This is a genomic window from Mesorhizobium shangrilense (assembly GCF_040537815.1).
GTDB lineage: Bacteria > Pseudomonadota > Alphaproteobacteria > Rhizobiales > Rhizobiaceae > Mesorhizobium > Mesorhizobium shangrilense.
The window spans coordinates 1-111,768 of sequence record NZ_JBEWSZ010000005.1 but is presented as its reverse complement, the minus strand read 5'-3'; the positions used below and the strand labels follow the sequence as shown (position 1 = coordinate 111,768).

The following is a 111,768-nucleotide window of genomic DNA, read 5'->3' as shown; positions in this document are numbered from 1 at the left end:
TGTGGCCGATATAGAGGATATTGCCGTCGACCCAGACCTGGCCGCCGCCCGGGCAATCCACATGGCCGATCTGCTTGGTGTTGAACGCGGAGACCAAATGCTTACGCCCTTGCTGCTGAAACGTCATTTCCGATGTCCACGCCGCCAATGGCGGCGGGACGCTACGTGCTGAAAAACCAACTAGAGGAGGCGGAGCAGATCGCCGGCCTGGTTGCGGCCCCAGCGCTTGTAGAGAAGCAGCGCCTTCTGCGTCGGCGCATCGGTCGCGCCGAAGAAGATCACCGGTTCGGTCGACGAGCCGTTGACATGCTCGACCCATGATCCGCCGGGGATGGCGATGGTGTCGAACTGGTTCCAATCATAGCGCTTGCCATCGATGATCGAATGGCCGTTGCCGCGGAACGGCGCCAGAAGCAGGCTGGCGGTTTCGCGCTGCGGCAGCGTCTTCTCGCCGGGGCGCAGCATCTGCACGTAGAAATTGATGGTGTGGAAGACAGGACCGCCGGTGGTCGGATCGACATAGTCGATGACAATGCCCTCATGGGGATCGCCGTCCCAATCCTTGTGGGCGTCGAGGATCGCTTCCATCTTCTCCCAGCGATAGACATACATGGGCGACGACAGGCCGCCGCCGCGCTTGTGGTCGACGAAACGCGGCATCAGGCCGCCCTCGCCATAGATGCGCTGCGAGTAGTCGCTCGGATAGCGCGCGGTCTGCACCTTCTTCTCGACTTCCTTGCCGTCGACCATCTCGGTGTATTTGTGGTCGAAGTGCACGGCATGCAGTGTCTCGACCAGTGGCAGGTCGAGCACCGACAGGTTGACCGCCTGCTCGCCGCCGACCGTACCGTGATTGTGCCAGGCATCGTTCGGCGTCAGCACCATGTCGCCCGGGCCGAAGACCACGTCCTCGCCCTCGACGCCGGTGAAGTTGCCCTTGCCGGTCAGGCCGAAGCGGATGGCGCTCGGCGAATGCTTGTGTGGCGGCATGATCTCGTCCGGATCGTTCAGACGATAGGCGGTGTACATCGTGCTGACCGAGGCGCGCTTGGGCGCAAGGCCGGGATTGACCAGGATCAGCGACCGGCGCTCGCTGTCGTCCATGGTCACCAGTTCGGCGGCGCGCTGCAGCAGCGGCTCGATATCCGAATAGGACCAGACGAAGGGAACTGCCTTCGATGTCGCCATCAACTGCTTGATCTCATCATGGTCGACGCCTTCCGACGTCGCCCAGAACGGAAACATGTTCTTTGCGTAGAGGGCATCGTAGAGGCCCTTGAGCGCTGCTTTCTTGTTGGTGAGCGTATCGTTAGCTGGTTGCGCCATGGACATATCGGACACCTCTCGTCACGAAGAAAATGCTTCTAACCAACTCAACCGTATTCGCATTGGTTTTACTCGACAATCCCCAAATTGCAGAATTTGAAAGTTTTTGGTTGAGGTGCATTTTTGGGAGGCAAATGCCCAAAAATAAGCAGAAAAGGCCGTAAATGGCTCAAATCTGGGCTAATGCTGCGGAGTTAGCCAAGAACATCACGGCCGCGAGAGATGACGCGGCAGTTCAACCAATCTAGATTTTATACTCAACCAAATGATTTTGGTTGCAGACAGGCCATCATCCGTCAGGCCGCCATGCTTTGTTCTGCGCGGCTGCGGATCATATCCGAGGCCTTTTCAGCGATCATGATGACCGCCGCATTGATGTTGCCGCAGACGAGATCCGGCATCACGGAAGCGTCCACCACACGAAGCCCCCCGACGCCGCGCACCCGCAATTGCGGATCGACCACCGAGTCCGCGTCGACCCCCATGCGGCAGGTGCCGGCCGGGTGGTGCACGGTGATCGATGTCTTGCGGATATGCTCGTCGATCTCGTCATCGCTTTCGCATTTCGGACCGGGGAAGAACTCCGCGCCGACGAACGGCGCCATGGACGCTTGCGCGGCGAGGTTGCGCGCGACGCGGAAGCCGGCGCGAAGCGACTGCCAGTCGCGCGGCGAGGACAGGAAGTTCTGATGGATCAGCGGCGCGGCCAAGGGATCGCTCGACGCCAGGTTGACGCTGCCGCGGCTCTCCGGCTGCACGGCGACGATGCGCGTCGCAAAGCCGTCGGCGAACGGCGCCTTGAACGGCGCCATGTATGGCCACGCTCCAAGCGGCGCGGCGGTGAAAAGCAGCTGGACGTCCGGCAGCGGCCGGCTCGCATCGCTCTTCAGGAACGCCACGACCCCGCCAGGCACATCCCCAGAGAAACCCTTGCCGGTGAGGTAGGTCTTGACGAAATCGAGGCCGATGCGATCCGCCCGCATCATCTTGAGGAATGGTCCCGGCTGCTTGCGCCGGTACATCAGGATGACCGAGACATGGTCCTGCAAATTCTTGCCGACCTGCGGGCGATCGACCTTCATCTCGATGCCATGCGCCGCAAGCTCGGCGGCGTCGCCGATTCCCGACACCATCATCAGCTGCGGCGTGTTGATGACGCCACCGGCAAGCAGGACCTCGCGCCGCGCGAACACCTCATGCCCCGCTCCGCCCTTGGTGTAGGCAATGCCCGTCGCGCGGCCATCCTTCAGCAGGATCTTCGTCGCCATCGCACCGGTCAGCACCCTCACATTGCGGCGCCGCATGGCGGGCCGCAGATAGGCGGAGGCCGTGGAACAGCGGCGGCCGTTCGCGATCGTCATCTGCAGGCGGCCGAAACCCTCCTGTATGGCGCCGTTATAGTCGTCGGTCTGCGGATAACCGGCATCCCGGCTGGCGGTGGCGAAGGCATCGATGAGTTCGTCCTTATAGCGGCAGAACTGGGTGTTGAGCGGCCCGCTGCCGCCGCGATACTGGCTTTCGCCCTTCTCCCAGCGCTCCTGCTTCTTGAAGTAGGGCAGCACTTTGTCGAAACCCCAGTCGGTCAGGCCGCTTGCCGCCCAGCGATCGTAGTCGCCGCGATTGCCCCGCACATAGGCCATGGCATTGGTGGAGGAGGAGCCGCCGATGACCTTGCCGCGCGCGCATTCGACCTTGCGACCGCCGACATTGGCCTCCGGTTCGCAGAAATACATCCAGTCGTGACGGCGCTCGGTCAGGATCTTGCCCCAGCCGAGCGGGATATGGATCATCGGATCGCGGTCCCAATCCCCGGCCTCCAGCAGAAGCACCGACACCGAGGGGTCTTCGCTCAACCGGTTTGCGAGCACGCAGCCTGCCGATCCCGCACCGACAATGACGTAGTCAAAGGTTTCGCCAGCCGACATGCGTGATCCTCGGGAAAAGGACGGCCAGCCGCGATGGCAACCGTCGACAAGGGCAGTCAACCATCGTGCAACTGGTGTTGTCAACCACCGCGTACAGATGTAGATTGGTTGAATTGGTTGAGTGCCGGTTCCATCAGGTTTCGTGTCACGCTAAGATATCAGGACATTAGTCGGCGTCTGCCGAACGGACAGGAGATTTGGTTTTGAGCGCATTCGAGCCGCAGGCCGGACCATCGGATCTCGACGACATCATCGCCGCAATTCGCCAGGTGCAGCAGGGTGGCGGCAAGCTGCCGTCCGAGCGCGACCTAGCCGAGCATCTGAACGTCAAGCGCCATCAGCTCCGCAAGGCGCTGGAAGCGCTGCGCCACGCGGGCGACCTGAAGCCGGCCCGGGTCAGGCGCGCGCCGACGGCCCTGCCCCGGTATGGCGAGGAACTGGTCAGGGTCACCAACCCCATCGAGGTCCTGGAATTGCGCCTGATCATGGAACCGGGCCTGGCCAGGCTGGCATCGCTGCGCGCCTCCTCGTTCGAGACGGCACGGATCATGGATGCGGCAACCACGCCGGAGAACGCCCCGTCGGGCGAGGTCGACTTCGCCTTCCACCTCGCCATCGTCGCCGCCGCCCGCAACCACCTCGCCGCCGAATTTTACAAGATGCTGCGCCAGGTCGGCGTCGATGCGCGGGTGAAGGTTGCGCGCACCACCGCCCCCACCTGCCCCAAGCGGATCGCCCAGCGCGACGGCGAGCATCGCCTGATTGCCGAAGCGATCTCGCAGCGCGATCCAGAAGCGGCGGAGGCCGCCATGCGCGCGCATCTTCTGTCCGTGCAGAGACAGATCATGGAACGGTCGAATGCCGGCGCCTTCGCGGCGTGACCACGTCGCCTCCTGACGAAAAGCCTGCACGGGGAATTCCAAAGTGATGAGTCATTTCGACGTGCTGATCATCGGCGCGGGATCCGCCGGCTCGGTTATCGCCAGCCGGCTGAGCGAAGACCGGTCGTGCCAGGTCGGCCTGATCGAGGCCGGGGTGATGCCTGATGACCCCGACATCGCCGATCCATTGAAATGGACGATGATCCAGGGCCGCGCCTATGACTGGGCCTACCGGACCGCGCCGCAGCCCTTCACCGCCAACCGCATCCATGAATGGCCGCGTGGAAAAGTCGTCGGCGGGTCGAGCTGCCTGCATGCCATGGCCTATGTGCGTGGCCATCCCGACGATTTCGAGCCCTGGGCGCAAGCCGGCGGCGAGCGCTGGTCCTATCAGGGGTTGTTGCCGGGTTTCATCCGCAGCGAAGCCTTCACGGCCTTCGACGCACCAACGCGCGGCAGGAACGGTCCGCTGGACGTTTATCTGCCCGATGCCGAGGTCAGTCCGGTCGTGCGTGCCTATATCGCCGCCGGACGCGCCATGGGCGTTGCCACCCTCACCGACCACAACAGTGGCGAACTGGTCGGCACCAGCCCCAATTCGCTGAACATCCGCGACGGCAAGCGCGCCTGAGCCTAGCCGATGCCTATCTGCCGCCACAGGTCATGGCACGGCCAAACCTGACCCTGCTCACCGGCCACGAGGTCGAGCATCTCGTGCTCGACGGCCACAAGGTCACCGGCGTGACCGTGGTGTGCGATGGCGAGACCAGGACACTCTCCGCCGACCGGATTGTGCTCTGCGCCGGCGCGGTGTCCACGCCGCTCATCCTGATGCGCTCGGGCATTGGCCACCCGGATACGCTGAAGCGAGCCGGAATACGCTGCCTTGCCGATCGCACCGAGGTTGGCCGCAATCTGCAGGATCATCTGCTGGCGCTTGGCAATGTCTACGCCGCGAAAAAGCCGGTGCCACCATCGCGCCTGCAGCACTCTGAATCGCTGATGTACCTGCACAGCGACGACCCGACCCGCTCGACGGGAAGCCCGGATATGGCGCTCGCCTGCGTCGTCGCGCCGTCAGCAGCTGAAGGCCTGAAAGCCCCGCCATATGGCTCCGCCTTTACCATCCTCTGCGGCGTCACCCATCCGACGAGCCGCGGAAGCATCGTGCCGTCCGGACCGGCCCGCAACGATGCGCCGATCATCGATCCACGCTACCTTGAAACCGAGCATGATCGCGCGGTTTTCCGGAAGGCGATGAGAATGGCACGCACCGTCGGCCATCATGCGGCGCTGGAGGAATGGCGCGACGCGGAAGTTCTGCCCGGTGCATCCGTCCAGTCCGACGGCGAACTCGACGCCTTCATCGCCAAGGCCGCCTCGACCCACCATCATCCGGCCGGCACATGCCGGATGGGTAGTGACGCCGATGCCGTGGTCGATCCGGATCTGCGGCTGAACGGTTTCGACAATGTGTTCGTCGTCGATGCCTCGGTGATTCCGACGATCCCCAGCGGACCGATCAATGCCGCCGTCGTCGCCATCGCGGAAACCTGGGCGGCGTTGCCGACAGTCAGATAGTTGCTGCTTTCGCGGGCGTGATTGCCGGCACAAAAAGAGCCCGCCAGGGCAAGCCATGGCGGGCTCTTTCAAAAAATGCCGGGGCTTGTTCAGTCGACCTTGACGACGAAGTGCTTCGTCACCGGCTCGATGATCTTCCACGTGCCCTTGAAATCGGCTTCCACCACGAAGGCATCGCCGGGGCCGACTTCGACAGGCTGGCCGCCATCGGGCGTGATGATGATGCGGCCGGCGATCATGTGCACGAATTCATAATCGCTGTAGGTCGCGTGATAGGTGCCAGGCGTGGCCTGCCAGGTGCCCGACATGACCTTGCCGTCGGCAGTCGTGTGCTGCACGGCGGTTTTCATGGTCGGCTTGCCCTCGACCACGACCCATCCCGCCAGATCGCCGGCATCCGCGTTTTCCACCGCCCCGAATTTGAGGATCGTCTTGCGTGTCATTTGAGGGCTCCGTTTGAAGGGTTGTCGGCATGAGCAGCCTGGGTGCCCAGATATCCGATGCACAAGAAACGAGCAACGCCGGAGTCGAAGGCCGTGCCTGCCAAACGGGCCATTGTATCCGGCGCTTTTGCATGACAGCGTCACCCCGGCAAACTTCTACGCAACCCAGTTCCGTCATCGAAAGTTCTCATGGCCCGGAAGCCGATCAGGATCCTTGTCGATCTGCTCAACCAGAACTGGCCTGTCAGAAAGGCCAAGGCGTTCCGCAACGCCGCGGTCGAATGCAGTTTTCGTGCGCGCGGAGTAGCGGAAGGGCTTGGGTTCGCGGAAGAGCTGCGGCGGACCGGCTCGCAACGGTTCTGCTTCTCCATCGCCTTCAATACACCCTGGGTGATCGATGCACTCACCCGGGCATGGCCGCTCCATTGTCCCGGAATGACATTGGTCATCATCGACAACTCCTCAAGAAAATCGGCAAGGCCGATCATCGAGGGCATCTGCCGGGCACGCGGCATCGCCTATTTCGCATTGCCGGGAAACTGGGAAATGAACCCCAACCGGTCGCATGGAATCGCCATGAACTGGGTTGCCCACAACATCGTCAGCCATTTGCGCCCGGAGATCTTCGGATTCCTGGACCACGACTGCTTTCCCACCAGCGTCGTCGATATTGCGAAGCTGATGGAAGGAAAGGCCGTCTACGGCGCCAGACGCATTGCAAAACGGGGCCTCGAAGGGTGGTTCCTGTGGGCCGGCTTCTGTTTCTTCCGATTTTCCGCGATGGATGGTGTCGACATGGATTTCACTCCGCGCTTTGAAAGCGGGATGGACACCGGCGGCGGCAATTGGGCCGTGCTTTATCGCGGCCTTGACCCGGAAAATGTCGTCTATGCGGAAACGATGGCGATCACCGTGGCGCTGGGCGGAACCGAAGCAATCCACGGCATGCCGGGCGGTGTCTTCTTCCACGTCGGCGGCGCGTCCTACCGACGTTTGATCAGCACGGCGCACTATCGCCGGCTGATGTCGGACTACGTCTGGGAGACCTGGCTCGGCGGCCCAGAGGGCCGCCTCGTCAATGACCTTTGATCGGCTCAGCCTGCGGATTTGCGAAGCCCCGAGGAATATTTGTCGCCAACTCCGGTCAGGCGGCTGCAATCGGAAAATCGTGGAAATGGACGACGACGCCGTCCGCATCGATGAAGATGACCGCATAGGCGGGCGGTTCGAGGCCAAGCTTCCAGTTTTCCGAAAAGTCGAGCGCGGTCTGATGATTGGTCCCGCGCAGCGTGCTGACGGGTATGCCGCGCCAGCTGCCCGCGATGAGGCGATGGACATGCCCGGCGAAGATGTGACGGACATTGCCATGGCGCGCCAGCACCTCGTGAAACGCATCGGCGTCGGCAAGCCGGACAGAGTCGAGCTCCGGCATGTGAATGTTGAACGGCGGATGGTGCATGAAGATGAAGGCTGGCTGGCCGGCTGCCTCCCGCAGCCTTTCATCAAGCCAGCGCAGGCGCGCTTCGCATAGCCTGCCTTCGACAAGCCCGCTCTCCAGCGTGTCCAGCAGGATGAGGCGGCCTTCCTTCGTGTCGACGACGCTCTGGACGAACCCGCACTCGGGCCTTACCTGCGGGAACATCTCGAGGAAGAGTGCGCGGTCGTCATGGTTGCCGAGCATCAGCCGGCAGGGCGGCACGCAATTTGCCACCTGATCTCTGAGCGCCGCATAGGCGGCGCGCTCGCCATCATTGGCAAGGTCACCGGAAATGATGACCAGTTCGGCGTCGGCATGATTGCTGTTGATGTCGGCCAGGCAGGCTTCCAGCCGAAACAGCGGATCGGTGCCAAACAACAGGCCGCCAGGCGGAACCAGGTGAGAATCGGAGATCTGGATGATTTTCATGAGTGTCGAGCCTGCGGTTGCGAATTTCAGGACGGGTTGATCGTGATGTTGGTCATGCGGAAGGAACGAAGCTGGCGCGCACGATAAGCGGCACGCCGATGCGCTCGCGAATGGGAGGCAGGTCCGGTTCCCGCTGGCGCAGATCGAGCAGGGCGACCGCCCGCGCGGCCATCGCCTCGGGGTCCTGGCGGAAGGTGGTCAGCTGATAGGCGAGCCAACCGGCCTCCGGAACATCGTCAAAGCCGATCACCGCGAGATCGCTGGGTATGGCCAGCCCCAGTTGTCGGGCATGGTCCATGACACCAAAAGCGATGAGGTCGTTGACGCAGAAGATCGCCTGCGGCCTTTCCCGGCGGGCAAGCAGATCCCGCCCCGCCTGCAGCCCACCCGCATAGTCCGTATCGTTGCCCCGCGTCACCGCGACATCGGCGCCAAGTCGTCCAGCCTCGGCGCAAAAGGCATCCTCGCGCTCGGTGATGTTGGGTGTGCCCGACAGCGACCCGGCCAGTCCGAGCCTTGTCATGCCGCGCGCGACGAAAAGCGCTGCCGCCAGTCTTGCCGCCTCGCCGCCATCGGTCTGGATATGGTCGGCTTCGGGTTCCGAGCGGCCTATGACGACAAGCGGCTGGCCGTTGCGGCGCGCCAACTCGAAGAACGAGGAAGGCGGCGAACCGGACAGGATGATGGTCGCCTCGGCGCGATGGCCAAGCAGCGTCTTCTGGGCGGCGATCAGCTCCTGTTCGGTCTGCCCGGTGTTGATGATAACAGGCACATTGCCGCGATGGATCAGCGCCTTGGTCAGTGCAGCAGTGAGATGCGCGCGAAAACCGACCTCCGGCTTCGTCACCACCAGCCCCACCAGCCGGCTCTGGTTGGCAAGCAGGCCGCGCGCCAGATCGTTGACCTGGTAGCCGAGAGCCTCGGCGGCGCGCATGATCTTCTCGCGGGTTTCCGTGGCGACGCTGGCGCCGGGCGTGAAGGCGCGCGAAACCGCCGAGCGCGAGACGCCGGCCTGGCGGGCGACATGCTGCGCGCTGACGGAACGAAGCTTGTCGGCGCTCTTGCCCTTATCGTCTGTCATACCTGCCTGCTCCTCAATGACCGACCTTGGACAGCACATCGGCTTTCAGGAACCGCTCGACGATCAGCATGAAGCCGATGGACGGGATGAGCAGCAGCAGCGCCGTGATCGAGGCGATCTGGTAGTTGCCGCCGGCGCCCGCCGAATAGAGCAGCAGCGGCAGCATGTTCACGTCGGGCGCGCCGACGAAATAGCTGCCGGTGAATTCGTCGAGCGACTCCAGGAAGACGAAGATGGCGCTGGCCATCAGGCCGGGCATGGCCAGAGGCAAGGTCACGTCGCGAAAGGCACGCAATGGTCCCGCGCCGATCGAACGTGCCGCCTGCTCCAGTTCGACATCGACGGCGGAGAAGGCGGCGGTTGCGATCCACACCGCATAGGCCAGGCCATGCACCGCATGCACCAGCACCACGCCGGTGATCGTGCCGTTGAGGCCGATCTGGTAGAAAAGCCGCGCGACGTTGACATAAACGGGCAGGTTCGGAAACGCCTGCGGAATGAGGAAGGTCAGCAGGATCAGGCTGCGCAGCGGCAGTTTCAGCCGCGCCAGCGCATAACCGGCAGGTATGGCAAGGGCGAGCGAAACGATGACCGTCAGCACCGCCACCAGAATACTGTTCTTCAGCGAATCCATCGCGTTGCCGCGCGGCGAAAACACCCTTGACCAGACGCTGAAGCCGTAGTCGAGCGGCAGCACATGCGGGAAATACCAGCGCTCGGCCACCGTCCACAGCAGGAGGTTCAGCAGCGGGCCGAAGATGATGAAGGCGAGCAGGCCGAGGATGAGGGCCCTGGGCAGCCACCACAGGTCGATCGCCAGCTTCCGCGGGATGGAAAGTGTGGCGAGGCTCATGCGCGCTCCTTCATCGTATGCCGCAGATAGATCCATGCGACGCCCGAGGTGATGACCAGCGAGATCAGGCCGAGCGCGTTGGCGACACCGTAGTCGCCATAGGCGTTGATGCGGAAGGCGATGTCGGCGGTCAGCATGGTCGGCGACTGCGCATTGACCATCAGCGGCACCGACAGCACCGACATCATCGTCACGAAGGACAGGATGAGGCCGACCAGCAGCGTCGTGGCGATCTGCGGCACGACGATCTCGATGAGGATGCGCAGCCGAGAGGCTCCGAGATTGCGGGCGGCTTCGATGGTGCCACGATCGATCGACGCCATGGCCCCTGCGACCAGCAGGGCGACGAAGGGAACCTGCTTCCAGACGAAGGCAATGACGATGCCGCGCCAGTCGAGGAAGGCGGTCGCCTGCAGCGGGGTGATGACGCCGGCGTTGATGAGAAGGTTGTTCATCAAGCCATTCTTGGCAAGGAAGGTGCGCAGGATCTGGCCGACGACGATGAACGGAATGAACATCGGCCATCGGTAGAGCCAGCGCAGGATCGCCACCGCGCGCGGATTTTCCCCAAGCGTCAGGTAGCCGCCGATAGCGATGGAAAACAGGCCGATCAGCACCGTCGACAGGCTGACGATGAGAACGGTGAAGATCGTGTCGTTGCGGTAGAGTTCGAAGGCCTTGACGAAGTTCCCCAGGCCATAGGCTCCCGTCACCTCGAACGCGCCGATGACCGACGCGGCAAGTGGCACGATGAACAGGAGCACGATCACCGCCAGCGCGGGCAGGACAAGCAGCAGGCCGAAAAGTCGTTTCGACATCGATGGACTCCCGCGGGAATTTCAACAGGTGCGGACCGCCCGGCGATGCCGGGCGGTCCTGGTTCAGAACTCAGTCAGCACGTTCAATTCGCGGTCTGGCGCTCATAGGCTTCGAGAATCGCCTTGTTATAGGGAGCGATCGGGAACGGTTTGCCGTATTTCGCCAGGTCTTCCGGCGAGATGTCGACAAACAGCTTGTTCCAGGTCGCCTCGTCGAGCTTCGGCTTGACGAACTCGGCGTCGATGCCCGGATACCAGTTGAACTTCTTGACGATGCCGTCGGCCTGCACCTCCGGGCTGGTGGCCAGCGCCACGAACTTCTCGGCCAGCGCCTCGTTCGCGCTCTTGGCCGGGATCACGTAGTGCATCGGCTGTCCCGGCATGCCGGGCGCTGGCAGCACCAGCTTGAGCTCGGGCGGAAGCCGGCCATCGGCCTGCCAGGAATAGAACATGTCGACCCAGACCGGTCCCATGGCAATCTCGCCGCGCGACAGCATGTCGAGCGTACCGGCATTGCCGGGCGTCAGCGTGGCGTTGGTGGTGAACTCCTTCAGGCTGGCGAAGGCCTTGTCCCACTTCTTGGTCTCGGCCTCGTCGAACGGGCCGTTCATCAGCTTCTTGGCGTCGCCTTCGCCGTAAGCGTAGATCCAGCCCATGACGAAGCTGACGCCGGAAGCGCCGCCCTTGATGCCGTTATAGCCGAACTGCTTGGGGTGTTCCTTGGCCCAGGCGACCAGCTCGTCGTAGCTCTTCGGCGGATTGGGCACCATGGCCGGATTGTAGGCGATCGCCGTCTGGCTGTTGAACATCGGCATGACATAGCCCGAGACATTGCTGCCCAGCGCCATGTCGGCATTGGCGCGCGTCACCATCTTGCCGGTGTCGATCTTCGGACGATAGGCTTCGAGATAGCCCGCGGTCACCATCGGGCCGGCGAACTTCTCGTGCACGACCGCGACGTCCGTATCCCACTTTTCCGAACCGGCGTCGGCCTGCGCCTTGAAGCGTTCGGTGATCTTCTGCGATCCGGCATCGCCCGGGCCGGTACCGACAACGCGCACGGTGTTGCCTGGATTTTCCTTCTCGAACAGCGGTCCGAGATAGTCGTTGATATAGTCGACCATGTTCTGGTCGCCGGCGGTGAGCACAGTCAGTTCGGCGGCCTTGGCAGGCGACGCCACAAGGCCAAGCGCCAGCGTGGCTTGCAGGATTGTCTTCATGGATAGGTCTCCAGTTGGGTCAAGAAGTTGGTGTTAGGACCTAGGCTTCGGATGTTTCCAGGGAGCGGCTTTTGGCGCCGCCCGGCCAGGAACGGGTTGACGCCAGCGGCTGAGCCTCTGGCGTGCTGAACAGGAAAAGCACATCGGACGGGATGCGGATCTTGACCGCCTCGCCCTGCCCGAAGGCCTTGTGCGCATCGACCAGGATCATGTCGTCGCCAACCCTGACCGCGTGGCGCCAAAGGCCGCCGGGATAGCTGACGCTCTCGACATGGCCGGACAGTTCGAGGGATCCGGCGGCCACGCTGTCGGCTGCGTTGGCGGGAACGAGTTGCGCTGCTTCGGCACGAAAGCGCGCCTCGACGAAGCCACGCGACAGGGCACGCCCGTCCAGCGGCACGGCACAGGCCGCGTTCGCCGGCCCGGCCTCGATCTCGAAGCGGCCTGGTGACGGCTGCCCCCAGAGCTCGACGCGGTTCTCCGCCCCCATGAAGGCAGCGACGAAGGCGGAAGCCGGACGATTGTAGACCGCCTCGGGCGTGCCCTGCTGGGCGATCCGTCCGCTGTCGAGGATGACGATCCGGTCGGCCATCACCATGGCCTCCTCGCGATCATGGGTGACATGCACGGCGGTGATGCCGAGCCGCTTCTGCAGCACGCGGATCTCGTGGCGCACGGTCAGCCTTATGCGCACGTCGAGGTTGGACAGGGGCTCGTCTAGCAACAGGATTTCCGGGTCGATGGCGAGCGCCCGGCCGAGCGCGACGCGCTGGCGCTGGCCGCCCGAGAGCTGCACCGGCTTGCGATCTCCCAGGCCCGAAAGCCCAAGCAGCTTTTCCATCTCGCCAACGCGGCGCGTGATTTCCGCGCGTGGGTGCCGCTGCAGCTTCAGGCCATAGCCGATATTCTGCGCCACCGTCATGTGCGGCCACAGCGCATAGGACTGGAAGACCAACGCCATGCCGCGCTTGTCCGGCGGCAGGCCTGTCACGTCCCTGTCCGCCACCTTGATCGATCCGGCGCTCGGCGCGACGAAGCCGGCGATCGCCCGCAGCAACGTGGTCTTGCCGCAGCCGGAAGAGCCGAGCAGCGCAACGAATTCGCCCTTGGCAATCGTGAGATCTATCCCGTCCAGAACGCGCGACGCACCATATCCGGCACTGACACCGCTCAGCTGGAGGAAGTTTTCCTTCGTCATTCTTCACCTGTTGCACAGCTGTGCATCGCGAGATGGCAGCCGCCTGCTCTTGAGTTCCGAATAGGGGGGATTCATAACGTCTTGATGACGGCCTGCCCGGAAAGCTCCTCCTCTTTCCCAGGCGTTGACCGGATCGCCGCACGCGGCATAGGGCCACCGGAAACCTCCCATTTTCCCGGTGCCGCCCTGTCACAATACAGTTATCCTGCAACGATAGGGAGGGCTTTCTCGCATACGGTCCTCTTCCAGGCCGATGCTCTTTTCGCGATTATTACGAGGTGGGATTTTTCATGCGCAAGATAGTTTTCGCCGCCATGTTCCTGGCATCCACTGCCGGAGGCGCTTCAGCCGCCGACGGCAAGCTCGTGCTCTACACCAGCCAGCCCAACACAGACGCCCAGCAGACCGTCGATGCCTTCATGGCCAAGAACCCAGGCATAAAGGTCGAGTGGGTGCGTGATGGAACGCCGAAGATCCTGGCCAAGCTGCGCGCCGAGATCGAAGCCGGCCAGCCACAGGCTGACGTGCTTCTGATCGCCGATGTCGTCACCATGGAAGGGCTGAAGAAGGAAGGAAGGCTGCTCGCCTACCCGCAGGCCGATGTCTCCGGCATCGACGCCACCCTCTACGACAAGGACAAGACCTATTTCTCGACCAAGCTGATCACCACCGGCATCGTCTACAACACCAAGGCGCCCTTCGTGCCGTCGAGCTGGGAAGACCTGACCAGGCCGGAGGCGAAGGGCCTGGTCGCGATGCCGAGCCCGCTGACTTCGGGCGCGGCGATGATCCATACCGTCACCTTGACCGGCAATCTGCCGGAGGGTTGGGACTATTACGGCGCGCTGGCCAAGAACGGCGCCCAGGCAAGCGGCGGCAATGGCGACGTGCTGAAGGCCGTCAGCGGTGGCGACAAGCTGTTCGGCATGATCGTCGATTACATGCCCATTCGCGAGAAGGCCAAGGGCGCCCCCATCGAGTTCGTGTTCCCGAAGGAAGGTGTTTCGGCGGTCACCGAGCCGGTTGCCATCCTGTCCACCGCCAAGGACACCGAAGCCGCGAAAGCCTTCGTCGATTTCCTTCTGTCGAAGGACGGGCAGCAAGTCGCCGCCAAGATGGGCTACATTCCGGCGCGCGCCGACATCGCCCTGCCGGCCGGCTACCCCGACCGCTCGTCGATCAAGGTGCTCGGCTATGACGCAGCCGCGGCCCTCGCCAACGACGCCACGAACAAGGAAAAGTTCAGCGCCGTGATGGCCCAGTAATCAGCGGTGTCCGCGCAGGATAGCCTCCCAGGGCAGCGTATGTCCGTGCCTGCATGGCACGGGCATACGACGGGGATGCAGGCCACGTTCGGATTGCGTGCGTCGGCCCTCGCTGTCTTGCTGGTCATCGCGCTGCTCAGCCTGCTGCCAATGGTCCGGCTTGTCATCGCGGCCATCGCGCCCGGCAGCGAACTCGACCTCGGCGCATTCACTGAGCGCCTCGCCAAGCCTGCCGCCTTGCGAGCCATGGGGCACACGCTGGACACCGCCTTCTTCGGCGCCGTGCTGGCGGTCTGTCTCGGCGGTCCCTTTGCCATAGCCGTGACCATGACCGATCTGCCGGGGCGAAAAACCCTCGGCTTCCTGCTGTTGCTGCCGCTGATGATCGCGCCGCAAGTCACCGCTTTGTCGTGGCTGCATCTGTTCGGGCCATCGTCAACGCTTCTCGGCATGATCGGCATGGCGCCGCCGCCGGGAACGCCCAATCCGATGCTGGGCCGCAACGGCATCATCCTGCTCTACGCGGTCCAGCACGCGCCGATCGTGTTCATCACGCTGCGAGCCGGGCTTGCCCGGGTGCCGCGTGATCTCGTCGAGGCAGCCAGAGCCTCCGGCGCAAGGCCGCTTGCGGTATTGCGGACCATCATGCTGCCGGTCATCCGTCCCTACATCGTGGCCGCCGCCGCTCTCGCTTTCGTTTCCGGTGTCGGCAATTTCGGCATACCCGCTCTGCTCGGAATGCCCGTCAATTACCTGACGCTCCCGACCCTGATCTATCAGGACCTGTCGAGCTTCGGCCCGGGCGTGCTGCCGCAGATCGCGGCACTGTCCGTGCTGGTCGGCGTGCTCGCGCTCACCGGCGTTGCCTGCCAATCGCTGGCCCTGCGAGGTGCCGCCCATCGTTTCACCGTCGGTACGCCGGCGCGATTTGAGCTCGGCCGCTACCGCCTGCCGCTCGCGCTTCTCGGCTGGCTGGTGATCGGGCTCATCCTCGTGCTTCCGGCTTGCGCACTGCTGGCGACCTCGCTGGTGCCGTCCTTCGGCGTGCCGCTTGGCTGGACGACGGTGACCGCGTCCAACTATGCCGAGGTCCTGGTCCGGCAGGCATCGACCGTGCGCGCCTTCCGCAACTCCATCCTGTTTGCCGGCGGCACAGCACTGATCCTTGCCATAGGCGTCATCCCGGTGACCGTGGTGCTCGAACGGTTCGGCCGGCGTTGGAGCAATGTCATCAGCGGTATTGTCGACCTGCCCTATGCGGTTCCCGGCGTCGTCCTGGCCATCGCCTGCATTCTCCTGTTCCTGCGCCCCCTGCCGCTGATCGGCAGCCTCTATGCGACGGCATCGATCATCCTGGTCGCCTATGCGATGCGATTTTTCACCCTTGCCCTGAAACCGGTGACGACGGCGGTCGGGCAGATTTCGCGCGACCTCGACGAGGCAGCGGCAGTGTCGGGTGCCCGCCCGCTTCGCCGGCTTGCCACGATCACCGCGCCGCTGGCCGCGCCGGCAGCGGTGGCCGGCGGTCTGCTGGTCTTCATGAGCGCCTTCAACGAACTGACGGTCTCGGCCCTGCTCTGGTCGAGCGGCAACGAGACGCTGGGCGTGGTCCTGTTCAGCCTTGAGGAGGCCGGTCTGGGTACGCAGGCGGCGGCAATCGCCGTTTCGACAATTGTGGTCGTCGTCGTCCTGCTGATTGTGCTCGACCGCGTCGGGCGGCGGCTGCCCGCGGGCGTGCTGCCCTGGCGGTAAGAATGCTTAGCCGCCGGGAATGATCCAGCCATCCGACACCGCCACCCGCACCTTCTGCCCCACCGCCAACGCCTCGGCGCTGTCGATCAGCAATTCCTGTCCGGGCTCCGGCAAGGCCAGCCGCGCCTCATAGACCGGGCCGCGATAGATGCTGTCCAGCACAGTTGCCGGCATGCCCTCCGACGAAAGCCGAAGTGCCTCGGGCCGCAGCAGGACCTTGACCGGCCCCGCCTGCCCGCACGCACTTCGGGCCGTGATACGATGCCCGGCGATCTCGACCGTCGTGGTCCCATTGGCATGGCCGGTCGCCACCGCCGAAACGATGGACCCTCTGCCGATGAAGCCCGCGACAGTCGCATCGGCGGGCGCGCGATAGACCTCTTGCGGCGACGCCGCCTGCAGCAACCGGCCGTGGCTCATGATGGCGACGCGGTCGGCCAGCGCCAATGCCTCGGCCTGGTCATGGGTGACATAGACGATGGTGGCGCCGGTGCGGCGATGGATGTCGCGGAATGCATCGACCATCGACGACCGCAAATGCATGTCGAGATTGGCAAGCGGTTCATCGAACAGGATGATGCTCGCGTCGGCGACGAGACAGCGCGCCAGCGCCACGCGCTGGCGCTGGCCGCCCGACAGTTCCTCGATGCGACGCTTTTCAAAACCATTGAGGCCGACAATCTCGAGGACAGCGCCGACACGGGCAGCGATCTCGCCTTGCTTCACGTGCCGGGCCTTGAGCGGATAGGCGACGTTCTCAGCCACATCCATATGCGGCCAGAGCGCGTAGGACTGGAAGACGACGCCAACGCCGCGCGCTTCAGGCGGCACCTGCCGCTGGGGATCGGCCATCAGCTTCTCTCCGAACAGCACGCGGCCCTCGCTGGGCGCCTCGAAGCCGGCGATCAGCCGCAGCATCGTGGTCTTGCCGCAACCGGAGGGCCCGAGCAGCGCGGTAAAGGACCCCGTGGGGAAATCGAGCGAAACCGCGTTGAGCGCCGCCGTCTCATTGAACCGCTTGGTAAGGCGTTCCACCCTGATGTCGCTCATGCCTCACTCATCCGCACAATTCTGCCTGTCTGTAGTGGTTGCATGCACAGCCGATGGATACGGCCGGCAATACGTTGGAAATCCGGTCATGACAACGACGAGCGCAGCCGGTGGCGGCGAGGCCGCCGGCTGGAACGGAACGACAGGGTCCGGAGAATGAAATCCGTGGCGTTTACTGCGCCGTCCAGCCGCCATCCATCGGCAAGGTCGTGCCGGTTATCTGCTTGGCCGCATCCGAGCACAGGAACAGCGCCAGCGCGGCAAGCTCGTCGACGGTGACGAACTCCTTGGTCGGCTGCGCCGCCAAAAGCACGTCGTGCTTGACCTGTTCCTCGGTCATGCCGCGCGCCTTCATCGTGTCGGGAATCTGCTTTTCGACCAGTGGCGTCCATACATAGCCGGGCGCGATCGCATTGACGGTGATGCCGTCAAGTGCTGCCTCCAGCGCCACGGTCTTGGTCAGGCCGGAAATGCCGTGCTTGGCCGACACGTAAGCCGACTTGAACGGCGAAGCGACCAGCGCATGCGCCGAGGCCGTGTTGATGATGCGGCCCCATTTGCGCGCCTTCATGCCGGGCAGCGCCGCCTTGATTGCATAGAAGGCGGCCAGCAGGTTGATGCGGATGATCGCTTCCCATTTGTCGTCAGGAAAATCTTCGATCGGCGCGACATGCTGGATGCCGGCATTGTTGACGAGGATGTCAAGGCTGCCGAACGCCGCCTCGGCTTCCTCAACCATGGCTGTTACCGCCGCGCCGTCCATCATGTTGGCGTCGGAATAGCGGCACTTGACGCCAAAGTCCTTCTCGATGCCGGCGCGTTCCTGCTCGATGGCAGCCGCGTCGCCCAGGCCGTTGATGGTGACATTGGCCCCTTCGGCTGCAAAGGCACGGGCGATAGCCAGGCCGATGCCGCTGGTCGAACCGGTGACGAGGGCACTCTTCGAAGAAAGGGAAGCCATGATGATCTCGCAAGAGGTGGGAGGAAATTTGGGGGACAGCGCACCCTTTGTGCGCCGCAGCATGACAATGCCACAGCCATATGTCGGCTCGATTACAGGAGAGCGACGGTGATCCGGTGACCGCCCGGGGCTGACACGGCACTGTCACGGTGCCGTGCAACATAATCCGGTGCGCATTCGCGCAGTTGTTCCTGAACCGATGGGGCCAGCCTTGAAGATCGCCGATGTCGTGAAGCGCGCCTATGCGATGCCGCTGACCAACCCTTCCTTTCCCCCCGGGCCGTATCGTTTCTTCAACCGAGAATACGTCATCATCACCTACCGCACGACGCGCGAAGCCCTTGAGGCCGTTGTGCCGGAGCCGCTGGAAATCGACGAGCCGCTGGTCAAGTACGAATTCATCCGCATGCCGGACTCGACCGGTTTCGGTGACTACACGGAGACCGGCCAGGTGATCCCCGTGCGCTACAAGGGACAGCACGGCGGCTACGTCCATTCGATGTATCTCGATGACGACGCGCCGATTGCCGGCGGACGCGAGCTCTGGGGTTTTCCAAAGAAGCTGGCCAACCCCAAGATCGTGCATGAAGGCGAGGTGATCGTCGGCACGCTGCACTATGGCAGCGTCCTGTGCGCCACCGGCACGATGGGCTACAAACACCGCGAAGCCGACCACGATTCCGTGCTTGCCTCGCTGGCATCTCCCAATTTCCTGATCAAGATCATCCCGCATGTCGACGGAAGCCCGCGCATTTGCGAGCTGGTGCGCTATTACCTGACCGATGTGACGCTGAAGGAAGCCTGGACGGCGCCAGCCGCGCTCGATCTGCGGCCCCATGTCATGGCCGACGTGGCGCGGCTGCCGGTGCTCGACATCGTCTCCGCCGTCCACTTCACCGCCGATCTTACGCTTGGGTTGGGCGAGGTGATGCACGACTATCTTGCCGATCACAGCCGGCCCACGACCAGCGCACCCCAGTTGGAGAAAGCCCGTGCTTGAACGCAACCGAACCAAGCAGGCTGCCGCCACCATCGAGGAAATCTCGGCGCAGTATGACCGTGTCGCGCTGGTGTTCCAGGGCGGCGGCGCGCTCGGCGCCTATCAGGCCGGCGTCTATCAGGCGCTTGCCGACGCCGGCTGCGAACCGACCTGGCTGTCCGGCGTGTCGATCGGCGCCATCAACGCCTCGATCATCGCCGGCAACGAGCCCAGCCGCCGCCTGCAGCGGCTCGAGCAATTCTGGCAGACGATTTCGGGGCGCAAGATCTGGGCCTACACGCCCGAAGGCGACATCTACCGCGACATCCGCAACCGTACCAGTTCGTGGATGACGATGACCATGGGCCAGCCCGGCTTCTTCAAGCCGCGCAATCCCATCCCCTGGTTCGAGCCGCAGGGCGCCGAGGGCGCCACAAGTTTCTACGACACCGCCGAGTTGAAGGACACGCTGGAAAGCCTGATCGACTTCGACATCCTCAACGACGGCAAGAAGCGGCTCAGCGTCGGCGCGGTCAATGTCAGGACCGGCAATTTCGTCTATTTCGACACCGACAAGGTTCGCATCGGGCCGGAGCACATCATGGCCAGCGGCGCGTTGCCGCCTGCTTTCCCGTCGATCCGCATCGAAGGCGAATATTACTGGGACGGCGGCATCGTCTCCAACACGCCGCTGCAATATCTCTTGGACCAGGATGAGGACCGCTCGTCGCTGGTGTTCCAGGTCGACCTGTTCAGCGCGCGGGGCGTCCTGCCGCGCAGCATGCCGGACGTGCTGTCGCGCCACAAGGACATCATGTATTCCAGCCGCACGCGGCAGAACACCGACAATTTCCAGCGCATTCATGGGCTGAAGATGAAGCTTCTCGATGCCCTGAAGCGCGTCCCCGCCGAATTGCTGGCGGAAGGCGAGAAGGAGCTGATCGAGGATTACTCGAATGCCGGCTTCGTCAACATCGTGCACCTGATCTACCAGCACAAGGGTTACGAGGGGCACGCCAAGGACTACGAATTCTCGGGCACGTCGATGCGAGAGCATTGGGATACCGGGCTGGAAGACACGCAGCGCACTTTGCGGCACCGCCAGTGGCTGACACTGCCGACCAATGTCGACGGCGTCGCCATCCACGACCTGCATCGCGAAGATCCGACGTAGAGGAATCCGTCCTGGCGACTGGCGGTTGGGTCCCGTACCGAGCCCCGTCGAGTTCCTTCACACCCCCTCTGTCCTGCCGGACATCTCCCCCGCAAGGGGGGAGATCGGCCGTCATCTGCGCTTCGCCAATCTTCGATGTTTGAAGGCGCGATCCTGCGGCGAAGCTGCCAATCTCGCCCCTTGCGGGGGTGCCGCCCCGACAGCGCTTCGGCATAGTCCATAAAGAAAAAGGCAGCGCCGGCGACCGGCGCTGCCTTTTGTTTGAGCGCTCTTGCGCTTCGCTCAGAACACCTGGCGGAAGACGATGAACAGCACGAAAGCGAGCGCGATCGAGCAGGGCAGCGTCAGCACCCAGGCAAGCGCCAGGTTGCGCACCGTTGCCCATTGCAGCCCCGAGCCGTTCGCCGCCATCGTCCCGGCGACGCCCGACGACAGCACGTGGGTTGTCGACACCGGCAGGCCCATCCGATCGGCCATGCCGATGGTCACCATCGCGACCAGCTCGGCGGCGGCACCCTGGCCGTAGGTCAGATGGCTCTTGCCGATCTTCTCGCCGACCGTGACGACGATGCGCTTCCAGCCAACCATGGTGCCAAGCCCAAGTGCCAGCGCCACAGCGACCTTCACCCAGATCGGGATGAACTTCGTCGCATTGTCGACGGCCTTATGATAGTCGGTCACCGCTTTCAGATCGGCCGGCTGCATTGGCAGCAACTGCTTCTTGTCGATCAGCTTGAGCGCTTCACCGATCAGATAGATGTCGTTTCGGGCGTTGCTAACCAGATCGGTCGGCACCTTTTCGACCGAGGCGTAGGGCTGCAGTGAAGCTGTCGTGTTGTGGATGTACGTCTGCAGCGCGGCCGTCGTCTGGTCGTTCCAGGTCCGGGTGCGCACTGCGTCCTGGACGGCCGCCTTTGCGTCCGTGACGGTGGCGCCCGGCTTGACATATTTGCCCAACGCCTGCTCGACATTGACGGAAGCCGACTTGTAGGCCTCGAGATAGTTGATATCCGGCGTGCGGTTGAGCGCAAAGGCTGTCGGCACGACGCCGATCAGGATCAGCATGATCAGGCCCATGCCTTTTTGTCCGTCGTTCGAGCCATGCGCGAAGCTGACACCGGTGCAGGTGAAGATCAGCAGCCCGCGGATCCACAATGGCGGCGGCGCATTGCCCTTTGGAGACTCGTAGAGCGCCGGATTGCGGACAAGAAACTTCATCGCATAGAGCAGGGCGGCAGCGGCGAAGAAGCCCACGATCGGCGAGACCAGCAAGGTCACCCCGACATTGGTCGCCTGTGACCAGTCGACACCGCTGGTCGCGCTGCCGGCGGGCGCCGTGAACTGGTTGGCGAGACCGACGCCGATGATCGAGCCGACCATCGTGTGCGAGCTCGACGCCGGCAGGCCCAGGAACCATGTGCCGAGATTCCACAGGATGGCGGCGATCAGCAGCGCGAACACCATGGCGAAGCCGGAGGACGAGCCAACCTGCAGGATCAGTTCCACCGGCAACAGCGACAGGATGCCGAACGCGACAGCGCCGCTCGAGGTGAGAACCCCGAGGAAATTGAAGGCGCCCGACCACATGACAGCGAATTCCGCCGGCAGGGAGCGCGTGTAGATGACCGTCGCCACCGCATTGGCGGTGTCGTGGAAGCCGTTGACGAACTCGAAGCCCAAGGCAATGAGCAAGGCGATGCCGAGCAGGATCCACGGTACCGTCTTGGCCTCGGCCAGATCCTGCTTGAGCGCGTAGCCGACATAGACGACGCCGACCAGCACGAGTACGCCAAAGGCAGGCAGGAACCATTTTGCGCTGCCCGACCGCTCAAGCGGATGCTCCGGTCTCGGAATACCCGCCTCACTAGAAACTATATCCACCATGTCCCATTCCTTTTGCATTGCAGCAAAGAGCAATGGTTAACGCTATGTCCGCACAATGAACCTTGTGTGACGCTGCGGAACTCCGCGGCGGGGGAAATGCCGGGTGAGACCGGCTCGGGCGACAGACAAGCCCTAGAAGCCTGTGGAGCGCGTCTTCAGGATCGCCGAGAACAGCGGGTCGAAGGCACGGCTGATCGGCGCCGCCGCTGCGCCGATCGCGATCGACCAGGGATCCGTGGTGCCAAGCTGCAGCCGCGGCAGGTTTCGCCCGGGCCGATCGGCGATCGACGTCAGCAGCGGATGCATCCCCTCGACAAGGCGGCGAGCGAGCGCTTCCGGCGCACCGCTGGTCAGGATGACGGTCTGCGGATCGAAAATCGTCTCGATGAGATGCACGCTCCAGCGCAAATCATGCGCGGCGCCGTCGATCCAGGCCATGATCGTGGGATCCTCGGCCGCCGCCATCGCGCCTATACGTTCGTAGAGACGTTCATCGGCTGGATCGAGGCTGAGATGCTGATAGAGCGAGGCGAGCGAGGCGCGATGCTCGAGCGGCGTCGAGCCGGGGCCGGCCGGCGAAAGCAGCGCCATGCCGATCTCGCCGGCATTGCCATTGCCGCCGCTGTAGAGTTCGCCGTTCAGGATCAGCCCGGCGCCGATGCCGTAGCCAACATAAAGGCAAACCGCATGATCGACGCCGTGCGCCGCGCCGACCATGCGTTCCGCCGTCGCGCAGGCAGCGGCGTCATTCTGCAAGCCGACATTCAACCCCGTGCCGGCGGCAAGCGTCTCCAGCAGTGGAAACTTCTGCCAGGCAGGCATCATCCACTTGTCGTCCGAATTCTTCAGCCCGAAGGGACCGGGCATTGCGACGCCAAGACCAACGAGATGCCCCTCCGACTGGGCGGAAATACCAGCCAGTTCACGCCTGACGCCATCGACCAGGCCGAGGATGACTTCGACACCTTTCGATGGCTCGTCGAACGGCAGGTTTGCTTCTGCCCGCGCCAACACGCTGCCGACCAGGTCGACGGCAACGGCCCGCGTCAGATGGCGGTCGATCTGCAGCCCGATCGCGAACGCCCCCTCGGGAACCAGCCTGTAGGGGGTCGAGGGCTGGCCCCTGCCCTTTCGAACCGTATCAAGCCCGACGACCAGGCCGTCGCGCTCGAGATCCTCGATGATGTTGGAAACCGCCTGCTTGGTCAGCTGCGTCGCCCGCGCCAGATCGGCACGCGAAAGCGCGCCGTTGAGGCGCAGCGCCTCGATCATGACACGGCGGTTGTGCGCGCTCGTGCCTTCCTGGTTGGTGCCGCTTTTGGCGCGGATCGGACGAATATCGTTCACCGGCGTTTCCCCTCTTGACTCCATTAGGATATTGATCGACTAATTAAGTCAAGCGGGTTGACTTAATAGCGAAACCAACCGCAGAAACAAGACGGCCAGGGCTTATGCCCGTCACCGCCAACCGGTTGGGAAGACGTAGGTCACGCGACATCAATCCGGGAAGGCAACATGGACAGCCGACCCGTCAACATCGGAAATGGGAGAAGAAGATGCTGAAATCGATCGGTAAGACCCTGTTGGGCGCAGTCTTTGTCGGGGGGCTGTTGGTTCCCCACGCTTTCGCAGAAACGTCGCTCAACGCGCTTTTCATGGCTCAGGCCGCCTATAGCGAGGCCGACGTGCGCGCCATGACGGATGCCTTCACCAAGGCCAATCCGGACATCAAGGTCAATCTCGAATTCGTCCCCTATGAAGGCCTGCACGACAAGACCGTGCTGGCACAGGGCTCGGGCGGCGGCTATGACGTTGTGCTGTTCGACGTCATCTGGCCGGCCGAATACGCGACCAACAAGGTGCTGGTCGACGTCTCCCCGCGCATCACCGACGACATGAAGAAGGGCGTGCTGCCCGGCGCCTGGACGACCGTCCAGTATGACGGAAAATCCTATGGCATGCCCTGGATCCTCGACACCAAGTACCTGTTCTACAACAAGGAAATGTTGGAAAAAGCCGGCATCAAGACGCCGCCGAAGACCTGGGAAGAGCTGAGCGAACAGGCCAAGATCATCAAGGACAAGGGCATCGTCGCCACGCCCATCGCCTGGAGCTGGTCGCAGGCCGAAGCCGCTGTCTGTGATTACACCACGCTGGTCAGCGCCTATGGCGGCGACTTCCTCAAGGGCGGCAAGCCCGATTTCCAGAACGGCGGCGGTCTCGACGCCCTGAAATACATGGTGGCCAGCTACAAGTCGGGCCTTACCAACCCGAATTCCAAGGAATTCCTGGAAGAGGACGTGCGCAAGGTGTTCGAAAATGGCGACGCCGCCTTCGCGCTGAACTGGACCTACATGTACAACATGGCCAACGACCCGAAGGACAGCAAGGTCGCTGGCAAGGTCGGTGTCGTGCCGGCGCCCGGTGTTGCCGGCAAGAGCGAGGTTTCGGCGGTCAACGGCTCGATGGGCCTTGGCGTCACCGCGGTCAGCAAGCACCCGGACGAAGCCTGGAAGTACATCGCCTTCATGACCTCGCAGGCGACGCAGAACCAGTACGCCAAGCTCTCACTGCCGATCTGGGCCTCGTCTTATGACGATCCGGCGGTCACCAAGGGCCAGGAAGAACTGATCGCCGCCGCCAAGCTCGGACTGGCCGCGATGTATCCGCGCCCGACCACGCCGAAGTATCAGGAGCTTTCGACCGCCCTGCAGCAGGCGATCCAGGAATCGCTTCTCGGCCAGTCTTCGCCGGAGGACGCCTTGAACACCGCTGCCAAGAACAGCGGCCTCTGAGCATTGTTCTCCAATCACGGGCGGCACTACAGCGCCGCCCGTCCATTTGGACGGGCAAAGGACACTGTAGCGCTCTCTAAGTTTTGCGCATGATCCTTTCCGGAAATCGGAACCGATATCCCGGGTCATGCGCGAGTGCCGCCCGTGTTATGTCTGAAAACAAGTTGAGTTAGGGAGAGGCTGCTCTGATGTCGGGCACCTGGATGACAACCCGTGCGTGGCTGCTCATGCTGCCGCTTCTCGTGGTCATGGTCGCCGTCATCGGCTGGCCGCTCGTCGATACGGTCGGCCTTTCCTTCACGGACGCCAAGCTCATCGGCACGGGCGGCAATTTCGTCGGCTTGGACAACTATACCAACATGCTGTCGAGCACGAACTTCTCGCGCACGCTGGTCACCACGACCCTCTTCGCCGTCATTTCGGTGGCGGCGGAAATGGTGATCGGTGTGCTCGCGGCGCTGCTGCTCAATCAACAATTTCACGGCCGCGCCGTATTGCGGGCGCTGATGATCCTGCCCTGGGCACTGCCGACGGTGGTCAACGCCACGCTGTGGCGGCTCATCTACAATCCCGAATATGGCGCGCTGAACGCAGCACTCACGCAACTCCATCTCATCGATGCCTACCGCTCATGGCTGGGCGAGCCGGGAACCGCGCTGGCGGCGCTGATCGTCGCAGATTGCTGGAAGAATTTCCCGCTGGTGGCACTGATTGCGCTGGCAGCTCTGCAGGCGGTTCCCCGTGACATCACGGCCGCTTCACTCGTCGATGGCGCGGGACCTTTCAACCGCTTCCGCTTCGTCATCCTGCCCTATCTCGCGGGGCCGCTGATGGTCGCGCTGGTGCTGCGCACCATCGAGGCCTTCAAGGTCTTCGACATCATCTGGGTGATGACCCGCGGCGGCCCGGCCAACAGCACGCGTACCCTGTCGATCCTCGTCTATCAGGAAGCCTTTTCCTTCCAGCGCGCCGGCTCCGGCGCATCGCTGGCGCTGATCGTCACCTTGCTCGTCACCGTGCTGGCGGTCGCCTACGCCGCGTTGGTCCGCAAGAGCGCCGGGAGTGCAACCTGATGGAACGCAAAAGCCCCGCCTTCAGCATCTTCATCCATGCCTGCGCGCTGCTGCTCGCCGTCATCATCCTGGCGCCCATCGCCTGGCTGTTCATCATGAGCATATCGCCGGCCGCCGACCTCGCCGCCAAGCCGCTGCGCTGGTGGCCGCAAAGCGTCGACTTCTCCCGTTACCAGCAGCTGCTGTCGACGGCGGAAAACAGCGCCGGCGCCGCCTTCACCTCATCGCTTCGCAACAGCCTCGAGATCGCCGGCATGGCAACGCTCGCCGGCCTGCTCCTGGCCATTCCCGCCGGTTGGGCGGTGTCGCGCACGCCGTCGATCGGCTGGTCGCTGTCGATGGTCATCGCCACCTATATGCTGCCACCGGTGGCGCTGGCCGTGCCGCTCTATATGGGCCTGTCGCATCTCGGCCTGTTGAACAACGTCTTCGGCCTGGCGCTGGTCTATCTGACGATCCTGGCGCCCTTCACTACCTGGCTGATGAAATCGGGCTTCGATTCGATCCCGCGCGAAATCGAGGCCGCCGCGATGATCGACGGCGCCGGCCTGTTCCAGACGCTGCGCATCATCACCCTGCCGCTGGCCGCACCGGTGATGGCGACGTCGGCGCTGTTCGCCTTGCTGCTTGCCTGGGACGAATTCTTCTACGCGCTGCTCTTCACCTCGGACCAGCGCGCCAAGACCCTGACGGTCGCCATCGCCGATTTGGCCGGCGGCCGTGTCTCCGACTACGGATTGATTGCGACAGCCGGCGTGCTGGCCGCTTTGCCACCAGTGCTGATCGGCCTCGTCATGCAACGGGCGCTGATTTCCGGCCTGACCAGTGGTGGTGTGAAAGGATAATGATGCCTGCAGGGAAAAACCGTCCGGCCGGGCTCGCCGCGATCGATCGCGAAATGGCGCGCCAGCATGCGGACGCGACAGCCTCGTTCCGGCAGAACGTCGACATGGCGGCAAGGGTCGCCACCTCGATCAGGCAGACCGGGCGCCTGCTTCTGCTTGGCATGGGCGGCTCGCATGCCGTGGCGCGCGCCGTCGAGCCGCTCTATCGCGCAGCCGGCATCGACGCCATCGCCCTGCCGCTTTCCGAGCAGCTTGGCCAGCCCCTGCCCTTGGCGGGCCGAACAGTGCTGGTGACATCGCAGTCCGGCGAAAGCGCCGAGGTTGTCAGATGGTTTTCCGAAACCGGCATCGCTTCCGACACATTCGGCCTGACACTTGAGGGCGCCTCGTTCCTGGCCCGCACGGTTCCTTGCCTTGTCGGAGCCGGCGGCACCGAACTGGCCTTCGCCGCCACCCGCAGCCTGACCGTCACTTTCGCCTTGCATCTCGCAATCCTGTCGGCGCTCGGCCAGGATCCGGCGGCCGCACTCGCTGTCCTTGAAGGCCCTGAGGCCGGCGACATCGAGGGGGCGCTTTCCGCACTTCGCAATGTAACCAGCATCGTCACCTCGGGCCGCCAGTTGCAGGGTCTCGCCGAAGCCATCGCGCTCGGCCTTACCGAGCTGTCGCGGCTGCCGTGCTTTTCGCTCGAAGGCGGGCAGCTTCGCCATGGACCGATGGAAATGCTTGGCCCCAAGCTCGGCGTCATCCTGTTTCGCGGCAACAACCCGACATCGGACCTTGTCGCAGGCATGGCCGCGTCCGTGGTGGAGGCCGGCTCACCGGTCATCATTTTCGATTCATCCGGGCAAGCGCCGGTCGAGGGGGCTACAACGCTCTCGTTCAAGCCTCAATCCGGCATGGCCGCGATCCTGGCCATGCTGCCGGTAGCGCAACGCCTGATGGTCGCCATTGCCGATGCTCGCGTTGACAATGCCGGCACGCCGGTTCGTTCCAGCAAGATCACCAGGAGCGAATGATGCGACCGCTCGCAGTGATCGGCAACGTCAATGTCGACCTGATCGTCGGCCCGGTCGCACCGTGGCCGAAGGCCGGAACGGAGATCATTGTCGACCACGATGAATTGCGCGTCGGCGGCCAGGCGGGAAACAGCGCGCTCGCCTGGGAGGCGCTGGGCGTAGACTTCGAGATCGCCGCCAATGTCGGTGACGACCAGTTCGGCCGCTGGCTTCGCGAAGCCTTTGGCCGCCGTGCCGACAAATGGCCGGTCCGCCCCGAAGGCACGACGCTGTCCGTCGGCATGACCCATCCGGACGGCGAGCGGACCTTCTTCACCACGCGCGGACACCTGCCGCGCTTCAGCCTGGCCGACGTGTTTTCTGTCCTCGACGGCAAGCGCCTGTCCGGCGGCTACGCGCTGTTGTGTGGCTCCTTCCTGACCGACGATCTCACGGCCGACTACGGTGCGTTCTTCGACTGGGCCGACAGTCACGGCATCGCCGTCGCGCTCGACACCGGTTGGCCGATCGACGGCTGGACGCAGGGCAATTGCGACGCAGCACGCGCCTGGCTGTCGCGTTGCGAACTGGCGCTTTTCAACGAGGTCGAGACTGTCACCCTGGCGGGGCTGGAAAGCCCGCTGGAGGCCGCGCATGCGATCAGGTCCGGCATGAAGAAGGGCGCCACCGTCGTCGTCAAGCGCGGGCCGGAAGGCGCGATCGCCATCGGCCCGGACGGGATTCCTGTCGAAGCCATGGCGCCCGTCGTGAAGGTCGTCGACACGATCGGCGCCGGCGATGTCTTCAACGCGGCATTCCTCGCAGCCGTTGCCCAGGACCAGCCGCTGAACGCTTGCCTGTCCGCCGCCACCCGCGTGGCATCCCGTGCGATCTCCACCCTGCCCCGCAACTATGGCGGGCCGATGCATTTCGAGGAAGCCATGCATGAGCGCGCTTGAAATCCGCAACATCCGCAAGAGCTACGGCAGCGTCGAGACGCTGAAAGGCATCGACATTGCGCTGGAAAGCGGCGAGTTCCTGGTGCTGCTCGGTTCGTCGGGTTGCGGGAAGTCGACGCTCCTCAACATCATCGCCGGCCTTGCCGAGGCGACGAGCGGCGACGTGCTGATCGGCGGCCGATCGATCCTTGGCGTTCATCCCAAGAACCGCGACATCGCCATGGTCTTCCAGTCCTATGCGCTCTATCCGAACCTGACCGTTCATCGCAACATCGGCTTCGGGCTCGAGATGCGCGGCGTTTCAGCAGACGAGCGCGACAGGGCAGTGCGTGAAGCGGCAAAACTGCTGCAGATCGAGAACCTGCTCGACCGCAAGCCAAGCCAGCTTTCCGGCGGCCAGCGCCAGCGCGTCGCCATCGGCAGGGCGCTGGTGCGCAAGCCGCAAGTGTTCCTGTTCGACGAGCCGTTGTCCAACCTCGACGCAAAACTGCGCCTCGAAATGCGCACCGAGCTCAAGCGCCTGCACCAGTTGCTGCAGACCACTGTCGTCTACGTCACCCACGACCAGATCGAGGCGATGACGCTGGCGACGCGGATCGCCGTGATGCGCGACGGCAGGATCGAGCAACTCGGCACGCCCGAGGAAATCTACAACTATCCGGCGACGCTTTACGTAGCCGGTTTTGTTGGCGCGCCGTCAATGAACATGCTGCAGGCCGTTGTCGAAGGCGGAAAACTGGCCATTGCCGATTCCAATGTGAAACTGCCCCTGCCCGCGCGCTATCGGAACGCGGCCAGCGACGGCTCACCGGTCGTCGTCGGCATCAGGCCCGAGGCACTTCGCGTGGCGACCGGAGCCGCGACGGACTTCTCCTTGCCGGTGGAAATCGAGGTCGTCGAACTGACCGGCCCCGAACTGGTCACCACGGCCCGGATTGGCGCGCAACGGCTGACGGCGTGCCTGCCGCCGCGCGCCGGCATCGCCAAGGGCCAGGCATGCGCATTCACCTTCGACGAGGATGCGCTGCGCCTCTTCGACCCGTCGACAGGCAAGGCCTTCCCGGTAGCCGCGTTCGAACAGACGGCGTCGCGCTGAGATCCTCAGCATAGGCACGCCATTCGGCTACCACCCGATAGGCACGCCGTCGAAAGTCTGGAAGGAGCCGCTATCCCCAGGCGTCGCGCAGTCGATGACCCTGCGCAGGCCCCGCGCACTGTCCTCGACCGCCAGGTCCGCCTGATCGCCGCCCATATCCGTCTTCACCCAGCCCGGATGCAGCGACAGCACCGTGATCCCGTCGACGCGCAAATCCTGCGCCAGTTGGGCGCTGATCATGTTGAGTGCAGCCTTCGAGCAGCGGTAGGCATAGTCGTCATCGTAGTCATCGAGCAGTCCCTCCGCCATTGAGCCGGCGCGGCTGCCGATATTGGCGATGACCCGCATGCGCCCCGCGACAAGGTTGGGGCGCATTGCCCTCGCCAGCAGCAGCGGGCCGAGTGTGTTTGTGCGTATGACCGTCAGGAATTCAGCCGGCGCGAAATCGTGCAGGCCGCCGATATCGCTGCGGATGGCGGCGTTGTTGACAAGCACATCCAGTGGCCTGCCGGCGAGACGCGCGGCAAGGTCGGAGATGGAATCCGGATCGGCGACATCGAGCGGCTGGAACTCTACTCCATCTTCGAAACCCTGGGTGGGGCGCGTGCGCCCGCACGCAATCACGCGCCAGTCGTCTTGGGCGTATTGCCGCGCCAGATCGCGGCCGAGCCCGCGGCCGGCTCCCGTTATGAGCACCGTGCGGTTGCCTTTCCCTTGTCCGGCCAAGTCAGGCGCTCTTCGCGACCGGCGCGGTCTCCTGCCGGGCGATCATGGCGTAGACCTCGCCGGAATATTTGATGTGACGCTGCTGCGTCGCGAAATCGACATGGGTGATGCCGAAGGGCGTGGTGTAGCCATAGGCCCATTCGAAATTGTCGGTCAGCGTCCAGGCGAAATAGCCGCGCACCGGCACACCCTCGGCTGCCGCCTTGGCCACCTGCTCAAGATGGTCGACATAATAGGCAGCACGCAAATCATCCCAGACATGCCCGTCTTCGCCGACCTTTTCCGGCGTCGTGGCGACACCGTTCTCAGAGATGTAGATTGCCGGCGGCGCGTAGCGGTCGTTCACATAGCGCAGGATGTCGTACATGCTGCGCGGCCAGATTTCATAGTCGACAGCGGAATAGATACCTTCCGGCTGCACCCGCCGGTAGCTCAGCGGCGCGAGTTCGTCACCCGCCGCGATCACGGAGCGGCGGTAGATGTTGATGCCCAGGTAGTCCACCGGCGCGGCGATGATCTCGTTGTCCCGAGCATGGATCGGCGGCAGCAGATCGCCGTAGAGCGCCAGCATGTCCTGCGGATATGCACCCTTGAAAACGGCATCGAGGAACCAGCGGTTCTGGGCGCCGTCGAAGCGCAGTGCCGCCGTGGCGTCACTCGGGTCACTGGTAGCGGCCTCCGCCACGTTGAGATCAAAGACGATGCCGACCGAGGCGTCCGCCACCTCGGCCCGGATGACGGGGACAGCCAAGCCATGCCCCAGCAAGGCATGATGGCTGGCGCTAACACCGCCTTTCACGCCATCCCGCAATCCCGGCGCATCCTCACCGGTCGCGTGTCCCGACCAGCAGAACGTCCAGGGCTCGTTGAGCGTCGTCCATTTCTTGACGCGATCGCCGAAGCTGCGGGCGGCAAGCCCGGCATAGTCGGCGAAAGCGGCGGCAGTTTCGCGGCTGTACCAGCCGCCTCGCTCCTGCAGCGCCTGCGGAAGATCCCAGTGGTAGAGCGTTGCATAGGGCTCGATGCCGGCTTCCAGCAGATCGTCGATCAGCCGGTCGTAAAAGGCGATACCCATGGCATTGGCGTCGCCACGACCGTCGGGAAGAAGCCGTGTCCATGCGAAGGAAAAGCGGTAGGCACCAAGGCCGAGCGCCTTGAGCACGGCGATATCTTCCTTCCAGCGGTGATAGTGGTCGCAGGCGACATCGCCGCTCGAGCCGTCCACGATCACGCCGGGAACGTGGCAGAACCGGTCCCAAATACTTTCGCCCTTACCATCCGCGTCATGCGCGCCCTCGATCTGATAGGCCGCGGTCGCGGCGCCGAACACGAAGCCTTGCGGAAAGACCAGTCCGGAGGCGCGGGCTTCGAGGGTTCGGCGCGCGTTATCGATGCTTGATGTCATATTTTCTCTCGATGGTGCTGACGAGACTTGCCGCGGCCAGTGTCAGGAAAATGTAGAAGATGGCGGCTGAGTTGTAGGGCGCGAACGGCAGGAAACTTGCCGACTGGAATTCCCGCATGCGCTGCGTGATGTCGCGGATCGACAGGATCGACAACAGCGACGTGTCCTTGAGGATGGCGATCAGTTCGTTGCCGAGCGGCGGGATGATGATTCGGAAGGCCTGCGGCAGCACGACCAGCCGGGCGGTACGCCAGCCGTTGAGGCCGAGGCTATGCGCCGCCTCGATCTGGCCAGCGGGAATTGCATTGATGCCGGAACGGAATATCTCGGCGAGATAGGCCGAATAGGCCAGCGCCATGGCGGCAATACCGCGCACCAGGTTCGGCGGATCGACCACCCCCTGGGTCGCGTCCTTGAGCGCTCCGGCAAGCGGCAGGCCGACATAGAGCACGATAACCAGCATCGGGATGCCACGGATCGTGTCGACAATGAATTCCGACCCGATCGAGAGCGGATGCCGGCGGTGGATATGGCCGCCGAAGGTCAGCAGGCCAAGCACGATCGCCAATACCGCGAGCGTGATGCCGAACGCCTTGTCGCGATCGTTCAACGCCTCCGTTTGCCACAGCACCGGTAGCTTGTCGGACGCTGCCGCGGCAGGAACCAGCGCGGCGCTGACATCGGGGATCTTGCCGATCGCATCAATCGCTTCGGGCGCGCCACGAAAGGTGCGTAACGGCACATCGCTGTCGGGGCCGCCGGGAAATTGCCCGTAGCGGACAGCACCAAGTATGCCGGACGGCGTGCCGGTCGTGACCGCGACCTTGCCGGCGAGAGAACCGACGAGCACGTAGCTGTCGCGCGGCTGGAGCAGGAACCACGTAGCGGCGCAGATCATGAGGATGGTAGCCGCGATGCAGGTCAGGTCCGCCCGCCAGCTGTATTTGAGCTTGAGGAGCCCGACCCAGAGCAATCCCATCATTGCCGCCAGAATGTAGGCTGCAACCGCCGCGCGGATCGTCGTGGCGACACCCGCCGCGAATGCGATATGCGCGAAAAGCAGGATGAAGACCAAGCCGGCGCCGTTCACCGCCGCAAGTGCAAGGCGGGCGAAACGATGCGTCGCGTTGCCGGTCCTGTTGCGGGCGGTGATGAAGAACGCACCGAGGATCACGATCGTCAGGCCGAGATAGGCGCGCAGCAGGGTAGCTGCCTGACCGCGCACCATGAGGTCGGCGGCATCCGTCAATCGCCGCGGCGTGACACCCTGAACCACCCAATCGGAGGTGAACGGATCGACTGCGTTCGCCACGACCGACGCCACGAAGGGATAGACCAGGCCGGTTGTCGCAAGCAGCACGGCAGCAACAAGATTGATCCCGGCGGCAACAGTCGCCAGACGGGGCGACCTGGACGAAGCGCGTGAGAATACGACCACGGCAACGCCGGCGAAAAAGGCGACAACCAGCGTCAGGAAGCCAGGCACGAAGGCCGATGAGCCGTTCTCCACGCCGAGGATGGCGCGAAGCGAGCGCTGGTAGTTTACCGACGAAGCAAAGAGATAGGCGATGAACGGCAATGCCGCGACGATGATCAGATTGCTCGGCCGCAGGCGCATCAGAAACTTCATCCGGTCCCGTCCCCCTCGCGGCTCCGGCGACAGGCGCCGGAGCCGAAGCCTTTCAAGCGGCTATTTGGCGCCCCAGTATTTGGCGATCAGTGCGTCGAGACTGCCGTCGGCCTTGATCGCCTTCAGCCCCTCATTGAAGGCGGCGACATTCTCGTCGCCCTTGCGGAAGACCAACCCCAGCGGATCGGACTGGAGATCCCTGATCGGCACGACCAGCTCGCCCGCGAATTCCTTTTCATACGCGGCGGCATTGGCGCCGTTGATCACAACGCCGTCCACATCCTTGTTCTTCAGCGCAATGATGGAGGCCGCGAAACTGTCGTAGGCGACCACATTGTCCTTGCCGACAATGCCTTCGGCGACCTGCGAGTCGGTGGTATTGGCCTGCGCCGAGAGCTTCTTGCCCTTCGCCTTGAAGTCATTGAGCGAGAGCCCCTCGTCTTCCACGCGCATCAGCACAGCCTGACTGTTGATAATGTAGGGGTTCGAGAAATCCATCGCCTTCTTGCGTTCCTCGGTGATGGAGACGCCGGAAGCGACCAGGTCGAAACTGCCCTGGTCGAGGGCGGCGAAGATGCCGTCCCAGCCGGTGGTGACGAATTCAGCCTTGCAGTTGATCTTGCCGCAGACCGCCTTGATCACATCGACGTCGAAGCCGACGATCTGGCCCGTCGCAGTGTCGACGCTTTCCATCGGCGGCGATGTGGTGTCGGAACCCACCTTCAGCACCTTGCCGCCAAGGTCGGCGGCGCTGGCAGCGCCGGCCGTCAACAGCGCAAGCGCAAGTCCGATCAAGATCTTCTTCATGCTCTTCCTCCCATTTTAATGATTAGCGGCGATTTCCGCCGAGATTGTCCGGCTGCCGGCCGATGAGCTCAGGCCTCGAGACCATGGTGAGCTGTGCCGGGTCCTCGCCCGCCATGCGCCGCAGCAGAAACTCGCCGAGCTTGCGGCCGAGAAGTTCGATCGGCTGGTAGAATGTCGTGATCGGCGGGGTGAAGTAGGCACTGACGTTGATATCGTCATAGGCGATGACGTCGACATCCACCCCGACGCGCCGGTCAAGGCTACCCACCGCCGAGAGGACGCCGAGCGTAGTGGATTCGTTGATGCAAACCAGGGCCGTGGGCGGATTGGGCAAGCCAAGAAGCCTGAGCGCGCTGTCACGGCCGAAGCGGGTGGACAGATCGCCGTCGGCCACAAGGTCCGTCGATGCGGCAAGCCCCGCCTCGTCAAAGGCCCGTGAAAATCCGTCAATCCTGTCCAGGGCGTAGGAAAGGCGACGATCCGCGTTGATCAGGGCGATACGTCTATGTCCGCCCGCGATCAGTCGCGCAGTGGCGGTGAACGCCGCCCATTCATTGTCGACATCGACATGGGCGTAGATGAGGGGCTTGCGGCAACGGCCGAGTGACACGAAGGGAAAGCCGCTTTCCACCAGCATGTCGATGCGAGGGTCGTCGGCCAGCACGCCGGAAAAGATCAGGCCGTCGGCCGAACTCTGGTCGACGATGCGGCGGGCAATGTCGAAGGCATCGCCAAAATTCCGGAAGCCGTGCACGGACAGCTGATAGTCGCTGCCTTCCAGTGCCTGGCTTATGCCGCTGAGAATCTGCGTATATTCGACACCGTCCCATTCATAGCCGACGGCAGTCGTTATCGGCATCAGCACCGCCGCCCGATAGGTCTTGCCTGTCCGCAGCGCCATGCCTCGAGCATTCGCCTGGTAGCCCAGTTCCTGCGCCGCGGCGACGATGGCGTCCCTTGTCGGTTGCGCGACGACGGGCGAACCCCGCAGGGCCTTGGAGATGGTGGCGATCGAATAACCGGTATGGGCCGCCAACGTCTTGATCGTTGGCGAAAGCGCTCGGTTTTCGGGTTTTTTGCTCTCGACCATGACCGGTTGTTATCCTGAGGTCAGGATTCGTATCATCGAATAAAAACGTTTTCAACAAAATAAAAACGTTTTTATTTGTACGTATAAGGAAACTGCGAAAGGGTGGCGATGTGCGGAGGCCGCGCATCACCACCTCTTTCAACCGGCGAACACCGCCATGTGCAGGAGCCCAAGGGCACGCGCTTCGGCAACCCCGGTAAGTCGCTTCGCTCTCTGGTCTCAGCGGGCCGGCGGCGCGTACATGATGCCGCCGGCGTTCCACAGCGCGTTGAGGCCCCGCGCGATCTTCAGCTCGCTGGACTTGCCCAGATTGCGCTCGAAAATCTCGCCGTAATTACCCACCTTGGCGACGATGTTATAGGCAAAGGCGGCATCGAGCCCGAGTTGCTGGCCATTGTCGCCTTCGACGCCGAGGAACCGGCGGACCACCGGATTCTGCGATTTCAGCGAGGCTTCGGCATTGGCCTGGGTGATGCCTTCCTCCTCGGCTTCGACCAGCGAGAACAGGGTCCAGCGCACGATGTTGAACCATTTGTCGTCGCCCTGGCGCACGGCCGGTCCAAGCGGCTCCTTCGAGATGATCTCGGGCAGCACCGTGTAGGCGGTGGGATCGGTGAGTTTCAGGCGCTGCGCATAGAGTGCCGACGCGTCCGTGGTGTAGACATCGCAGCGGCCGGTATCGAACGCCTTGATGATGCCATCCGCCGAATCGATGACGACCGGCTCGTATTTCAGCTTGTTGGCGGTGAAATAGTCGGCGACGTTCTGCTCTGTCGTCGTGCCCTGTTCGGCGCAGATCGTCGCGCCGGAGAGTTTCAGGGCGCTGTCGACGCCGAGGTTCTTGCGCACCATGAAACCCTGGCCGTCATAATAGGCGGCGCCGACGAAATGGATGCCGAGGCCGCTGTCGCGCGACAGCGTCCAGGTCGACTGGCGCGACAGGAGGTCGACGGCTCCCGACTGCAGGGCGGTGAAGCGCTCCTTGGTCGAGAGCGGAACGTAATTGACCTTGTCGGCGTCGCCAAACACCGCGGCCGACACCGCGCGGCAGAAATCGATGTCGAAGCCGGTCCATTTCCCCTGGTCGTCAGGCGACGAGAAGCCGGCGACGCCCTGGCTGACGCCGCAATTGACAGCGCCCCGCTGCTTGATGATGTCGAGCGTATCCGCCTTCGCCGGCACGGCCATGGCGGCCGAGCCGAGCAAGAACGCAGTGATCAATGCTTTCATGGTTTCCTCCCTCTATGAGGCAAAGCCTCTCCTCCCGCCGGCGCTACGGCGCCGGAAGTTCACAAACCTGCTGTCTTCATGTTCTGTCCGCATGCCCAGGCATGCGGGCTTGCGCTACGCCCTTTCCGCCAGAACCGAGGCGAAGGTTTCATCGAGAACGCCGACCAGATGGTCCGCATTGGCTCGGCTGAAGATCATTGGTGGACGCATCTTGAGCACGTTGTCATGCGGGCCTTCGGTGCCGATCAGAACGCCGCGTGCCCTGACCCCGTCATTGATGCGGCGGGCAAGCGCGGTGGCCGGCGCCTTGGTCCTTCGGTCCTCGACCAGTTCGATACCGAGAAAAAGCCCCATGCCGCGCACATCGCCGATGATCTCGTAGCGCGCCTGCAATTGCCTGAACCGCGCGACGAGATAGTCGCCGATCTCGGCCGCGTTCTGCCGCAGGCCGTCCCGTTCGATGACATCGAGCACCGCAAGCCCCGCCGCGCAGGAGACAGGGTTGCCGCCGAACGTGTTGAAATACTCCATGCCATTGTTGAAGGAAGCGGCGACCTCTGACGTCGTCACCAGGGCAGCCATCGGGTGGCCATTGCCGATCGGCTTGCCCATGGTGACGATGTCAGGCGTGACGCCTTGGGTTTCGAAAGCCCACCAGTGGCTGCCGACCCGGCCGAAGCCGACCTGCACCTCGTCGGCGACGCAGATGCCGCCGGCCGCGCGCACCATCGCGTAGACTTCCCGCAGATAGCCTTGCGGCAGGAACACTTGGCCTGCGACGCTCGGGATCGATTCGGCGAGGAAAAGACCGGGCGCGCGGCCCTGTTTCGCCATATCAGCGATCTGCTCGGCGATGCTTTCGGCGAAGCGCTTCGCGTGCTCGGCCAGCGGCCACTCGTCCGGCGCGCGATAGCTGTCCGGGATGACCGCCTCGAACACATGTGCGGGCCGGCCCTTGCCGCCCTTGCGCTTGTATTTATAGGGGCTGAGATCGATCAGCTCCTGCGTGGTGCCATGATAGGCCCAGTCGAGCACGATCGCCTCGTTGCGGCCGGTGTGGTTGCGCGCCATGCGCAGCATCAGACTGTTGGCCTCGCTGCCGGAGCAGGCGAAGGAGGCGACCGACAGGCCGGCGGGCAGCGTCGCCGTCAGACGCTCGGCATAGGTGACGATGGCGTCGTGCAGATAGCGCGTGTTGGTGTTGAGTTTTGCTGCTTGTCTGGCGATCGCCTCGACCACGTCGGCATGGGCATGGCCGAGGTGGCAGACATTGTTGAAGCAGTCGAGATAGGCGCGGCCGCGATCGTCGATCAGCCACGCGCCTTCGCCGCGCACGAACTTGATCGGCTCGGAATAGGAGATGGATAGATTGGGCAGCAGCGACGCCTTGCGTGCGGCGACAATCTCGGGTCGGGTCCGGCCGGTTTGGTGGAAGATTTCCAGCGGTATACCGGCGAGTTCGGCGGCATCCGGAAACAGTTCTTTCCATACGGCGAGATAGCGCGACTCGCCGACACCAAGGATATCGCGGGCGGCGAGGCTGGCGTCGGTCGATATCTGGAAATGCAGATGCGGCGCCCAGCCGCCATTTTCTGTTGCCTTACCCATTTCGCCGACATGCGCACCCGCTTCGAGACGGTCACCGGCTTTCAGCCTTGTGCCCGCCTCATGCGCGAGATGCCCCCACAGGGTGACGAAAGCCGGGCAGCCCTCGGGCTCGTGGTGCAGGGCAACGAGGCAGCCATAGCCGAGCGGGTCCTCCTCGATCTCGACGCTCTTCACCGTCGCCGGGAGCGGCGTGTAGAGTTTCGTGCCGGCCGGCATGAACAGGTCGAGGCCAAGATGGTGGGCGCGGCGGGCGCCTTCGACGAAGCGGGACCGGAAGATGTCGCTGGTATAGACCGTGCGCTCCTCGCCCCACGGGCCGATGCCCAGCGCAATGCCATTCTCGGCGCAATATCTGTCCCACCACGCGGCCGCCTTGTCCGGTTCCCGCGCGGCCGAGGTCACCGTCATGGGATGGTGAGGATCACCGTAAGGCACGATCGCCTTGGCGAGTGTCGCCGGATGCCGGTCGAGTATCCCAGCCAGGTGCTTGCGGTTCGCGCTGATCCAGCGGGTCACGGCGCTCGCGCCTGGAGCGGCATCGAAGCCGCAGGCATGGCGCAGGATCGCCGTGGCAAAACGCCGGTTCATCGCACTCATACGCCGCAGCAGCCGCCAGGCCGGCGCCTCGCTGATGGCAAGGTATGGATTGTCGGCGGTCCGCTCCTTGCGCGCGGCCGAGAGCGTCACGGAGGTCACGAGCCGCATGGCGATAAGGTCGAAGAGAAGGTCCACCTCCTCCTCGCGCAACGGATATTCGGTGTGGAACCCGGCAACCAGACGGGCCGCGTCACCAATCGGATCCTCGGCATCGAGGATGGCATAGGCGCAGGCAACGGCGACCTCGGCGATCAGCACGCTGTACAAGGCGTCGCCGAAGTCGATCAATCCGGCGACGCGCTCCGGCTCTGCCGGATCGACCAGTACGTTCCAGTCGTTGGCGTCGTTGTGGATCACCTGCGCCCTCAATGCGGGCAACCGTGGCGCCACCTCGGCATCGAAGTGATCGAGAAACCCGGTCAGCAGGGCACGATCCCTTTCATCGTCGATGTGGTGCAGGCGCGCGCGCGCGGCACCCGCTTGACGGATGTCCCAGTCGAAAGAGCGCAGCGCGCCGGGATGGATGAACCCTTGCAGGGCATGGTCGAGCCGGCCAAGCGCGCCGCCGAGGCTTTCAAGCAGGCCTGGCGTGGACTGGCATTGGGCGAGCGGCTGGCCGGGAAGCCACGACACCAGGCGCAGGGCATGGTTTTCGCCGCCGGCGCCGGAGACATGGGCGAGCGGCGTACCTCGCACCGTTTTCCTGAGGCGTGGCACGGCGAGGCCATTCGCGTTCTTCGCGAGATGGTCGAGCAGCGCCGTCTGGAATTCGCTCTCACTGCCCGGCTCGCTGGCGTTGACGATCTTGAGGATCCAGAGCGACTTGTCACGGGCGATGAGCTTGAAATTCTGGTCGCGCTCGCTGTCGAGCGGCGTGACACTGCCGGCAAGGCCGAAATGCCCGGCGGCAAGCTCGACGGCTTCACTGGCTGAGAATTGCGGCGCTGGGTGGGAGACGTCGGTCATGCGGAATCCGGATTTGCTTTGATGCAAGCTTGGCATGGGCCTAAAAAACGGGCATCCGGCAAAGCGTCGGTTGCGCCGTCACAATGACTGCTTTGACCGGCACTTTAACGGAACCACTGGGAGCGTGGCGCAATGAGGGAACTGGACGCCAAGGACCGGGACATTCTCGGCATCCTGTCGAAGGAAGCCCGTATCCCGCTGAAGACACTTGCCGGGCGCATCGGCCTGTCGCGCAGCGCGACCAGCGAGCGGGTGGCTGTGCTGGAGAAGAGCGGCGTCATCCGCGGCTACCGGGCCGATATCGGCCAGATGGACAAGGGGATGGTCGTCGCCTTCCTGTTTGTGACGCTGGTGCGCACGCCATCGATCGGCATCCTCGATCAGCTGGCGCGTTTTCCCGAGGTGCGGCGGGTGTCATCGGTCAGCGGCCAGCTCGATCTCATCGTCGAGGTCGAAGTGCCGTCGATCGATCGGCTGAACACGCTACGCGACGCCATTGCCAGCCATGGAGGTGTCGAGGATCTCACAACAGCGATCGTTCTGCGCCGGGATATCGAACGCGCCGCTGGCTGAATGCCGCCTGCCGCATCGTCCGCATTGGCCCTGATTCCGGCGTCCCGCCCAGAAACGCCTATTTGGCGATCTCCAGCAGGGACGAAACAAGCAACTGGCGCTCCTTCTGCGAAAGGACGTCCGCATCGAAGAGGTTCATGCTGCGCAGCCCCTCAATGGCGATGAAGCAGACTAGCAGTGCCTTGAGGCTCGGCGTCTCTCCCTTCAGCCGTTCGAAAAGCTGCCGCTTGAACGATTTGATCGGCGCCAGGAAGTCGGGATCCTCGGCGATCGCCGAAAAAATCCACGACGCTGACGGCTGCGTATCCCCGCAATCATTGGCAGAGAGCCTGACATAGGCGGCAAGCGGGCTCTCGCCGCTGACGTCGCTTGTCCGGGCGGATTCCAGTGCCAGCTCGAACTCGCGCAGATACTCCTCGACCAGCCCTTGCATCAATTTCGCCTTGGTGGGGAAATTATACAACAGTCCGCCTTTCGACACCCCGGCACGGCTGGCGACTGCGTCCAGCGACAGGCTTCCAGGCCCGGTTTCTCGCGCGACATCGGCTGCCGCGGCGAGAATTTTCTCACGCGAATTCGGTCTTTGAGCTTTCATGGCGCCTCCCATCGCAAGCTTAGGCCCAATTGACAAGACCGTCCAGACGGTACAGTAAGTTCGCCATCATTTGAAATCGGGGCCGTCCATGAGTATGTGTCCCGCCACCCGTGCTTTTTGCCGGGATCGACTGAGGGGTCTTTCTTGTTCAAATATGTAATCCGCACACTCGTCATTGGCTTGATTTTGCTCGTGCTCGTGGTCGTGGTCGGCGGCATCGTCGGCTTCAACTTCTTTCGTGACAACGCCATCAAGCAGTACTTTGCCACGATGAAGCCGCCGGCGGCGACCGTGTCGACCACCATCGCCAAGCCATCGAGCTGGACGCCAGGCGTCGAGGCAATCGGCACGGCCAACGCCGTGCGCGGCGTCGAGCTCACGGTAGAGACCACCGGCATCGTCAAGGACATCCTCTTCCACGCCAACCAGAAGGTTGCGAGCAATGCGGTGCTCCTTCAGTTGGACGATGCCGTCGAGCGCGCGGATCTCGAAGCGACGAAGGCACAGGCGGCTCTCGACCAGACGTCGCTTACCCGCGCCATGGAACTGCAAAGGCGAGGCGTCGGCTCGGACGTGACGCTTGACACGGCGCGCGCAACAGCTTCGGCGTCCGCTTCGCAGGTGAACAAGCTGCAGGCTGTGCTCGACCAGAAGCAACTGACGGCGCCTTTCGCGGGCACGGTCGGCATTCCGAAGATCGATCTCGGCCAGTATCTGGCGCCCGGCACTTCTGTCGTGACGCTGCAGGATCTCGATACGATGCGGGTTGATTTCTCCGTCCCGGAACAGGATCTGCCGCGATTGAAGATCGGGCAAACGGTCAAGCTCGGCATCGGCGGTGCCGACATGCCCTATACCGGCACTATCCACGGCATCAACCCGAAGATCGATCCTTCAAGCCGCCTGGTGACGGTCAGGGCAGAGGTGGCCAACACCGAAGGCAAGCTGACGCCCGGGCAGTTCGTGCAGGTGCGCGTCGTACTGCCCGAAGAAACCAACGTGCTGGCTTTGCCACAGACGGCGCTGACATCAAGCCTCTACGGCGACTACATATTCGTGGTGCATCCGGCCAAGGCCGCGGAGGCGGCTCCCGCGGACAAGCCTGCCGATGCAGCGAAACCTGCGGCCGATCCTGCCAAGCCAGCGGACCCGGCGAAGCCAGCTGCCACGAAGCCTTCGGCTGACGCTTCCGCCAAGCCGGCGGATACTGCCTCGGCCGATCCGGCCAAACCCGCCGCCGACGGCGAGAAGCCGGCGCTCGTCCTGTCACAGGTGTTCGTAAAGCCCGGTCGTCGCAACGAGGGCATGGTGGAAATCCTGGAAGGCCTTGCGGCCGGCGACGAAGTCGTCACCGCCGGTCAGAACCGGCTTTTCAATGGCATGTCCGTTGCCGTCGACAACACGATCGATCCGACCAAGTCGGCGAATAAGCAGGCCAACCAGCAATGAGTTTTTCCGATATCTTCATCCGCCGCCCGGTCCTTTCGACCGTGCTTGCCTGTATGATCCTGCTGCTCGGATTCCAGGGCATCTTCAACCTGTCGATCCGGCAGTATCCGAAGGTCGACGAAACCGCGATCACCATCACGACGGCCTATCCCGGCGCCAGCGCCGACCTGATCCAGGGCTTCATTTCCGCCCCGATCGCGCGCGCCGTCGCCTCGACCGAAAACATCGACTACGTCACATCGTCGAGCCGTCCATCCTCCAGCACCGTGACGGTGCAGATGAAGCTCGGCTCCAATCCGGACGTCGCGCTCACCGAAGTGCTGTCCAAGGTCCAGGGCGTACGCGGCACCTTGCCGGATGCGGCAAAGGACCCCGTCATCGTCAAGGGCACCGGCCAGCAGTTCGCGATGATGTATATCTCGATGCAGAATCCGAACATGACGAAGGAGCAGCTGACCGAGTATATCGAACGCGTCATCCGGCCCCGTATGTCGACCGTCGAAGGCGTCGCCGACGTGCAGATCTTCGGCGCCCAGGAATACTCGATGCGGGTCTGGATTGATCCGATCAAGCTTGCCGCGCGCGGCGTAACGGCGTCGGAAGTGCTGGTAGCGATCAACAATTCCAACTTCCTCTCGGCGCCCGGCAACACCCAGAACGAGTATGTCGTGTCGTCGATCACCGTGCACTCGACGCTGCAGACGCCGGAAGCTTTCGCGGCACTTCCGCTGCGTTCGACGGACGGCAATGTGGTGCGGCTGCGCGACGTGGCGCGGGTGGAGCTTGCCGCCGCGAACACCGACACAAGGGTGAGCTTCAACGGCAAGCCCGGCACCTTCCTTGCCATCTTCCCGACACCGGCCGCCAACCCGCTGACCACGGCGGCGGCGCTCACCAAGCTCGTGCCGCAGATTCAGGAGACGCTGCCCAAGGGCATGACGATCGAGGTCGTCTACGACGCGACCGGGCAGATCAGCGCCTCGATCGACGAGGTGTTCAAGACCATCGCCGAGGCGGTGGCCATCGTTGTCGTCGTGATCCTGCTTTTCCTCGGCTCGTTCCGCTCGGTGCTGATGCCGATCGTGACCATCCCGCTGTCGCTGATCGGCGTCTGCTTCCTTCTGTTTGCGGTGGGGTATTCGATCAACCTGTTGTCCTTGCTGGCCATGGTGCTGGCGATCGGCCTCGTCGTCGACGACGCCATCGTGGTGGTGGAGAACATCCACCGCCACATGGAGGAAGACCACATGTCGCCGATGCAGGCGGCATTCAGCGGCATGCGCGAGATCGCCTCGGCCATCGTCGCCATGACGATGACGCTGGCCGCCGTGTTCGCGCCGCTCGCCTTTACCGGCGGCCTGACCGGCGCGCTGTTCCGCGAATTCGCGGTGACCCTCGCCGGCTCAGTGGTGCTGTCGGGTATCATCGCCATCACCATCACGCCGATGATGGCGGCCCGGCTGCTCAAGGCCGGGGAACCCGGCCGCTTCCAGCGCATTGTCGACGGCGTCTTCTCGCGGGTCGAACACGTCTATGAGAGGGCGGTCACCGGTTCGCTGAACTATCGCCCCGTGACGCTGATCATCGTGCTGGCGCTTGTCGGCGTGACAGGCTTCATGTTCACCAAGACATCAAGTGAACTGGCGCCGGAAGAGGATCAGGGCTTCCTGCTCTCGATTGTGACCGCGCCGCGCTATGCAACGTCGGATTACACCGAGACATACGTCGACCAGATTCTCGGTCTGGTGAAGGATATTCCGGAGACGCGGGCGCAGTTCTCGGCCGTCGCCTTCGGTGGCACGACAAACAGCGCCTTCGTCGGCTTTGCCTTCAAGGACTGGGCGGAGCGCAAGCGCAGTTCGAAGGAGCTGCAGGCCGACATCACGGCTCGTATCGCCAAGGTTGCCGGCGTCGAGGCCTTTGTCTTCGCGCCGCCGACATTGCCAGGATCCGGCGGCGGCCTGCCAATCTCGATGATCGTGCGCTCGACCGGCGATTCCTCCGAAGTGTACGAGGCGGCGGAGCAGATCAAGAACAAGGCGCAGGCTTCCGGCCGCTTCATCGTCGTGCAGAACTCGATGGCCTATGACGCGCCGCAGGTGACGGTGACCATCGACCGCGATCGTGCCGCGGCCCTCAACCTGCCCATTGCCGATATCGGCCGGACGTTGACCCTGCTCGTCGGCGGCGCGGAGGTGGCGCAGTTCGACCGAGACTCCAACAGCTACGACATCATTCCGCAGGTGCCCCAGGAGTTCCGCGACAATCCCGAGAAGCTCGGCCAATACTTCGTGCGCAGCGTGACGGGAGAGATGGTGCCGTTGTCGGCGGTGGTGAAGATTTCGACCAATGCGTCGCCTGCCGCCATCGAACAATTCAACCAGCTGAACTCGGCAACGATATCCGCGCTGCCGCTGCCAGGCGTCACCACCGGTGATGGTTTGAAGGCGCTGGAGGATATCGCCAGGGAAAGCCTGCCCGATACCTTCTTCATCGACTATTCCGGCCAGTCGCGGCAGGAAAAGGAGCAGGGCAACACGATCCTGATCGCCTTTGCCGCGGCGGTTGTCGTCATCTACCTGGTGCTGGCGGCACAGTTCGAAAGCTTCCGCGATCCACTGATCATCATGATGTCGGTGCCGCTGTCGATCTTCGGCGCCATCGTGCCGCTCAACCTGGGCCTGGGGACGCTCAACATCTATACCCAGGTCGGCTTGATCACGCTGATCGGCCTGATCACCAAGCACGGCATTCTACTGGTGGAGTTCGCCAACCAGCAGCGCGAGGCGCATGGCATGCGCAGGCGCGATGCGATCATCGCTTCGGCCAAGGTCCGCCTGCGGCCGATCCTGATGACGACGGCGGCGATGGCGCTGGGCGTCGTGCCGCTGATCGTCTCCAGTGGTGCGGGTGCGGCGGCACGCTATTCGATGGGCCTGGTGATCTTCACCGGCATCCTGGTGGGAACGATGTTCACCCTGTTCGTGGTGCCGATGTTCTACACCTTCATCGCCAGCAAGGACTTGCCACGGCACGCCGAGAAGCCGGATCCGAAACTGATGCCGGTGACGGCGGATTGATGAAGACAAGGAAAGGCCGGGGATTCCCGGCCTTTTTCTTCAGCGGCCGTGGCCGCCGTCAGGCTCTTCAACCGCTCACTTGACGATCAGGATGCTGGTGTTGGCCGGGCCAAAAGTCTCGACGAGCTGGTAGAAATCGGCGGCATTATCGGGATGCAGTCGGACGCAGCCATGCGAGGCCGGCTGGCCAAGGCGCTTGACCGCATAGGTCGCATGCACCGCATAGCCACCGCTGAAGAAGACGGAATGTGGCATCGGCGCATTGTCGTACTTCTTCGAGTACCACATCTCGTGCATGCTGGTCGGCTTGAAAGAGCCGGTCGGCGTGACATGCGCCCTATCACCGGTCGAGACCTTCCACGCGAAGGTCGGGCGCCCATCGACCGAGACTTCCATGATCTGCTGCGAGAGCGAGACAACTGCCACAACCTTGTTGGCAACCGCCACAACCCTGTTGGCGGCGTGGGCGGCACCACACTCGGCACCGACGAGAAGAGCCGCGCCCGCAAGAGTGGCGGCGGTGATGTTGATGAGCTTGGCGGAAATGATCGTCTGCAAGATGTCCCCTATCTGCCGGCACGACCGGCTCCAATTCAGTGGCCGGGTCTATCGCAACCTGGTGTTTCGGGACAATTTCGTATGAGTCGCTGTTTTGTTTCGAATGTGTTTCAAAATCCACTAAGGAAAAACAAACGAAACAGACCAGATCACTTGGCTGTGCCGGCTGCTTTTCAACCAAGTGCAACTGAAAATCTGATTTTATTCAAACGAAAGCGCGAATTTACCTGATATGAAAGAAATTTGCCAGATCACGAAACCAATTGGCAACAAAGCGATGATCCGGCGGCATGATGCGGATACACGCGCCCCGCAAATTTGGTCCAACGAAACAATTGGCTCCAAACCCATGAAATCGAACGAGATGTTCTGGCTTGCAGGGACAAGCATCATAGTGGCGGTCGTCGGTGGCGTCGGCATTGTAGGCGGCCATCCCGCGGAGTTGACACAAAGCGAGGTTTCGACGCTTCACGCCATTTTCTACATCGCCACGGTCTGGATCATATCCAGCCTGCGCATAACCCGGCTCAAGGCCCTCTGGCGGGTCGGCCTCGAGCTAATGGGAATGCGCGGCCCCTCCGGCAACTTGCTGCCGAGAGGACCGAAGGCCCGCGCCGCGACGGGGGGCTCCGCCAGCGGCGCGGGCGCTTCGGGGGTTACCCTGAAGCAGGCATCGGCCGGAGGACCGGAGTCGGTCTTCGATGAGCAGGATGCGTAGTCGGGTCGGGAGCCATGCCCCATGGGCGCATGGCTCCCAATGAACCGAGAGATGGCGCGCTAGAGGCGCCGGATTTTCGGGAAGGAATATTCAAAGAAGTCGTATCGACATGTGAATTTGAGGAGCCACTGCCATGAGAACGAGATTTGCCGCTTCAGTGCTTTCAGCGCTGCTCTATGCACAAGGCCTGCTGGGCTTTGCTGGCCTCGCCACCGTGCTCCTCAAGGATCGTGCCCATGCCGGCCAACTCGCTGTTGACAGCGACATGCCGGCGGGCCCTTCGCTTCTCGTGGTGCGCTGAGAACCCCGGGTGTGCGCCCTGCCGTCAATCGGCGAACTGTATCGGCGGATCGAACCGGTAACCGGCACCGCGTATCGTGGTGATGGTTTCAGTGTCGAGCTTGCGGCGCAGCCGCACGATGCGCGAGTCGATGGAGCGGTCGAAGGCGTCGGCATTTTCGGCCGGCGCGGCGGCGATGATGTCGTCGCGCGTCAGCACCTTGCGCGGGCTGGCGAGGAACAGCCTGAGCAGGGCCACCTGACCGGGCGAAAGCTGTTCTTCCGAGCCGGAACGATGCATGACCATGGCCGACCTGAGGTCGACAGTGGCATTCTCAAGCACGATCAATTCCCCGGCATTCCTGCCGCGTCGGTTAAGCAAGCCGCCAATGCGGGCCGCGAGTTCCCTGACATTGATCGGGCTCTCGACGACGTCGGCGGCCCCGAGTTCAAGCGCCAGCACCTTGTCGACAAGATCGGCCGGCCGGCAGATCAGGATGAAGTCCGGTCCGCCCTCGCCGCCATGACGCCTAAGCAGGTCGCGCCCCTCCGCCTGGCTAAGGCTGTCGCCGACAATGACGATATCGATGCCCCGCCCCGAAAGCAGGGATTCCGCCTCCCATGGCTGCCGTGCCTCACGCACATCATGGCCGCGCCGTTCAAGATGATCGGCAAGATCGGTCGCGACCACGTCGGCAACGCAAACAAGCGCAATGACAGAACGAGCAGCCATTTTCCTATCGTCCCCTTCGGCAACCGGATATGAGCGCTGGACATCATGTTTATACCCAATCTACTTTCCGCTGACAGCGGGGGCGAGAACATAGTGCGGGCGCGAATTATCATCGTCGAGGACGAGCCCGATCTGCGGGATGCGGTTGCTGAGTATCTCGGCGCCAACGGCTATGATGTGGCCACAGCGGAAAGCGCTGCCGCCGCACGAGCCATGCTTGAGAAGCAGTCCTTCCACCTTGCCGTCCTCGACATCGCCATGCCCGGCGAAGACGGCCTGTCGCTCGGCCGGTGGATGCGGTCGAAACTACCGATCGGCATCATCTATGCGACAGCCGCCGGAACGGCGCTTGACCGTATTGTCGGGCTGGAACTCGGCGCCGACGACTACATCGTCAAACCTTATGAATTGCGCGAAGTGCTGGCGAGGGTGCGCAGCGTCCTGCGCCGCGTTCCACAACCGGCCGCACCGCAAGCCAGCAAGGTCGAAGCCGCTACGGGCCGTCGCTTCATGGCCTTCGGCCCCTTCCAGGCCGACCTCGACGGCAGGCTTGTCACCGGCGCCAACGGCACGGTCATCGACATGGCCAAGAGCGAGTTCGACGTGCTGGAGGTTTTCCTGACGCGCGCCAACCGGCTGTTGACGCGCGCGGCGATTTCCGAGGCAATCGGCTTCATGGAGGATCCGGAATCCTCTCGCGCTGTCGACATCCGCATCATGCGGCTGCGAAAAAAGATAGAGGCCGACCCGGCCAATCCGAAATTCCTGCGCACGGTACGCGGCGAGGGCTATATCTTCTCGCTGCCGACCAGCGAAGGCAATTAGAGCAATTCCAGGAAAAGTGTGAAACGGTTTTCCGTCCGGAATTGCGCCAACAAAAGAAATGGGCGGTTCCGCGTTTCCGTGAAACGATGAACCGCTTAAGAGCATGATTCCGAAACCGGGGCTGGCTCGGAAAAGACCATACTCGGACGAAAGTGGATCGGCGCGAAACAACCGGGGCCGGAATGACGGCAGACCATGACCGCTGACTCAACACGCACGGACATGCATGGCGGCCGCCAAGGCGCGGCGATGGCTGCCGTTCGCGTCGTTCGCCGGCTCCGCGAAGCCGGTGACTGGCAACGCGAGATGGACACGATACTCGAGACGCTTTGCACGGCGCTGGACTGCCAGCGCGGCATCCTCTTCCGCCTGCGAGAACTGCCCGGCCAGGGATTTGCCCAATCGGTCGCCGCATACTGGATCGATTCCCGATTTGGCGGCGAGCTGGCTTCGCCAACGGTCATCATGCAATCCATCATCAATTCGGACCCGCTGCTGGAACGGTTGGCCGAGGACGAGCGGCAGGGCAAGGTGTTCGCCGGCCATACGCGCAATCTCGACGGCTTCCTGAGACGCGACTTCGAGAAGCAGAGCATCAAATCGTTCCTTTCGGTGTCTGTGTTCTCCCACGGTCATCTGTGGGGCACGCTCGCGGTCAATGACTGCGTCAACGAGCGTGAATGGACCGACGAGGAAGAGGCGACGTTGCACATCATCGCGCTGGCCATCGGCGACGCGATCGAGCGATCGCCCTCGGATGCCCATGCCAGCGAGGTCATCCGCCGCACCATGCTGCAGGCCTCGCTCGACGCCATCATCGTCATCGACGAGACCGGCTCGATCATCGAATTCAACCCGGCCGCCGAGAAGATGTTTGGTTACCAGCGTAGCGACATACTGGGCAAGGATCTGCTCGACACCGTCGTTCCCGCTTACTACCGCAAGGGCTATGTGTCGGGCGCCGAATACATGTCCGGGCGTGGCGCGCCGATGGTTGGCCAGCGGCTGGAGACCGTCACCCAGAATGCGGCCGGCGAGGTCTTTCCGATCGAACTGACCGCGACGGAGATGCGTGTTGCCGACCGCCGCCTGATCTTCGGCTCCATCCGCGACCTGCGTGACAAGTTGCGCGCCGAGGAAGAGATCAATCGCCAGCGCGAAAAACTGCATCAGAACGAGAAGATGGCGGCGATGGGCTCGCTGCTGGCCGGCGTATCGCACGAACTGAACAATCCGCTGGCCGTCGTGGTCGCCCAATCGACATTGCTGCACGAATTCGCCGCCGATCCGCAGACCAAGGTCCGCGCCGAGAAGGTGCGCGCCGCCGCCGAGCGTTGCGGCCGCATCGTCAAGAGCTTCCTCTCGATGGTCCGCCTCCATCCCACCGCGCAAGCCGAGACCGACCTCAACCAGGTGATCCGCGCCGCCCTCGAAGTCACCGCCTATGGCGCGCGATCAACCGGCATCATGATCGACACCGATTTTGCTCCTGGTCCGCTGCTGGCCATGGCCGACGCCGACCATGTGACCCAGGTGGCCGCCAACTTCCTCATCAACAGCCAGCATGCGCTGGCCGGCATTGCTGGCGACCGACTGATCAAGGTTCGTACGTTTCGCGGTGATCGGGGCAACCCTGGTTTCTCGGTCGAGGACAACGGCCCTGGCGTGCCGGAGGCGATACGTCCCCGCATCTTCGAATCCTATTTCACCACCAAGCCGGTCGGCGTCGGCACCGGCATCGGCTTGTCGATCTCGAAATCGATCATCGAACGGCACAATGGCAATGTCTGGTTCGAGGAAGTGCTGCCGAGAGGGGCGCGTTTCGTCGTCCAGTTGCCGGCGATTGCCGCCGGCATGGCCGCCATCGGCGACAGTCCAGCGCGATCCAGCGGGCTGCGCCACGCACTGATCATCGATGACGAGCCGGATGTCGCCGGCTCACTGTCCGACATCCTGGAACTAATGGGCATCAAATCGCGGATCGTGCCTCTCTGGGGCTCGGTCGCGGCGACCCTGAACGGCAACATGCCGCCCGACATCGTCTTTTCCGACCTGCGCATGCCCGGCACCAGCGGCATCGCCATCTATCGCGAACTGATGATTGAGCGACCGTTGCTGGCGCGACGTTTCGTTCTGGTCACCGGCGACCTTATCGGGGCCAAGGCCGAAATCGAAGCATTGCCGGCGCCACAGCGGCCACAGATACTGGAAAAGCCGTTCAGCACGCTCGATGTGCGCAGCGTGCTTTCGGCGATTGCCGAGCAGGCCGCGCAAGGCTGACAAGGTCCAAAAAAAGGCTCCCAACCGACGATGCGGTGGGAGCCGAATGGAGCGCCGGAGGGTAGCGCTCGGGGGAGTTCAAGGGGCGATCACGCAGCGGGGAGCCGGTCCGCGCATCACGTGTCAGAAAATATTGGGCGTATTCGTCAGCGGAGCGGCGTTGGCGATCATGCGAACAGCGCGGGCCCTATGCTTGCCGGACTGGTCGGCAATGACGCGCAGGCAGTCCGCCGTCTCGGCACCCCAGGCCTGTCCTTTGCAGGCGAATTCGATTTCCGGCATCGGCAGGCGCGCGGTCTTCGTCGTTGTCATCTCGCCCTCGACAACGTTCGCTGGCGGATTCCAGGAAGCGAAGGCCGGGCCTACTGTCGGTGCGAACAACATGCCGGCGAAGGTGGAAACGGCCAGCACCATGAACATTGCCATCGGATGATCGCTGGCGCGCTGGCGAAGCGCCAGTTTCGGACGCCGGTCGTTGCGCTCCGGGGCTTCAAGGCGGATATCGCGGCTGCCTGAGTTTTTGACCTTCGTTTTCATCGCCGTTCCCTTCGTATTTTTTTCTTTTTCTATAAAACGAATTTAATCGCACTTGGTAACGGGCGAATGATACGCAAGGGATGCCCGTGTAACAAAGCTGAAACAATTAATTCGGGCAAATTCGGGCAAAAGCGGTCATTGGCCGATGCATGGGCTTTTTCGTGAAGCTGTTTCATATGCGCGACCTGAATGTTGCTGAGATTTCGATAGCAGGCAGCAAAGCCCGAACCCGGCCGGCCAGACTATGAGCAACCTCACACTCCGGACTGGAGAGCCGTATTTTCCGTGCGAAAACGGGCGTGATTTTGCTGACATCAAGCGCCGATCCCCACGCGAGACGCTTGCTGACAGCCATGTTAAGGCTCGGAATTTCCGGGATTTTCTTCAGCCGTACGGGTCGAATGTCGGCTTCGGCGCCGAACGCAAGAAGCCCGATATTTCCACAAGCCATTGCATTTCAATGAAAAATATGATTCTATTGAACAAGCATTCAATAAAAAGAAGAGCCGCTTATGAACCCGCATCTCCGTGACGTGGCGATCCCCAATGATTGGGACAGGCGGGGCCTGCCGGGCTGGAGCTATCACTCCGACGCCCTTCTCGAACTCGAGAAAGAGCATGTCTTCCGCAATCACTGGCAGATCGTCGGCCACGTCTCCGACCTGCCGAATGCCGGCGATTACCTGACCATGGATGTGGTCGGCGAGCGCGCGCTGATCGTGCGCGGCAAGGACGGCGTCGTGCGCGGCTTCAACAACATGTGCCGCCATCGCGGCAGCCGCGTCGTCGCCGACAGCCAGGGCAATTGCAAGAATGCCCTGGTCTGCCCGTTCCACGGCTGGGTCTACAATCTCGACGGCACGCTGCGCGGCGCCGCACGCCCGCGCTCCTTCCCGGACCTCGACAAGACCGAGTTCGGCCTGATGCCGCTCGATCTCGAAATCTGGATGGGTTTTATCTTCATCCGCTTCCGCAATGGCGGCCCGCAGCCCTCGGTCGCCGAGCTACTGAAGCCGATCGAACCCGAGCTTGCACACTACAAGGCCGCCGACATGGTGCCGTCCTGGGGCATCTGGACCCAGAAGACCCCGGTCAACTGGAAGTCGGTGCGCGACGTCGACAATGAAGGCTACCATGTCGCCATGGCCCACCCCGCCCTACAGGATCTCTACGGCGCCACCTATTTCGACGAACCCTTCATCAATGGCGTCTCGCGCTCCTTCGCCACCTATAACCCGCATGCCGGCCGCCGCTGGAGCGTCAGGAACTACGTCAAGATCGCACCGGAGCCGACGCATCTGCCCGATCATCTGAAGAAGGCCTGGGTCTATTACGGCATCTTCCCGAATGCGGTGATCTCGGTGATGCCGGAATCGGTGCAGTTCTACCAAGAGTTCCCGCTGTCGACTGGCGAGACGTTGCTGCGCGGCGCCATCTACCGCTACCGCGACGAGAGCCGCGAACAGGCCGCCGCCCGCTATCTGTCGTTCCGCATCGACCGTGACACCATGTCTGAGGACGTGCAGCTTTCGGTATGGTCGAACGAATCCATGCTGTCCGAGGCCTTCGAGGGCTTTTACCTCTCCGATCTCGAATATGGCGTGCGCACCCACCACGACCATCTGCGTAAGATGCTGCCGGTGCTTGGCCTGGAAACGGCGCCCGAGGAAAAGGACATGGGGAATCTGAACGACGCGCTGAGATCGCGCTCGTAGGCGCGCCCACGTTGATAATTGGCGAACCTGTTAATGAGAGCGTCCCTCTCCCCGTCACTATACGGGGAGAGGATGCCGGCAGGCAGGTGAGGGGCAGCGCCAAGCTTGCGGGGATTGTCGCCTCTGACAGTCGACCGTATTGCGGACTCAGCCAACGCTGGCGCGGCCCCTCATCCGCCTGCCGGCACCTTCTCCCCGTAGAACGGGGAGAAGGGAGCTATCCCCGCCACACCCCTTCTTTCCTCAAATCATCCATCGTGCGTGAAATGCCTTCGCGCAGGATGCCGACCATGTCGTCGATCTGCTCGCGGGTGATGATCAGCGGCGGCGACATCACGCACATGTTGATCAGCGGCCGCACCAGCAGGCCGAGTTCATGGCAGTGCGCGTCGATGCGCTTGCCGACATCCTTGTCGAGCTGCAGCGGATCCTTGCTTTCGCGATCGGCGACGCATTCCACGCAGCCCATCAATCCCATGCCGCGCACTTCGCCGACCAGCGGCAGTTCCTCCAGCGTCTTCAGCTGCGCCTGGAAATAGGGCGCGACCTCCCGCGTATGCGCGAGCACGCTCTCTTCAAGGATGTCGAGGTTCCTGAGCGCTACCGCGCAGCCCACCGGATGGCTGGTATAGGTCAGCCCGTGACCGAACATCGCGTCCGGATGGTTCGACCGGCGCAGCTCCTCCAGCAGCCGCTCGGAGATGATGACGCCGCCCAGCGGGAAGTAGCCTGACGTGACGCCCTTGGCGAAGGTGATCATGTCCGGATCGATGCCGAACACATCGCCCGACGCAAAGACATGGCCGAGTCGGCCGAAGGCGGTCACCACCTCGTCGGAGACATAGAGGATGTCGTTCTCGCGGCAGATCTCGCGGATGCGCTTGAGGTAGCCGTCCGGCGGCACCACGACACCGCCCGACGCCTGCACCGGCTCGCCGACGAAGGCGCCGATCTTGTCGGCGCCGACGCGTGCGACCGTGCCGCGGAACTGGTCGACGAGGAAATCGGTGAAGACGGCAAGGCTCATCCCAGCCGGACGCCGGAACGGATCGGGCGAGGACAGCTTGACGACCAGATCGTCGGCGCCGTCCATCCAGTCGCGGTCGCGCGGCCTGCCGTTGAGCGAGGCCGACAGATAGGTCGAGCCGTGATAGGCGCCGCCCCGGCTCAGGATCAGCTTCTTCTCCGGCCGCCCCCGCACATTGTTGTAGAACTGCATGAAGCGCAGCGCCGTCTCGACGGCCGAGGAGCCGCCCGTGGTGTAGAAGACGTGACTGAGATCGCCCGGCGCATGGCCGGCGATGCGCATGGCCAGTTCCGCCGACGGCGCGTTCATCGTGTACCACGGCGTGTTGTAGGACAGCGCCATCGCCTGGTCGTACATCACCTCCGCGAGTTCCTCGCGGCGGTGGCCGATGTTGACGCACCACATGCCGGCTGGCCCGTCGATGAGCCGCTTGCCGGTGTTGTCGGTGATGTAGATGCCGTCGCCTTCGCCGATCAGCGCCCGCGCTTCGGCGCCAACAGAACCGGCATACGGCCAAGGCTGGATGAGATGGCGCTTGGCCAGTTCGATCGCATCGTCGCCGCCGTCAGCAGCCGTCTCGGTCGCTCTCAGGTCTCTTGCAGCCGCCATCTTCGCCTCCATGCCCTTTGACAAATTCCCATCAATACGAAGCTCGGTGCCGAGCTTGGAATGTCGGCTTTCTTCATTTCATTTTGAATGGTCGTTCAATCAATATCGCAGAATTAACGCTTGATTTCAATCGGCGGATGCGCGCATGATGAAAGAAAGCCGGCAAGCAAGGGGAACAAGCTGCCGGTGCAGCCAATGGGATGCCGCATGGCGGGACAGACCGAGCCAGCAACCGAGATCACACCCGGAGCCCTGCAATGACGGTGGCCGCGGAAGGGTCGCCTGCATTGTCGCGATCGCGGGCCAGACGAAATGCCCTTCTGCAATCCGAATCCGTCCAGGGCTTCGCCCTGATCAGCCCGACATTCCTCTATGCCCTGATCCTTCTGGTGCTGCCGATCCTGGTGGTCATCGCCCATTCCTTCTGGACGCAGCACTATCTGACGATCGACCGCACCTTCACCCTCGAAAACTATCGCATTGCGCTGACCGAGCCGATCTATCGCGACCTGCTCTGGCGCTCGCTCTACATCTCGCTGACGGTCAGCTTCTTCACCGTCATCCTCGCCTACCCGATCGCGTTCTTCATCTCGTTCCATGGCGGCCGCCACAAGGGCCTGTGGCTGTTCCTGATCACCATTCCCTTCTGGACCAGCTATCTGCTGCGGGTCATGTCGTGGAAGGTCATCCTCGGCTACAATGGCGTGCTGAATTCCGGCCTGATGGGCCTCGGCATCATCGACGAGCCATCGACGGCCCTGCTCTACAACACGTCGGCCGTCATCATCACGCTGACCCATGCCTGGGCGGCCTTCGCCATCCTGCCGATCTTCGTGTCACTGGAAAAGGTCGACCGCACCTTGATCGAGGCGGCCAAGGATCTCGGCGACGGGCCATTACGCTCCTTCCTGCGCGTGACATTGCCGCTGTCGGCGCCGGGCGTCATCTCGGCCATCCTGATCGTGATGATCCCGACGGTGGGCGACTACGTCACGCCGCGCCTCGTCGGCGGCAAGGACGGCGTCATGATCGCCAACGCCATCCAGGCGCAATTTGGCAAGGCCGCCAACTGGCCGCTGGGCGCCGCCCTGTCGGTCACCACCATGTTCATCGTCACGTTGATGGCGGGCGCCACCGTCTTCGTCATCCGTTCCGCGGCGAGGCTTGCCCGATGAAGGGGTTGCGGCGTTTCCTGCCCGGCAACAGCTGGCTGGCGGTCTATGCCCTGCTCTACGTTGCCTTCCTCTATCTGCCGATCATCTTCCTGCCGATCTTCTCGATCAACACCTCGGCGACGCCGAAATTCCCGCTCTCGGGCTTCACCCTGCAATGGTACGAGGACCTACCGAACACGCCGGCTCTGCTCGATGCGGCCTGGAACAGCCTGATCGTCGGCGTCTCGGCCGCGGTGCTCTCCACGACCCTTGGCATACTCGCCGCGCGCGCCATCACCCGCTATCGCTTCCCCGGCCGCCGTCCGATCAATGCGCTGATCATGGCGCCGCTGGTGCTGCCGGAAGTGATCGTCGCCATTTCCATGCTGCTGGTGATGCTGCAGCTGGGCCTCAGCCTGTCGCTGTTCACCGTCGTGCTCGGCCATATACTCGTCTGCATACCCTATTCGATGACCGTGCTGATCTCCGGCTTCGAGGGGTTCGACCGCAGCCTGGAGGAGGCATCGGCCGATCTCGGCGAAAGCGCCTTCGGCACCTTCCGGCGGGTGACCCTGCCCATGGTGGCGCCGGCGATCATTTCCAGCCTGCTGGTCTCCTTCACCATCTCGCTCGACGAGTTCATCATCGCCTTCTTCCTCACCGGAACCGAGGCGACGCTGCCGGTCTATATCTGGGGCCAGTTGCGTTTCGCCTCGAAGCTGCCCGGCGTTCTGGCGCTGGGCACGCTGTTGCTGATTGCCTCTTTCCTGCTGATGACCATTGCCGAAATCCTGCGCCGCCGCGCGGCCAGACGCACCCAGAACGAGGGAGGCCTCTATGCCTGAGCGGCCCGAAGCCGAGCGATCCCGCCAGACGGAACGATCGATGATCGAGATCCGCAACGTCACCCGCAGCTACGGGGCGTTCAAGGCGCTGGACGATGCCTCGCTGACCATCCGGGAGGGCGAGTTCTTCTCGCTGCTCGGTCCATCGGGCTGCGGCAAGACCACGCTGCTGCGCATGATCGCCGGCTTCGACAATCCCACAAGCGGCTCGATCGCCGTCGACGGACAGCCCATGGAAGGTATCCCGGCCAACCGCCGGCCCTCCAACATGGTGTTCCAGAGCTACGCGATCTTTCCGCATCTCAATGTCGAGCAGAATGTCGCCTACGGGTTGAAGCGGCTGAAGCTTGGCGAGACGGAAGAAAAGCGGCGTGTCGCCGAGGCGCTGGCGCAGGTGTCGCTGGTCGGGCTCGGCAAGCGCCGCGCAACGGAGCTTTCCGGCGGCCAGCGGCAGCGCGTGGCGCTGGCGCGAGCGCTGGTCATGCGGCCGAAAGTGCTGTTGCTCGACGAGCCGCTGTCGGCGCTCGACAAGAAGTTGCGCGAGCAGATGCAGATCGAATTGCGCCGCCTGCAGCAGGCGGTGGGCATCACCTTCATCCTGGTCACCCACGACCAGTATGAGGCATTGGCGATGTCCGACCGCATCGCCGTCATGTTCGGCGGCAAGATCGCGCAGGTCGCCTCGCCCAAGGAAATCTATCAGCGGCCGGTCAACCGGCAGGTCGCCGACTTCCTCGGCGGCATGAACTTCGTCAAGGCCGAGATCGTCGAGGAGAATGGCGCCTCGATCGTCGTCGACACGCTGGGCTTCGGCCGCGTGAAGACCGACAAGCCCAAGGCCTTTGTCCGCAATGGTAGTGCCGCGACGCTCGGCATCCGGCCCGAACGCCTGCGTGTCCTGTGGGACAATGCGACAGCCAAGTTCGAGGTCGCTGGCAAGGTGGTCGAGCGCCACTATTTCGGCGAGATCACCCATCTGATCGTCGAGATACCCGGCCTGGAAAAGCCGCTGTCGGTCACCGAGACCAATGATTTCGGCGCCGACGACATTCCGGTGGGCACGTCTATCCGCCTTGCCTACGACCCGGAAGCGCTGGTGGCGATGGCCGACTGAAGGCCCGGGATGACCTTTCGCGCCGCGATCCGCCCCGCCACGATCGCGCCCTCGATATAGCCGGGAAATGACGGTGACAGTTCCGACGCGGCGAAATACACCGGCGACGCACCGGCCAGGATGTCCCGTTCGGCGTTGGTGGCCGTCACATCGACAATGAGATCGCTATAGGCGCCGCCGCTCCAACGATCGTTCGTCCAGTCACGGTAGCTGATGTCGAGCACGGCTGCCGCCTCGGCGCCGAGCGCGGCCTCCAGTTTTGCCGTCAACTGCGAACGCAATGCCGCATCGCTGAGCTCACGCCAGCGCAAGGCGAGCGGCCCGCCAATGAAGACAACGAGCGCCGCATGATCGTCATCCTTGCCGGCGTCGCAGGCAAACAACCCCGGCAGGTCGCGCCACATCACCATGCCGCTCAAGCCACGGTCGCGCCAGAAAGCCCTGGCGTAGCGCACCAGCACCTTGATCACCGTGCCGCTTTGCCAGGCGCCCAGCGCCTTCGACAGTCCGACCGGCAGCGGCGGCGAATGCTCGATCCTCGACGCCATCACCGGCGGCACGGCGACAAGCACCGCGCGCGCCTCGATCGAACACGTCGCGGTGACGACCCGTACCCCATCTTGCTGGCGTTCGATGCGCGTGACGGGCATGCCAAGGCGCAGTCGGTCACCGAGATCACCCGCCAGGTCATCCGCCAGCGAATGCATGGTCTCGCCCACGAAATACTGAAGCTCCGTCACTTCGTTGGTGATGCGGCGATCATTGTCGATGAGGTGCCAGAGCGGCACCTTTTCCAGCGCCTGGCACCACAGCCCTTCGATCATCGACCGGAAGGCCGCCTTGACGTCGCGCGGATCGCTCTGACGCTCCAGCCAGTCGGCGACTGTCAGGCCGGCAATAGCCGGATCGTCTGGAGAAATCCGGCTCATGCGCTCGCGGATCGCCATCGATGCGGCATAGGTCCGTTCGGCTTCCGCCTCGCTCATCGGCGGTTGCGCGATGAATTCCCCGTCGACATGGGTCTCGACCAGTGTTCTGCCGCGCGCGCCCACCAGTGCCATCAGTTCCGGCATGTCCTGGCACAGGAACTGCCCGCCGCTGTCGACGCGCTCGCCAAGGCCATTCTGCTTGGCTTCGACCCGCCCGCCGACGCGGTCGCGCGCCTCGAGCAGGACAAAATCGACGCCGGCCTTCTTCAGCTCATGCGCCGCCGACAGCCCGCTGAAGCCCGCGCCGACAATGACGACTTCCGTTCGCTGGTTGCTCAATAGCCCGCCTTGATCTTCTCGAATTCGTCGACCATGCGCTTCTTCAGCTCCGGCGCGACCGGTTGCTGGAAAAGCGTCTTGTCGAGGAACTTGCCGAGATCGTCATAGCCGCGATCGGCCAGCACCTTGTGGTCGATATCAGCCATCCCGGCGCCATTGCCATGCCCATAGCCAAATGTCGTGACCATGTATTTCGACACATCGGGAGCATTGACGGCATTCAGGAAATCATAGGCCTGGCCGAGCTTGCCGGGCGCGTCCTTCAAGAGAACATAACCGCACACCCAGGTCGACATCCCCTCCTTGGTGTCGCGGTTCATGGCGATCGGAACGCCCTGCTGGGTCATCGCGATCAGCGTTTGACCCCACCCCCAGGCGAGGTCGACCTCATTGCCGGAAAAGGCCTGGTCGATGTCGGTCGAGTCGGTCCAGTACAGACGGATGTTCTTGTGCACCTGGCGCAGGAAATCGGAGGCGTCCTTGAATTGCTGATCGGTCATTTTGGTCCAGTCCTTGAGGCCGATGACCAGGCTTGCCAGCGCATAGGCGTCGTCGACATTGTCGCCAATGGTGACGCGGCCCTTGAATTTCGGATCGGCGAAGATGCGCAGCGACTGCGCCTCCTGCGGTGTCACATGATCGGTCCGGTAGAGCAGTGCGGTATTGCCCCAGTCAAAAGGCATGAACCACGCCTTGCCGTCCTCGGTCGTGGCGAGATTCTTCATCGCCATGATGCCGGGATTGAGATCTTTCCACCCTGATATCTTCGACGTGTCCAGCGGTTGCAGCATGCCAGCGTCGCGCCACTTGCCCACGCTTTGCGAACAGGGGTGGGCTATATCAGCCTTGAAGCCGGCCCGCATCTTCTCGAAGGCCTCGTCCTCGTCGCCGAAGAAGGCGAAGGTCGGCTCGGCGCCGTTCTTGGCGGTGTAGGCGGCGTGGAGCAGCGGATCCTCGTATCCCGACCAGTCGAACACGACGAGATCGCCACCACCCTCCGCGAAGGCGATGACTGCGCCGGCGCCAATCGTGCAGGCGGCGGCAAGGACAAGACGGCGAAACATGGAATTCATGGCGCGAAACTCCCCCTTCGCGAGAACATCAGGGCGAGGTTAGGAGAATTCTGCAACTTTGGCGAGCCCGCCCGCCGGCCGTTTGAGGCAGGCGGGCGGGCGAACTGCAATGGTTCAATAGCCGGCTTTGATCTTCTCGAATTCAGCGATCATCTTGAGCTTCAGATCCGACGACAGCGGCGCCTGGAACAGCGTCTTGTCGACGAATTTCTCCACGTCGTCATAGCCCTTGCCCTTGAGCACTGCCGGGTCGACGCCGGCCATGCCCTTGGCATTGGCCTGGCCGTAACCCCAGTCCTTGACCAGCACATTGGCGACGGCCGGATCGTTGACCGCGTTCAGGTAGTCATAGGCTTTGTCGACATTCCCCGGCGCATCCTTGAACAGCACATAGCCGCAAACCCAGGTCGAAATGCCTTCATTGGTGTCGCGCTTCGCCTTGATCGGCGAGCCGGCGAGCGCCGACTGCACGGCGGCATCGTTCCAGGCCCAGGCGAGATCGACCTCGCCGCCGGTAAAGGCCTGCACGATCTCGGTGTTGTCAGTCCAGTAGAGCCGGACGTTCTTGTGCACCTGACGCAGGAAGTCGGACGCCTGCTTGAACTGGTCGTCCGTCATCTTGGTCCAGTCCTTCAGGCCAATGGCTAGGCTGGCCAGCGCATAGGCATCGTCGACATTGTCGCCGATGGAAACGCGACCCTTGAACTTCGGATCGGCAAAGGCCTTCAGCGACTGGATGTCCTTCTCATCGACCTTGTCGGAATTGTAGGTGACCAGGGTGTTGCCCCAGTCCCAAGGCATGAACCAGGCCTTGCCGTCATCCGTCGTGGCGAGATTCTTCATCGCCATGATGCCGGGATTGAGGTCCTTCCAGCCAGTGATCTTCGAGGTGTCGAGCGGCTGCAGCAGGCCGGCCTCGCGCCATTTCACCACGCTCTGCGAGCAGGGATGGCCAAGATCGGCCTTGAAGCCGGAACGGACTTTCTCGAACGCCTCGTCCTCGTCGCCGAAGAAGGCGAAGGTTGGCGAGTCGCCATGCTTCTTGACGTAATCGGGATGGAAACCGGGCGCCTCATAGCCCGACCAGTCGAACACGATCAGATCCTTGTCCGCGGCAATCGCAAGCGCGGCCGCCGAGGCCGCCAGTGTTGCGGCAAGGCCAAGGGTGAGTGCCAAGCGTCGAGTCATTGTCTTCATTGCTGTTCCATCCTCTTGATTTTTTTGGGTTATGTTACGTCGTTCCACCGCCGACGGCGGTCGTTGGCGCAAAGTGCCTGGGAAACGCCGCCGCCAGGAATTCGTTTGCCGCCTGCAGCGCGGTCTCGCGGGTGGTGTCCTCGGTTCCCATCATCAACCGCAGCCACAACCCCTCCAGCATGGCGCTGAGCGCCAGCGCCATGACCTGCGGCTCGAAGGCGTAGCCGCCGCTTTGTTTCAGCGTCGCGCAAAGGTCGATGTAGATGTTCTGGTAGACGGCATCGCGTGCACTGCTCAGCGCCTGATAGGTCGGCCGCGATTTCGCCTCGCCCCAGAAAGCGCACCACGCCGCGAGCTTGCGCTTGTTGCAGATCGAGCGATCGAAATCGGCAGCGACCAGCGCCTGGAGCTGCCGTGCGGGATCATCGCCTGCCTTCTGCAGCGCGTTGCGCCAGTGCGTCGAATACTCGTCGTACATATGCTGCAAGGTCGCGATAAGCAGCTTTTCCTTGCTCTCGAAGTGGAAGTTGACGATGCCGCGCGACAGGCCGGCTCCGTCGGCGACATCGGCCATCGTGGTCTCCGAATAGCCGCGCTTGGCCAGCGAATCGATTGTCGCCTCGATCAGCTGAAGCTGCCTGACTTCCTTCGACGCCTTGCGGCCGCGTTTCTCCTGCTCATTGCTCCTGGCGTCCGGGGACCGCTCTTCGCGCGCTGCAGCTTTCATTGATACCGTCATGCTCCACATCGCCGGCTATCCCGCCGGCTTCCATGCGCGAAGATGAGCCGGACGGTGCTCACCACTGTCAAGAACCTTCTGCATCGCTTCCCAGGTTCGTATGTTCTTGTCGACATAGGCCGCGCCAACCGCCACTGCGATGGTCGGGTAGAGCGGGCCTTTCAGCCTCTCCAACTCCCCGCGCGCGACTTCCCGGTACCAGGGATTGCGGTCGCGGATGGTGACATCGGCAAAACCCGCCCGGCGCATTGCCTGCGCATAACGCTCGGGCGACGCCATCGCGAAGGAAAGGCCCTCGGCCGCGAAATAGGCCTTCATGTCCGGTGATGGCTCGCCGTCATGCGAAATCATCCAGTTCGAGGCCGCGAAGGCGCCACCCGGTCTCAGCACGCGGAAGATTTCGGCGAACAAGGCGTCCTTGTCCGACACATGCACCAGCGCATCCTTGGAGAAGACGACATCGAAAGAGCCATCGGCAAAAGGCAGCGGCCCGGGGGCCGCATGAACGAAGCGCACGCGCCCGCCCAGCCCGTGCTCCACCGCCCGCTGTTTGGCTGCCGCTATCACCGGTCGCTCGACATCGAAGCCGGTGGCGTGCGCGGCGCCATGGCGCTCGACCAGGTGCAGGGCGATGCCGCCTGAGCCGCAGCCTATGTCGAGGACCGTCTTCTCCCGTAGCGAAAGGCCTTCGAGGACCCTGTCGACCTCATCTGGCCCGCCCGGCGACAGATACCCTTCGCCCCACAGCGCCTCCAGGAAGCGGATGGCGGTGTCGTCATACTCAGGCGCGGCGTCAGCCGTTTCGATCATCAGACCTTGGTCCCAAGCGTCGAATGCCCAGTGTCGAGTGCTGGCAAAGCGTAGCGCATGAACGGGAAAACGCAATACCATTTGTTGAACATTCATTCAAAATGGCTGGACAGAATATCGACCGCCGTGCCAGATTTCGCGCATTCGGGGAACGGATCACGCGAGAAAGCGTCGGTCACAATGAAGACTGGGCCAGCATGAAAGCTTGGGATGCGATCATCATCGGCGGCGGACACAACGGCCTGGTCAATGCCTGCTACCTGCAGCGCGCTGGCCTCGATGTCCTGGTCGTCGAAAAGAACGATTGGGTCGGCGGTGCCGCCACCAGCCGCGAACTGACGCCGGGCTTCCTCTATTCCAACTGCTCCTATGTGTGCTCGCTGTTCCGGCCCGAGATCATGCGCGACCTCGAACTGCCGCGCTTCGGCCTGCAGGTGATCTCCTATGAGGGCGGCGCGGTGTTCACGCGCGACGGCGACTACCTTGCCAACTACCGCGACCATGATGCCCATCGACGCGAATTCGCTCGGTTCTCGAAACACGACGCCGAAGCCTATGACCGCTACGCCCGTGACGTGACGCGGCAATGCCGCTTCATCCAGCCACTGCTGATGCGCACCGCACCAGATCCTACCAGCCTTAGGCCACGCGATCTCGGCGAGCTTCTCTATCTCGGCAAGAAGTTCGCCGGCCTGTCGGCCGAAGAGATGGCGCTGACCCTGCGCTTCTGGACCATGTCGATCTCGGAATTCCTCGACGAATATTTCGAGACCGATGTCATCAAGGCCAATTTCGCTTTGTCAGGCATCATCGGTACCGCGCTCGGACCGATGTCGCCGGGCACAGCTTACGTACTGCTGCACCACTATATGGGCGAGGTCGACGGCTCGGTTGGGGCCTGGGGCTATGCGCGTGGCGGCATGGGTGCGGTCACCAAGGCGCTTGCCGCCTCGTTCAAGGCCTCCGGCGGCACCATCCGCACCGGCGCCGAGGTCGACCATGTGCTGGTGAGCCGCGGCAAGGCCAAGGGCGTGGTGCTGGCGGGCGGCGAGGAGGTTTACGGCAAGCTCGTCGTCTCCAACGCCGACGTGAAGCGCACCTTCCTGAAGTTGGTCGAGGAGAAGGAATTGCCCGACATCTTCCTGCGCCGGGTCAGGAATTTCAAGATTCGCGGCTCCTCCGGCAAGGTCAACATCGCGCTGGATTCGCTGCCGGAATTTCCGGCACTGCCGAAGGATTCTCCGGTTTATCGCGGCGACATGCATTTCACCGATTCGATGGAGCGCATGGAACGCGCCTATGACGACTGGAAGGCCGGGCGCTGGTCGGCAGACCCATTCCTCGACATGGTCATCCCCACGACACTCGACCCGACCATGGCGCCGCCTGGAAAACATTTCATGAGCTGCTTCGTGCAGTATGCGCCGCCCAAGATTGATGGCCGCGACTGGACCGATGCCGACCGCGACGGCTTTGCCGAAAGCGTGATTTCGCAGATCGCCGACTATTCGCCCGGCTTCCGCGACCGCATCGTCCACATGGAAGTGCGCACGCCCCGCGAGATCGAGGCCGAAGTCGGCCTCACCGAAGGCAACATCTTTCAGGGCGAACTGACCTTCGACCAGCTTCTGTTCAACCGGCCGGTGCCGGGCTACGCGCAATACCGCTCGCCGGTTGGCGGGCTGTACATGTGTGGCTCCTCGACCCATCCCGGCGGCGGCGTCATGGGTGCCCCCGGCCGCAATGCCGCGGCCGAAATCCTGCGCGACCTCGCCAAGTCCACCTCGCATATGAGCCCGGCCCATGACGTCATTTGACGCGATCATCATAGGCGGCGGCCACAATGGCCTTGTCGCCGCCGCCACGCTGGCGAAAGCCGGACGCAAGGTGCTGGTGCTGGAGGCCGCGGGCGAAGTCGGCGGTGCCGCGCGCACCGAGGAATTCGCCCCTGGGTTCCGCACTTCTTCGATCGCTCATGTGCTGAATCGTCTGCACCCCGACGTGGTGAAGTCGCTGGAGCTGGAAAAGCATGGGCTGATCGTTGCGCGCGGGGATTTCGTGCCATCCCTGGCCCTGTCGAAGGACGGCCCGCCGCTCATCCTGCATGGCGCCTATGGCGAGGTGCTGACCGGCGGCAGCTCGGCAGAGCAATCCGCGTGGAAGGAACTGCGCGCGCAGCTGTTGCGGTATGCCGGTATCCTGAAACCATTCCTGGCGCGCCGGCCGCCCGATCTCGACGGCATGTCGTTGCTTGAAACCGCCGCTCTCGGCCAGAGCGCATTGGCGCTGAAGAAGCTCGGCAAGGAGGACATGCGCGATTTCCTGCGTGTGCTGCTGATGAATGTCGCCGACCTGCTCGACGAACAGCTCGAGGATGACCGGCTGAAGGGACTGCTTGCCTTCGACGCCACGCTTGGCAGCCATCTCGGCCCGAGGTCGCCGACCTCGCTGCTCGGCCTCTACTACCGGCTGGCGGGAGAGACAGGCGGTGCCGCCGGCGCGCAAATCGTGCCGAAAGGCGGCATGGGCGCGGTCGTATCAGCCATTCGCGCCGCCGCCGAGAATGCCGGCGTGACGATCCGCACCGGGACACCAGTTGCGAAGATCATAGTCGAAAAAGGCCGCGCCGTTGGTGTCACGCTCGACAATGGCGAAATACTGCCAGCCAGGACGATCGTCTCCGCCATCAATCCGGCAACGACCTTCCTTGACCTCGTCGGCTCGCGCGAGATCGACACCGGTTTTGTCCGCAAGGTGAAGAACATCCGCACGAAGGGCGATGCGGCCAAGCTCAACCTGGCGCTTGACCGGCCGCCGCAATTCACCGGCGTCGACGCCGCCGATCACAAGGGCCGTCTGGTCATCGCGCCATCGCCCGATCATGTCGAGCGCGCCTTCAATCCGTCGAAATACGGCGAGTTCTCCACCGAGCCGGTGATGGAGATCACCCTGCCCAGCCTTGCCGACCCGACGCTCGCACCCAGTGGCGCCTGTGTTTTGTCGGCGGTGGTGCAGTATGCGCCTTACGCACTGAAAGAAGGTTGGGATGCCGGCAAGCCGAAATTCCTGCGGGCGATCATGGCTCAGCTGGAGGCTTATGCTCCCGGCATCGGCAAAAGTGTCGTCCATGCCGAGCTTTTGACGCCGGCCGATATCGAGGCGCGCTATCGCATGCCGGGCGGCCATTGGCACCATGGCGAATTGCAAGCCGACCAGATGCTGATGTCGCGGCCCGTGTCCGGCTGGTCGGGCTACGACACGCCGGTCGACGGGCTGTTCCTCGCCGGCGCCGGTTCGCATCCTGGTGGCGGAATCTCCGGCGCTCCCGGCCTTAACGCCGCGCGGCGCATCATTGCGATGAAGGGCTAAGGAATGGCGTGGACAACCATAAAGAACCCCGTCGCTGAGACCACTGCCCCGGCCGTCTCCGCCCGCACTACCGCCCAGGGCCATTTTCGTACATTGCGCCAGGGCACCCCCTTCCAGCCGCGCATCGACGCGCTGGCCAAAACCCAGGACTGGTACAACTGGGCCGGCTACCGCGCGCCGCATTCGCTGTGGGACGAGGAACTCGAATACTTCGCCATCCGCAGCCAGGCCGCCCTGTTCGACATCTCGCCGATGACGAAATACCGCATAGAGGGCAAGGACGCCGAGGCCTTCCTCAACCGCGTCACGCTGCGCGATGTCACCAAGCTCAAGCCCGGCCGCGTTCACTACACCGCCTGGTGCGACGACGCCGGTTTTGTGCTCGACGACGGCACCTTGTTCCGCCTGTCGCCGACACGTTTCCGGCTCTGCTCGCAGGAGCGGCATCTGCCCTGGCTGCTCGACAGCGCCATCGGTTTCGACGTGACGGTCGAGGAAGAGACCGAGGCCGTTGCCGGCCTTGCCTTGCAGGGGCCGACCTCCTTCGCCGTTTTGCGCGATGCCGGGTTCGACGGCGTTGAGAAGCTGAAAGTCTTCGACCTCGCCGATTTCCCGCATGATGACGGCCCCCAGGGAAACAGCCAAGTCACCATCTCGCGCACCGGCTTCACCGGCGATCTCGGCTACGAACTGTTCGTCCAGGCCGACAAGGCGCTCAGCCTCTGGGACCGGCTGATGACAGCGGGCGAACTGCGCGGCATCCGCGCCATCGGCTATACGGCGCTCAACCGCGCCCGGCTCGAGGCCGGGCTGATCGTCGCCAATGCGGATTTCACCACCGCCGAGCATGCCGTACGCGCCGACCGACTGCGCAGGCCCGACGAGATCGGGCTCGGCTTCATGATCGACCTTGAAAAGGGGCACTTCAACGGCCGCCGCGCCATCCTTGAAGCACGGGCGAAACGCAAGCTGCGCCATGTGCTGGTCGGGCTGGAGATCGAGGGCAACATCCCGGCCGAACACGCCATCGTCTACTACAAGAAGAGCCAGGAGGTCGGGCTGGTCAGCGCCGCCATGTGGTCGCCGATGGCCAAGCGCAACGTCGCCATCGCCTCGCTCGAGCGGCCATTCGGTGATACGATGGTCGAGGACCTGTGGGTCGAGATCTACGCCATGCGCGAGTTGCAGTACCAGAAGCTGATGAAGCGGGCCAAGGTGGTGGCGCGGCCGTTCATCAAGCTCGATCGCCGCACCGCCAATCCGCCGGCCGATTTCTGACCATGGCGGACGAGACCGACAAGCCGCAGGACGATGGGGAAGCCGCCGAGCAGTGGGAACTGGTCAACACGCCGCTCGGTGAAAAATGGTCGGGCCGCACGCGCTATGCCGCGGCCATGTTCTTCTACAAGCGTGACGAGATGAGCGCCGAGACTCTGGAAGTCTACCGCATCTGCGCCCGGCTCGATTCGGAAGACCCGCTGCCGATCATCCGTGATCGCGGCGTCGGCAAGGATTGGCTGAAGCGCATCGGTTTCGAATAGCGCTTGCGCGCTATCCAATCGTCCTTTCCAGCATGCTCAGCCAGTTGCGGTAGGCGATCTTCTCGATCAGCGCGTGCCCAAAACCACGCGCCGCAAACGCATCGAGCAGCTTCGGCAGGCCGGCGACATCGCCGATGACCGCGGGGATCATGGCGCCGTCGAAATCCGAGCCCAGGCCGACGCCGTCTTCACCCAGCGCCTGCAGCAGGGAATCGACATGGCGCACCATGATGTCGAGGCTGGTGTCTGAATTCATCCTGCCGTCTTCGCGCAGGAAGCCCGTGGCGAAGTTCAGCCCGACCATGCCGCCGGACTCGCGGATAGCGCCAAGCTGCCATTCGGTGAGATTGCGGGAATGGCCGCAGATCGCATGCACATTGGAATGGGTGGCGACCAGTGGTGCGTCGCTGATGGCAGCGACATCGCGAAAACCCTTCTCGTTGAGATGCGAGAGGTCGATCATGATCTTCAACTGGTTACACGCCTTGACCAGCACCTTGCCGGCATCGGTCAGGCCGGGCCCGGTGTCGGGCGAAGACGGAAAGCGGAACGGCACGCCATGACCGAAGGCGTTCGGGCGGCTCCAGACGATGCCGAGCGAGCGCAGGCCCGCGGCATGCAGCACGTCGAGCATGGTGAGCTCGGGATCGATCGCCTCGACCCCTTCGATATGGAACACTGCCGCGATCGAGCCTTGCGCCATGGCGTTGCGCACATCGCCAGCGCTTCGGCAGACGGTGAGCGCCCCGGCCCGCTCCAGCCGGAACAGGATCGAGGCCATCGCGATGGTCGAGTTGAGCGCATCGGCGCGCGGAACTTCCGGCGGCAAGGGCTCGGTATCGCTCGGCGCCAAGGGAACAGCGCGCCTTGCCTTTTCCACGGGCGGCGGAAAGATCGCGAACATGCCGCCGGCAAATCCACCCTTCCTCGCGCGCGGCAGGTCGATATGGCCGCCCTGCGTTTCCTCGATGAACAGCCCTTCGACGTTCGTGTCCTTCGAATTGTAGAGCCGGAGCAGCGTGTCGTTGTGGCCGTCAAAGACGGGAACGAGGTCGGGTTCGGTCATGAGGGGATCATTCGGTTCGATTTGTCGGCGACTGCCTGCGATATATCATACCTACTTAGGCAAGATGGACCGCCCGCGCAAATGCCAGATCCATATTGCCGTTATGACCAGTCATATCATCAGCATTTTTGCCGCCGACAAATCTTCCGCGACCTCACTGTTTCAGCACGTCCGCCCATTCCGGATGGCGGCGAAACTGGGCGTTGGCGAAGGGGCAGAGCGGAATGATCTTCTTGCCCGCTGCCCGCGCATCCTCGACGGCGCGGGTGACGAGGCGAAGCCCCGCCCCCTGGCCGCGAAACACGTCGGGCACCTCGGTGTGGTCGATGATGATCTGGTGTTCACCGATCTTGGTGAAGGTCATCTCGGCCTCGGCGCCGTCCGGTCCGCGTAGCACATAACGGCCCTTGGAACCGCGATCCTCGAGTTCGATCTCCGGCAATTGATCGGGCATAGCTCAGGCTCCTTCAACGCGCGCGCCGGCGAGGAACCGCCGTGCCGCTTCGATTTCATTCGGCCGCACCTCGTGCCCGCCCTCATGCCACTCCACTGTGACATCGGCGCCGTCGGCACGCAAATAGGCTTCCAGCCGGCTCGTCAGGGTTGGCGGGCAGATCGGATCGCGCTTGCCCGCGGTCAGCAGGATACGGCGGCCGGCAAGACTGCCTTTCACGTCCGGTTCGAACGGGATCAGCGGATGCATCAACACCGTGGCATCGAACAGCTCCGGCGCCGCGAACACCACCGAGGCGAGGATGTTGGCGCCGTTGGAGTAGCCGAGGCCAAGCACAGAAGATGGTTTCGCCGCCTCGACATGCGCCTTGACGAAACCCGCCATCTTGCCCGTCGCCCGCGCCAGGTCAGCCATGTCGTAGACACCCTCGCCCGTGCGGCGGAAGAAGCGCGCAGCACCTTGTTCCGACACATCGCCGCGCGGCGAGATGATGGTTGCCAGGGGCGCGAGATCGCGCCCCAGCGACAGAAGCTGGCTCTCGTCGGCTCCCGTGCCGTGGAAGACGAAGAGCAGCGGGCCGCCCGGCGAACCGGGCAGCATCTTGTGGATGTAAGCGTCCTTGCTCATGACCTGATCCTCAGCCTTCCAGTTTCTGCAGATGTTGTTCCAGATAGGGCCGCAGGTGCTGGTGCTGCGACGGCAGTTTCAGCGCCTCGCCCAGATGAGCGGTATCCTCGTCGCGGTCGAAGCCTGGCTCATTGGTGGCGACTTCGAACAGCACGCCACCCGGCGTGCGGAAATAGATCGCCCAGAAATAATCGCGGTCGATCACCGGCGTCACCTGATATCCGGTGTCCATCAGCGCCTTGCGCACCTCGAGCTGCTTGGCACGGTTCTCGACGGCGAAAGCGACATGGTGGACGGAGCCTGCACCGAGATTGGCGAAGCCGGCGCCCGGCAGCGATTCGATGTCGACGACATCGGCGCCATTGCCGTTCTTCACCGCCAGACGCTTGACGTTGCCGGAGGCATCGACCTCCTCATAGCCCATGAATTTCAACAACTCCTCGGTGGCGCCGCCGTCCTTCAGCCGCAGCGACACGGAGTGAAAGCCGCGGATCGCTTCGTCAGCGGGAACGCTGCCCTTCAGCCATGGTGCGCGCTGGTCGTTCTTCTCCTCGACCAGGGCGAAGCCATCGCCATCCGGCCCGGCAAATGCGAGGCGCTGCTCGCCGAAGGTCTCTTCGCGGGAGAGGCCCGCAATGCCCTCGTCGGCAAAACGCTTTTCCCAATAGGCGAGCGTGCCCTCAGGCACCGAATAGACCGTGGTGCCGACTTCGCCGACGCCGTGACGACCCTTGCCGATGTTGGGGAACGGAAAGTAGGTCATCACCGAACCCGGCGTGCCAACCTCGTCGCCATAATAGAGGTGATAGACATCGGGGGCGTCGAAGTTGACGGTCTTCTTCACCCGGCGCAGGCCGAGCGTGTTGGTGAAGAACGCATTGTTCTGGCGCGCATCGCTGGCCATCGAGGTGACGTGATGCAGGCCCTTGATCTGATCGAGCATTTTCTTGCTCCTTCCCTTGGTGATGGTGCGGCCCTCGCCGCTGTCCACGCCAATATGAGGGCTGGCCCGTCCCCGGCAAAGGCGGCAAACACAGAATGGACTGTGCTGTAAAAGTGAACGATGAAATGTCTTTTGTTCACCATTAGAGCGATACTTCTGGCTTGGCTTATTGCCTGTCTGAGGCTTGCCTCGGCGCCGGATTTCGGTTCCATGGGCGCGCCCGGATGAATGGAGGATGCCGCGATTGGCCAGAGCAAGCAGACGCCCTAACGTTCTCCTGATTACTTGCGACCAGTGGCGCGGCGATTGCCTGTCGGCGGCAGGGCATCCGGTGGTGAGGACGCCAAATGCCGACGCGCTCGCCGCCGAAGGCGTACTGTTCAAAAGGCACTTTGGCGGGGCGGCCCCTTGCTCGCCGGCGCGCGCCTGCCTCTACACCGGCCTCTACCAGATGAACAACCGCGTCTGTCGCAACGGCACGCCGCTCGACGCGCGGCACGGCAACATCGCGCTGCACGCACGCGCCCTCGGCTATGATCCGACGCTGTTCGGCTACACAGACGTATCGCTCGATCCGCGCACGCTGGAGCCCGGTGATCCGAGGCTGAGAAGCTACGAAGGCGTGCTGCCCGGCTTTACCGTGCGCCAGCTTCTGCCCGAGCATCAGAAACCATGGCTGTCCTGGCTCAAGGCGCGTGGCGTCGATACAACAGCGGGGTCCCCCGGCATTCATCGCCCGGTCGATGAGCGCCATGGGAACAGGACGGACGGCGCGGTCAGCAATGGGCCGCCGGTCTATTCGAAGGACGAGACGCCGGCTGCCTTCATTGCCGGCGAGTTTATCCGCTGGCTTGGCGAACAGGAGCATGATGCGCCATGGTTCGCGCATCTCTCCTTCATCAGCCCGCATCCGCCCTTCATCGTGCCTGCCCCATACAACACCATGTATGGTCCGGCCGAAGGCCCGGCTTTCCGACGTGCCGAAACCTGGCAAGCAGAGGCGGAGAGCCATCCCTACCTTGCCTATGATCTGAGCCGGCAGGAGCGCGGCAAGTTCCTTCCCGGCACACCAGGCAAGGTGCACGACTGGAGCGAAGACGATTTTCGCCGGATCCGTGCGATCTATTACGGCATGATCTCGGAGGTCGACGCGCAGCTTGGCCGTATCTGGCTGGCGATCAAGGCTGCCGATGCCTGGGACGACACGATCGTCGTGCTGACCTCCGACCATGCCGAGATGATGGGCGACCATTTCATGCTCGGCAAGGGCGGCTTCTTCGATGGCAGCTATCATATCCCGCTGATCATCCGCGACCCCAGCCACGACAAGGCGGCCGGCACGAGTGTCGATCGCTTCACCGAGGCTGTCGACATGGTGCCGACGCTACTCGACTTGGTCGGCGAGACCCCGCCACCACATCTCGACGGGCGCTCGCTCAAACCGTTCATGGAAGCCAAACAACCCCAGGATTGGCGCAACGCCGCGCATTGGGAATTCGATTTCCGCTCGATTGGCGACGGTCGCGCCGAAAACCATTTCGGCATCACCTCGCGCCAGTGCAACCTCGCCGTCATCCGCACGGAGAAATTCAAATATGTGCATTTCGGCAGTGGGCTGCAGCCGCTTCTGTTCGATCTGGAGACGGACCCGGGCGAGCTGGACAATGTCGCTGGCGATCCGGCCTATCTGTCGGTGCGGCTGGAATTCGCCGAACGGTTGCTCGCCTGGCGGGCCGAGCATCTCGACCAGTCGCTGGCGCTTGCCGAACTGACGGACAATGGCGTTGTGGGCCATGTTAGTAGGGGAATAAGGGAATAGGGCAGCAAGGCAATAGGCTGAACTGCGACGCAGTCCCTACTGCCTACTGCCCTACTGACTTACTCCCTACTGCACGATCAGTCGCTGCTTGGCGCGATTTTGCGTGTAGCTGCTCTTGTCATAGGCCGCTTGCGCTTCGAGCTGCTCCTTGGTGAAGGTCGTGTAGAGATACTTCTTGCCGTCCTTGTCGGTCATGAACTTCAGATTATCCATGCTAACGGCCACTTCCTTCTCGCCGATGCCCAGGAAACCCCCGACGTCGACGATCACCGCGTCGGGTTTGGTATCGGGCGTCAGCACGACGTCGCCGATCTCGCCCACCTTGGCGTCGTTGGCGCCGTAGACGGTCGTGCCCTTCAGATCATCGCCGCGGATTTCGCCGATCGGCATTTCATTCAGCCCCGATTTGTCTATGGCGGCAGTCTGCATCTGGTCGGGAGACATGGTAGGCGTGGCCGCGGCTGGCGCCTGCGCTGTTTTGTCAGCAGGGGCCACGGCCGGAGGCGAGCTGTCGGACGGCACCGCGTTCATTGGAGCCGGAGCTGTGGCACCGTTGGAAGCGGTCACCGCCGGAGCTGGGTCATAGGCCCTGCGGTTAAAATCCGGCTGCGCCTGCAGCTGTTCCTTGGTGGTCTGCGCGACCAGCCAACGCTCGCCGTTCTTCTCGGCCCATTCGGCCTTGCCGAAATCAAAGGCGACGTTCTTGGCCCCCATGCCTAGGAAGCCGCCGACCCCAATGACCAGGGATTCGGCCTTGCCGTCCTTGGCCAGAACGATGTCGTTGATACTGCCGATGTTCTGGGCGTCATCGCTGGTGCTATCGTAGACTTTCTGACCAACGATGTTCGTCGCGAGATTGCCCTCGGCACGCTTCACCGGCTCGGCAGGCGCGGCGGCGGGAGCTTGCGCGGCATCCGTGCCCGCCGCCGGCGCCGTAGCTGGCGTTGCCGGCGCCGGAGCATACGGCTTGGCGTCGAATTCGGCCTGCGCCGTCAGTTGCTCCTTCGTCGTCGGCGCCACCAGCCAGCGGTCGCCGTTCTTCTCGGCCCACTGCACCTTGCTGTAGTCGAAGGCGACTTTCTTGGCCCCGACGCCAAGGAAGCCGCCGACGCCGATGACAACGGATTTCACCTGGCCTTCCTTGTCGAACACGACGTCGCTGACCTTGCCGATATTCTCAGCACTGTCGCCGCTACCATTGTAGACGCTCGTGCCAATGATGTTGGTGACGAGGCTGCCCTCGGCGCGCTGCATCTGTGCGGCGGGAGCCGCATTCTGGACTGCCGGCGTCTGGGCTGGTGCCGGCGTTGTGGCTGTCTGGGCATATGCACCCGTCGCTATCAGCGTTGCGAGCGCGGTCGTGGCTAAAAGGTTGCGGATCATGATAGGTATCTCCCTCGTGCGTGATTTCATGCGCACCGCGTCCGGTTAAACCGTCGCTGGGAAGACCGGACGCGGCATCCTCTGCGCATTCACAACGTCGTGACCGCGCTGTTGTTCCGACAAAAGACCGTCGGCAGACCGCCGGCTCGGTAGCGAAATCCACGCCCGGGCGCAGGGGAATTCGCGTCTCGATATACCCCTGCGAGCGGAACCTTTTTCCACAACGTCCGTTTCAGCCTGTGGCTGGGCAAGTCCCGGCCTGGTGGGTCATGTCAAAATGCGGAGCGAACTATGCGGTTTGCGGCGGTGCTGAACCAGGACGGTGGCACCTTGCGCACGACCGACATCGCCGGTTTCTCCCAGCGCATGCGCCAGACCCTTGAGGCAGCCGGTCACTCCATCGATCTCGATGTCGTCGCCGGCAAGAATGTTGTAGCGGCGCTGGACAGTGCGGCGTCGCGGCGCGGGATCGATATTGTGCTGGCCGGTGGAGGCGACGGCACCATTTCGGCGGCGGCGGCCCGGCTGATGGGCAAGAACAAGGCGTTGGCGATTTTGCCGGCAGGCACCATGAACCTGTTCGCGCGCGGGCTCGGCATTCCCCATACGCTCGATGCCGCACTGGAATCCTTTGTCGACGCCGACGTGACGGCGGTGGATATCGCCACAGCGAACGGTCGTCCGTTCGTGCATCAGTTCTCGATCGGCATGCATGCCAAGATGGTGCAGCGTCGCCAGAAACTGGAGTTCGGTTCACGTCTGGGAAAGATAAGAGCCTCGGCACAGGCTGCCTGGGCAACGATCAACGACCCACAGGCAATGAAGGTGACGCTGACGGTGGGCGAAGTCGAGATCGTCACACGGACCACCGCCATCGGCATTACCAACAATCTGTTTGGGGAAGGCCACCTGCCCTACGCCGACGATCCCGCGGGCGGCGTGCTTGGCATCTATGTCACGGTGGCCGAGCAGCGCCGCCACCTGGTCAAATTCTTCTTCAACATGGCGCGCGGCAAGTGGCGCGATAACGAACATGTCGAGATTCACCAGGCCGAGCGGGTGGTGGTGAAAGTCCATTCGCCAGCGAAAAAATACCGCGCGGTGATCGATGGCGAACTGGTCAAGCTTGATCAGGAAACGACGATCAAAATCCACCCCGGCGCACTCAATGTGCTGGTGCCCGCGCGCAATGCTCAAGCCGAGGCCGCATGATGCGATCCGGTTCCGTGGACCCCCTAGCCTTGGGGGATGCTATTTTGCTGGGTCGTCGGCGACTTGATCACCTCGCCATAGATTTTCGCCGCGCCCCACGCGATGAAGGCCAGGAGCAGCGCCGCAATGAGGATGCGAAAGCCGTGCCACCCCCAGCGCCCCTGACGGGCTTTGTCTTCAGGGATGATTTTGGTCATGTTCGGCCTCAGTATTGCTTGGCGCCGGCAGGCGTGTTCGAAAAAACATGTTCGGGTAACTGTTCCCCGCTACGAAGGTTCCATGCTTGGGGGACGACCTCTCGCCGGCCAGCAGGGGCAACAAGGAACGACCGCAAGACGGGGCATTGGGGATCTGGTGGACAATACGATTGAAGGCGCGCCGGGCCTGCCGGCCGAGATTTTTCGCGCGGTAAGTGACAGGGATCGGCTGTCCGTGCTGCACGGGCTGGAGATGCTGGACACGGCGGCCGACCCTGATTTCGACCGCATCAGCAATCTCGCGGCGTCAGTGATGCAAGCACCGATCGCGCTTGTTACGCTGCTCGATCTGGACCGGCAATGGTTCAAGTCCTGCGTCGGGATCGACGAAACCGAAACGACGACCGACATATCGTTCTGTGCCCATGCAATCGCCGCGGGCGATGAACCGCTGGTGGTGACCGACGCCACGCTCGACCCACGTTTCATGACCAATCCACTGGTCACCGGCAAGCACCACGTCCGTTTCTATGCCGGGGCGCCGATGGTGGTCGCCGGCGCGCGCATCGGCACGCTGTGCGTACTCGACCGCAAGCCGCACGCGTTCCCGTCCGCCGCCAAGCTCGATCAATTGAAGGCGCTGGCCGGCCTCGCCGCCAGCCTGTTCATGCTGAAGGACGCGACCCGCAGCGGCGCCATCGCCGAGGCAGCACTGGCGCGCGAGGAAAAGCGGCGCGCCATCGCGCTCGACGCGGCTTCGCTCGCCAGTTGGGCCTGGGATATCCGCGCCGAAATGATCGAATGCGATGTCTTGATGTCCGAACTGTTCAACCTGCCGCGTTCGACCCGGTTGCGGGCCCGCGATATCCTGACCGCCATCGATCCACGCGACGTCTATCAGACTGAAACCCGCTTCCGTGACGCCCTGACCGGCAGCGACGACTATTTCGGCGAATACCGGGTGAAAGGCTTCTCCCCGCCGCGCTGGCTCGCCACGCGCGGGCGCGTCATCGAACGCGATGACGACGGCAAGCCGACGCTGATCTTCGGCGTCAATTACGATATCACCGAGCGCAAGCTTGGCGACGAACGGCAACGGCTTTTGCTGCGCGAGCTCAATCACCGCGTCAAGAACACGCTGGCGACAGTCCAGGCACTGGCAACGCAGACGGTCCGGCACGCACGCCAGCCGAGTGAATTTCTCGAGGCCTTCGGCGCCCGGCTGCAAGCGCTTGGCGTTGCCCATAGTCTTTTGTCGGATCGCGAGTGGCGCGGCATCGGCATCCGCGAACTCGTGCAGATCGAAGTGAAGCCGTTTGACAACGCCGCGCAGCCGCGCATGAAAATCTCCGGCGCCGACCTGTTGCTGTCACCCGACCAGGCCGTCGGACTTGGCCTGATCCTGCATGAACTGGCCAGCAACGCGCTGCAATACGGATCGCTGTCCGTGGCGGCCGGCAAGGTGGATCTCGACTGGAAGACGCAAGGCAAGAAGGGCGACCGGCGCCTGGTGCTGACCTGGCGCGAAAGTGGCGGCCCTGAAGTCACCCCGCCGGAACGCCACGGCTTCGGTTCGATCCTGATCCGTCGCAGCCTGGCCAAGGTCATCTCCAGCGAGGTGACGCATGAGTTCAGGCCGGAGGGCGTCTATGCCGAGATATCCATGCCGCTGGAAGATTTGTCGAAATAGCCCGCGCTATTTCGCGTCGCCATCATCACGGCCATCCGTGCCGGGCTTCACGTTTTCACGGTAGATGGCGTAGGCGACAAGCGCCACCGCCGGCCCGAGAATGACGCCCAGACCGCCCTTCCCCTTGAGCAGCGTCGGCAACACGGCAAGTGCTGCTGTAATGCCGATCGCCTTCAAGTCCGCGTCGCGCCGTTTCGCGCGGCGCCGGGCGCGCGCGCCTGAAGCTAGCTGATAGACGAGCAGTATAAGCCCGGCGATGACCAGGAAGCCGGCCCCAAAGCCCAGCGAGGCGGCCATCGATCCGTAGCGGCCGGCCGTCCAGATATAGGCCGCTCCGACCAGGAACCCGAGACCGCAGAGCGCCGCCAGGGCGGCAACCGCATAGACGATCGCGGCGGTGCGAGCGCGGCGTATGGCGGCCACGGTCTCGCCGGAGGCGAAACCCGAAATAAGCGATGCCAGCATTCCCACGGGAATTAGCGCCGGGCGAGAAGCGCGAACAGGAAGCCGACGCCGGCCGCGATCGCCAGCGACGTCACCGGCTTTTCACGCACGCTGGCCAGCAGCTGCGCCTCGACATCCCTGGCATTGCTGCGCAAATTGTCGAAGGCCGCCTCGCCCTGGGCACGCAATTGCTCGACACCTTCGCTCGCCGCGCGACGGGCTGTCCCATAGCCATGCTCGCCGGTCTTGGCCAATTGCTTGGTCAGCTTCTCGATATCGGCCTTGAGCTGCTTGATGTCGGCTTCAAGGTCTGGGTTCGTCCGGCTTTCATTTGCGGTTTTTCCGGTGGCGGTAGCCATTGCTTAACTCCTTGCGTTCGCTTGATTTCAAACGTTCGATGGACGCCAAGGTTCCGAAACGACGGGCCCAAGCCCCGAAATCATAGTGGTCTGATGAAAGGTTGTTTCTGCGGTCGAGTCCAGCCGCGATTTGGCTTCAGGTTAACGTGCGCACCGTCAGATCAACGGCCGACGACCCTCGGTCAATCCCTCCCAATGGGCGAGTTCCTTGAGCCCTTCATTGTCGACAACCTCGCAGCCGCCGTCGCGCCAGAGGATCAGCTTTCGATCCATCAGCTTGCGGATCGTCTTGTTGGTGTGAACCAGGGAGAGGCCGAGCGTATCGGCTATGTGCTGCTGCGTGATCGGGATCCGGACGGATTGCTTGCCGTTGACGCCGACCACCTTGGCCCGGCTGCCTATGAAGGAGATGAGGTAGGCGGCGCGCTCGATGGCGCTGCGACGACCGACGCTGAGCAGGTTTTCATCGAGCATCCGCTCCTCTCGCGACGCGATCCAGGTGATGTCGTAGGCGAGGCCGGGGTGATTGCGGTAGAGTTCGTGCAGGGACTCGCGCTCGAAGACGCACAGCAGCATCGGCGACAGGGCCTCGACGGAATGCTGCATCTCGCCCATCACGCTGCCTTGCAGGCCGATGAGATCGCCCGGCATCAGATAGTTGAGAATCTGGCGGCGGCCATCCGACAACAGCTTGTAGCGGAAGGCCCAGCCCGAAAGCACCGTATAAAGGTGGGCGCTGTGACTGCCCTCGACCAGCACCGTGGCGCCCTTGTCGACGGCAAGCTCACCCTTCTTGAACTTGCTGATGAAGACGAGTTCCTGCTTTTCGAACTCACGGAACACCGGCAGCGGCCGAAGCGGACAGTTTTCGCAAGGATATTGGCGGCTGGAGAAGGAACGACCGTTCTGGCCCGACATTTCGACCCTCTTCGAAAGCGTTGCCCCTCTTCGAGAGAGTTGATTTCCAACGCGTCGCGGCGGCGGTGGTTCCACCATCTGCGCCCGGCATGTCTTTTTTAAATGACAGGATGCCAAATAACGATCATGACTCCCTTGGTTTCAAGGAGACATTGCTACGTGCCACCATTGCTTGACGGACTGCGAATTCTGGTCTTGGAGGATGAATTCCTGATCGCCATGGATGTCGAGCAGCTGTGCCGCGACTATGGCGCCGGCGAGGTGGTTATCGCCCGCGATCTGGCGGATATTGACAAGCAGGACGTTGCTGGACGATTCGACGCCGCCATTGTCGATCTCATGCTGGGCGGGGCCTCCACGCTTGATTTCGCCTCGGGTTTGCGGGAAACCGGCCTGCCTTTCGTCTTCGCCTCGGGTTATTCGGACGTTGACGAGATCAAGGCGTCCTTTCCCGGCATCAGGCTGGTCACGAAGCCCTATTCGGGAGAGGACCTTGTCGAGGCCGTGGCGGCCGCCTGCGGCCGGAAGCCCGCCAACTGACACCCCATAACCGACATATCTTGATTGCTGAGCGGCACGATCCCGATCCCGCCTTCTCCGTCACGCCTCAGCTTCCCGGCGTGCCCATCACCTGGGCCGAGATCGCATCGGGGCCGTACTCGTCCTCACCGGAAATCTTCAGGATTTCCTGCAGCCGCGTGCGGGCTCGGCTGACGCGGCTCTTGATTGTTCCGACCGCGCATCCGCAAATCTCGGCGGCTTCCTCATAGGAGAAACCCGACGCGCCGATGAGGATGATGGCTTCGCGCTGGTCCTCGGGCAATTGTTCGAGCGCGCCGCGAAAATCCTTCAGGTCAAGCTGACCGTGCTGGGCCGGATGAACGGCAAGCCTTGCCGTCATGATACCATCGCTATCCTGCACTTCGCGGCCGCGCTTGCGCATCTGCGAATAGAATTCGTTGCGCAGGATGGTGAACAGCCAGGCCTTGAGATTGGTGCCCGGCTGGAAGCTTTCATGCTTGTCCCACGCCTTGACCAGCGTCTCCTGCACCAGGTCGTCGGCCTTGTCGGCATTCTGCGTCAGCGACACTGCAAAGGCGCGCAGACTGGGGATCGATCCGAGCAGATCGGTCTTGAAGCCCTGAGAGACGGCAGCCATGCCTCAGTCCTTCTTCTGCGCGGGTTCTGCCTGTTCCAGCTGGCTGAGCAGCTGGGCGAAGCGATCCGGCACATCGTCGGAGACCAGCTCGTCATAATACTGCTTGAGTTTACGACCAATTTCCGAGTTCGGCCCAAGCGGGTCGCCGGAACCATCCCGGCGCCTTTCGACGGCGCCAGCCATTGTATGTTTCATCATATCCTTCATTTCGCCCTTTATTCCCCCAGCTACCAGGCCGCCATACTACACAATACAAGGCAAGCGGCACCCTCGTCTGGTCGCCCATCCCGACCTCAAACGCCTTCCCCGCATATTAGTTCCGCAGATGCCCGGAACTTTTTCCAAAACACGGCGTTTGTTGTTCCGGGGCTTGCAATCAGCTTGACCTGCAATCTATGCAACCACGTCATCTGAGGGAGACGTTCATCATGAGTTTATCCGCAACCATCGCTCCACACCTGCCGTTCCTGCGCCGCTTTTCGCGGGCAGTCTCCGGGTCGCAGGAGAGTGGCGACGCGCTGGTCGCCGCGATGCTTGAAGCCCTCATCACCGATGTCGATATCTTTCCGGAAGCATCGAACGACCGCATCGCACTCTACAAGATATTCGCCAAGCTCTTCACCTCGGTCGCCATCCGCGTTCCGCAGGAGCATGCCCAGTCCGCCTGGGAACAGCGTGCGGCCGCAAACCTCAATGCCATCGCCCCCCGCCCCCGCCAGGCTTTCCTGCTGGTCGCGGTCGAAGGATTCACCGAAGACGAGGCAGCGGAGATTCTCGATGTCGGCGACGCCGAATTCTCGGAGCTTCTGGCCCAGGCCAGCAACGAGATTTCCCGCCAGGTGGCGACCGATGTGCTGATCATCGAAGACGAGCCGCTGATCGCCATGGACATAGAGGAAATGGTCGAAAGTCTTGGCCATCGCGTGGTCGGAACGGCGCGCACCCATGCCGAGGCGGTGACGCTGTTTGGCAAGACACGACCGAAGATGATTCTGGCCGACATCCAGCTTGCCGACGGCAGCTCCGGCATCGAAGCCGTCAACGAGATCCTCTCATCCACCTCCGTGCCGGTGATCTTCATCACCGCCTTCCCCGAACGCTTGCTGACTGGCGAGCGGCCTGAGCCAGCGTTCCTGGTCACCAAGCCGTTCAACCCGGATATGGTCAAGGCCTTGATCAGCCAGGCGCTGTTTTTCGACCGGCAGGCGAAGGCCGCGGCATAGCCTTCCTGCCATCGAATGCATGAAAAGGGCCGCTCGATGCACTGCATCGGGCGGCCTTCTTCATGATTGGTCGGCATCGCCGAGAATTTTCCGTGCCCATCAGGCTTCTCGGGCGATTTGCAGGCTCGTCTTTTTCGGCCAATGGTGGAACAAACGGCGGCGAACCACGTTTTTATGACACCATTTGAAGGAGATGGATGATGCTCTACTGGGCGCTTGTTTTTCTTGTCGTCGCGATCATCGCGGGCGCGCTCGGGTTTGGAGGCATCGTCGGTTCATCGGCCGGGATAGCGCAGATCCTGTTCTACATCTTTCTCGCTTTCCTGGTCATTTCGCTTCTCGCAGGCTTGTTCAAGCGCGCGTGACGACTAGGCGGACCTTGAGCGAACACTGGAAGCCGCACCCCTCAAACGGTTTCCAGCCACCGCCGGGCGGTATCCTTCACAGGACGCCGCTCGGCGGACCGCTTTTGGGGGACCGGAACCTGCTCCTTCTTGGGAACCCATTTGTCAGTGGGCCGTTCAGCTGAACTGGGTGGACATAACAAGCGATGCGTTCCAAGGCCGGAGACATCAAAGAGGGCAGGCAGAGCGATGAGATCATCGCCTTGCATCCCGCCGAAAGTGGAATGCAGCTCGGCCGGGCCCTCCTGCACGCGCTGCACAATGCCGGCATTTCCGTACTTTACCAGGATCGCGAGTTGAAGACCGTATGGGCGCGCAACATGCGTGCGCCATGGGCCGACAGCGCTGACAGCAACGGCATCCTGCCGCTGGCCCAGGCAGAGCGCATCGACGTGACCAAACGCAACGTCATGGCGTCCGGAAACGCGGAGCGTCTCGAACTCAGCGTTCCCGCCGAAGACGGCGTTCGCTGGTTCCAGGTATGGATAGACGCCGACCATGGCGACAGCGGCACAGTGCAGGGCGTTGTCACCACAATGGTCGAAACGACCGAGCAGAAGCGTCGCGAACAGACCCTGAAGACGCTGTTGCGCGAAGTCAGCCATCGCTCGAAAAATCTCCTGGCCATCATCCAGAGCATCGCCACCCAGACCGGCCGCTACTCTGACACCATCGGCGATTTCCTGACGCGCTTTCGTGGCCGGCTGCAATCGCTCGCGTCGTCCCAGGATCTGGTGACGTCCTCCAACTGGCGCGGGGCGGCTCTTCGCGAACTGGTGTCCGGCCAGGTCGGCCGCTACGGAGCTGATCCCGTGCGCAGCTTGCGTTTCCAGGGGGTCAATCCATATCTCAATCCCAATGCGGCCCTGCATATCGGCTTGGCCATGCATGAGCTCGCCGTCAATTCCGTCAGCTATGGCGCCCTGTCGCGGCCAGGCGGCTTTGTCGAGGTGACCGCCAATCTCATGGCCGTTTCCGCCGGTGAAGCCGCCCTGTCATTGACCTGGGCCGAGGCGATCGGGGCCAATGACAATCAGCGCAGCGAGAAACGCTTTGGCAGCGTCGCCCTCGAGCGGGTCGTGCCGGCATCGCTGAATGGCACGGCAACGCTTGAAATCACGGCTGGCCGCCTCGAATACCGCCTCGTCGTTCCCCACGGCAATTTCGAGACAGACTGACTGGGCGGACACCCGGCGTCACGCAAACCTTAACCGGCTATTTACCATAACATCCCACACTGTATTTCCCAGATATCGCTGGAACCTGCCTGTCCTCTGGACGTTCCGATTCGCAGCGCGGTAGGGGAGGAATGGTTTTGATGGTTGCCGACATGAACAGACTGGAACAGGCCGCCCGCGTTTCGATGGGCGAGTTTCAGGACCCGGAATTACCTGCCTCACCCGCGCCACGAACCTCCCACCTCGCTCTCCGCCTCGCCGCATTCGCACTGATCGCGGCGGTCCTATTGGTGGCAGCCTTCCAGCTGTTCTGATTGCGGGACAGGAGCGGCGGCATGCGTTGGCGGCAGTGCGTGTAACCGGCGTCCAATTATTCGTTGACTAGCTTGCTACCGCAGGAACTTTGGCGGTTTTGAGTCGTTGTTATGGCGAGAGGACATGTCGCCATGGAACACATCGCCGCCTTGCTGCTCGTTATTGGCTGTTCAAGCAACATGACCGAGTGCCGCGAATTGTCCGTTCCGGTGAGCATTTTTGAGACGGCTGCCGAATGTACCGCCGAACGGCCCTTCGCCTTGGGCGATGTCCAGGGCCAGGCTGAGCATATCGTTGCGAAATGCCTGCCGGTCGATCCGGCGCTGGAGGATGATTACAACAAGATCGCGTGGAACGTGCGACCCGACGGGACGCTTGATGCCTCCCTCGAGATTTCCAATCTGCTGCTGGCATCCAGCGGGACGCGTCCCGAAAAAGACTATCTTAGCCAACAATAAAATCGAGCGGGCAAAGACTGTTATTTCATGATAAATAGCGGTTGGAGCTTATTGAAGTGAGGACACAAAGTGAGGAGTGACTCTATGCGGAAGATTATTATCGCCGTGGCCGCGGTAGCTGCGCTGAGCGGCTGTACCACCACCGAGCAGGATGTGGTCGGTGGCGGCTTGATTGGCGCCGGCGTCGGTGGCTTGGTCGGCGGCGGCAAGGGCGCGCTGATCGGTGCGGCTGTCGGTGCAGGTTCCGGCCTGCTGGTGCGCAATCTGCGCAATGGCCGTTGCGTGTATCGTGGTCATGATCGTCACGGTCGCCCCTTCACCTACACGGCCCGCTGCAACTAGTTCAGCGATAATCAAGATTTGAATCCGGAAGCCGGTTCGCCGGCTTCCGGACCTCCATTCCATGTCTGCACACCCCAATACATGTGGCCTGGAAGCACGCAGAGGTTTTGGGATAGTGGGTGCATGGACAAGGTCATGCCTGTCTGGGGGTTAAGCCGTCAGCGGAATCCTTATTTCCACAGTCAGACCATTGGCATGAAAATCGCGCTTGATCGTGCCGCGCAATTCGCGCGTCACGTTGAGGTCGATCAGCTTGGTGCCAAAACCGGTCTTGGTTGGCATTTCCAGTTTCTTCTGCCCGGCTTCCCGCCAATTGAGGGCCAGCGTCCTGTCGCGCCCATGCCCTTCGAGCGACCAGTCGACTTTCAGCGCACCTACGGAATTGCCGGCCTCGCCATATTTCAGCGCGTTCGTCGCCAGTTCGTGAAAGGTCAGGCCGAGCGCCTGCGTCGTCGTCTCGTCGAGCTGCACCTCCGGCCCCGACAGAAGTCCTTCGGGAAGTTCCTTGCCGAACACCTGGCCAAGTTCGATGCGCAGGAGGTCACCAAGATCGGCCTTCTGCCACCGCGAGCGCGTCAGCATGTCCTGCGAAGCGGCCATCGCCTGCAGCCGGGCGGAGAAGGACGATGAGAACTCGTTGACGTCGGCGGCGCGCGACGCCGTCTGGCGCGCGATCGCCAGAACCCGTGTAATCGAATTCTTGATGCGATGCTTCATCTCCTGCAGCATCAAATCCTTTTCCTGCAGGCTCTTTTCGGTCGTCTCGTGCAGCAGCGAGACAGCGTCATAGGCACGCTCCTGATAGCGCGCCACCAGGGCGATGGCGCCAGCCAGCAACAGCCCGAACAATCCAAGCATGACGGGAATGGCGCGCGAGGATGGTTGCGAGAAGGCGCTTGTCGGCCGGAACTGGACGGTCCATGGCCGGCCGGCCACCATGATCTTGCGGGTGACCAGAAGCCTGTCCCCGAACAGGGAAACAGGCGGCGTTTCCGACCGGAACAAAAGATTCTCGGCCTTCACCGCGCCATCATAAATCTCGGTATTGACCGGCAGCAGCGGCACTCGGCTGAGCGCGACCTGGAACAGGTCCTCGGCGCGAAAGGCGGCATAGAGAAAACCGGCTGTCGAGGACCTCGACGCGTTGATGACGTCCGGCGCTGTTTCGACATTGAGCCGCACAAAGACCAGGAAGCCTGTGAAAACCTGCGCCGCGCCGGTGCCCTGGCCGAGTTGCACGAGACCGCTGGCGTGCTGCTGATCGTCGGCCATGGCCTTCTCGATCGCCTCGCGCCGCACCGGTTCGGTGAACATGTCGTAGCCGATACTGGACCGGTTGGAAGGATCCAGCGGCTCGAACAGGACGATGGGCGCGCGCCAGGGCAGCGTCGTATCCGGATAAACCGCATGGGCCACACCCTGGTCGCGCAGGATATCGCGTTCAACCGCAGCCTCGTCACCAGCCTTCACCAGCCTGAGGAAGCCTATGCCGCGCAGGCCGGCGAAATTGTTGTCGACGTCGAGCGCCTTGAAGAACGCCTTGAATTCGTTCTGTGAAATGTCGCCGTTGCGGGCGTCGAACAGCGCCTGGGTCGAACGCAGCAAGGAGAGATGCAGGTCGATGCGGCTTTCGATCCGGTTGAGCGCATCGTCGGCCGCCGCCTCGAACTTGATGCGCGCCGCTTCCTGTGTGGCGAAATAGGCGAACCCGGCCATCGTCAGGCTGATCAGTGCGACGGCGATGAAGGCAACGATCGGAAAGAATTTCTTCAATGGATAATGCGGCCCGTGAGCGGTTCGCCACCTTTATGGGCAAGTCCCCCCACCAACACAATGCCGGGGCCAAACCATCGGCATCACTGGCATATCACATGATCGGCAATTAGCCGGCTGCCGATCCGTGAGGACAGCCGGGTTTACCAATCTCGCTCCGCCGTTTTTTCAGGCGGCGATCTTCAGCGCGCCTGGTCCAGGAATGGCGCCGGGCGGGCACTTGCCGAGGATGATCATGCCGAGCACCTCGTCCTGGGTCACGTCACTGGTGCGTGCCGTGCCGACCACTTGGCCGTTCTTCATGACGCAGACGCGGTCGGCAAGCTCGAACACGTCGTGGATGTCGTGGCTGATCAGGAAGATGCCGATGCCATCCGCCTTGAGCTGCTTGACCAGTTCACCGACCTGGGCCGTCTCCTGGGGCCCGAGTGCCGCAGTCGGCTCATCCATGATCAGGATGCGCGCGTTGAACAGGATAGCGCGCGCGATCGCCACCGACTGTCGCTGGCCGCCAGAGAGCTTGATCACCGGCTCCTTGAAGCGCTGGAAACGCGGATTGAGTCGGCCCATCACCTTGCGCGCCTCGGCCTCCATGGCGACATCGTCGAGCGTGCCATAGGCAGTCATGATTTCGCGGCCAAGGAAGAGATTGGCGGCGGCATCGACATTGTCGGCCAGCGCCAGCGTCTGGTAGATCGTTTCGATGCCGTATTTCTTGGCGTCGCGTGGGTTGGAGATCGAAGCCTCCTGGCCATTGACGAATATCTGGCCGGCATCGCGCTTGTAGGCCCCGGACAGGATCTTGATCAGCGTCGACTTGCCGGCGCCATTGTGGCCGAGCAGCGCCACGACTTCACCGGGGAAAAGGTCTATCGACGCGTCGTCGACAGCACGGATGCCGCCAAAGGCGATCGAGATGTTGCGCATGTCGATCAGCGCGGTGGCTGCAGGAGCAGTCTTGTCAATCATGGCGATGCCTCCCCTAAACGCGCTTGCGGTAAACAGTGTCGAGCCAGACGGCGATGACTAGCACGGCGCCGACGACGATACTCTGCAGCGGCGAGTCGACACCAAGCAGCACCATGCCGGACTGCAGCGACTGCATCAGGAGTGCGCCGAGCATGGCGCCGATGATCGTTCCCGAGCCGCCGGCCAGCGACGTGCCGCCGATGACGGCGGCGGCGATGACCAGCAGTTCGTCCAGCGTTCCAAGCACGTTGGTGGACGAATTCTGCCGGGCCGACGAGATCGCCGCGGCGATCGTCGCCAGCACGCCCATGATCATGAACACCTTCATCGTGATCCAGCGCGTGTTGATGCCGGCGAGGTTGGCGGCTTCCGGATTGCCGCCGATGGCGAAGACATAGCGGCCGAAGCGCGTGCGGTTGGTGATGAAGGTCATGATAAGGCCGACCGCTACGGCCATCAGCACTGGAATGGCGATGCCGTGGGCGATGAACAGGCCACCGTCGGGAACGGTGATGTTATTGGCCGCCGCGTACCGGTTCACGATGCCGATCGGCCACGGATAGGAATTGGCAAGCCAGACCGCGCCCAGGATGAGCGCGCAGGTGACCACGCCAAGCAATGTCTCGGCCCAGATCGGACGCAACGGAAAACGAAAACGCTTGCGCTGCACGCGCCCGTTGAACAGCGCGAACACCACGGCAAGACAGGCGACGATGCCGACAACCCAGCTCCATGTCGCGCCGATCGATCCGGCCGGCCCGCCGCCCATCAGCTGGAAGGTGGCGTCGAGCGGGGCCACGGTCTGGCCGCTGGTTACCCACCAGGCGGCACCGCGCCAGATCAGCAGGCCACCCAGCGTCACGATGAAGGCCGGCACTTCGAGATAGGCGATGATGAAGCCCTGGAAGGCACCGATCAACAAGCCGAGCGCCAGGCCGATCAACAGCGCCAGGACCCAGATCCACGGATTGCCGAGTTCGAGGCCGACAAACCGCACCAGGAAATGCACTTGCGCAAAGCCCATCACCATGCCGATGACGCCCTCGGCTGAGCCGACGGAGAGATCGATGTTGCGCATGACGATGACCAGCACCATGCCGCAAGCCATGATGGCGACGGCGGATGTCTGCACCGACAGGTTCCAGAGATTGCGCGGTGTGAGAAACGTGCGGCTGTCGAAATCGAGCGGATTGACGCCGAGGCGCATGCTGGAAATGACGTGCAAGCCGATCCAGATGACCAGCAGCGCGCCGACCATGCCGAGCATGCGTGTATCGATCTCCGTTGCCTTCAGGAAACGGGCAACCGCGCCAAGTTCGGAGGCCCGCGCGGTATCGGCCTGCGGGGTGGACGTTGTGTCGGTCATGATTTCCTCCCAACGGCTTGCCGTCTGACGCGGATGCCGAAAACCAGCCTAGAGGCTACTCGCCCGAGGCGGAAACACAAATCTTTTTGAGAAAACGCCGCGGCTTTTGGAGCCGCGGCGCTGAGATCGAGCAGAGTTCGTCCTGCCTCTTAGTTGCAGGCGGGAACGGTGCCTGCCGCCACGCCAGCGCAAACCTCGTCCTTCTTGATCCAACCGGCGTCGATGACGAGGTTGAGGTTGGCCTTGGTGATGGCGACCGGGGTCAGGAACAACGACTTGACGGTGTTGCCGCCAGGCGTGGTGAAGTCCTTCTCACCGGCGACGTCGGTCATCTTCTTGCCGTCGGCCAGCTGCGAAGCGATCTCGGCGGCATTCTTGCCCAGCTCGCGCGCGTCCTTCCACACCGACACGGTCTGCGTGCCCAGTGCGATACGGTTCAGCGCGGCGTGGTCGCCGTCCTGGCCCGATACCGGCACGGTTCCAGCCAGGCCCTGCGCCGTCAGCGCGGCGACGACGCCGCCGGCGGTGCCGTCATTGGCCGCGACCACCGCATCGACCTTGTTGTCGTTGGCGGTCAGGAACTGTTCCATGTTCTTCTGGGCGTTGGCCGGCAGCCAGCCATCGGTGTAGGCCTCGCCGACATTCTTGATCTTGCCGCTGTCGATGGCTGCCTTGAGCACTTCCATCGAACCCGAGAACAGGAAGTCGGCGTTCGGATCGGCGCCCGAGCCCTTGATGAAGACGTAGTTGCCTTCCGGCTTCACCTTGAACACTTCGCGGGCCTGCATGCGGCCGACTTCCTTGTTGTCGAAGGTGAGGTAGAAGACGTCCTTGTTCTCGATCAGACGGTCATAGCCGACAACCGGAATGCCTTCGTCCAGCGCCTTCTGCACGGCCGGGCCGATGGCCGAGGCATCCTGCGCCAGGATGATCAGCGCATTGGCGCCCTGCGAGATCAGGCTTTCGACGTCGGTCAGCTGCTTGCCCGGGTTGGACTGCGCATCGGCGGAAATATACTTGTCGCCAGCTGCCTCGATCGCCTTCTTCATGGCGGCCTCATCGGTCTTCCAGCGCTCTTCCTGGAAGTTCGACCAGGAAACGCCGATGACCTTGCCCTTTGCCTGCGCGACCGACACGAGCGTCAGCGACATGGCGACACCCGCCAGGATGGCGGCTGTAAATCTTTTCATATTATCCTCCCTGCGCCGCGTGTGGCGCGACCAAACTGACCCGAGGGCCGGCACAAAGGCTCCATTTTTTCGAGCCTCGAAAAAACACTGATCCAACACCGGAACGCTGTCAACATCGATTCTGATGGATTTTGATGTCCCCGTGAATTTTTTTCGAGCTCCGAATAAATAATGACAGGATGGTGGGGTTCTGCCAGAATTTGGCCGGAAACAAGAACCTGGAGCGCGACGCGCTTCAGGTGTCGCTGACGGCCTTCGAGACCACGAAAGGCTGCTGCGGCTGGGAGGATGTGAAAGAGCATGTCGGTCGGAATCCGTCACGACGATTTGCGCCGGCGCAACCGGGCGATGGTGATTGCGGCCGTGCGCCGGACCGGGCAACCCTCGCGCACCGAGATCGCGGCGACCACCGGGCTTAGCCATTCGACCATATCGACGATCTCATCCGATCTGATCGGCGAAGGCATCCTGGCGGAAAGCAAGCCAAGCGAGGCTGGAGCATTGAAGCGAGGCCGGCCGCAGGTTGGTCTTGGCCTCAACCCGGAAGCGGCGGCGGTGATGACCGTGGTGCTGTCGCTCAATTTTCTCTCGGTTGCCGTCATCGACTATGCTGGACAGGTCATCGCCGAGGAGCAGCGCCGCCTGGACACGCTGACCTTGCCGCGCGACGAGTTGATCGGCGAATGCGTAGCCATCGTCCGGCGCCGGCTCGAGGATCCTGACCTCGACGTGCGCAGCATCGCCCGCATCGCGCTGGCGATCCAGGGCATCACCGATTCCCATGCGCGCGCCATGCTGTGGTCGCCGATCACGCCACAGACCAACATCGCTTTCGCCGACATACTGGAGCGCGAGTTCGGCATCCCCGCCACCATGGAGAACGACTGCAACATGATGGCAGTGGCGCTGCGCTGGCGCGATCCGGAGCGTTATCGCGACGATTTCATCGCCATCCTGCTTTCGCACGGCATCGGCATGGGCCTGGTTCTGAAAGGCGAGCTTTTCACCGGCACGCATTCGTCAGGCGGTGAGTTCGGCCATATGATCCACCGGCCGAATGGCGCGCTCTGCCGCTGCGGGCGGCGCGGCTGCGTCGAGGCCTATGCCGGCAACTACGCCATCTGGCGCAACGCAAAGCAGATGGGCGAGGACGCCGAGCCGGTCGACGTCAGCGACGCGGACATGCGCGCACTGGCGGCCACGGCGCGCGAAAAGGACGGCCCGGAGCGCGAAGCCTATCGCAAGGCCGGCGAAGCGCTTGGCTTCGGCCTGGGCAGCCTGTTCGCGCTCATCGACCCCGCCCCGGTCGCCATGGTCGGCGTCAGCGCCGCCGCCTTCGACCTGATCGAGCCGGCATTGCGCGAGGCCATCGCACAGACCGCCGGCGGCCAGCATTCCGCCTCGATTTCCTTCGATACCGAGCCGAACGAACTACCACTGATCCGCGAAGGCTGCGCCATGCGCGCGCTGACCTTCGTCGACCAGGAGATTTTCGCGCCGGGCGCGCAGACGCGAGCTGGCACTATCGGCAAGAATGTCGCCTGAGTCCGTTCGCTATCAATCCTCGCGTATGGCGTAGCCCGCCCCGCGGATGGTGCGGATCACGTCGGGCATGCGGCCATTGTTGACCGCCTTGCGCAGCCGGCCGACGTGGACGTCCACCGTACGCTCGTCGATATAGATCGTCTCGCCCCAGACATTGTCGAGCAGCTGGCTGCGCGAGAACACCCGGCCCGGGTGGCGCATCATGAATTCAAGCAGGCGGAATTCGGTCGGGCCAAGCCTGATCTCGCTCTTCTTGCGATAGACCCGGTGCGACTCGCGATCGAGCACGATATCGCCGACCTTCAACACGCTGGACAGGACTTCCGGCTTCGCGCGGCGCAGCAATGCCTTGACCCTGGCCATGAATTCCGGCGTCGAGAACGGCTTGACCAGATAGTCGTCGGCGCCGGTGGACAGGCCACGTACCCGGTCGCTCTCTTCGCCACGCGCGGTCAGCATGATGATCGGCAGCCGTTCGGTTTCGGAGCGCATCCGCAACCTGCGGCAGAGTTCGATGCCCGACACCGCCGGCACCATCCAGTCCAGCACCAGCAGGTCGGGAACGTTCTCCTGCAGCCGGATCTCGGCCTCGTCGCCGCGCGTCACCACCTCGACCTGATAGCCTTCGGATTCGAGATTGTAGCGGAGCAGCACCCCCAACGGCTCCTCATCCTCCACCACCATGATACGTGGCGCGATCATCGGCTGGTCACCCCTGTCATGCCGCCGGCACGGACATCGCCGTCTCGTCCTGCTTCGGGCGATTGGCGGGCAGCTGCGTGCCGGTCAGAACATAGTACGCATTTTCAGCGATGTTGGTCACGTGGTCGCCGATGCGCTCGAGATTCTTGGCGCAGAACAGAAGATGCGTACACGCGGTGATGTTGCGCGGGTCTTCCATCATGTAGGTCAGCAATTCGCGGAACACCGACGTGTACTTGACGTCGATGCGTTCGTCGTCGGCCCGCAGCTTGGCCAGTGCGGCCGCATCGCGTGCCGCGTATTCCTCGATAACGCCCTGCACCTGGATCAGCACCAGCTGCGCCATGCCGTCGATCGAATGCGACAGGTCGCGCGGAGTGACGCTGAGGCCGACTGTGCCGACACGCTTGGCGATGTTCTTGGCAAGGTCGCCGATGCGTTCGAGATCGCCGGCCATGCGGATCGAGCCGACGACATGACGCAGGTCGTCGGCCATCGGCTGCCGCTTGGCGATCAGCGTGATGGCGCGGTCGTCGAGCTCGCGCTGACGCGCATCCATGATGGCGTCATCGGAAACGACGCGCTGTGCCAGTGCGTTGTCGGAATTCAGCAATGCCTTGGTCGCGCCACCGACCATCGAGCCGGCGAGATCGCCCATGTCGCTGATGAGCCTGCTGATCTGTCCGAGATCCTCGTCGAAAGCAGCGACTGTGTGTTCGCTCATGATCTTAGTCCCTCGTATGCCTGAGCTCAGCCGAAGCGGCCGGTGATGTAGTCCTGGGTGCGCTTCTCGCGGGGCGACGTGAAGATCTTCTCGGTGCGGTCGAACTCGACCAGTTCGCCCAGATACATGAAGGCGGTCTGCTTCGACACGCGTGCTGCCTGCTGCATGTTATGGGTGACGATGACGATCGTGTAGTCGGCTTGCAATTCGTCGATCAGCTCCTCGATCTTGGCGGTCGACAGCGGATCGAGCGCCGAGGCCGGCTCGTCGAGCAGGATGACTTCCGGCTTCACCGCCACGGTGCGGGCGATGCAGAGCCGCTGCTGCTGGCCGCCGGAGAGGCTGAGGCCGCTGGCGTTGAGCTTGTCCTTGACCTCGGTCCACAGCGCGGCGCGCTTCAGCGCCTGTTCGACGCGGCCGTCCATCTCCGACTTGCTGATCTTCTCATAGAGCCTGACGCCGAAAGCGATGTTTTCATAGATCGACATCGGGAACGGCGTCGGCTTCTGGAACACCATGCCGATCTTGGTGCGCAGCAGGTTGAGGTCCTGCGAGCGGTCGAGAACGTTCTGACCGTCGAGCAGCACCTGGCCCTCGGCGGTCTGCTTGGGATAGAGTTCGTAGATGCGGTTGAAGACGCGCAGCAGCGTCGACTTTCCGCAGCCCGACGGGCCGATGAAGGCGGTGACGCTGCGCTCCGGCAACGACAGCGTGATGTCCTTCAGCGCCTTCGACTGGCCGTAGTAGAAGTTGAGGTTCTTGACCTCGATCTTGGCCTTGGTGGCGGTTGCCTCGGCGGCGATCGTCATGTCTGGAGACAGCATCTGGCTCATTTGTCCTCTCTGCGTCCGGTCAGGCTGCGCGCAAAGATGCTGAGCGCAAGAACCGTCAATGTGATGATGAGTGCGCCGGTCCAGGCCAGTTGCTGCCATTCCTCGTAAGGGCTGAGAGCGAACTGGAAGATGGTGACAGGCAGGCTGGCCATCGGCGCGTTGAGATTGCTCGACCAGAACTGGTTGTTGAGCGCTGTGAAGAGCAGTGGCGCCGTCTCGCCGGAGATGCGGGCAATCGACAGCAATATGCCGGTGACGATGCCGGAAAGGGCGGCGCGATAGGCGACCGACTTGATGACCACCCAGCGCGGCGCGCCGATCGCGGTGCCGGCTTCGCGCAGGGCGTTCGGCACCAGGTTGAGCATGTCCTCCGTGGTGCGCACGACGACCGGGATCACCAGGATGGCGAGAGCGACCGCGCCGGCAAGCGCCGAGAAATGCCCCATCGGCCGCACCATCAGTTCGTAGACGAACAGACCGATGATGATCGACGGCGCCGACAACAGGATGTCGTTGATGAAGCGCACCACCGTGGTGAGCTTTGAAAAGCGGCCATACTCGGCCATGTAGGTGCCGGCCAGCACGCCGATCGGCGTGCCGACAATGACGGCGATGACGGTCATCACTACGCTGCCGTAGATGGCGTTGAGCAGGCCGCCGGCGTCGCCGGGAGGCGGCGTCATCTGCGTGAACACGTCAAGCGACAGGCCGGCCGCGCCCTTGTAGACCAGCGCGCCGAGAATGAGCGCCAGCCAGACAAGTCCGATGCCCGCAGCAATGACGCACAGCGTCATCATCACGCCATTCTTCCTCTTGCGGCTCTGGTGAAGCGATGTGGCTGTCGACATCGGTCAGGCTCCCGTGCGGGCGTCGATGCGCATCAGCATGTAGCGTGCGATGGCAAGGATCAGGAAAGTGATGACGAAGAGGATCAGGCCGAGCGCCACCAGCGACGAGGTGTAGAGATCGCCGACGGCTTCGGTGAATTCGTTGGCGATGGTCGCCGAGATCGTCGTGGCCGGCGCGAACAGCGATGTGCTGATGCGGTGCGCGTTGCCGATGACGAAGGTCACCGCCATGGTTTCGCCCAGCGCGCGGCCAAGGCCGAGCATGACGCCGCCCATGATGCCGATCCGTGTGTAGGGAATGACAACCCGGCGGGTCACTTCCCAGGTCGTGCAGCCAATGCCGTAGGCGGACTCTTTCAGCACCGGCGGCACCGTGTCGAAGACGTCCTTGGTGATCGAGGTGATGAAGGGCAGCACCATGATGGCAAGGATCAGGGACGAGGTCAGCAGGCCAATGCCGTAGGGCGGACCGGCAAACAGGCTGTTGAGGCCGGGAATGCCATGGAACACGCCGATGATGAAGGGCTGCACGGTCGTCTGCAGGAAAGGTGCCAGCACGAACAGGCCCCAGATGCCGTAGATGATCGAGGGGATGCCGGCGAGCAACTCCACCGCCATGCCGATCGGGCGCCGAAGCGGGCGCGGGCAAAGCTCGGTGAGGAATATGGCGATGCCGATGCCGAGCGGCACGGCAATCAGGATGGCGATGGCCGAGGTGACGATCGTGCCATAGATCGGCGCCAGCGCACCGAATTTCTCCGTCACCGGATTCCAGCTTTCGGTGGTCAGGAAGGAGAAGCCGAAGGTGGACAGGGCCTGCCAGGAACCGGCGAACAGCGAGATCGCGACACCGCCGAGCAGGACCAGCACCAATATGGCGGCGGCCCGGGTCATGCCGTGAAAGACGGCATCTGTCAGCGCGAACCGTTTGACAGTCGCGTCACGCGAACCGCGAATGGCTGGCAAGGCTTCCTGGGCAGCGCTCATGTCAGGCTCGGCTCTTTGTCTTGAGGAAAAGGGGCGCCGCCATGCGACGCCCCCTCAGGTATGGTTATTCGCCCGCGAAGACCGGCTTGCCGTCAGCCTTGATATCGGCCTTCCACGAGGCCTTGATCAGGTCGACGACGCTGTCGGGGATCGAGACGTAGTCGAGCGCCTTGGCGGTGTCCTTGCCGTCCTTGTAGGCCCAGGCAAAGAACTTCAGCGCTTCGCCGGTGGCCGCGGCATCATCCGGAGCCTTGTGGATCAGCACCCAGGTCGAGGCTGCGATCGGCCAGGTGGCGTCGCCCGGCTCGTTGGTGATGATGACGTTGAAGTTCTTCGAGCCCTTGAAGTCGGCATTCGAAGCAGCCGCGCCAAAGGATTCGAGCGACGGCTCGACAACCTTGCCGGCGGCATTCAGCATCTTGGAGTAGGACAACTTGTTCTGCTTGGCGTAGGCGTATTCGACGTAGCCGATGCCGCCGTCGGTCTGCTTGACGGTGTTGGCAACGCCTTCGCTGCCCTTGGCGCCGACGCCGACCGGCCATTCGACAGCGGTGTCCGAACCAACCTTCGACTTCCAGTCAGGCGACAGCTTGACCAGGTAGTCGGTGAAATTGAAGGTCGTGCCCGAGCCGTCCGAACGGTGGACGACGGCGATGGCGGTGGACGGCAGGGTGAGGGTCGGGTTCAGCGCCTTGATCGCGGCGTCGTCCCAGGTGGTGATGGCGCCGAGGTAGATCTGTGCGATCGTCTTGCCGTCAAGGACGAGTTCGCCCGGCTTGACGCCGGAGAGGTTGACGATCGGCACGATGCCGCCCATCACCATCGGGAACTGCACGAGGCCGTTCTTCTCGAGGTCGGCATCGGACATCGGCTTGTCGGTGGCGCCGAAGGTCACGGTCTTGGCGATGACCTGCTTGATGCCGCCGCCGGAACCGATCGACTGGTAGTTGAGGCCGATGCCGGTGTCCTTCTTGTAGGTGTCGGCCCACTTGGCGAACACCGGATAGATGAAGGTCGAGCCGGCGCCGGAAAGATCCGCGGCCATTGCTGCAGAGAGGGTGAGGGTAGACGCCGCAGCCATTGCAATCGCAACAGCCGCCGAGCGGATGAAATGTCTCATGTGGCCTGCTCCTGTTCGGAAGATGGTCTCTCGGCGCCATTCCTTTCAGCGCCCGCTGAGGCCAATAGCCTTCGATTATTACAGTCGCATGACAGTTTCATGTCACCCCGGTAACGCCGCATGGCGGCACCGGAAACGAACGCCGTCGGCTCTTCCGGACAGAAGCGGAGTTTGTCCCGGGAATCATGGGCTTGCGCGTTTTTCAGTCGATATTCGCCACCAGCGCGGCGGCGTCCGCCCTGACAAAGAAAATCCGGGCGGGAGCGCGTTGCATTCGGCCAGAGGATGTCTTGGCCGAGCCGTCGCCGAAAACAGGTCCGTTGGGGTAGATTGACGCTGTTCCATGCCGGCGGTCGCTGCTCCCGCCCGTAACTGAGGAGCGGAACTCGAATACAGATATTGTCCCGGCTGGACCTTAGCTTTGATATGGCGCGATCGCACCATAGCCTTTCGCACAAGAGCAGCGCCCGAATCTCGATCGAAACCAATACTATCAGTTTCGGCGATGGTCTTCCGTTCGGTAACAACCGTACACAACGACCCCATCGCGTCCTGTAAGGGATCTCGCTGACGCCGCGTCGTGCGGGGCCGGCTAGCCGACGTCACGCCGGCGTTCGTTGCCCGACCCCACCCAGCGTTCGACTTTTTCCAGCAGGGCGCGCGGGCTGATCGGCTTGGGCAGGTAATCGTCCATGCCCGCCTCCAGGCAGCGTTCGCGATCGCCCTTCAAGGCGTGCGCGGTGACCCCAACGATCGGGATGTGCGTGCCGTTGTCTTCCTCCAGCCGGCGAATGGCGGCCGTTGCCTCGAGGCCGTTCATCTCGGGCATCGAGACGTCCATCAGGATCATCCGCGGATTGAGCCTGCCATAGGCGTCGAGCGCCTTGCGGCCATTGCCGACGATTTCGAAGCCGTAGCCGGTCTCGCCGAGAATCTGGGTGAACACCATCTGGTTCACCTCGTTGTCCTCGGCGACGAGGATGTCCAGACGGCGCTCGTCACCTGGCGCCGCGCGCAGACGGGGACGAATTGGCGGCGGTTGCAGCAGCGCCCGCCCCGACACCGCGACAAGCGGCGGCTCCATCACGCCGATGCCAGCCGCCCCATTCGAGACCGGCATGCCGATGCCTGTTGTCGTATGACGATGGCGCTGGATGGTGGCGACCAGCGTTTCCAGAAGCACGGAGGAACGCGCCGGCTTGATCAGTTGGGCATCGATACCGAGATCGCGATAGCTGGTGTTGGCCAGGGACTGGTCGACGGAGGTCAGCATGACGATCGGCGTCTCAGCGAGCCCGGCGGTGTTGCGCACGATGCGCGCCATCTCGGCGCCGCTCATGCCCGGCATCTGGTAGTCGAGCACGACACAGTCGACAGGCACGCCATAAGCGGCCGCGGCGATGAGCACTTTCAGCCCCTCCGCGCCACTTTCGGCCGCGCAGGAATCGAATGTCCACGAGGCCATCTGCTCGATCAGGATCGCACGGTTGACCGCATTGTCATCGACGATCAGCACGCGTGCTCCGGTGACATCCACCGGCATGATCCGCTCCGCTGTCGATTGCCCGGCTCTCGGCAACGTCACCGTGAACCAGAAGGTGGAACCCTTGCCTTCGGCGCTTTCGACGCCGATGTCGCCACCCATGAGATCGACCAGCCGCGACGTGATGGCGAGGCCAAGCCCGGTGCCTTCATGCCGCCTGGTCGACGAGGTGTCGACCTGACTGAATTTTTCGAAGACGAGTTGCAGCTTTTCCTCGGGAATGCCGATGCCCGTATCAGTGACGGCGATGGTCAGCTTGGTTCCCGTCGGAACCCTTTCGCCGGTCACGTCGACCAGGACGTACCCTTCGTCGGTGAATTTGACCGCATTGCCGAGCAAATTGGTGACGATCTGCCGGATGCGGCCGACATCGCCGATGAAGAGGCTGCCAAGGCCGGGCTCGATGCGCACGATGAGCTCGAGGTCCTTCTCCTTGGCCCGCGTCGACACCAGCGTCGCCACGTCCTCGATTGCCTCGGCAAGGTTGAAGGGTGCCGGATCGAGCACGAGTTGGCCGGCGTCGATCTTGGAGAAATCGAGGATGTCGTTGATGATGGTGAGCAGGGCATTGCCCGACTTCACGATGATGTCGGTAAACGTCTTCTGCTTCGGGTCGAGGTCTGACTTGGCAAGCAGTTCCGCCATGCCGAGCACGCCATTCATCGGCGTGCGGATCTCATGGCTCATATTGGCGAGGAATTCCGACTTGGCCCGGTCGGCAAGCACGGCCCGCTGCCGCGCCTCGCGCAATTCGGCCTCGCGCTGCTTCAGCTCGGTGATGTCGGTGGTGGAGCCGATCAGATAGAGCGAGCCGTCGGAGGCGATCATCGCGCCCTTGCGCGCGAACTGGTGGCGGACGCTGCCATCGGCAAGCGTCACGGTTTCCTCCACCTCCTGGGTTTCCCCGGTGCGCAGCACGGCCAGGTCGCCGCTGACGAAGGCCTCCCCGTCCGCCCCGAAAATCTCGATGTCGGTCTTGCCGATCGCCTCTTCCTGGCTGAAGCCGGTGAGATCGCACCACCCCTTGTTGACGTAGAATTGCCTAAGGTCGGAGCGCTTGGCGTAGATCGACACCGGCACATTGTCGATGAGGCTGCGAAACACCTCGTTCTCGCGCATGCTTTCTTCCAGCGCGCGCTCGCGCGCCTTGACCTCGGTGATGTCGGTGCTCGAGCCGACCAGATGCACGGATCCGTCGATCGCCACCAGGCGGCTCTTGCGGGTCATCAATTGCCGCACGGTGCCGTCGCGATGGGTGACGGGCTCCTCGACTTCCCTGACCTGTCCGGTAGCGGCGACTTCGCTGTCATCGTTGCTGTAGCTTTCGGCATCCTCGGCGCCGAACAGCTGGCGGTCCGTGCGGCCGATGGCGTCTTCCTTGGCAAGGCCGGTCATGGCGCACCAGGCCTTGTTGACGAACTCGATGCTCAGATCCTGCGCCTTGATGAAGGCTGCCACCGGCAGTTCGTCCATGACATGCCGGAACAGGTCGATCTGGCGCATCGAGTCGCGCAAGGCCTCCTCGCGGCTCTTGATGTCGGTAATATCGACGCGCACGCCGATGAACGTGCCATCCTCGGTGCGCATGTCATAGACCTGGTGCCAACGACCATCGGGATTGACGCGTTCGAAGGATGCGCTGGGCAAGCGGCACCGCTCGACAATCCCATCAGCCCAACGATCGGGATCCCCATCGTAGAGCTTGTCCAGTTCCGGGTCCCCGCTTTGACGGAAATACCCGGCCGAATGGCCGTATGCCAATGCCTCGCGGAAGGTGCGGCCCGGCTGCCATACAGGCTTCAGCTCCGGAATTGCATCCTGCATCTTGTGGTTGGCGAAGACGAAATTGTCATCGCGGTCGTAGATGATCACCCCGGCCGGCAGCGATTCCAGCACGGTGGCAAGATGCTTGCGCGCATCTTCGGCTTCGGTCTCACGGCGCTTCATGTCGGATATGTCGAAGAGGAAACCGGCGACGTAGTTGCGGCCGCTGGCCATGCCGACACGGCTCTTCCTGACGATGCGCGAGCGGCTGGCGCCATTGAGTTCGAAACTTTCCTCCACTTCATAGGGCCGGCCAGTCGCCAGGACTTCCTTTTCGCTTCGTTCGAAAAGCGCCACTTCATGCGGAGAAAGAAAATTGTCGCCGGGTTTGCCCAGCATTGCCTGCGGTGTCTGGCCGAACAGCGCAGAGAACGCCTCATTGACGAACACGAAGCGCAGATTTTCATCCTTGACGAAGACCGGGTCCTTGACGGCGTTGATCACTGCTTCCGCCAGCCGTGCTTTCTCCAATGCGTCAGCAAGCTCGGCCTCGCGGTCCTTCATGTCGGTCACATCGACATAGGAGATGAGCCGTTTGCCACCGGCAAGCGGCGCCACGGATGAGATCAGTGTGCGGCCGTCACTGCGTGGCAGCTGCCTCGATCCGCCTACACCGGCCCTGATTTCCGCCTCGCGCTCGGCAACGTGCCGCAGCCATGCATCGTCGTTGGCCCCATAGGGGTCGATGTCTCGGCTGGCTTCCATCAGGTCGCGGAAGCTGCAACCAACCTCCACGCGCCGGGCGTCGATCTCCCAGAAGTCGTAGAAGGCGCGATTGATGACTTCCGCGCGCAGGTCCGCGTCGACGACGACGATGCCGATCGGCATCGAGTCGACCATGGCGTCAAGGTTTGTAAAGGGTTTCCGCGCCTGCTCCATCTCGTCGAACGCCCCGGCCAACGCCGTGACATTGCGACCGACACCTCGATAGCCGGCAAACTTCCCGTCGGCATCGAATTGAGGAAAGCCGGTGATCGAAACCCAGCGGCAGTCCCTGCCGCCACCCTTCAGCTCGTAGACGAAATCGCGAAAGGGCCTGCGCGCCTGCAGGTCTTCCAGATGCGTTGCCGCAGCGCGACTACCGTTCAGCACCTGCTTGAGGAAGTCGAAGCGGAACCGGCCAAGCACCGCCGCGGGGGCGATGCCGGTTGCCTCCTGGTAATTGTCCGAAAGCCAGGAGAAACGCAGCTCTGCGTCGGTCTCCCATATCCAGTCAGAACCTGCGTCGACGAGAGCGCGGAGCGCTTCCACCGTATCCAGGTATCCAGCCGATGACGGCATGTCGTCACCACACGCGGCCACTTTACCGGGCTCGCGCTTGTTGCGCGCCCCAAATTTTTCGTCCGCTTCAGCCATGCCGTCCCACCCCGAAAATCAGGTCGAACCCTCCCCCGAGGTTCGTTCGCGGAATGTGCCTCAGAAGCATTAACGATCGGCTAACCTTAACAAATCGCCACCAGCCGATCGCTGCCCATTCGAATTCGACCTTTGCCTGCGCCATTCCGCCGGTTGTCGGCGATATGCAAGCCGCGTTATAAGCCCAGCAGGGGTGTACATATGTTTGAGCGGATTCTGCCTTTTTTCCTGGGGCTGGCGTTACTTTTCAGCGGCGGTTGCGCGCGTAGCTATGACGGTACGGTGATCATTCCCAAGCCGCTTGATGCGAGACGGTTCTTTGACAAGGTGCCACCGCGCACGCCGCAGCCGCTCATCGAACCCAGCGTGTTTCCGGTCGCGCCGCAGGAACCACGAAGCTTCGAACCGCGCCGTGCCACACACCACAAGGCGGCCACGAGACGCGTGTCGAGGCTCTCCAGCCCTCCGCTCTCTTCTTCCAAGCCGGAAAAGCCCCTTACCTGCAGGAACGTCAGCGAGCCGGGCCAGCGGTACCGTATGGTCTGCGAATAACGGTTTCCGTGCGTCAACCGGCTCAGAGCGTCGCGGCGCCTTTCCTCGGTTCTTTGGCACCAAGCTTTTCCAGCGCAAAGCGAACCTGACGCAGTTCGTCCTGCCAGCCGTCATCGTCTCCCATCGAGCTTTCCGAAGCTGCCCGCTGCAGCCCGCGTGCCTCGGACTCTATGCCCCGAAGTTCCGCGATTTTCTGTTCGGTGGACAGAGAGCCGTCCTCGACAATCTCATGCACCCTCATTTCCCTGAACGTGGCCATGGCAGCTGCTCCCGGTTGATCGCCATTCACAACGCCGCGATTGCCCGGGCGTTCCGGACAGGGGTTTCGAGAACGAACCTTGACCAAACCGGCGTGCAACCTTTGCCTCCTTTCCGCGTTGAGGGGGTGGGAAGGAGAACCCACATGTCGATCCACTTCACGGTATCGGGTCTGACCAGAAACCTTTTTCATTCGCTCGGGCTGGACAATCAGCGCGCGCCAAGGCCCCTCAATCCCGAGCAAAGCCTGTTGCTGGAATGCTATCTGGCGGGTCAAATCCCTGAGTCGGCCTGGAACGACTATGTCTTCGAGACGCCGGAACTGGCGCGGCATGTCAATGCCAGACGCAGCCAGCACTGACTGGGAGCGCAAGCAGGACTTTCGCACTCATTTGAACTCGGGCGACGCTGCCTGGGCTTTCATTCAATCTGGACGATTTGAGCCGGCGCGATCTTCCGGGATTATCGCAACCGGTCCAATGTGATTATTGTTTGGCCCGGAACTGCAACGTAAACACCGTGCCCGCGATTCCCTTGGCCAGTGTCGGGGAAAAGGTTAGCGGCAGGCATTGCGCCAACGCTGAGGTCGCGGCATCCACGAAGAATTTCCGCGCCTTTGCATCGCCTTCGACATGGATGGCGGTTGGCCGCGGCGGTCCGATCAACGTGCCGTCGCGTTTGAAGCTGAAACTCAATGTGACGGTGGAATTCTTGACATCGGACGGCGGGTTCCAGCAGGCGCGGATCGCGGCCCCGACGTCATCCATGGTGTTGAGCGTGGCGGCTTTCGACTGACCGGCTGTTCCCGCGACGATCGAAATCGCCATGATCAGGGTTACAGAAGCTCGCATTGCAAAATGCCCTCGCCAAAGCACGCCGTGATGTCAGGACATTTATGGTAGAGCAGGCGGTGGCGATGACAATATGTCTCGTCGCCACGTTTCCGTGCAGGCCCCCGTCGCCCTGCCAGCGCAATCGGTGGCTGGTTGACGAGCGGTCGGGCCTGGAAAGCAAAAGGCCGGCACAAGGCCGACCTTTCATTCCACTTCGCCATTCGCGCCAGTACATCCGTGGTCGCGGGCTGAAAGTGGATCACCAGCCCAGTAAACAGGGGAATGGTTAACGAAACCTTAATTTCGCGACGATCGTCATGGTTGATCAGCCCGACTGCGGTATCTCGCCACGGAACCCTACTGCGGCTGCTTTTCGTTTTCAGCGGCGCGGAAACCGGAGGCGGTTGCGTCAGACTCGCAGATATAGGCGCCTTGTTTCGTATTCCCGTAATTCCTGCTGCCCGCGAAGTGGAAAATCTTCGACTTCAGGTTCACCCACACCACCGTCCCGGCCGGACAACGGGCCTTCGCCTGGGCTTCCGTCGCGAACTGGTTGGCGCCGGTCGGCGTACCGGCCACTGATGGTGCCGGCACGGTCTTGGTCCGCGCCGAGGAAGGCTTGGTCGTCGTGGTGGCCGGTGCCGTCGTGGTGGCCGGCGCGGGCATCGGGGCTGCGGTTGTGCTCTTGTCCCCGGGGATCACTTCGGTTCCGGCGCGGCAGGCGGCGACGAAATCCTTCTTGGTCTCGCCGGATTTCTTGATAGCGTCCTTGTTGGCCGCATACTCCGCGTCGCAAGCCTTTGCCGTCTTCACGTTCCCGGTCGCAGCGCTGTTGGTAGATGCTGGCGCGGTATTCTTGGCAGGAGCGGTCGTGGTGGCCGGCGCGGCGGCGCCAGACGTCGTATCGGTACCGGCGCGGCACGCAGCGATGAAATCCGCCTTCTTCTGGCCGGAGGCCTGAATGGCCGGTTTGTTGGCGGCGTACTCGGCATTGCATTCCTTGGCGGTCTTGGTGGCAGCCATTACGGCACTCGGCGCGAACGCCATCATGACCGCAACAGCAGCGATCGAAAGCATGGGGGCAAACTGCACTCGCATCGCAAACTCTTCCTTCCTCTTGTGAAGGGTCACCCTGGGGATACCGCTCCACGACATTGCTGACCAAGACCGTGGCGCTTGCTGCCAGGCAACACCATGGCAGCAGGCGCCGGGTTCGGAGCCCGATCAAACCGTGCCAAAGCTCGGACGATCAGCCGCTCGCCGTCGTTATAGCCGCCGGGCTTGGGGGCAGCGACTTACGGATTCGTAAGGTATCCGGACCATGGCGGCCTGCGGAGCGCCGTCGGCGCTTGAGGAGCCTGGGGAGAGCTTCTTCAAATGCATGTCGCCCACTGCCGTGACGGGTGCGGTTCAGCCATTGTGCCGGTTCGTCGTCTCCGCTTAATGTTCGACTGGGGTGAAGGGGAACGCGAATGCACAACGAGAGCGGGAAACTGGCCGCGTCGATCGGATCGACAGCCGAAGAAAACGCCCTGATATTCCGGCCCTGATGGTTGACGGACCAATGGGCGCCGATCATTTCGGCTACGTCGCGTTCGGGCAAGACGAGATCTTTGCCGTTGGGGCGCTTTTCAGCGCATTGCGGCTTTTGCATTACTGTCCGGGCGCCAATATCAAAGTCCTCACTGACAGGCCTCATATTTTTGATGGCTATCCAATCGATACCGTTAGCCTGACCCCAGAGCGGATGGCCGAGATGTCCTTTGGCGGCAGGTACAAATTCGGGATAAAAGCCGCTGGCATCATTGAACTGCTGAACCGGTCGGACCGATTGTTTTTCATGGACACCGACGTCTACCCGGTAGGCGACATCTCGAAATGCTTCGACCAGATTTCCGCATCGCGATCGATAATGTGGCGTCGTGAAGGGCGCCCCAAGAAGTCGTTCCAGGCACTCAACGGACAAGGCATCGCACTCGACGGCCACATCCTGACCGGAAACGAGACAATGTGGGCCAGTGCGGTGCTCGGGATCCATCGTGACAATGTCTCGAGACTGGTCCACGCATACGCCACTGTTGAGCAGATGATCGGCATTGTGCGGGCGCATACTTCCGAACAATTCTGCGTGGGGATTGCGTTGTCGAGCGACGGCCGCAAGATTATCCGTCACCGGCTCCCGCTGCACAACTACAGCACCAAGGGCAAGAAGCTGTTCGCACGTCAGCGGATCAAATCGTTTTTCGATGCCAATAGCCACCTGACTGTTAGCCAGCAGATCGACAATGCCTCGAAATACCGCGTTTGGCGGACGCCAATCGATGTGTGGGATCAGCGGCATATATGGTCGTTCGGGTGGGCCGACAGGCTTCTAGGCCGCAAGGCGCAACGATAGATATACCGATTTCGGCGGCAAGCCCGACGGTGTGTGGGCGGGATCGTTCGACAGGCCTTGGAAATGGCGCAAGCGGGCGGCGGTCCAATAGAGCCCGCTGCCAGCGGGGGGGCTTGGGGTCGGCAACGGGCTCTTTTTGGGCGGCGAGGAAATACGCAACACACTCGCACGGGTGATCATGGTCAGGGCGTGTGATTGAGACCTTAACCGGGTCCGGACAATTTTACCGATCGCGGCGAAGCTGTGGATAAACCACTCGGGAACGCCGCCATCGTAATGACGATCGAGGCCGAGACCGTGCTTATCAGGCGTAGTGTTCAAGTATCGCAGCGCGGTTGTCGAAACATAGCGACAATGAAGCTGAGGATCGCTTCCGAAGACCGCTAAAATATGCCATCAATACGCCCTGCTCCGTTGAAGAGAATGACTCCAAATGGAGTGTCAACGCAACAGAAGCGCGGCAAGAAACCCACCGCTTCTTATTAATATATCCTCAATCATAATTGGGTGCCTCATGGCGAATGTTGAATACGTTCCCGGAACACTAGTCCCGACTGACCTTGTGCCGCTGATCGGCCTCTTCGTGGTTCGCTTCAGCGCGATGGAAGGGGAAATGAACCAACTTATTTGGCACGTGGCGGGATTGGACGAGACAACCGGACGAGCTTTTACAGCTAGCATTTTGAACTATCGCCCCCGCGCTACACTTCTAGAATGGCTGTCACCTCGGGTAGCGGAGATAGATCGCGCAAAGATCAAGACGCTTGCTCATGAGTTTATGAGGGTCGCTGACTACCGGCATCGAGTCGTTCACGATGAAGTTGGCTGGTATAGCCCCTCCACAGAAGCTGTAGGCGTCTGGCGGGCGGAAACTTGGCTGACGCCCAAAAAAAACACAGAGGTCTCACAAAAAGCACTCGCTTACTATTCAGCGCTTTCGTGGGAGGTCCAAGCCAGAATGCAACAGTACCGCGTCAAAAATCCAAGGTGGTCCGACGACGCGCATTTTCCATGGCACGACAAACCTCTAGAGCCACCTCCGAAAACGACCGGTCGATAGCGAAACCAACACGGCCATCGATCCAACGCGACCGCTTTAGGCTTCAGACTGGCAGATAGCCATTGGTGCGAAGATATTCCGTCAGAATTTGGCGGATGGCGTCGGATGGCGGCTTCGGCTTATCAGCGATGAAGGTTTCGATGGCGAGCCGAATATCATCACGAAGACGACCATCAATGCGAGGAGTTTGACCGGTTGCCGTCATCGTTGACCGAACCGGAACTGAGTTCGATGGTTCGTGAAGATCTCGACACTCGTCGCGTCAATCTGCATTGTTGTGAGTTTGCGCCAGATGCCACTTACCCACAAGCTCGGACTGGCCACCCGCTTTAACCTTACTAAGGAACTTCAAATAAAAACATCCATTCGAAAAATGTCTCCTGCCGAAAACGTCATCATATTCAGCTCTAAATATCAGATATATTCTCTTTTCTCCTTCCATCACCTCTTTCAGCAATTCAGGCGTAACTGCCTCGGCCGTACCTGCTTTCCCAAAGGCTGTTACTCCACTCTGCATGGTGTTAGGCGCGATTAGCTGTCCGACTGCGGGGACTATTATCGCTGGGCCGCTGAATTTGATGGGGTGTTCCCGTATCTCGCAGATCGCAACGTAGGCCACTCTATTCGCCGGAGACGCCCCGTTGTTTTTATAGCCAAATTCCACCTCGATAGGCTTCCCCGCTGTGATTTCCCTAATTATGAGGTTTGTCGGGCTGGAGATATCCACGCCAATGTATGCCCGAACTTCGGCCTCCCCGATCTCTCGCGTATCCTTTATAGCTGTTCGGGTGTGAACGAGGGAGCGGTAGAGGGCATAAAGGCCCAAAATGCTGACGCCCAAGCCTACGGCGGAAAGTATGACCGTCAGCATCGACCAGTAGGCCATGTCTTGTTGGGCCTTCAAGTCCTGCCTGGCACGATCTTGCAATTGATAGGATTTAATAGCTTCGAAAAGGCAGTCGGAGAAAGCTGGATTGACCGGGGCTACCGTTTGGCATTTCTGCATTATTTCGTTGGCAGCCTCACGTTCGTGCTGTTCTGCTTGTTGTTGATATTCGATATAGGCCTTACCGCCCAAATTATATTGCTGCCATACGCCAAGACCGCCAGAAATAATGAGGTAAGCTACCGTTAAAGCGACACCTAAAGATGCAAAATGCCTGAGCAAATTCATTTCGCCTCTGAAATGTATTCGAGGACCAACCGACCCTTGTGGGTCACTAGTGCGTATCCGAAAAGGTTCTGAGAGGGGCCCGTCGACCATTCGTGAATGGCCGTCATTGATTCCGATCGCTGTTCAACAAGTCCTAGGCTAACCATGTCGGCCAACAATATTTCATTTGTCTGAATGTCGAGCCCATCTATGAATCTGTCTTCGCCGTTGATGGGGAGTGTACGCGTCGGTGACTTCATTCCATCTGGCGACGGCATGAAATGGACGCCAATCATTTTTACACGTTCCCACGGAACATGATGGTCTGTCGCATTTTCTAGATTGGCTATTTCCTTCAACATTGAGATGTGGCCATCCGTCAGCCGGTCCAACATCGAGAATACCAAAGCTGTGAGATTCACATTCTGGGGCGAATAGAAAATTCCACTCACGGTTGCGTTCCGTAAGGCCTCAAGTTTCTCTTGTCCAAACGAGCGAGAGGCGATGTTCATAGCATGGGACAAAAGGGCCGGCGCGGGTTCCCGCTGCAAAGCAATCTCAATATCCTGACGCTCAAAAAGCGCGTCCACTTTTTTTGCCAACTCGACCACAAAGCGATCCCGGATCGGGGAATACGCCACCTGCAAACCACGCAATCGCCGGCCCCAACGTAGGGATGCAATTCAACAGCATCATGGCTACGCTGTAGACCGGCTCGTGGATACTGGCCAACTGCTTAGCGCGATCGGTCTTTTCGGCTTCCGTCATTGAGCATGCCTCCCAGGCTGAGAAACCGATAGGAGGCGGTCGTACGACGGTCAATTGGCTGTAGCGGCCCGTCCGTTCGGCACTGTACGTAGCCGTTTATTTGACTGATATTCGATAGCGCCGGGGAAATGCAGCCTAACTTAGATTTTCTTGGTACGCCCAAGGGGAATCGAACCCCTGTTCCCGCCGTGAGAGGGCGGTGTCCTGACCGCTAGACGATGGGCGCGTTCAAGAACCGGCGATATAGGCTGACGGATTGGAAAAAGCAACTGGGCTTCCGACAGCTTTATCACATCGGCGCCGGACCGATGGAAAGTCTATCGTTTCGGCTCGATCAGGTCCCAGAGATTTCCATGGAGATCGGCGAAAACCGCCACCGTGCCATAGACTTCATGACGTGGTGCTTCACGGAACTCGACGCCCTTTTCGAGCATCGTCGCATGGTCGCGGGCAAAATCGTCGGTTTCGAGGAACAGGAACACGCGACCGCCGGTCTGATTGCCGATGCTTTTCCTCTGGGCGTCATCGGAAGCCTCGGCCAGCAACAGCCTTGCGCCGTGCCCGCCTGCCGGCGCGATCGTCACCCAGCGTTTGCCGTCACCAAGGTCCACGTCCTCGGCGAGCACGAACCCCAGCCTGTCGACATACCAGGCGATCGCCTCGTCATAATCCGCGACGACAACGGCGACGGTGGCGACACGGCGATTGCCCGCGAACCCGGTCATCCGTTGTTGCCCATCATTTGTTGCGACCCATTATTTGTTGCGGATTGCAAATCGGCCGACGATGCGGCGCTCGGCGACGTCATAGACGAAGATCACGCGGCTGCCGTCGGCAAGTTCGGCATCTATGGACAGGCGGTTGCCTGAGAGCGACTGGCTGATCACCTTGGCGCCGACGGGCAGTACGATATCGCCGCTGACCGGCTCACCTGCGGGCGCCTGGAAATCGCCGGCCGGCTGCACGGCGGGTGGTGCGTTGCGCGCTTTGTAGACAAGGGCCCCGATCACCACCATAAGGGCGAGGAACAGAATGCCGAGATTGATGACGATGAAGCGGACGAGTTTCTTCCGCACCTTTTCGACCTCGGGGTCGAGGGGCTTCTCTTCGTCTTCCTCGACAAGTGGCCTGGCCATGGCAGAATTCCGGAATGTTATCGATGAGCGCTCATAACGAAGAGACCCAGAAATTCATAGAGGCCGCGCCGACCGTGCTGGAAGCGGGCGCCGATGCCGCGGGACAGCGCCTCGACCAATGGCTGGCCGCCAAGCTTGGCCCGGACATGTCGCGCAGCCGGGTGCAGATGCTGATCAAGCAAGGCGCGGTCAGGGTCGACGGCAAGCCTGTCGACGAAACCAAGCGCAAGATGATCGCCGGCGAGAGCGTGTCGGTCGCCATGCCGGAGCCGGAACCGGCCGAACCGCAGGGCGAGGACATCACCCTCGATGTGCTCTACGAAGACGACGAGTTGATCGTCATCAACAAGCCGGCCGGGCTTGTCGTGCATCCAGGCGCCGGCAACTGGACGGGAACGCTGGTCAACGCGCTGATCCATCACTGCGGCGACAGCCTTTCAGGCATCGGCGGCGTGCGGCGGCCAGGCATCGTCCACCGCCTCGACAAGGAGACCAGCGGCGTCATGGTCGTGGCCAAGACCGATCGCGCCCACAAGGCGCTGTCCGAAGCCTTCGCCGATCATGGCCGGACCGGCGATCTCGAGCGCGCCTATCTGGCGCTGGTCTGGGGCATACCGCAGAGGCCGACGGGAACGGTGGACGCGCCGCTAGGCCGCGCCGCCGACCGCGTGCGCCGCGCCGTGGTGCCGGAAGGCCGCGACGACGCCCGCCACGCCATTACCCATTTTACCGTGGTGGAGCGCTTTGGCGAGAAACAGCAGGAATTCGCCACGGCAAGCCTCGTCGAATGCCGGCTAGAGACTGGACGCACCCACCAGATCCGCGTTCACATGGCCCATATCGGCCATCCCGTCGTTGGCGATCCCGATTATGGCCAGGCCTTCCGCACCAAGGTCAACCGGCTGCCCGAACCGCTGAAAAGCGAGGTCAAGGCATTCCCGCGGCAAGCTTTGCATGCCCGCCTCCTTGCATTTCGCCATCCCGCTACCCATCTCACGATGAGGTTCGAGGCACCTATACCGAGGGACATGGAGGCACTCGTGGTTGGCTTTCGCAAGCTCTGAACCTGCCATCAAAAAACCTGACTGGCATTGTTCACTTCAGCGTGACACACTGTTTCGTGTTGAACAAATGCCTGTATTTTCTGGTTTTGTTCCTGTATAAATCGGTTGTCGCGGGCGAGCCTTCTGGTGCTCGCGTCACATGCCCGCCGCGTTTCGGGGGCATCACTCCAATAGAGAGGGGGCGCTATCATGGCCCAGTCACTACCCAGTATCGTTTCCGGCGAAGGCGGCCTCAGCCGCTACCTGGAAGAAATCCGCCGCTTTCCGATGCTTCAGCCGCAGGAAGAGTACATGCTCGCCAAGCGTTATGCCGAGCATGAAGACACCTCCGCCGCGCACAAGCTAGTCACCAGCCACCTTCGGCTCGTCGCCAAGATCGCCATGGGCTATCGCGGCTACGGCCTGCCGATCGGCGAAGTGATTTCGGAAGGCAATGTCGGCCTGATGCAGGCCGTCAAGAAATTCGAACCCGAGCGTGGCTTCCGCCTCGCGACCTATGCCATGTGGTGGATCAAGGCCTCGATCCAGGAGTACATCCTGCGCTCGTGGAGCCTGGTCAAGATGGGCACGACCGCCAACCAGAAGCGCCTGTTCTTCAACCTGCGCAAGGTGAAGGGCAAGATCCAGGCGCTGGACGACGGCGACCTCAAGCCCGATCAGATCACCGAGATCGCCACCCGCCTCAACGTGTCGGAAGCGGAAGTCGTGTCGATGAACCGTCGCCTGTCCGGCGACGCCTCGCTCAACGCCCCGATCCGGGCAAGCGAAGGCGAATCCGGCGAATGGCAGGACTGGCTGGTCGATGACCACGAAAGCCAGGAAGACATGCTGATCGAGCAGGACGAGCTGGAAAACCGGCGCGGCATGCTGTCGGGCGCCCTTGCGGTGCTCAACGATCGCGAGCGGCGCATCTTCGAGGCACGTCGCCTCGCCGAGGAGCCGCTGACGCTGGAAGAACTGTCGGCGGAGTTCGACATCAGCCGCGAGCGCGTGCGCCAGATCGAGGTGCGCGCCTTCGAGAAGGTGCAGGACGCGGTCAAGGCCGCCGCCAAGCGCCAGATGCAGGCACTGCGGACCATCGAGGCACAGCCGGCGGCGTAAAGCGACGGCAACGAAATACAACAGCGGCGTCAGGAAACTGGCGCCGCTTTTTTTGTGAGTTCGGCCTTCGCGATTGGCGTTTTCTCGCCCCCGCCAAAAACGCAGGGCAATCGCATATGGTGTTCCCCCTCTCCGTCTCGGCTACGCCGAGCCACCTTGTATCTACACGAGAGAGATTTCGTGGGATTGAAGCGATTGAGCCAAGGTCCGGGCGGCCGCCCGGACCTTGGCTTGGCGAAGTCGCCCGTACCACCTGAGGTTACAGCC

At 62.6% G+C, this 111,768-nt stretch carries 105 protein-coding genes, 1 tRNA gene and 1 pseudogene (1 of these 107 only partly in view); 45 read left to right on the top strand and 62 right to left on the bottom strand.

What is annotated here, in order from left to right; genetic code table 11:
* The 3 genes from ABVQ20_RS32715 to ABVQ20_RS32705 all read right to left on the bottom strand — a co-directional run.
* Positions 1 to 127, bottom strand: partial view of an LVIVD repeat-containing protein gene (locus ABVQ20_RS32715; RefSeq protein WP_354463869.1) — the beginning only. Its footprint begins 1,031 nt before the window's first position; 127 of the gene's 1,158 nt are visible here — the first part of the coding sequence; its start codon is at positions 125 to 127; its stop codon lies off the left edge, out of view.
* 53 nt (positions 128 to 180) lie between these two features.
* On the bottom strand, positions 181 to 1,326 hold the full coding sequence (locus tag ABVQ20_RS32710) for a cupin domain-containing protein (RefSeq protein ID WP_354463867.1): 1,146 nt from the start codon (positions 1,324 to 1,326) through the stop codon (positions 181 to 183).
* Between the two features lie 296 nt (positions 1,327 to 1,622).
* Positions 1,623 to 3,251, bottom strand: coding sequence for a GMC family oxidoreductase (locus ABVQ20_RS32705; RefSeq protein ID WP_354463866.1), 1,629 nt, complete (start codon positions 3,249 to 3,251; stop codon positions 1,623 to 1,625).
* 203 nt (positions 3,252 to 3,454) lie between these two features.
* Between ABVQ20_RS32705 and ABVQ20_RS32700 the strand changes: the two genes are divergently transcribed.
* Both ABVQ20_RS32700 and ABVQ20_RS40570 read left to right on the top strand, forming a co-directional pair.
* A complete protein-coding gene (locus ABVQ20_RS32700; protein ID WP_354463864.1) occupies positions 3,455 to 4,132 on the top strand; it encodes a FadR/GntR family transcriptional regulator in 678 nt (225 codons plus the stop codon).
* Between the two features lie 43 nt (positions 4,133 to 4,175).
* A pseudogene (locus ABVQ20_RS40570) lies at positions 4,176 to 5,713 on the top strand (GMC family oxidoreductase).
* Positions 5,714 to 5,802: 89 nt separating this feature from the next.
* On the opposite strand, the gene ABVQ20_RS32685 reads toward ABVQ20_RS40570, so the two are convergent.
* Entirely contained in the window at positions 5,803 to 6,156 is a 354-nt protein-coding gene (locus ABVQ20_RS32685) for a cupin domain-containing protein (protein ID WP_354463859.1), read from the bottom strand.
* Positions 6,157 to 6,345: 189 nt separating this feature from the next.
* Between ABVQ20_RS32685 and ABVQ20_RS32680 the strand changes: the two genes are divergently transcribed.
* The gene (locus ABVQ20_RS32680; protein ID WP_354463857.1) at positions 6,346 to 7,245 is read left to right on the top strand and encodes a hypothetical protein; all 900 of its coding nucleotides are present in this window, start codon (positions 6,346 to 6,348) and stop codon (positions 7,243 to 7,245) included.
* 55 nt (positions 7,246 to 7,300) lie between these two features.
* Here ABVQ20_RS32680 and ABVQ20_RS32675 read toward each other — a convergent pair whose 3' ends face one another.
* From ABVQ20_RS32675 to ABVQ20_RS32650, 6 genes are all read right to left on the bottom strand, one after another.
* Positions 7,301 to 8,062, bottom strand: coding sequence for a phosphodiesterase (locus ABVQ20_RS32675; RefSeq protein WP_354463853.1), 762 nt, complete (start codon positions 8,060 to 8,062; stop codon positions 7,301 to 7,303).
* 52 nt (positions 8,063 to 8,114) lie between these two features.
* Complete coding sequence (locus ABVQ20_RS32670; RefSeq protein WP_354463850.1) at positions 8,115 to 9,143, bottom strand: LacI family DNA-binding transcriptional regulator; 1,029 nt, start codon at positions 9,141 to 9,143, stop codon at positions 8,115 to 8,117.
* Between the two features lie 13 nt (positions 9,144 to 9,156).
* Complete coding sequence (locus ABVQ20_RS32665) at positions 9,157 to 9,996, bottom strand: ABC transporter permease (protein WP_354463849.1); 840 nt, start codon at positions 9,994 to 9,996, stop codon at positions 9,157 to 9,159.
* Positions 9,993 to 10,814, bottom strand: coding sequence for an ABC transporter permease (locus ABVQ20_RS32660; protein WP_354463848.1), 822 nt, complete (start codon positions 10,812 to 10,814; stop codon positions 9,993 to 9,995). Before ABVQ20_RS32660 ends, ABVQ20_RS32665 begins: the two co-directional genes overlap by 4 nt.
* Before the next feature lie 83 nt (positions 10,815 to 10,897).
* Positions 10,898 to 12,034, bottom strand: coding sequence for an ABC transporter substrate-binding protein (locus tag ABVQ20_RS32655; RefSeq protein ID WP_354463847.1), 1,137 nt, complete (start codon positions 12,032 to 12,034; stop codon positions 10,898 to 10,900).
* 40 nt (positions 12,035 to 12,074) lie between these two features.
* Entirely contained in the window at positions 12,075 to 13,232 is a 1,158-nt protein-coding gene (locus ABVQ20_RS32650; RefSeq protein WP_354463846.1) for an ABC transporter ATP-binding protein, read from the bottom strand.
* A 290-nt stretch (positions 13,233 to 13,522) separates the two neighbouring features.
* Between ABVQ20_RS32650 and ABVQ20_RS32645 the strand changes: the two genes are divergently transcribed.
* Complete coding sequence (locus ABVQ20_RS32645) at positions 13,523 to 14,497, top strand: ABC transporter substrate-binding protein (RefSeq protein WP_354463844.1); 975 nt, start codon at positions 13,523 to 13,525, stop codon at positions 14,495 to 14,497.
* Positions 14,498 to 14,572: 75 nt separating this feature from the next.
* Positions 14,573 to 16,249 (top strand): ABC transporter permease, encoded by a 1,677-nt coding sequence (locus tag ABVQ20_RS32640; RefSeq protein ID WP_354463843.1) that lies wholly within the window; start codon positions 14,573 to 14,575, stop codon positions 16,247 to 16,249.
* Between the two features lie 6 nt (positions 16,250 to 16,255).
* On the opposite strand, the gene ABVQ20_RS32635 is transcribed toward ABVQ20_RS32640, so the two are convergent.
* On the bottom strand, positions 16,256 to 17,299 hold the full coding sequence (locus ABVQ20_RS32635) for an ABC transporter ATP-binding protein (RefSeq protein WP_354463841.1): 1,044 nt from the start codon (positions 17,297 to 17,299) through the stop codon (positions 16,256 to 16,258).
* A 172-nt stretch (positions 17,300 to 17,471) separates the two neighbouring features.
* Entirely contained in the window at positions 17,472 to 18,260 is a 789-nt protein-coding gene (locus ABVQ20_RS32630; RefSeq protein ID WP_354463840.1) for a 3-hydroxybutyrate dehydrogenase, read from the bottom strand.
* 211 nt (positions 18,261 to 18,471) lie between these two features.
* On the opposite strand from ABVQ20_RS32630, the gene ABVQ20_RS32625 reads away from it, so the two are divergent.
* Positions 18,472 to 19,260 (top strand): acetoacetate decarboxylase, encoded by a 789-nt coding sequence (locus tag ABVQ20_RS32625; RefSeq protein ID WP_354463839.1) that lies wholly within the window; start codon positions 18,472 to 18,474, stop codon positions 19,258 to 19,260.
* Positions 19,253 to 20,413, top strand: a complete 1,161-nt coding sequence (locus tag ABVQ20_RS32620) for a patatin-like phospholipase family protein (protein WP_354463838.1) — start codon at positions 19,253 to 19,255, stop codon at positions 20,411 to 20,413. The genes ABVQ20_RS32625 and ABVQ20_RS32620 overlap by 8 nt, the downstream gene beginning before the upstream one ends.
* 282 nt (positions 20,414 to 20,695) lie before the next feature.
* Here ABVQ20_RS32620 and ABVQ20_RS32615 read toward each other — a convergent pair whose 3' ends face one another.
* Complete coding sequence (locus ABVQ20_RS32615) at positions 20,696 to 22,297, bottom strand: inorganic phosphate transporter (protein WP_354463836.1); 1,602 nt, start codon at positions 22,295 to 22,297, stop codon at positions 20,696 to 20,698.
* A gap of 132 nt (positions 22,298 to 22,429) precedes the next feature.
* Positions 22,430 to 23,644 (bottom strand): ROK family transcriptional regulator, encoded by a 1,215-nt coding sequence (locus ABVQ20_RS32610; protein ID WP_354463834.1) that lies wholly within the window; start codon positions 23,642 to 23,644, stop codon positions 22,430 to 22,432.
* Between the two features lie 209 nt (positions 23,645 to 23,853).
* On the opposite strand from ABVQ20_RS32610, the gene ABVQ20_RS32605 reads away from it, so the two are divergent.
* The 6 genes from ABVQ20_RS32605 (at position 23,854) to ABVQ20_RS32580 (ending at position 30,063) form a co-directional block, all read left to right on the top strand.
* Positions 23,854 to 25,092 (top strand): extracellular solute-binding protein, encoded by a 1,239-nt coding sequence (locus ABVQ20_RS32605; protein ID WP_354463832.1) that lies wholly within the window; start codon positions 23,854 to 23,856, stop codon positions 25,090 to 25,092.
* A 188-nt stretch (positions 25,093 to 25,280) separates the two neighbouring features.
* Positions 25,281 to 26,165 (top strand): carbohydrate ABC transporter permease, encoded by an 885-nt coding sequence (locus ABVQ20_RS32600; RefSeq protein ID WP_354463831.1) that lies wholly within the window; start codon positions 25,281 to 25,283, stop codon positions 26,163 to 26,165.
* The gene (locus ABVQ20_RS32595; protein ID WP_354463829.1) at positions 26,165 to 27,010 is read left to right on the top strand and encodes a carbohydrate ABC transporter permease; all 846 of its coding nucleotides are present in this window, start codon (positions 26,165 to 26,167) and stop codon (positions 27,008 to 27,010) included. Before ABVQ20_RS32600 ends, ABVQ20_RS32595 begins: the two co-directional genes overlap by 1 nt.
* Positions 27,011 to 27,012: 2 nt before the next feature.
* Entirely contained in the window at positions 27,013 to 28,029 is a 1,017-nt protein-coding gene (locus ABVQ20_RS32590; protein WP_354463828.1) for an SIS domain-containing protein, read from the top strand.
* Positions 28,029 to 28,967, top strand: coding sequence for a PfkB family carbohydrate kinase (locus tag ABVQ20_RS32585; RefSeq protein WP_354463826.1), 939 nt, complete (start codon positions 28,029 to 28,031; stop codon positions 28,965 to 28,967). Before ABVQ20_RS32590 ends, ABVQ20_RS32585 begins: the two co-directional genes overlap by 1 nt.
* Positions 28,954 to 30,063: an ABC transporter ATP-binding protein gene (locus ABVQ20_RS32580; RefSeq protein WP_354463824.1), complete on the top strand. Its 1,110-nt coding sequence runs from the start codon at positions 28,954 to 28,956 to the stop codon at positions 30,061 to 30,063. Before ABVQ20_RS32585 ends, ABVQ20_RS32580 begins: the two co-directional genes overlap by 14 nt.
* A gap of 27 nt (positions 30,064 to 30,090) precedes the next feature.
* On the opposite strand, the gene ABVQ20_RS32575 is transcribed toward ABVQ20_RS32580, so the two are convergent.
* From ABVQ20_RS32575 to ABVQ20_RS32545, 7 genes are all read right to left on the bottom strand, one after another.
* Positions 30,091 to 30,789, bottom strand: coding sequence for an SDR family oxidoreductase (locus tag ABVQ20_RS32575; RefSeq protein ID WP_354463823.1), 699 nt, complete (start codon positions 30,787 to 30,789; stop codon positions 30,091 to 30,093).
* 1 nt (position 30,790) lies between these two features.
* Complete coding sequence (locus ABVQ20_RS32570; RefSeq protein WP_354463822.1) at positions 30,791 to 32,194, bottom strand: GH1 family beta-glucosidase; 1,404 nt, start codon at positions 32,192 to 32,194, stop codon at positions 30,791 to 30,793.
* Complete coding sequence (locus ABVQ20_RS32565) at positions 32,175 to 33,824, bottom strand: amino acid ABC transporter permease (RefSeq protein ID WP_354463821.1); 1,650 nt, start codon at positions 33,822 to 33,824, stop codon at positions 32,175 to 32,177. The genes ABVQ20_RS32570 and ABVQ20_RS32565 overlap by 20 nt, the downstream gene beginning before the upstream one ends.
* A 60-nt stretch (positions 33,825 to 33,884) precedes the next feature.
* Positions 33,885 to 34,631 (bottom strand): transporter substrate-binding domain-containing protein, encoded by a 747-nt coding sequence (locus tag ABVQ20_RS32560; RefSeq protein WP_354463819.1) that lies wholly within the window; start codon positions 34,629 to 34,631, stop codon positions 33,885 to 33,887.
* A gap of 22 nt (positions 34,632 to 34,653) precedes the next feature.
* Positions 34,654 to 35,721 (bottom strand): LacI family DNA-binding transcriptional regulator, encoded by a 1,068-nt coding sequence (locus ABVQ20_RS32555; protein WP_354463818.1) that lies wholly within the window; start codon positions 35,719 to 35,721, stop codon positions 34,654 to 34,656.
* A 219-nt stretch (positions 35,722 to 35,940) separates the two neighbouring features.
* On the bottom strand, positions 35,941 to 36,951 hold the full coding sequence (locus ABVQ20_RS32550; protein WP_354463817.1) for an amino acid ABC transporter substrate-binding protein: 1,011 nt from the start codon (positions 36,949 to 36,951) through the stop codon (positions 35,941 to 35,943).
* A 114-nt stretch (positions 36,952 to 37,065) separates the two neighbouring features.
* Positions 37,066 to 40,122: an aminotransferase class III-fold pyridoxal phosphate-dependent enzyme gene (locus tag ABVQ20_RS32545; protein WP_354463815.1), complete on the bottom strand. Its 3,057-nt coding sequence runs from the start codon at positions 40,120 to 40,122 to the stop codon at positions 37,066 to 37,068.
* 132 nt (positions 40,123 to 40,254) lie between these two features.
* On the opposite strand from ABVQ20_RS32545, the gene ABVQ20_RS32540 reads away from it, so the two are divergent.
* Positions 40,255 to 40,695 carry an Lrp/AsnC family transcriptional regulator gene (locus ABVQ20_RS32540; protein ID WP_354463813.1) on the top strand — a complete coding sequence of 147 codons (441 nt, stop codon included), beginning with the start codon at positions 40,255 to 40,257 and terminating at the stop codon, positions 40,693 to 40,695.
* A 58-nt stretch (positions 40,696 to 40,753) separates the two neighbouring features.
* Here ABVQ20_RS32540 and ABVQ20_RS32535 read toward each other — a convergent pair whose 3' ends face one another.
* Entirely contained in the window at positions 40,754 to 41,290 is a 537-nt protein-coding gene (locus ABVQ20_RS32535) for a TetR/AcrR family transcriptional regulator (protein WP_354463811.1), read from the bottom strand.
* A gap of 144 nt (positions 41,291 to 41,434) precedes the next feature.
* On the opposite strand from ABVQ20_RS32535, the gene ABVQ20_RS32530 reads away from it, so the two are divergent.
* Complete coding sequence (locus ABVQ20_RS32530; protein ID WP_354463810.1) at positions 41,435 to 42,739, top strand: efflux RND transporter periplasmic adaptor subunit; 1,305 nt, start codon at positions 41,435 to 41,437, stop codon at positions 42,737 to 42,739.
* A complete protein-coding gene (locus ABVQ20_RS32525) occupies positions 42,736 to 45,819 on the top strand; it encodes an efflux RND transporter permease subunit (RefSeq protein WP_354463809.1) in 3,084 nt (1,027 codons plus the stop codon). Before ABVQ20_RS32530 ends, ABVQ20_RS32525 begins: the two co-directional genes overlap by 4 nt.
* A 75-nt stretch (positions 45,820 to 45,894) precedes the next feature.
* On the opposite strand, the gene ABVQ20_RS32520 is transcribed toward ABVQ20_RS32525, so the two are convergent.
* Positions 45,895 to 46,377 (bottom strand): L,D-transpeptidase, encoded by a 483-nt coding sequence (locus ABVQ20_RS32520; RefSeq protein WP_354463808.1) that lies wholly within the window; start codon positions 46,375 to 46,377, stop codon positions 45,895 to 45,897.
* A gap of 232 nt (positions 46,378 to 46,609) precedes the next feature.
* Between ABVQ20_RS32520 and ABVQ20_RS32515 the strand changes: the two genes are divergently transcribed.
* Entirely contained in the window at positions 46,610 to 47,095 is a 486-nt protein-coding gene (locus ABVQ20_RS32515; RefSeq protein ID WP_354463807.1) for a hypothetical protein, read from the top strand.
* A 133-nt stretch (positions 47,096 to 47,228) separates the two neighbouring features.
* Entirely contained in the window at positions 47,229 to 47,396 is a 168-nt protein-coding gene (locus ABVQ20_RS32510) for a hypothetical protein (RefSeq protein ID WP_354463805.1), read from the top strand.
* Positions 47,397 to 47,420: 24 nt separating this feature from the next.
* On the opposite strand, the gene ABVQ20_RS32505 is transcribed toward ABVQ20_RS32510, so the two are convergent.
* The gene (locus ABVQ20_RS32505; protein ID WP_354463803.1) at positions 47,421 to 48,107 is read right to left on the bottom strand and encodes a winged helix-turn-helix domain-containing protein; all 687 of its coding nucleotides are present in this window, start codon (positions 48,105 to 48,107) and stop codon (positions 47,421 to 47,423) included.
* Between the two features lie 45 nt (positions 48,108 to 48,152).
* Between ABVQ20_RS32505 and ABVQ20_RS32500 the strand changes: the two genes are divergently transcribed.
* Together ABVQ20_RS32500 and ABVQ20_RS32495 are read left to right on the top strand one after the other, a co-directional pair.
* Positions 48,153 to 48,932: a response regulator gene (locus ABVQ20_RS32500; protein WP_435528474.1), complete on the top strand. Its 780-nt coding sequence runs from the start codon at positions 48,153 to 48,155 to the stop codon at positions 48,930 to 48,932.
* Between the two features lie 195 nt (positions 48,933 to 49,127).
* Complete coding sequence (locus ABVQ20_RS32495) at positions 49,128 to 51,212, top strand: PAS domain S-box protein (RefSeq protein WP_354463800.1); 2,085 nt, start codon at positions 49,128 to 49,130, stop codon at positions 51,210 to 51,212.
* A 123-nt stretch (positions 51,213 to 51,335) separates the two neighbouring features.
* On the opposite strand, the gene ABVQ20_RS32490 is transcribed toward ABVQ20_RS32495, so the two are convergent.
* Positions 51,336 to 51,749: a hypothetical protein gene (locus ABVQ20_RS32490; RefSeq protein ID WP_354463798.1), complete on the bottom strand. Its 414-nt coding sequence runs from the start codon at positions 51,747 to 51,749 to the stop codon at positions 51,336 to 51,338.
* A gap of 512 nt (positions 51,750 to 52,261) precedes the next feature.
* Here ABVQ20_RS32490 and ABVQ20_RS32485 point away from each other — a divergent pair.
* Positions 52,262 to 53,464, top strand: coding sequence for an aromatic ring-hydroxylating oxygenase subunit alpha (locus ABVQ20_RS32485; RefSeq protein ID WP_354463797.1), 1,203 nt, complete (start codon positions 52,262 to 52,264; stop codon positions 53,462 to 53,464).
* A gap of 217 nt (positions 53,465 to 53,681) precedes the next feature.
* Here the strand turns inward: ABVQ20_RS32485 and ABVQ20_RS32480 are convergent, their stop codons facing one another.
* Positions 53,682 to 55,100, bottom strand: coding sequence for an aminotransferase (locus ABVQ20_RS32480; protein WP_354463796.1), 1,419 nt, complete (start codon positions 55,098 to 55,100; stop codon positions 53,682 to 53,684).
* A 257-nt stretch (positions 55,101 to 55,357) separates the two neighbouring features.
* Here ABVQ20_RS32480 and ABVQ20_RS32475 point away from each other — a divergent pair, with 257 nt between their 5' ends.
* From ABVQ20_RS32475 to ABVQ20_RS32465, 3 genes are read left to right on the top strand one after another with little or no spacing between them, the layout of a single operon-like run.
* Positions 55,358 to 56,275, top strand: coding sequence for an ABC transporter permease (locus ABVQ20_RS32475; RefSeq protein ID WP_354463794.1), 918 nt, complete (start codon positions 55,358 to 55,360; stop codon positions 56,273 to 56,275).
* A complete protein-coding gene (locus tag ABVQ20_RS32470) occupies positions 56,272 to 57,099 on the top strand; it encodes an ABC transporter permease (RefSeq protein ID WP_354463793.1) in 828 nt (275 codons plus the stop codon). Before ABVQ20_RS32475 ends, ABVQ20_RS32470 begins: the two co-directional genes overlap by 4 nt.
* Positions 57,100 to 57,139: 40 nt before the next feature.
* Complete coding sequence (locus tag ABVQ20_RS32465; protein ID WP_354464101.1) at positions 57,140 to 58,213, top strand: ABC transporter ATP-binding protein; 1,074 nt, start codon at positions 57,140 to 57,142, stop codon at positions 58,211 to 58,213.
* Here ABVQ20_RS32465 and ABVQ20_RS32460 read toward each other — a convergent pair.
* The 5 genes from ABVQ20_RS32460 to ABVQ20_RS32440 all read right to left on the bottom strand — a co-directional run bounded on the left by ABVQ20_RS32460 (position 58,177) and on the right by ABVQ20_RS32440 (position 63,300).
* Complete coding sequence (locus tag ABVQ20_RS32460) at positions 58,177 to 59,481, bottom strand: flavin monoamine oxidase family protein (protein ID WP_354463792.1); 1,305 nt, start codon at positions 59,479 to 59,481, stop codon at positions 58,177 to 58,179. The genes ABVQ20_RS32465 and ABVQ20_RS32460 overlap by 37 nt on opposite strands.
* On the bottom strand, positions 59,478 to 60,554 hold the full coding sequence (locus tag ABVQ20_RS32455) for an extracellular solute-binding protein (RefSeq protein ID WP_354463790.1): 1,077 nt from the start codon (positions 60,552 to 60,554) through the stop codon (positions 59,478 to 59,480). The genes ABVQ20_RS32460 and ABVQ20_RS32455 overlap by 4 nt, the downstream gene beginning before the upstream one ends.
* Before the next feature lie 114 nt (positions 60,555 to 60,668).
* Positions 60,669 to 61,751: an ABC transporter substrate-binding protein gene (locus ABVQ20_RS32450; RefSeq protein ID WP_354463789.1), complete on the bottom strand. Its 1,083-nt coding sequence runs from the start codon at positions 61,749 to 61,751 to the stop codon at positions 60,669 to 60,671.
* 34 nt (positions 61,752 to 61,785) lie between these two features.
* Positions 61,786 to 62,478: a transcriptional regulator BetI gene (gene betI / locus ABVQ20_RS32445; protein ID WP_354463788.1), complete on the bottom strand. Its 693-nt coding sequence runs from the start codon at positions 62,476 to 62,478 to the stop codon at positions 61,786 to 61,788.
* Between the two features lie 27 nt (positions 62,479 to 62,505).
* A complete protein-coding gene (locus ABVQ20_RS32440) occupies positions 62,506 to 63,300 on the bottom strand; it encodes a class I SAM-dependent methyltransferase (RefSeq protein WP_354463786.1) in 795 nt (264 codons plus the stop codon).
* 197 nt (positions 63,301 to 63,497) lie between these two features.
* On the opposite strand from ABVQ20_RS32440, the gene ABVQ20_RS32435 reads away from it, so the two are divergent.
* The 4 genes from ABVQ20_RS32435 to ABVQ20_RS32420 are packed head-to-tail and all read left to right on the top strand — an operon-like array spanning position 63,498 to position 68,210.
* A complete protein-coding gene (locus tag ABVQ20_RS32435) occupies positions 63,498 to 65,117 on the top strand; it encodes a phytoene desaturase family protein (RefSeq protein WP_354463785.1) in 1,620 nt (539 codons plus the stop codon).
* The gene (locus tag ABVQ20_RS32430; protein ID WP_354463783.1) at positions 65,104 to 66,669 is read left to right on the top strand and encodes a phytoene desaturase family protein; all 1,566 of its coding nucleotides are present in this window, start codon (positions 65,104 to 65,106) and stop codon (positions 66,667 to 66,669) included. Before ABVQ20_RS32435 ends, ABVQ20_RS32430 begins: the two co-directional genes overlap by 14 nt.
* Before the next feature lie 3 nt (positions 66,670 to 66,672).
* On the top strand, positions 66,673 to 67,947 hold the full coding sequence (locus tag ABVQ20_RS32425) for an aminomethyl transferase family protein (RefSeq protein ID WP_354463782.1): 1,275 nt from the start codon (positions 66,673 to 66,675) through the stop codon (positions 67,945 to 67,947).
* A 2-nt stretch (positions 67,948 to 67,949) separates the two neighbouring features.
* On the top strand, positions 67,950 to 68,210 hold the full coding sequence (locus tag ABVQ20_RS32420; protein ID WP_354463780.1) for a hypothetical protein: 261 nt from the start codon (positions 67,950 to 67,952) through the stop codon (positions 68,208 to 68,210).
* 10 nt (positions 68,211 to 68,220) lie between these two features.
* Here the strand turns inward: ABVQ20_RS32420 and ABVQ20_RS32415 are convergent, their stop codons facing one another.
* The 4 genes from ABVQ20_RS32415 to ABVQ20_RS32400 all read right to left on the bottom strand — a co-directional run bounded on the left by ABVQ20_RS32415 (position 68,221) and on the right by ABVQ20_RS32400 (position 71,300).
* Positions 68,221 to 69,276, bottom strand: coding sequence for a dipeptidase (locus tag ABVQ20_RS32415; protein ID WP_354463779.1), 1,056 nt, complete (start codon positions 69,274 to 69,276; stop codon positions 68,221 to 68,223).
* Between the two features lie 154 nt (positions 69,277 to 69,430).
* Positions 69,431 to 69,730 (bottom strand): GNAT family N-acetyltransferase, encoded by a 300-nt coding sequence (locus ABVQ20_RS32410; protein WP_354463778.1) that lies wholly within the window; start codon positions 69,728 to 69,730, stop codon positions 69,431 to 69,433.
* Between the two features lie 3 nt (positions 69,731 to 69,733).
* Positions 69,734 to 70,357: an alpha/beta hydrolase gene (locus ABVQ20_RS32405; RefSeq protein WP_354463777.1), complete on the bottom strand. Its 624-nt coding sequence runs from the start codon at positions 70,355 to 70,357 to the stop codon at positions 69,734 to 69,736.
* Between the two features lie 10 nt (positions 70,358 to 70,367).
* The gene (locus tag ABVQ20_RS32400; protein ID WP_354463776.1) at positions 70,368 to 71,300 is read right to left on the bottom strand and encodes a VOC family protein; all 933 of its coding nucleotides are present in this window, start codon (positions 71,298 to 71,300) and stop codon (positions 70,368 to 70,370) included.
* Between the two features lie 235 nt (positions 71,301 to 71,535).
* Between ABVQ20_RS32400 and ABVQ20_RS32395 the strand changes: the two genes are divergently transcribed.
* Positions 71,536 to 73,119 carry an alkaline phosphatase family protein gene (locus ABVQ20_RS32395; protein ID WP_435528473.1) on the top strand — a complete coding sequence of 528 codons (1,584 nt, stop codon included), beginning with the start codon at positions 71,536 to 71,538 and terminating at the stop codon, positions 73,117 to 73,119.
* Positions 73,120 to 73,185: 66 nt separating this feature from the next.
* Here the strand turns inward: ABVQ20_RS32395 and ABVQ20_RS32390 are convergent, their stop codons facing one another.
* The gene (locus tag ABVQ20_RS32390; protein ID WP_354463773.1) at positions 73,186 to 74,502 is read right to left on the bottom strand and encodes a PRC-barrel domain-containing protein; all 1,317 of its coding nucleotides are present in this window, start codon (positions 74,500 to 74,502) and stop codon (positions 73,186 to 73,188) included.
* Positions 74,503 to 74,793: 291 nt separating this feature from the next.
* Here ABVQ20_RS32390 and ABVQ20_RS32385 point away from each other — a divergent pair, with 291 nt between their 5' ends.
* Positions 74,794 to 75,714, top strand: a complete 921-nt coding sequence (locus ABVQ20_RS32385) for a diacylglycerol/lipid kinase family protein (RefSeq protein WP_354463771.1) — start codon at positions 74,794 to 74,796, stop codon at positions 75,712 to 75,714.
* Positions 75,715 to 75,737: 23 nt separating this feature from the next.
* Here ABVQ20_RS32385 and ABVQ20_RS32380 read toward each other — a convergent pair whose 3' ends face one another.
* The gene (locus ABVQ20_RS32380) at positions 75,738 to 75,911 is read right to left on the bottom strand and encodes a hypothetical protein (RefSeq protein ID WP_354463770.1); all 174 of its coding nucleotides are present in this window, start codon (positions 75,909 to 75,911) and stop codon (positions 75,738 to 75,740) included.
* Positions 75,912 to 76,068: 157 nt separating this feature from the next.
* Between ABVQ20_RS32380 and ABVQ20_RS32375 the strand changes: the two genes are divergently transcribed.
* The gene (locus ABVQ20_RS32375; RefSeq protein ID WP_354463769.1) at positions 76,069 to 77,601 is read left to right on the top strand and encodes a sensor histidine kinase; all 1,533 of its coding nucleotides are present in this window, start codon (positions 76,069 to 76,071) and stop codon (positions 77,599 to 77,601) included.
* A 6-nt stretch (positions 77,602 to 77,607) separates the two neighbouring features.
* Here the strand turns inward: ABVQ20_RS32375 and ABVQ20_RS32370 are convergent, their stop codons facing one another.
* The 3 genes from ABVQ20_RS32370 to ABVQ20_RS32360 all read right to left on the bottom strand — a co-directional run bounded on the left by ABVQ20_RS32370 (position 77,608) and on the right by ABVQ20_RS32360 (position 79,322).
* Positions 77,608 to 78,072: a hypothetical protein gene (locus ABVQ20_RS32370; protein WP_354463768.1), complete on the bottom strand. Its 465-nt coding sequence runs from the start codon at positions 78,070 to 78,072 to the stop codon at positions 77,608 to 77,610.
* Between the two features lie 5 nt (positions 78,073 to 78,077).
* The gene (locus ABVQ20_RS32365) at positions 78,078 to 78,404 is read right to left on the bottom strand and encodes an ElaB/YgaM/YqjD family protein (protein WP_354463767.1); all 327 of its coding nucleotides are present in this window, start codon (positions 78,402 to 78,404) and stop codon (positions 78,078 to 78,080) included.
* 156 nt (positions 78,405 to 78,560) lie between these two features.
* Entirely contained in the window at positions 78,561 to 79,322 is a 762-nt protein-coding gene (locus ABVQ20_RS32360; RefSeq protein WP_354463766.1) for a Crp/Fnr family transcriptional regulator, read from the bottom strand.
* 219 nt (positions 79,323 to 79,541) lie between these two features.
* Between ABVQ20_RS32360 and ABVQ20_RS32355 the strand changes: the two genes are divergently transcribed.
* A complete protein-coding gene (locus ABVQ20_RS32355; protein WP_435528475.1) occupies positions 79,542 to 79,862 on the top strand; it encodes a response regulator in 321 nt (106 codons plus the stop codon).
* 67 nt (positions 79,863 to 79,929) lie between these two features.
* On the opposite strand, the gene ABVQ20_RS32350 is transcribed toward ABVQ20_RS32355, so the two are convergent.
* Both ABVQ20_RS32350 and ABVQ20_RS32345 read right to left on the bottom strand, forming a co-directional pair.
* Entirely contained in the window at positions 79,930 to 80,481 is a 552-nt protein-coding gene (locus tag ABVQ20_RS32350) for a sigma-70 family RNA polymerase sigma factor (protein ID WP_227344950.1), read from the bottom strand.
* Between the two features lie 3 nt (positions 80,482 to 80,484).
* The gene (locus tag ABVQ20_RS32345; protein ID WP_354463763.1) at positions 80,485 to 80,688 is read right to left on the bottom strand and encodes a NepR family anti-sigma factor; all 204 of its coding nucleotides are present in this window, start codon (positions 80,686 to 80,688) and stop codon (positions 80,485 to 80,487) included.
* Positions 80,689 to 80,909: 221 nt separating this feature from the next.
* Here ABVQ20_RS32345 and ABVQ20_RS32340 point away from each other — a divergent pair, with 221 nt between their 5' ends.
* From ABVQ20_RS32340 to ABVQ20_RS32315, 6 genes are all read left to right on the top strand, one after another.
* Positions 80,910 to 81,704 carry a response regulator gene (locus tag ABVQ20_RS32340; RefSeq protein ID WP_354463762.1) on the top strand — a complete coding sequence of 265 codons (795 nt, stop codon included), beginning with the start codon at positions 80,910 to 80,912 and terminating at the stop codon, positions 81,702 to 81,704.
* Between the two features lie 200 nt (positions 81,705 to 81,904).
* Entirely contained in the window at positions 81,905 to 82,069 is a 165-nt protein-coding gene (locus ABVQ20_RS32335) for a DUF1328 domain-containing protein (protein ID WP_354464100.1), read from the top strand.
* 185 nt (positions 82,070 to 82,254) lie between these two features.
* Positions 82,255 to 83,286: a sensor histidine kinase gene (locus ABVQ20_RS32330; RefSeq protein ID WP_354463761.1), complete on the top strand. Its 1,032-nt coding sequence runs from the start codon at positions 82,255 to 82,257 to the stop codon at positions 83,284 to 83,286.
* A gap of 140 nt (positions 83,287 to 83,426) precedes the next feature.
* A complete protein-coding gene (locus tag ABVQ20_RS32325) occupies positions 83,427 to 83,600 on the top strand; it encodes a hypothetical protein (protein WP_354463760.1) in 174 nt (57 codons plus the stop codon).
* A 132-nt stretch (positions 83,601 to 83,732) separates the two neighbouring features.
* Complete coding sequence (locus ABVQ20_RS32320) at positions 83,733 to 84,059, top strand: hypothetical protein (RefSeq protein ID WP_354463759.1); 327 nt, start codon at positions 83,733 to 83,735, stop codon at positions 84,057 to 84,059.
* An 84-nt stretch (positions 84,060 to 84,143) separates the two neighbouring features.
* Entirely contained in the window at positions 84,144 to 84,401 is a 258-nt protein-coding gene (locus ABVQ20_RS32315; RefSeq protein WP_354463758.1) for a YMGG-like glycine zipper-containing protein, read from the top strand.
* A gap of 150 nt (positions 84,402 to 84,551) precedes the next feature.
* Here the strand turns inward: ABVQ20_RS32315 and ABVQ20_RS32310 are convergent, their stop codons facing one another.
* The 4 genes from ABVQ20_RS32310 to xylF form a co-directional block, all read right to left on the bottom strand.
* Complete coding sequence (locus ABVQ20_RS32310) at positions 84,552 to 86,174, bottom strand: CHASE domain-containing protein (RefSeq protein ID WP_354463757.1); 1,623 nt, start codon at positions 86,172 to 86,174, stop codon at positions 84,552 to 84,554.
* Positions 86,175 to 86,342: 168 nt separating this feature from the next.
* On the bottom strand, positions 86,343 to 87,143 hold the full coding sequence (locus ABVQ20_RS32305; RefSeq protein WP_354463756.1) for an ATP-binding cassette domain-containing protein: 801 nt from the start codon (positions 87,141 to 87,143) through the stop codon (positions 86,343 to 86,345).
* Between the two features lie 13 nt (positions 87,144 to 87,156).
* Entirely contained in the window at positions 87,157 to 88,509 is a 1,353-nt protein-coding gene (locus tag ABVQ20_RS32300) for a sugar ABC transporter permease (RefSeq protein ID WP_354463755.1), read from the bottom strand.
* A 149-nt stretch (positions 88,510 to 88,658) separates the two neighbouring features.
* On the bottom strand, positions 88,659 to 89,699 hold the full coding sequence (xylF, locus tag ABVQ20_RS32295; RefSeq protein ID WP_354463754.1) for a D-xylose ABC transporter substrate-binding protein: 1,041 nt from the start codon (positions 89,697 to 89,699) through the stop codon (positions 88,659 to 88,661).
* 300 nt (positions 89,700 to 89,999) lie between these two features.
* On the opposite strand from xylF, the gene ABVQ20_RS32290 reads away from it, so the two are divergent.
* Complete coding sequence (locus ABVQ20_RS32290; protein ID WP_354463753.1) at positions 90,000 to 91,244, top strand: ROK family protein; 1,245 nt, start codon at positions 90,000 to 90,002, stop codon at positions 91,242 to 91,244.
* 12 nt (positions 91,245 to 91,256) lie between these two features.
* Here the strand turns inward: ABVQ20_RS32290 and phoB are convergent, their stop codons facing one another.
* The 7 genes from phoB to ABVQ20_RS32255 all read right to left on the bottom strand — a co-directional run bounded on the left by phoB (position 91,257) and on the right by ABVQ20_RS32255 (position 101,181).
* Positions 91,257 to 91,946 carry a phosphate regulon transcriptional regulator PhoB gene (phoB, locus tag ABVQ20_RS32285; protein WP_140509737.1) on the bottom strand — a complete coding sequence of 230 codons (690 nt, stop codon included), beginning with the start codon at positions 91,944 to 91,946 and terminating at the stop codon, positions 91,257 to 91,259.
* Positions 91,947 to 91,962: 16 nt separating this feature from the next.
* Complete coding sequence (gene phoU / locus ABVQ20_RS32280) at positions 91,963 to 92,670, bottom strand: phosphate signaling complex protein PhoU (RefSeq protein WP_354463752.1); 708 nt, start codon at positions 92,668 to 92,670, stop codon at positions 91,963 to 91,965.
* A 26-nt stretch (positions 92,671 to 92,696) separates the two neighbouring features.
* Positions 92,697 to 93,503, bottom strand: a complete 807-nt coding sequence (pstB, locus tag ABVQ20_RS32275) for a phosphate ABC transporter ATP-binding protein PstB (protein WP_354463751.1) — start codon at positions 93,501 to 93,503, stop codon at positions 92,697 to 92,699.
* On the bottom strand, positions 93,500 to 94,351 hold the full coding sequence (pstA, locus tag ABVQ20_RS32270) for a phosphate ABC transporter permease PstA (RefSeq protein WP_354463750.1): 852 nt from the start codon (positions 94,349 to 94,351) through the stop codon (positions 93,500 to 93,502). The genes pstB and pstA overlap by 4 nt, the downstream gene beginning before the upstream one ends.
* Positions 94,352 to 94,354: 3 nt before the next feature.
* Positions 94,355 to 95,338, bottom strand: a complete 984-nt coding sequence (pstC, locus tag ABVQ20_RS32265; protein ID WP_354463749.1) for a phosphate ABC transporter permease subunit PstC — start codon at positions 95,336 to 95,338, stop codon at positions 94,355 to 94,357.
* Positions 95,339 to 95,402: 64 nt separating this feature from the next.
* Positions 95,403 to 96,458 (bottom strand): phosphate ABC transporter substrate-binding protein PstS, encoded by a 1,056-nt coding sequence (pstS, locus tag ABVQ20_RS32260; RefSeq protein WP_354463748.1) that lies wholly within the window; start codon positions 96,456 to 96,458, stop codon positions 95,403 to 95,405.
* Between the two features lie 592 nt (positions 96,459 to 97,050).
* Entirely contained in the window at positions 97,051 to 101,181 is a 4,131-nt protein-coding gene (locus ABVQ20_RS32255; protein ID WP_354463747.1) for a PAS domain-containing protein, read from the bottom strand.
* 201 nt (positions 101,182 to 101,382) lie between these two features.
* On the opposite strand from ABVQ20_RS32255, the gene ABVQ20_RS32250 reads away from it, so the two are divergent.
* Positions 101,383 to 101,733, top strand: a complete 351-nt coding sequence (locus tag ABVQ20_RS32250; protein WP_354463746.1) for a hypothetical protein — start codon at positions 101,383 to 101,385, stop codon at positions 101,731 to 101,733.
* Positions 101,734 to 101,755: 22 nt separating this feature from the next.
* Here ABVQ20_RS32250 and ABVQ20_RS32245 read toward each other — a convergent pair whose 3' ends face one another.
* Positions 101,756 to 102,091, bottom strand: a complete 336-nt coding sequence (locus ABVQ20_RS32245) for a hypothetical protein (protein WP_435528472.1) — start codon at positions 102,089 to 102,091, stop codon at positions 101,756 to 101,758.
* Between the two features lie 45 nt (positions 102,092 to 102,136).
* On the opposite strand from ABVQ20_RS32245, the gene ABVQ20_RS32240 reads away from it, so the two are divergent.
* On the top strand, positions 102,137 to 102,352 hold the full coding sequence (locus tag ABVQ20_RS32240) for a hypothetical protein (protein ID WP_354463745.1): 216 nt from the start codon (positions 102,137 to 102,139) through the stop codon (positions 102,350 to 102,352).
* Between the two features lie 124 nt (positions 102,353 to 102,476).
* Here the strand turns inward: ABVQ20_RS32240 and ABVQ20_RS32235 are convergent, their stop codons facing one another.
* On the bottom strand, positions 102,477 to 102,842 hold the full coding sequence (locus tag ABVQ20_RS32235) for a UCP034077 family protein (protein ID WP_354463744.1): 366 nt from the start codon (positions 102,840 to 102,842) through the stop codon (positions 102,477 to 102,479).
* A gap of 339 nt (positions 102,843 to 103,181) precedes the next feature.
* Entirely contained in the window at positions 103,182 to 103,637 is a 456-nt protein-coding gene (locus ABVQ20_RS40565) for a hypothetical protein (RefSeq protein ID WP_435528471.1), read from the bottom strand.
* A gap of 148 nt (positions 103,638 to 103,785) precedes the next feature.
* On the opposite strand from ABVQ20_RS40565, the gene ABVQ20_RS40560 reads away from it, so the two are divergent.
* Both ABVQ20_RS40560 and ABVQ20_RS32225 read left to right on the top strand, forming a co-directional pair.
* On the top strand, positions 103,786 to 103,947 hold the full coding sequence (locus ABVQ20_RS40560; protein ID WP_435528470.1) for a hypothetical protein: 162 nt from the start codon (positions 103,786 to 103,788) through the stop codon (positions 103,945 to 103,947).
* Positions 103,948 to 104,388: 441 nt separating this feature from the next.
* Positions 104,389 to 105,219, top strand: coding sequence for a hypothetical protein (locus ABVQ20_RS32225; RefSeq protein ID WP_354463742.1), 831 nt, complete (start codon positions 104,389 to 104,391; stop codon positions 105,217 to 105,219).
* A 1,103-nt stretch (positions 105,220 to 106,322) separates the two neighbouring features.
* Here the strand turns inward: ABVQ20_RS32225 and ABVQ20_RS32220 are convergent.
* The 6 genes from ABVQ20_RS32220 to ABVQ20_RS32195 form a co-directional block, all read right to left on the bottom strand.
* Positions 106,323 to 106,484 carry a hypothetical protein gene (locus ABVQ20_RS32220; RefSeq protein ID WP_354463741.1) on the bottom strand — a complete coding sequence of 54 codons (162 nt, stop codon included), beginning with the start codon at positions 106,482 to 106,484 and terminating at the stop codon, positions 106,323 to 106,325.
* A 57-nt stretch (positions 106,485 to 106,541) separates the two neighbouring features.
* Complete coding sequence (locus ABVQ20_RS32215) at positions 106,542 to 107,453, bottom strand: hypothetical protein (RefSeq protein WP_354463740.1); 912 nt, start codon at positions 107,451 to 107,453, stop codon at positions 106,542 to 106,544.
* Positions 107,450 to 108,088, bottom strand: a complete 639-nt coding sequence (locus ABVQ20_RS32210; protein WP_354463739.1) for a hypothetical protein — start codon at positions 108,086 to 108,088, stop codon at positions 107,450 to 107,452. Before ABVQ20_RS32210 ends, ABVQ20_RS32215 begins: the two co-directional genes overlap by 4 nt.
* Before the next feature lie 263 nt (positions 108,089 to 108,351).
* Positions 108,352 to 108,426, bottom strand: a tRNA-Glu gene (locus ABVQ20_RS32205).
* 91 nt (positions 108,427 to 108,517) lie between these two features.
* Positions 108,518 to 108,925 carry a VOC family protein gene (locus tag ABVQ20_RS32200; protein ID WP_354463738.1) on the bottom strand — a complete coding sequence of 136 codons (408 nt, stop codon included), beginning with the start codon at positions 108,923 to 108,925 and terminating at the stop codon, positions 108,518 to 108,520.
* Between the two features lie 30 nt (positions 108,926 to 108,955).
* Positions 108,956 to 109,336, bottom strand: a complete 381-nt coding sequence (locus ABVQ20_RS32195; RefSeq protein ID WP_354463737.1) for a fimbrial protein — start codon at positions 109,334 to 109,336, stop codon at positions 108,956 to 108,958.
* Positions 109,337 to 109,359: 23 nt separating this feature from the next.
* On the opposite strand from ABVQ20_RS32195, the gene ABVQ20_RS32190 reads away from it, so the two are divergent.
* Both ABVQ20_RS32190 and rpoH read left to right on the top strand, forming a co-directional pair.
* Entirely contained in the window at positions 109,360 to 110,400 is a 1,041-nt protein-coding gene (locus tag ABVQ20_RS32190) for an RluA family pseudouridine synthase (protein ID WP_354463736.1), read from the top strand.
* A 189-nt stretch (positions 110,401 to 110,589) separates the two neighbouring features.
* The gene (gene rpoH / locus ABVQ20_RS32185; RefSeq protein WP_142869964.1) at positions 110,590 to 111,501 is read left to right on the top strand and encodes an RNA polymerase sigma factor RpoH; all 912 of its coding nucleotides are present in this window, start codon (positions 110,590 to 110,592) and stop codon (positions 111,499 to 111,501) included.
* Positions 111,502 to 111,768 lie beyond the last annotated feature (267 nt).

What these genes read in the sequence shown, in the direction of transcription:
- ABVQ20_RS32710 (WP_354463867.1), bottom strand. Translation starts at nt 1,326, where the DNA reads ATGGCGCAACCAGCTAACGATACGCTCACCAACAAGAAAGCAGCGCTC.
- ABVQ20_RS32705 (WP_354463866.1), bottom strand. Translation starts at nt 3,251, where the DNA reads ATGTCGGCTGGCGAAACCTTTGACTACGTCATTGTCGGTGCGGGATCG.
- ABVQ20_RS32685 (WP_354463859.1), bottom strand. Translation starts at nt 6,156, where the DNA reads ATGACACGCAAGACGATCCTCAAATTCGGGGCGGTGGAAAACGCGGAT.
- ABVQ20_RS32680 (WP_354463857.1), top strand. Translation starts at nt 6,346, where the DNA reads ATGGCCCGGAAGCCGATCAGGATCCTTGTCGATCTGCTCAACCAGAAC.
- ABVQ20_RS32675 (WP_354463853.1), bottom strand. Translation starts at nt 8,062, where the DNA reads ATGAAAATCATCCAGATCTCCGATTCTCACCTGGTTCCGCCTGGCGGC.
- ABVQ20_RS32670 (WP_354463850.1), bottom strand. Translation starts at nt 9,143, where the DNA reads ATGACAGACGATAAGGGCAAGAGCGCCGACAAGCTTCGTTCCGTCAGC.
- ABVQ20_RS32665 (WP_354463849.1), bottom strand. Translation starts at nt 9,996, where the DNA reads ATGAGCCTCGCCACACTTTCCATCCCGCGGAAGCTGGCGATCGACCTG.
- ABVQ20_RS32660 (WP_354463848.1), bottom strand. Translation starts at nt 10,814, where the DNA reads ATGTCGAAACGACTTTTCGGCCTGCTGCTTGTCCTGCCCGCGCTGGCG.
- ABVQ20_RS32655 (WP_354463847.1), bottom strand. Translation starts at nt 12,034, where the DNA reads ATGAAGACAATCCTGCAAGCCACGCTGGCGCTTGGCCTTGTGGCGTCG.
- ABVQ20_RS32650 (WP_354463846.1), bottom strand. Translation starts at nt 13,232, where the DNA reads ATGACGAAGGAAAACTTCCTCCAGCTGAGCGGTGTCAGTGCCGGATAT.
- ABVQ20_RS32645 (WP_354463844.1), top strand. Translation starts at nt 13,523, where the DNA reads ATGCGCAAGATAGTTTTCGCCGCCATGTTCCTGGCATCCACTGCCGGA.
- ABVQ20_RS32640 (WP_354463843.1), top strand. Translation starts at nt 14,573, where the DNA reads ATGCAGGCCACGTTCGGATTGCGTGCGTCGGCCCTCGCTGTCTTGCTG.
- ABVQ20_RS32635 (WP_354463841.1), bottom strand. Translation starts at nt 17,299, where the DNA reads ATGAGCGACATCAGGGTGGAACGCCTTACCAAGCGGTTCAATGAGACG.
- ABVQ20_RS32630 (WP_354463840.1), bottom strand. Translation starts at nt 18,260, where the DNA reads ATGGCTTCCCTTTCTTCGAAGAGTGCCCTCGTCACCGGTTCGACCAGC.
- ABVQ20_RS32615 (WP_354463836.1), bottom strand. Translation starts at nt 22,297, where the DNA reads ATGGTGGATATAGTTTCTAGTGAGGCGGGTATTCCGAGACCGGAGCAT.
- ABVQ20_RS32605 (WP_354463832.1), top strand. Translation starts at nt 23,854, where the DNA reads ATGCTGAAATCGATCGGTAAGACCCTGTTGGGCGCAGTCTTTGTCGGG.
- ABVQ20_RS32600 (WP_354463831.1), top strand. Translation starts at nt 25,281, where the DNA reads ATGTCGGGCACCTGGATGACAACCCGTGCGTGGCTGCTCATGCTGCCG.
- ABVQ20_RS32595 (WP_354463829.1), top strand. Translation starts at nt 26,165, where the DNA reads ATGGAACGCAAAAGCCCCGCCTTCAGCATCTTCATCCATGCCTGCGCG.
- ABVQ20_RS32590 (WP_354463828.1), top strand. Translation starts at nt 27,013, where the DNA reads ATGCCTGCAGGGAAAAACCGTCCGGCCGGGCTCGCCGCGATCGATCGC.
- ABVQ20_RS32585 (WP_354463826.1), top strand. Translation starts at nt 28,029, where the DNA reads ATGCGACCGCTCGCAGTGATCGGCAACGTCAATGTCGACCTGATCGTC.
- ABVQ20_RS32580 (WP_354463824.1), top strand. Translation starts at nt 28,954, where the DNA reads ATGAGCGCGCTTGAAATCCGCAACATCCGCAAGAGCTACGGCAGCGTC.
- ABVQ20_RS32570 (WP_354463822.1), bottom strand. Translation starts at nt 32,194, where the DNA reads ATGACATCAAGCATCGATAACGCGCGCCGAACCCTCGAAGCCCGCGCC.
- ABVQ20_RS32565 (WP_354463821.1), bottom strand. Translation starts at nt 33,824, where the DNA reads ATGAAGTTTCTGATGCGCCTGCGGCCGAGCAATCTGATCATCGTCGCG.
- ABVQ20_RS32560 (WP_354463819.1), bottom strand. Translation starts at nt 34,631, where the DNA reads ATGAAGAAGATCTTGATCGGACTTGCGCTTGCGCTGTTGACGGCCGGC.
- ABVQ20_RS32555 (WP_354463818.1), bottom strand. Translation starts at nt 35,721, where the DNA reads ATGGTCGAGAGCAAAAAACCCGAAAACCGAGCGCTTTCGCCAACGATC.
- ABVQ20_RS32550 (WP_354463817.1), bottom strand. Translation starts at nt 36,951, where the DNA reads ATGAAAGCATTGATCACTGCGTTCTTGCTCGGCTCGGCCGCCATGGCC.
- ABVQ20_RS32545 (WP_354463815.1), bottom strand. Translation starts at nt 40,122, where the DNA reads ATGACCGACGTCTCCCACCCAGCGCCGCAATTCTCAGCCAGTGAAGCC.
- ABVQ20_RS32540 (WP_354463813.1), top strand. Translation starts at nt 40,255, where the DNA reads ATGAGGGAACTGGACGCCAAGGACCGGGACATTCTCGGCATCCTGTCG.
- ABVQ20_RS32535 (WP_354463811.1), bottom strand. Translation starts at nt 41,290, where the DNA reads ATGAAAGCTCAAAGACCGAATTCGCGTGAGAAAATTCTCGCCGCGGCA.
- ABVQ20_RS32525 (WP_354463809.1), top strand. Translation starts at nt 42,736, where the DNA reads ATGAGTTTTTCCGATATCTTCATCCGCCGCCCGGTCCTTTCGACCGTG.
- ABVQ20_RS32515 (WP_354463807.1), top strand. Translation starts at nt 46,610, where the DNA reads ATGAAAGAAATTTGCCAGATCACGAAACCAATTGGCAACAAAGCGATG.
- ABVQ20_RS32510 (WP_354463805.1), top strand. Translation starts at nt 47,229, where the DNA reads ATGAGAACGAGATTTGCCGCTTCAGTGCTTTCAGCGCTGCTCTATGCA.
- ABVQ20_RS32505 (WP_354463803.1), bottom strand. Translation starts at nt 48,107, where the DNA reads ATGGCTGCTCGTTCTGTCATTGCGCTTGTTTGCGTTGCCGACGTGGTC.
- ABVQ20_RS32500 (WP_435528474.1), top strand. Translation starts at nt 48,153, where the DNA reads ATGTTTATACCCAATCTACTTTCCGCTGACAGCGGGGGCGAGAACATA.
- ABVQ20_RS32495 (WP_354463800.1), top strand. Translation starts at nt 49,128, where the DNA reads ATGACCGCTGACTCAACACGCACGGACATGCATGGCGGCCGCCAAGGC.
- ABVQ20_RS32490 (WP_354463798.1), bottom strand. Translation starts at nt 51,749, where the DNA reads ATGAAAACGAAGGTCAAAAACTCAGGCAGCCGCGATATCCGCCTTGAA.
- ABVQ20_RS32485 (WP_354463797.1), top strand. Translation starts at nt 52,262, where the DNA reads ATGAACCCGCATCTCCGTGACGTGGCGATCCCCAATGATTGGGACAGG.
- ABVQ20_RS32480 (WP_354463796.1), bottom strand. Translation starts at nt 55,100, where the DNA reads ATGGCGGCTGCAAGAGACCTGAGAGCGACCGAGACGGCTGCTGACGGC.
- ABVQ20_RS32475 (WP_354463794.1), top strand. Translation starts at nt 55,358, where the DNA reads ATGACGGTGGCCGCGGAAGGGTCGCCTGCATTGTCGCGATCGCGGGCC.
- ABVQ20_RS32470 (WP_354463793.1), top strand. Translation starts at nt 56,272, where the DNA reads ATGAAGGGGTTGCGGCGTTTCCTGCCCGGCAACAGCTGGCTGGCGGTC.
- ABVQ20_RS32465 (WP_354464101.1), top strand. Translation starts at nt 57,140, where the DNA reads ATGATCGAGATCCGCAACGTCACCCGCAGCTACGGGGCGTTCAAGGCG.
- ABVQ20_RS32455 (WP_354463790.1), bottom strand. Translation starts at nt 60,554, where the DNA reads ATGAATTCCATGTTTCGCCGTCTTGTCCTTGCCGCCGCCTGCACGATT.
- ABVQ20_RS32450 (WP_354463789.1), bottom strand. Translation starts at nt 61,751, where the DNA reads ATGAAGACAATGACTCGACGCTTGGCACTCACCCTTGGCCTTGCCGCA.
- betI (WP_354463788.1), bottom strand. Translation starts at nt 62,478, where the DNA reads ATGAAAGCTGCAGCGCGCGAAGAGCGGTCCCCGGACGCCAGGAGCAAT.
- ABVQ20_RS32440 (WP_354463786.1), bottom strand. Translation starts at nt 63,300, where the DNA reads ATGATCGAAACGGCTGACGCCGCGCCTGAGTATGACGACACCGCCATC.
- ABVQ20_RS32435 (WP_354463785.1), top strand. Translation starts at nt 63,498, where the DNA reads ATGAAAGCTTGGGATGCGATCATCATCGGCGGCGGACACAACGGCCTG.
- ABVQ20_RS32430 (WP_354463783.1), top strand. Translation starts at nt 65,104, where the DNA reads ATGACGTCATTTGACGCGATCATCATAGGCGGCGGCCACAATGGCCTT.
- ABVQ20_RS32425 (WP_354463782.1), top strand. Translation starts at nt 66,673, where the DNA reads ATGGCGTGGACAACCATAAAGAACCCCGTCGCTGAGACCACTGCCCCG.
- ABVQ20_RS32420 (WP_354463780.1), top strand. Translation starts at nt 67,950, where the DNA reads ATGGCGGACGAGACCGACAAGCCGCAGGACGATGGGGAAGCCGCCGAG.
- ABVQ20_RS32415 (WP_354463779.1), bottom strand. Translation starts at nt 69,276, where the DNA reads ATGACCGAACCCGACCTCGTTCCCGTCTTTGACGGCCACAACGACACG.
- ABVQ20_RS32410 (WP_354463778.1), bottom strand. Translation starts at nt 69,730, where the DNA reads ATGCCCGATCAATTGCCGGAGATCGAACTCGAGGATCGCGGTTCCAAG.
- ABVQ20_RS32405 (WP_354463777.1), bottom strand. Translation starts at nt 70,357, where the DNA reads ATGAGCAAGGACGCTTACATCCACAAGATGCTGCCCGGTTCGCCGGGC.
- ABVQ20_RS32400 (WP_354463776.1), bottom strand. Translation starts at nt 71,300, where the DNA reads ATGCTCGATCAGATCAAGGGCCTGCATCACGTCACCTCGATGGCCAGC.
- ABVQ20_RS32395 (WP_435528473.1), top strand. Translation starts at nt 71,536, where the DNA reads ATGCCGCGATTGGCCAGAGCAAGCAGACGCCCTAACGTTCTCCTGATT.
- ABVQ20_RS32390 (WP_354463773.1), bottom strand. Translation starts at nt 74,502, where the DNA reads ATGATCCGCAACCTTTTAGCCACGACCGCGCTCGCAACGCTGATAGCG.
- ABVQ20_RS32385 (WP_354463771.1), top strand. Translation starts at nt 74,794, where the DNA reads ATGCGGTTTGCGGCGGTGCTGAACCAGGACGGTGGCACCTTGCGCACG.
- ABVQ20_RS32380 (WP_354463770.1), bottom strand. Translation starts at nt 75,911, where the DNA reads ATGACCAAAATCATCCCTGAAGACAAAGCCCGTCAGGGGCGCTGGGGG.
- ABVQ20_RS32365 (WP_354463767.1), bottom strand. Translation starts at nt 78,404, where the DNA reads ATGGCTACCGCCACCGGAAAAACCGCAAATGAAAGCCGGACGAACCCA.
- ABVQ20_RS32360 (WP_354463766.1), bottom strand. Translation starts at nt 79,322, where the DNA reads ATGTCGGGCCAGAACGGTCGTTCCTTCTCCAGCCGCCAATATCCTTGC.
- ABVQ20_RS32355 (WP_435528475.1), top strand. Translation starts at nt 79,542, where the DNA reads ATGGATGTCGAGCAGCTGTGCCGCGACTATGGCGCCGGCGAGGTGGTT.
- ABVQ20_RS32350 (WP_227344950.1), bottom strand. Translation starts at nt 80,481, where the DNA reads ATGGCTGCCGTCTCTCAGGGCTTCAAGACCGATCTGCTCGGATCGATC.
- ABVQ20_RS32345 (WP_354463763.1), bottom strand. Translation starts at nt 80,688, where the DNA reads ATGAAGGATATGATGAAACATACAATGGCTGGCGCCGTCGAAAGGCGC.
- ABVQ20_RS32340 (WP_354463762.1), top strand. Translation starts at nt 80,910, where the DNA reads ATGAGTTTATCCGCAACCATCGCTCCACACCTGCCGTTCCTGCGCCGC.
- ABVQ20_RS32335 (WP_354464100.1), top strand. Translation starts at nt 81,905, where the DNA reads ATGCTCTACTGGGCGCTTGTTTTTCTTGTCGTCGCGATCATCGCGGGC.
- ABVQ20_RS32330 (WP_354463761.1), top strand. Translation starts at nt 82,255, where the DNA reads ATGCGTTCCAAGGCCGGAGACATCAAAGAGGGCAGGCAGAGCGATGAG.
- ABVQ20_RS32325 (WP_354463760.1), top strand. Translation starts at nt 83,427, where the DNA reads ATGGTTGCCGACATGAACAGACTGGAACAGGCCGCCCGCGTTTCGATG.
- ABVQ20_RS32320 (WP_354463759.1), top strand. Translation starts at nt 83,733, where the DNA reads ATGGAACACATCGCCGCCTTGCTGCTCGTTATTGGCTGTTCAAGCAAC.
- ABVQ20_RS32315 (WP_354463758.1), top strand. Translation starts at nt 84,144, where the DNA reads ATGCGGAAGATTATTATCGCCGTGGCCGCGGTAGCTGCGCTGAGCGGC.
- ABVQ20_RS32305 (WP_354463756.1), bottom strand. Translation starts at nt 87,143, where the DNA reads ATGATTGACAAGACTGCTCCTGCAGCCACCGCGCTGATCGACATGCGC.
- ABVQ20_RS32300 (WP_354463755.1), bottom strand. Translation starts at nt 88,509, where the DNA reads ATGACCGACACAACGTCCACCCCGCAGGCCGATACCGCGCGGGCCTCC.
- xylF (WP_354463754.1), bottom strand. Translation starts at nt 89,699, where the DNA reads ATGAAAAGATTTACAGCCGCCATCCTGGCGGGTGTCGCCATGTCGCTG.
- ABVQ20_RS32290 (WP_354463753.1), top strand. Translation starts at nt 90,000, where the DNA reads ATGTCGGTCGGAATCCGTCACGACGATTTGCGCCGGCGCAACCGGGCG.
- phoB (WP_140509737.1), bottom strand. Translation starts at nt 91,946, where the DNA reads ATGATCGCGCCACGTATCATGGTGGTGGAGGATGAGGAGCCGTTGGGG.
- phoU (WP_354463752.1), bottom strand. Translation starts at nt 92,670, where the DNA reads ATGAGCGAACACACAGTCGCTGCTTTCGACGAGGATCTCGGACAGATC.
- pstB (WP_354463751.1), bottom strand. Translation starts at nt 93,503, where the DNA reads ATGAGCCAGATGCTGTCTCCAGACATGACGATCGCCGCCGAGGCAACC.
- pstA (WP_354463750.1), bottom strand. Translation starts at nt 94,351, where the DNA reads ATGTCGACAGCCACATCGCTTCACCAGAGCCGCAAGAGGAAGAATGGC.
- pstC (WP_354463749.1), bottom strand. Translation starts at nt 95,338, where the DNA reads ATGAGCGCTGCCCAGGAAGCCTTGCCAGCCATTCGCGGTTCGCGTGAC.
- pstS (WP_354463748.1), bottom strand. Translation starts at nt 96,458, where the DNA reads ATGAGACATTTCATCCGCTCGGCGGCTGTTGCGATTGCAATGGCTGCG.
- ABVQ20_RS32255 (WP_354463747.1), bottom strand. Translation starts at nt 101,181, where the DNA reads ATGGCTGAAGCGGACGAAAAATTTGGGGCGCGCAACAAGCGCGAGCCC.
- ABVQ20_RS32250 (WP_354463746.1), top strand. Translation starts at nt 101,383, where the DNA reads ATGTTTGAGCGGATTCTGCCTTTTTTCCTGGGGCTGGCGTTACTTTTC.
- ABVQ20_RS32240 (WP_354463745.1), top strand. Translation starts at nt 102,137, where the DNA reads ATGTCGATCCACTTCACGGTATCGGGTCTGACCAGAAACCTTTTTCAT.
- ABVQ20_RS32235 (WP_354463744.1), bottom strand. Translation starts at nt 102,842, where the DNA reads ATGCGAGCTTCTGTAACCCTGATCATGGCGATTTCGATCGTCGCGGGA.
- ABVQ20_RS40560 (WP_435528470.1), top strand. Translation starts at nt 103,786, where the DNA reads ATGGCCGGTTTGTTGGCGGCGTACTCGGCATTGCATTCCTTGGCGGTC.
- ABVQ20_RS32225 (WP_354463742.1), top strand. Translation starts at nt 104,389, where the DNA reads ATGGGCGCCGATCATTTCGGCTACGTCGCGTTCGGGCAAGACGAGATC.
- ABVQ20_RS32220 (WP_354463741.1), bottom strand. Translation starts at nt 106,484, where the DNA reads ATGACGGCAACCGGTCAAACTCCTCGCATTGATGGTCGTCTTCGTGAT.
- ABVQ20_RS32215 (WP_354463740.1), bottom strand. Translation starts at nt 107,453, where the DNA reads ATGAATTTGCTCAGGCATTTTGCATCTTTAGGTGTCGCTTTAACGGTA.
- ABVQ20_RS32200 (WP_354463738.1), bottom strand. Translation starts at nt 108,925, where the DNA reads ATGACCGGGTTCGCGGGCAATCGCCGTGTCGCCACCGTCGCCGTTGTC.
- ABVQ20_RS32195 (WP_354463737.1), bottom strand. Translation starts at nt 109,336, where the DNA reads ATGGCCAGGCCACTTGTCGAGGAAGACGAAGAGAAGCCCCTCGACCCC.
- ABVQ20_RS32190 (WP_354463736.1), top strand. Translation starts at nt 109,360, where the DNA reads ATGAGCGCTCATAACGAAGAGACCCAGAAATTCATAGAGGCCGCGCCG.
- rpoH (WP_142869964.1), top strand. Translation starts at nt 110,590, where the DNA reads ATGGCCCAGTCACTACCCAGTATCGTTTCCGGCGAAGGCGGCCTCAGC.